General features: G+C 38.4%; 116 protein-coding genes and 1 pseudogene (2 of these 117 running past the window's edge). 36 read left to right on the forward strand and 81 right to left on the reverse strand.

What is annotated here, in order from left to right; genetic code table 11:
* Positions 1-88 carry the final stretch of an aspartate aminotransferase family protein gene (locus tag F938_RS03950; protein WP_005029582.1) on the forward strand. 1,124 nt of this gene lie to the left of the window's left edge, so the window shows 88 of its 1,212 coding nt (coding positions 1,125-1,212); its start codon lies beyond the left edge, outside the window; it ends in the stop codon at positions 86-88.
* A 120-nt stretch (positions 89-208) separates the two neighbouring features.
* Here F938_RS03950 and F938_RS03955 read toward each other — a convergent pair whose 3' ends face one another.
* The 3 genes from F938_RS03955 to surE all read right to left on the reverse strand — a co-directional run bounded on the left by F938_RS03955 (position 209) and on the right by surE (position 2,966).
* On the reverse strand, positions 209-1,141 hold the full coding sequence (locus F938_RS03955) for a LysR family transcriptional regulator (RefSeq protein WP_004831219.1): 933 nt from the start codon (positions 1,139-1,141) through the stop codon (positions 209-211).
* 94 nt (positions 1,142-1,235) lie between these two features.
* Complete coding sequence (locus F938_RS03960) at positions 1,236-2,075, reverse strand: peptidoglycan DD-metalloendopeptidase family protein (RefSeq protein WP_005029585.1); 840 nt, start codon at positions 2,073-2,075, stop codon at positions 1,236-1,238.
* A gap of 105 nt (positions 2,076-2,180) precedes the next feature.
* Positions 2,181-2,966, reverse strand: a complete 786-nt coding sequence (gene surE / locus F938_RS03965) for a 5'/3'-nucleotidase SurE (RefSeq protein WP_004831222.1) — start codon at positions 2,964-2,966, stop codon at positions 2,181-2,183.
* A 155-nt stretch (positions 2,967-3,121) separates the two neighbouring features.
* Here surE and F938_RS03970 point away from each other — a divergent pair, with 155 nt between their 5' ends.
* On the forward strand, positions 3,122-4,339 hold the full coding sequence (locus F938_RS03970) for a tyrosine-type recombinase/integrase (protein WP_005029588.1): 1,218 nt from the start codon (positions 3,122-3,124) through the stop codon (positions 4,337-4,339).
* A 93-nt stretch (positions 4,340-4,432) separates the two neighbouring features.
* Here F938_RS03970 and F938_RS03975 read toward each other — a convergent pair whose 3' ends face one another.
* From F938_RS03975 to F938_RS04110, 29 genes are all read right to left on the reverse strand, one after another.
* Positions 4,433-4,948, reverse strand: a complete 516-nt coding sequence (locus F938_RS03975) for a glycoside hydrolase family 108 protein (protein ID WP_005029591.1) — start codon at positions 4,946-4,948, stop codon at positions 4,433-4,435.
* On the reverse strand, positions 4,945-5,316 hold the full coding sequence (locus tag F938_RS03980) for a hypothetical protein (protein WP_005029593.1): 372 nt from the start codon (positions 5,314-5,316) through the stop codon (positions 4,945-4,947). The genes F938_RS03975 and F938_RS03980 overlap by 4 nt, the downstream gene beginning before the upstream one ends.
* Before the next feature lie 80 nt (positions 5,317-5,396).
* Complete coding sequence (locus F938_RS03985) at positions 5,397-7,793, reverse strand: hypothetical protein (RefSeq protein ID WP_005029595.1); 2,397 nt, start codon at positions 7,791-7,793, stop codon at positions 5,397-5,399.
* A 5-nt stretch (positions 7,794-7,798) separates the two neighbouring features.
* Positions 7,799-9,451, reverse strand: a complete 1,653-nt coding sequence (terL, locus tag F938_RS03990; protein ID WP_005029597.1) for a phage terminase large subunit — start codon at positions 9,449-9,451, stop codon at positions 7,799-7,801.
* Positions 9,452-9,453: 2 nt separating this feature from the next.
* Positions 9,454-9,795, reverse strand: a complete 342-nt coding sequence (locus F938_RS03995) for a hypothetical protein (RefSeq protein WP_005029599.1) — start codon at positions 9,793-9,795, stop codon at positions 9,454-9,456.
* A 64-nt stretch (positions 9,796-9,859) separates the two neighbouring features.
* Entirely contained in the window at positions 9,860-13,030 is a 3,171-nt protein-coding gene (locus F938_RS04000; RefSeq protein WP_005029602.1) for a hypothetical protein, read from the reverse strand.
* A gap of 82 nt (positions 13,031-13,112) precedes the next feature.
* Positions 13,113-13,295: a hypothetical protein gene (locus F938_RS04005; RefSeq protein WP_005029604.1), complete on the reverse strand. Its 183-nt coding sequence runs from the start codon at positions 13,293-13,295 to the stop codon at positions 13,113-13,115.
* Between the two features lie 34 nt (positions 13,296-13,329).
* Entirely contained in the window at positions 13,330-16,170 is a 2,841-nt protein-coding gene (locus F938_RS04010; RefSeq protein WP_005029607.1) for a transglycosylase SLT domain-containing protein, read from the reverse strand.
* Complete coding sequence (locus F938_RS04015) at positions 16,170-18,197, reverse strand: hypothetical protein (protein WP_005029609.1); 2,028 nt, start codon at positions 18,195-18,197, stop codon at positions 16,170-16,172. Before F938_RS04015 ends, F938_RS04010 begins: the two co-directional genes overlap by 1 nt.
* A complete protein-coding gene (locus tag F938_RS04020) occupies positions 18,197-18,592 on the reverse strand; it encodes a hypothetical protein (protein ID WP_005029611.1) in 396 nt (131 codons plus the stop codon). Before F938_RS04020 ends, F938_RS04015 begins: the two co-directional genes overlap by 1 nt.
* Before the next feature lie 2 nt (positions 18,593-18,594).
* Complete coding sequence (locus F938_RS04025) at positions 18,595-19,047, reverse strand: GNAT family N-acetyltransferase (RefSeq protein ID WP_005029615.1); 453 nt, start codon at positions 19,045-19,047, stop codon at positions 18,595-18,597.
* A 2-nt stretch (positions 19,048-19,049) separates the two neighbouring features.
* Positions 19,050-21,089 carry a phage nozzle protein gene (locus F938_RS04030; RefSeq protein WP_005029617.1) on the reverse strand — a complete coding sequence of 680 codons (2,040 nt, stop codon included), beginning with the start codon at positions 21,087-21,089 and terminating at the stop codon, positions 19,050-19,052.
* Positions 21,089-21,649, reverse strand: coding sequence for a phage connector family protein (locus tag F938_RS04035; protein ID WP_005029618.1), 561 nt, complete (start codon positions 21,647-21,649; stop codon positions 21,089-21,091). The genes F938_RS04030 and F938_RS04035 overlap by 1 nt, the downstream gene beginning before the upstream one ends.
* An 84-nt stretch (positions 21,650-21,733) precedes the next feature.
* Positions 21,734-21,886, reverse strand: coding sequence for a hypothetical protein (locus F938_RS24445; protein ID WP_005029620.1), 153 nt, complete (start codon positions 21,884-21,886; stop codon positions 21,734-21,736).
* Positions 21,887-21,940: 54 nt separating this feature from the next.
* A complete protein-coding gene (locus F938_RS04040) occupies positions 21,941-22,840 on the reverse strand; it encodes a phage capsid protein (RefSeq protein WP_005029622.1) in 900 nt (299 codons plus the stop codon).
* 12 nt (positions 22,841-22,852) lie between these two features.
* The gene (locus F938_RS04045) at positions 22,853-23,464 is read right to left on the reverse strand and encodes a hypothetical protein (RefSeq protein WP_005029625.1); all 612 of its coding nucleotides are present in this window, start codon (positions 23,462-23,464) and stop codon (positions 22,853-22,855) included.
* Entirely contained in the window at positions 23,457-23,972 is a 516-nt protein-coding gene (locus F938_RS04050) for a Bbp19 family protein (RefSeq protein ID WP_005029627.1), read from the reverse strand. Before F938_RS04050 ends, F938_RS04045 begins: the two co-directional genes overlap by 8 nt.
* The gene (locus tag F938_RS04055; protein ID WP_005029629.1) at positions 23,972-25,609 is read right to left on the reverse strand and encodes a portal protein; all 1,638 of its coding nucleotides are present in this window, start codon (positions 25,607-25,609) and stop codon (positions 23,972-23,974) included. The genes F938_RS04050 and F938_RS04055 overlap by 1 nt, the downstream gene beginning before the upstream one ends.
* A 2-nt stretch (positions 25,610-25,611) precedes the next feature.
* Entirely contained in the window at positions 25,612-25,845 is a 234-nt protein-coding gene (locus F938_RS04060) for a hypothetical protein (RefSeq protein WP_005029630.1), read from the reverse strand.
* Positions 25,845-26,147: a hypothetical protein gene (locus F938_RS04065; protein ID WP_005029632.1), complete on the reverse strand. Its 303-nt coding sequence runs from the start codon at positions 26,145-26,147 to the stop codon at positions 25,845-25,847. The genes F938_RS04060 and F938_RS04065 overlap by 1 nt, the downstream gene beginning before the upstream one ends.
* A gap of 181 nt (positions 26,148-26,328) precedes the next feature.
* Positions 26,329-26,634, reverse strand: coding sequence for a hypothetical protein (locus F938_RS04070; RefSeq protein WP_005029634.1), 306 nt, complete (start codon positions 26,632-26,634; stop codon positions 26,329-26,331).
* Positions 26,627-26,989, reverse strand: coding sequence for a hypothetical protein (locus F938_RS04075; protein ID WP_005029636.1), 363 nt, complete (start codon positions 26,987-26,989; stop codon positions 26,627-26,629). The genes F938_RS04070 and F938_RS04075 overlap by 8 nt, the downstream gene beginning before the upstream one ends.
* Complete coding sequence (locus tag F938_RS04080) at positions 26,986-27,291, reverse strand: hypothetical protein (protein ID WP_005029638.1); 306 nt, start codon at positions 27,289-27,291, stop codon at positions 26,986-26,988. Before F938_RS04080 ends, F938_RS04075 begins: the two co-directional genes overlap by 4 nt.
* Positions 27,281-27,709 (reverse strand): hypothetical protein, encoded by a 429-nt coding sequence (locus F938_RS04085; protein WP_005029640.1) that lies wholly within the window; start codon positions 27,707-27,709, stop codon positions 27,281-27,283. Before F938_RS04085 ends, F938_RS04080 begins: the two co-directional genes overlap by 11 nt.
* Positions 27,710-27,719: 10 nt before the next feature.
* On the reverse strand, positions 27,720-28,217 hold the full coding sequence (locus tag F938_RS04090; protein WP_005029642.1) for a RusA family crossover junction endodeoxyribonuclease: 498 nt from the start codon (positions 28,215-28,217) through the stop codon (positions 27,720-27,722).
* 55 nt (positions 28,218-28,272) lie between these two features.
* Entirely contained in the window at positions 28,273-29,097 is an 825-nt protein-coding gene (locus tag F938_RS04095) for a hypothetical protein (protein WP_005029645.1), read from the reverse strand.
* Positions 29,090-29,971 carry a hypothetical protein gene (locus tag F938_RS04100; RefSeq protein WP_005029647.1) on the reverse strand — a complete coding sequence of 294 codons (882 nt, stop codon included), beginning with the start codon at positions 29,969-29,971 and terminating at the stop codon, positions 29,090-29,092. Before F938_RS04100 ends, F938_RS04095 begins: the two co-directional genes overlap by 8 nt.
* 40 nt (positions 29,972-30,011) lie before the next feature.
* A complete protein-coding gene (locus F938_RS04105; RefSeq protein WP_005029649.1) occupies positions 30,012-30,341 on the reverse strand; it encodes a hypothetical protein in 330 nt (109 codons plus the stop codon).
* A gap of 11 nt (positions 30,342-30,352) precedes the next feature.
* Positions 30,353-30,601 carry a helix-turn-helix domain-containing protein gene (locus F938_RS04110; RefSeq protein WP_005029651.1) on the reverse strand — a complete coding sequence of 83 codons (249 nt, stop codon included), beginning with the start codon at positions 30,599-30,601 and terminating at the stop codon, positions 30,353-30,355.
* Between the two features lie 114 nt (positions 30,602-30,715).
* Between F938_RS04110 and F938_RS04115 the strand changes: the two genes are divergently transcribed.
* The 15 genes from F938_RS04115 to F938_RS04190 all read left to right on the forward strand — a co-directional run bounded on the left by F938_RS04115 (position 30,716) and on the right by F938_RS04190 (position 39,735).
* On the forward strand, positions 30,716-31,405 hold the full coding sequence (locus tag F938_RS04115) for a LexA family protein (protein WP_005029652.1): 690 nt from the start codon (positions 30,716-30,718) through the stop codon (positions 31,403-31,405).
* Positions 31,405-31,752, forward strand: coding sequence for a hypothetical protein (locus F938_RS04120; RefSeq protein WP_005029654.1), 348 nt, complete (start codon positions 31,405-31,407; stop codon positions 31,750-31,752). The genes F938_RS04115 and F938_RS04120 overlap by 1 nt, the downstream gene beginning before the upstream one ends.
* 199 nt (positions 31,753-31,951) lie before the next feature.
* Entirely contained in the window at positions 31,952-32,332 is a 381-nt protein-coding gene (locus tag F938_RS04125) for a hypothetical protein (protein ID WP_010591362.1), read from the forward strand.
* A gap of 161 nt (positions 32,333-32,493) precedes the next feature.
* Entirely contained in the window at positions 32,494-33,423 is a 930-nt protein-coding gene (locus F938_RS04130) for a recombinase RecT (protein ID WP_005029658.1), read from the forward strand.
* Between the two features lies 1 nt (position 33,424).
* Positions 33,425-34,189, forward strand: a complete 765-nt coding sequence (locus F938_RS04135; RefSeq protein ID WP_005029660.1) for a hypothetical protein — start codon at positions 33,425-33,427, stop codon at positions 34,187-34,189.
* Positions 34,190-34,446: 257 nt separating this feature from the next.
* Positions 34,447-34,716: a hypothetical protein gene (locus F938_RS04145; protein ID WP_005029662.1), complete on the forward strand. Its 270-nt coding sequence runs from the start codon at positions 34,447-34,449 to the stop codon at positions 34,714-34,716.
* Positions 34,716-34,985, forward strand: a complete 270-nt coding sequence (locus F938_RS04150) for a hypothetical protein (RefSeq protein ID WP_005029664.1) — start codon at positions 34,716-34,718, stop codon at positions 34,983-34,985. The genes F938_RS04145 and F938_RS04150 overlap by 1 nt, the downstream gene beginning before the upstream one ends.
* A gap of 72 nt (positions 34,986-35,057) precedes the next feature.
* Positions 35,058-35,573, forward strand: a complete 516-nt coding sequence (locus F938_RS24655) for a hypothetical protein (RefSeq protein WP_005029666.1) — start codon at positions 35,058-35,060, stop codon at positions 35,571-35,573.
* Positions 35,563-35,826 carry a hypothetical protein gene (locus tag F938_RS04160; protein ID WP_005029667.1) on the forward strand — a complete coding sequence of 88 codons (264 nt, stop codon included), beginning with the start codon at positions 35,563-35,565 and terminating at the stop codon, positions 35,824-35,826. Before F938_RS24655 ends, F938_RS04160 begins: the two co-directional genes overlap by 11 nt.
* Positions 35,823-36,077 (forward strand): hypothetical protein, encoded by a 255-nt coding sequence (locus F938_RS04165; protein WP_005029668.1) that lies wholly within the window; start codon positions 35,823-35,825, stop codon positions 36,075-36,077. Before F938_RS04160 ends, F938_RS04165 begins: the two co-directional genes overlap by 4 nt.
* A complete protein-coding gene (locus tag F938_RS04170; protein WP_005029670.1) occupies positions 36,077-36,277 on the forward strand; it encodes a helix-turn-helix transcriptional regulator in 201 nt (66 codons plus the stop codon). Before F938_RS04165 ends, F938_RS04170 begins: the two co-directional genes overlap by 1 nt.
* Before the next feature lie 550 nt (positions 36,278-36,827).
* Positions 36,828-37,193 carry an MCR_0457 family protein gene (locus F938_RS04175; protein ID WP_005029672.1) on the forward strand — a complete coding sequence of 122 codons (366 nt, stop codon included), beginning with the start codon at positions 36,828-36,830 and terminating at the stop codon, positions 37,191-37,193.
* Between the two features lie 174 nt (positions 37,194-37,367).
* A complete protein-coding gene (locus F938_RS04180; RefSeq protein WP_005029674.1) occupies positions 37,368-37,763 on the forward strand; it encodes an MCR_0457 family protein in 396 nt (131 codons plus the stop codon).
* A gap of 140 nt (positions 37,764-37,903) precedes the next feature.
* Entirely contained in the window at positions 37,904-39,052 is a 1,149-nt protein-coding gene (gene dacC / locus F938_RS04185; RefSeq protein WP_005029677.1) for a D-alanyl-D-alanine carboxypeptidase PBP5/6, read from the forward strand.
* A 134-nt stretch (positions 39,053-39,186) separates the two neighbouring features.
* Positions 39,187-39,735, forward strand: coding sequence for a gamma carbonic anhydrase family protein (locus F938_RS04190; RefSeq protein WP_004831226.1), 549 nt, complete (start codon positions 39,187-39,189; stop codon positions 39,733-39,735).
* 322 nt (positions 39,736-40,057) lie between these two features.
* On the opposite strand, the gene F938_RS24450 is transcribed toward F938_RS04190, so the two are convergent.
* The 4 genes from F938_RS24450 to F938_RS04205 form a co-directional block, all read right to left on the reverse strand.
* The gene (locus F938_RS24450; protein ID WP_005029678.1) at positions 40,058-40,207 is read right to left on the reverse strand and encodes a hypothetical protein; all 150 of its coding nucleotides are present in this window, start codon (positions 40,205-40,207) and stop codon (positions 40,058-40,060) included.
* Positions 40,208-40,505: 298 nt separating this feature from the next.
* Positions 40,506-40,988 (reverse strand): hypothetical protein, encoded by a 483-nt coding sequence (locus F938_RS04195; RefSeq protein ID WP_004831228.1) that lies wholly within the window; start codon positions 40,986-40,988, stop codon positions 40,506-40,508.
* A gap of 12 nt (positions 40,989-41,000) precedes the next feature.
* Entirely contained in the window at positions 41,001-42,047 is a 1,047-nt protein-coding gene (locus tag F938_RS04200) for a linear amide C-N hydrolase (RefSeq protein WP_004831230.1), read from the reverse strand.
* Positions 42,048-42,059: 12 nt separating this feature from the next.
* A complete protein-coding gene (locus F938_RS04205; protein ID WP_005029681.1) occupies positions 42,060-42,815 on the reverse strand; it encodes a hypothetical protein in 756 nt (251 codons plus the stop codon).
* A 465-nt stretch (positions 42,816-43,280) separates the two neighbouring features.
* Here F938_RS04205 and F938_RS04210 point away from each other — a divergent pair, with 465 nt between their 5' ends.
* The 5 genes from F938_RS04210 to F938_RS04230 all read left to right on the forward strand — a co-directional run bounded on the left by F938_RS04210 (position 43,281) and on the right by F938_RS04230 (position 47,911).
* On the forward strand, positions 43,281-43,766 hold the full coding sequence (locus F938_RS04210; protein WP_009587264.1) for an NUDIX hydrolase: 486 nt from the start codon (positions 43,281-43,283) through the stop codon (positions 43,764-43,766).
* 4 nt (positions 43,767-43,770) lie between these two features.
* Complete coding sequence (mnmA, locus tag F938_RS04215) at positions 43,771-44,910, forward strand: tRNA 2-thiouridine(34) synthase MnmA (protein ID WP_005029683.1); 1,140 nt, start codon at positions 43,771-43,773, stop codon at positions 44,908-44,910.
* Positions 44,911-44,937: 27 nt separating this feature from the next.
* Positions 44,938-45,669 (forward strand): high frequency lysogenization protein HflD, encoded by a 732-nt coding sequence (hflD, locus tag F938_RS04220; RefSeq protein ID WP_004831235.1) that lies wholly within the window; start codon positions 44,938-44,940, stop codon positions 45,667-45,669.
* Positions 45,670-45,789: 120 nt separating this feature from the next.
* Positions 45,790-47,178 (forward strand): adenylosuccinate lyase, encoded by a 1,389-nt coding sequence (gene purB / locus F938_RS04225; RefSeq protein ID WP_005029686.1) that lies wholly within the window; start codon positions 45,790-45,792, stop codon positions 47,176-47,178.
* A 103-nt stretch (positions 47,179-47,281) separates the two neighbouring features.
* Entirely contained in the window at positions 47,282-47,911 is a 630-nt protein-coding gene (locus tag F938_RS04230) for a DUF2238 domain-containing protein (RefSeq protein ID WP_005029689.1), read from the forward strand.
* Positions 47,912-47,972: 61 nt separating this feature from the next.
* Here F938_RS04230 and F938_RS04235 read toward each other — a convergent pair whose 3' ends face one another.
* Positions 47,973-48,350 (reverse strand): winged helix-turn-helix transcriptional regulator, encoded by a 378-nt coding sequence (locus F938_RS04235; protein ID WP_004831239.1) that lies wholly within the window; start codon positions 48,348-48,350, stop codon positions 47,973-47,975.
* Between the two features lie 126 nt (positions 48,351-48,476).
* On the opposite strand from F938_RS04235, the gene F938_RS04240 reads away from it, so the two are divergent.
* Positions 48,477-49,328, forward strand: coding sequence for an SDR family oxidoreductase (locus F938_RS04240; protein WP_005029693.1), 852 nt, complete (start codon positions 48,477-48,479; stop codon positions 49,326-49,328).
* Positions 49,329-49,420: 92 nt separating this feature from the next.
* Here F938_RS04240 and F938_RS04245 read toward each other — a convergent pair whose 3' ends face one another.
* The 9 genes from F938_RS04245 to uvrB form a co-directional block, all read right to left on the reverse strand.
* Positions 49,421-50,101: a hypothetical protein gene (locus tag F938_RS04245; protein ID WP_005029696.1), complete on the reverse strand. Its 681-nt coding sequence runs from the start codon at positions 50,099-50,101 to the stop codon at positions 49,421-49,423.
* Positions 50,102-50,114: 13 nt separating this feature from the next.
* Positions 50,115-50,831, reverse strand: a complete 717-nt coding sequence (locus F938_RS04250) for an MFS transporter (RefSeq protein WP_370469249.1) — start codon at positions 50,829-50,831, stop codon at positions 50,115-50,117.
* 160 nt (positions 50,832-50,991) lie between these two features.
* Complete coding sequence (locus tag F938_RS04255; protein ID WP_005029700.1) at positions 50,992-51,450, reverse strand: hypothetical protein; 459 nt, start codon at positions 51,448-51,450, stop codon at positions 50,992-50,994.
* A 42-nt stretch (positions 51,451-51,492) separates the two neighbouring features.
* Positions 51,493-51,978, reverse strand: coding sequence for a hypothetical protein (locus F938_RS04260; RefSeq protein WP_005029701.1), 486 nt, complete (start codon positions 51,976-51,978; stop codon positions 51,493-51,495).
* 114 nt (positions 51,979-52,092) lie between these two features.
* On the reverse strand, positions 52,093-53,550 hold the full coding sequence (locus tag F938_RS04265; protein WP_005029703.1) for a glyceraldehyde-3-phosphate dehydrogenase: 1,458 nt from the start codon (positions 53,548-53,550) through the stop codon (positions 52,093-52,095).
* Positions 53,551-53,902: 352 nt separating this feature from the next.
* A complete protein-coding gene (locus tag F938_RS04270; protein ID WP_228129506.1) occupies positions 53,903-55,606 on the reverse strand; it encodes a hypothetical protein in 1,704 nt (567 codons plus the stop codon).
* A gap of 115 nt (positions 55,607-55,721) precedes the next feature.
* A complete protein-coding gene (gene rarD, locus F938_RS04275; protein WP_004831250.1) occupies positions 55,722-56,651 on the reverse strand; it encodes an EamA family transporter RarD in 930 nt (309 codons plus the stop codon).
* Positions 56,652-56,795: 144 nt separating this feature from the next.
* A complete protein-coding gene (locus tag F938_RS04280; protein WP_004831251.1) occupies positions 56,796-57,386 on the reverse strand; it encodes a lipocalin family protein in 591 nt (196 codons plus the stop codon).
* Positions 57,387-57,525: 139 nt separating this feature from the next.
* Entirely contained in the window at positions 57,526-59,547 is a 2,022-nt protein-coding gene (gene uvrB / locus F938_RS04285) for an excinuclease ABC subunit UvrB (protein ID WP_005029706.1), read from the reverse strand.
* Between the two features lie 177 nt (positions 59,548-59,724).
* Here uvrB and F938_RS04290 point away from each other — a divergent pair, with 177 nt between their 5' ends.
* The 3 genes from F938_RS04290 to F938_RS04300 all read left to right on the forward strand — a co-directional run bounded on the left by F938_RS04290 (position 59,725) and on the right by F938_RS04300 (position 63,681).
* A complete protein-coding gene (locus F938_RS04290; protein WP_004831253.1) occupies positions 59,725-60,504 on the forward strand; it encodes an A1S_2505 family phage non-structural protein in 780 nt (259 codons plus the stop codon).
* 112 nt (positions 60,505-60,616) lie between these two features.
* Positions 60,617-62,050: a GGDEF domain-containing protein gene (locus F938_RS04295; RefSeq protein ID WP_005029708.1), complete on the forward strand. Its 1,434-nt coding sequence runs from the start codon at positions 60,617-60,619 to the stop codon at positions 62,048-62,050.
* A 173-nt stretch (positions 62,051-62,223) separates the two neighbouring features.
* Positions 62,224-63,681 carry a sensor domain-containing diguanylate cyclase gene (locus tag F938_RS04300; RefSeq protein WP_005029709.1) on the forward strand — a complete coding sequence of 486 codons (1,458 nt, stop codon included), beginning with the start codon at positions 62,224-62,226 and terminating at the stop codon, positions 63,679-63,681.
* 411 nt (positions 63,682-64,092) lie between these two features.
* Here F938_RS04300 and F938_RS04305 read toward each other — a convergent pair whose 3' ends face one another.
* Positions 64,093-64,272: a hypothetical protein gene (locus F938_RS04305; RefSeq protein WP_004831256.1), complete on the reverse strand. Its 180-nt coding sequence runs from the start codon at positions 64,270-64,272 to the stop codon at positions 64,093-64,095.
* Between the two features lie 221 nt (positions 64,273-64,493).
* On the opposite strand from F938_RS04305, the gene F938_RS04310 reads away from it, so the two are divergent.
* Positions 64,494-65,729, forward strand: a complete 1,236-nt coding sequence (locus F938_RS04310) for a pyridoxal phosphate-dependent aminotransferase (RefSeq protein ID WP_005029711.1) — start codon at positions 64,494-64,496, stop codon at positions 65,727-65,729.
* 113 nt (positions 65,730-65,842) lie between these two features.
* Here F938_RS04310 and F938_RS04315 read toward each other — a convergent pair whose 3' ends face one another.
* From F938_RS04315 to F938_RS04335, 5 genes are all read right to left on the reverse strand, one after another.
* Complete coding sequence (locus F938_RS04315; RefSeq protein ID WP_005029715.1) at positions 65,843-66,223, reverse strand: hypothetical protein; 381 nt, start codon at positions 66,221-66,223, stop codon at positions 65,843-65,845.
* Between the two features lie 161 nt (positions 66,224-66,384).
* Positions 66,385-67,845 carry an efflux transporter outer membrane subunit gene (locus F938_RS04320; protein ID WP_005029717.1) on the reverse strand — a complete coding sequence of 487 codons (1,461 nt, stop codon included), beginning with the start codon at positions 67,843-67,845 and terminating at the stop codon, positions 66,385-66,387.
* The gene (locus F938_RS04325) at positions 67,845-71,015 is read right to left on the reverse strand and encodes an efflux RND transporter permease subunit (protein WP_005029719.1); all 3,171 of its coding nucleotides are present in this window, start codon (positions 71,013-71,015) and stop codon (positions 67,845-67,847) included. Before F938_RS04325 ends, F938_RS04320 begins: the two co-directional genes overlap by 1 nt.
* Positions 71,015-72,199: an efflux RND transporter periplasmic adaptor subunit gene (locus F938_RS04330; RefSeq protein ID WP_005029721.1), complete on the reverse strand. Its 1,185-nt coding sequence runs from the start codon at positions 72,197-72,199 to the stop codon at positions 71,015-71,017. Before F938_RS04330 ends, F938_RS04325 begins: the two co-directional genes overlap by 1 nt.
* 297 nt (positions 72,200-72,496) lie before the next feature.
* Positions 72,497-73,282 (reverse strand): AraC family transcriptional regulator, encoded by a 786-nt coding sequence (locus F938_RS04335; protein WP_005029722.1) that lies wholly within the window; start codon positions 73,280-73,282, stop codon positions 72,497-72,499.
* Positions 73,283-73,429: 147 nt separating this feature from the next.
* Between F938_RS04335 and F938_RS04340 the strand changes: the two genes are divergently transcribed.
* The gene (locus F938_RS04340) at positions 73,430-74,659 is read left to right on the forward strand and encodes an MFS transporter (protein ID WP_005029725.1); all 1,230 of its coding nucleotides are present in this window, start codon (positions 73,430-73,432) and stop codon (positions 74,657-74,659) included.
* Positions 74,660-74,826: 167 nt separating this feature from the next.
* Here F938_RS04340 and F938_RS04345 read toward each other — a convergent pair whose 3' ends face one another.
* Positions 74,827-75,720, reverse strand: coding sequence for a LysR family transcriptional regulator (locus F938_RS04345; RefSeq protein ID WP_005029727.1), 894 nt, complete (start codon positions 75,718-75,720; stop codon positions 74,827-74,829).
* Positions 75,721-75,820: 100 nt separating this feature from the next.
* Here F938_RS04345 and F938_RS04350 point away from each other — a divergent pair, with 100 nt between their 5' ends.
* Entirely contained in the window at positions 75,821-77,161 is a 1,341-nt protein-coding gene (locus F938_RS04350) for an MFS transporter (protein ID WP_005029729.1), read from the forward strand.
* A complete protein-coding gene (locus F938_RS04355) occupies positions 77,154-77,546 on the forward strand; it encodes a hypothetical protein (protein WP_005029731.1) in 393 nt (130 codons plus the stop codon). Before F938_RS04350 ends, F938_RS04355 begins: the two co-directional genes overlap by 8 nt.
* A gap of 271 nt (positions 77,547-77,817) precedes the next feature.
* Here F938_RS04355 and F938_RS04360 read toward each other — a convergent pair whose 3' ends face one another.
* Positions 77,818-78,351, reverse strand: coding sequence for a hypothetical protein (locus tag F938_RS04360; protein WP_004831267.1), 534 nt, complete (start codon positions 78,349-78,351; stop codon positions 77,818-77,820).
* Between the two features lie 28 nt (positions 78,352-78,379).
* The gene (locus F938_RS04365) at positions 78,380-78,832 is read right to left on the reverse strand and encodes a hypothetical protein (protein WP_005029733.1); all 453 of its coding nucleotides are present in this window, start codon (positions 78,830-78,832) and stop codon (positions 78,380-78,382) included.
* Between the two features lie 624 nt (positions 78,833-79,456).
* Here F938_RS04365 and F938_RS04370 point away from each other — a divergent pair.
* A complete protein-coding gene (locus F938_RS04370; protein WP_005029736.1) occupies positions 79,457-79,900 on the forward strand; it encodes a hypothetical protein in 444 nt (147 codons plus the stop codon).
* A 429-nt stretch (positions 79,901-80,329) separates the two neighbouring features.
* Here F938_RS04370 and F938_RS24455 read toward each other — a convergent pair.
* From F938_RS24455 to F938_RS04440, 15 genes and pseudogenes are all read right to left on the reverse strand, one after another.
* Positions 80,330-80,446 (reverse strand): annotated as a pseudogene (locus F938_RS24455) (IS5/IS1182 family transposase); the annotation flags it as partial.
* Positions 80,447-80,690: 244 nt separating this feature from the next.
* Positions 80,691-81,884, reverse strand: a complete 1,194-nt coding sequence (locus tag F938_RS04375) for a hypothetical protein (protein ID WP_005029737.1) — start codon at positions 81,882-81,884, stop codon at positions 80,691-80,693.
* Positions 81,885-82,047: 163 nt separating this feature from the next.
* Positions 82,048-83,688 carry a thiamine pyrophosphate-binding protein gene (locus F938_RS04380; protein ID WP_005029740.1) on the reverse strand — a complete coding sequence of 547 codons (1,641 nt, stop codon included), beginning with the start codon at positions 83,686-83,688 and terminating at the stop codon, positions 82,048-82,050.
* A gap of 38 nt (positions 83,689-83,726) precedes the next feature.
* Positions 83,727-85,193: an aldehyde dehydrogenase gene (locus F938_RS04385; RefSeq protein WP_005029742.1), complete on the reverse strand. Its 1,467-nt coding sequence runs from the start codon at positions 85,191-85,193 to the stop codon at positions 83,727-83,729.
* Positions 85,194-85,205: 12 nt separating this feature from the next.
* Positions 85,206-85,997 (reverse strand): aspartate dehydrogenase, encoded by a 792-nt coding sequence (locus F938_RS04390; RefSeq protein ID WP_005029744.1) that lies wholly within the window; start codon positions 85,995-85,997, stop codon positions 85,206-85,208.
* A gap of 9 nt (positions 85,998-86,006) precedes the next feature.
* The gene (locus F938_RS04395) at positions 86,007-86,801 is read right to left on the reverse strand and encodes an SDR family oxidoreductase (RefSeq protein WP_005029747.1); all 795 of its coding nucleotides are present in this window, start codon (positions 86,799-86,801) and stop codon (positions 86,007-86,009) included.
* Between the two features lie 22 nt (positions 86,802-86,823).
* Positions 86,824-87,639, reverse strand: a complete 816-nt coding sequence (locus F938_RS04400; RefSeq protein WP_010591064.1) for an alpha/beta fold hydrolase — start codon at positions 87,637-87,639, stop codon at positions 86,824-86,826.
* Positions 87,640-87,671: 32 nt separating this feature from the next.
* Positions 87,672-88,193, reverse strand: coding sequence for a cupin domain-containing protein (locus tag F938_RS04405; RefSeq protein ID WP_005029752.1), 522 nt, complete (start codon positions 88,191-88,193; stop codon positions 87,672-87,674).
* A 23-nt stretch (positions 88,194-88,216) separates the two neighbouring features.
* On the reverse strand, positions 88,217-89,440 hold the full coding sequence (locus F938_RS04410) for an MFS transporter (RefSeq protein WP_005029753.1): 1,224 nt from the start codon (positions 89,438-89,440) through the stop codon (positions 88,217-88,219).
* 40 nt (positions 89,441-89,480) lie between these two features.
* Positions 89,481-90,692 (reverse strand): NAD(P)/FAD-dependent oxidoreductase, encoded by a 1,212-nt coding sequence (locus tag F938_RS04415; RefSeq protein WP_005029755.1) that lies wholly within the window; start codon positions 90,690-90,692, stop codon positions 89,481-89,483.
* A gap of 27 nt (positions 90,693-90,719) precedes the next feature.
* Positions 90,720-91,649 (reverse strand): VOC family protein, encoded by a 930-nt coding sequence (locus F938_RS04420; RefSeq protein ID WP_005029757.1) that lies wholly within the window; start codon positions 91,647-91,649, stop codon positions 90,720-90,722.
* 11 nt (positions 91,650-91,660) lie between these two features.
* On the reverse strand, positions 91,661-92,425 hold the full coding sequence (locus F938_RS04425) for an SDR family oxidoreductase (protein ID WP_005029760.1): 765 nt from the start codon (positions 92,423-92,425) through the stop codon (positions 91,661-91,663).
* Positions 92,418-93,485, reverse strand: coding sequence for an aromatic ring-hydroxylating oxygenase subunit alpha (locus F938_RS04430; protein WP_005029762.1), 1,068 nt, complete (start codon positions 93,483-93,485; stop codon positions 92,418-92,420). Before F938_RS04430 ends, F938_RS04425 begins: the two co-directional genes overlap by 8 nt.
* Positions 93,486-93,502: 17 nt before the next feature.
* Positions 93,503-93,802 carry a recombinase-like helix-turn-helix domain-containing protein gene (locus F938_RS04435; protein WP_005029764.1) on the reverse strand — a complete coding sequence of 100 codons (300 nt, stop codon included), beginning with the start codon at positions 93,800-93,802 and terminating at the stop codon, positions 93,503-93,505.
* 25 nt (positions 93,803-93,827) lie between these two features.
* Complete coding sequence (locus F938_RS04440) at positions 93,828-94,133, reverse strand: non-heme iron oxygenase ferredoxin subunit (protein ID WP_005029766.1); 306 nt, start codon at positions 94,131-94,133, stop codon at positions 93,828-93,830.
* Between the two features lie 258 nt (positions 94,134-94,391).
* Between F938_RS04440 and F938_RS04445 the strand changes: the two genes are divergently transcribed.
* Positions 94,392-95,213 carry an IclR family transcriptional regulator gene (locus tag F938_RS04445; protein ID WP_005029768.1) on the forward strand — a complete coding sequence of 274 codons (822 nt, stop codon included), beginning with the start codon at positions 94,392-94,394 and terminating at the stop codon, positions 95,211-95,213.
* Positions 95,214-95,469: 256 nt separating this feature from the next.
* On the opposite strand, the gene F938_RS04450 is transcribed toward F938_RS04445, so the two are convergent.
* A complete protein-coding gene (locus tag F938_RS04450; protein WP_227567115.1) occupies positions 95,470-96,675 on the reverse strand; it encodes an alpha/beta hydrolase family protein in 1,206 nt (401 codons plus the stop codon).
* A 738-nt stretch (positions 96,676-97,413) separates the two neighbouring features.
* Here F938_RS04450 and F938_RS04455 point away from each other — a divergent pair.
* The 3 genes from F938_RS04455 (at position 97,414) to F938_RS04465 (ending at position 102,051) form a co-directional block, all read left to right on the forward strand.
* On the forward strand, positions 97,414-99,642 hold the full coding sequence (locus F938_RS04455; protein WP_005029772.1) for a phosphocholine-specific phospholipase C: 2,229 nt from the start codon (positions 97,414-97,416) through the stop codon (positions 99,640-99,642).
* A gap of 367 nt (positions 99,643-100,009) precedes the next feature.
* Positions 100,010-100,681 carry a response regulator gene (locus tag F938_RS04460; protein WP_004831272.1) on the forward strand — a complete coding sequence of 224 codons (672 nt, stop codon included), beginning with the start codon at positions 100,010-100,012 and terminating at the stop codon, positions 100,679-100,681.
* Positions 100,678-102,051, forward strand: coding sequence for an ATP-binding protein (locus F938_RS04465; protein WP_005029774.1), 1,374 nt, complete (start codon positions 100,678-100,680; stop codon positions 102,049-102,051). Before F938_RS04460 ends, F938_RS04465 begins: the two co-directional genes overlap by 4 nt.
* 27 nt (positions 102,052-102,078) lie before the next feature.
* Here the strand turns inward: F938_RS04465 and F938_RS04470 are convergent, their stop codons facing one another.
* The 3 genes from F938_RS04470 to catM form a co-directional block, all read right to left on the reverse strand.
* Complete coding sequence (locus F938_RS04470; RefSeq protein WP_005029776.1) at positions 102,079-102,903, reverse strand: class I SAM-dependent methyltransferase; 825 nt, start codon at positions 102,901-102,903, stop codon at positions 102,079-102,081.
* Positions 102,904-103,652: 749 nt separating this feature from the next.
* Entirely contained in the window at positions 103,653-104,918 is a 1,266-nt protein-coding gene (locus F938_RS04475) for an OprD family outer membrane porin (protein WP_005029778.1), read from the reverse strand.
* Positions 104,919-105,219: 301 nt separating this feature from the next.
* Positions 105,220-106,137 (reverse strand): cis,cis-muconate-binding transcription regulator CatM, encoded by a 918-nt coding sequence (gene catM / locus F938_RS04480; RefSeq protein WP_005029779.1) that lies wholly within the window; start codon positions 106,135-106,137, stop codon positions 105,220-105,222.
* 577 nt (positions 106,138-106,714) lie between these two features.
* Between catM and F938_RS04485 the strand changes: the two genes are divergently transcribed.
* Positions 106,715-109,186, forward strand: coding sequence for a penicillin acylase family protein (locus tag F938_RS04485; protein ID WP_005029782.1), 2,472 nt, complete (start codon positions 106,715-106,717; stop codon positions 109,184-109,186).
* Positions 109,187-109,349: 163 nt separating this feature from the next.
* Here F938_RS04485 and F938_RS04490 read toward each other — a convergent pair whose 3' ends face one another.
* The 7 genes from F938_RS04490 to F938_RS04520 all read right to left on the reverse strand — a co-directional run.
* A complete protein-coding gene (locus F938_RS04490; RefSeq protein ID WP_171067095.1) occupies positions 109,350-110,315 on the reverse strand; it encodes a p-hydroxyphenylacetate 3-hydroxylase reductase component in 966 nt (321 codons plus the stop codon).
* Between the two features lie 70 nt (positions 110,316-110,385).
* A complete protein-coding gene (locus F938_RS04495; protein WP_005029786.1) occupies positions 110,386-111,339 on the reverse strand; it encodes a PDR/VanB family oxidoreductase in 954 nt (317 codons plus the stop codon).
* 34 nt (positions 111,340-111,373) lie between these two features.
* Positions 111,374-112,111: an SDR family NAD(P)-dependent oxidoreductase gene (locus F938_RS04500; RefSeq protein ID WP_005029788.1), complete on the reverse strand. Its 738-nt coding sequence runs from the start codon at positions 112,109-112,111 to the stop codon at positions 111,374-111,376.
* Positions 112,112-112,121: 10 nt separating this feature from the next.
* A complete protein-coding gene (locus tag F938_RS04505) occupies positions 112,122-112,607 on the reverse strand; it encodes an aromatic-ring-hydroxylating dioxygenase subunit beta (protein WP_004831284.1) in 486 nt (161 codons plus the stop codon).
* Positions 112,608-112,617: 10 nt separating this feature from the next.
* Positions 112,618-113,895: an aromatic ring-hydroxylating oxygenase subunit alpha gene (locus F938_RS04510; RefSeq protein ID WP_005029790.1), complete on the reverse strand. Its 1,278-nt coding sequence runs from the start codon at positions 113,893-113,895 to the stop codon at positions 112,618-112,620.
* A 30-nt stretch (positions 113,896-113,925) separates the two neighbouring features.
* Positions 113,926-114,453 carry a nuclear transport factor 2 family protein gene (locus tag F938_RS04515; protein ID WP_005029792.1) on the reverse strand — a complete coding sequence of 176 codons (528 nt, stop codon included), beginning with the start codon at positions 114,451-114,453 and terminating at the stop codon, positions 113,926-113,928.
* Between the two features lie 43 nt (positions 114,454-114,496).
* On the reverse strand, positions 114,497-115,343 hold the 3' portion of the coding sequence (locus F938_RS04520) for an acyl-CoA dehydrogenase family protein (protein ID WP_005029794.1). It continues 320 nt past the right edge of the window; 847 of the gene's 1,167 nt are visible here — the last part of the coding sequence; its start codon lies off the right edge, out of view; its stop codon occupies positions 114,497-114,499.

Raw genomic sequence — 115,343 nt, forward strand, 5'->3', positions numbered from 1 at the left:
CCTATTACCTGCATTAAATATGAATCGCCAACAAGCTGATGATCTCCTACAACGCTTAGTTCCTGCAATTCAGAAATTTCTTGGATAATACTGGTTTTAAATATCATTTAAGGAGATTAAGTTTATGATCTCCTTAAATCCAAATTTCAAATATAGAAAAGCCGCTTTAAAGCGGCTTTTTTATTCAAACTTATTAGAACTTGGGCTTTTAAGAAGCTTCTTGGAAAATTCTGCCACCAGGTAACTGGCTAAAATATTGTTTTAAAGCATCCAAACAGCGGTGAATTTTCATCGGTTGCTGTTCACGCTTTAAAGTAACTGCACTTAGCGTGAAAGTTGGTAGTTTCCATTCAGGAAGCACTTCAACCAAAGTACCGTTCATCAATTCTTTTTGTACATCTAAATAAAGAATACGTGCAATCCCATGTCCGTGTTGGCACAATGATTTTGCAACAAATACGTTATTTGTTTGAAGACGATGCTTCATTTCTAAATTTACAACTTCACCTGTTGCACTATGCTGAAATGAAAAATGTTGATAATTTTTCATAATATTCACAGGAATCAAATCATGATTCTGTAAATCTTCAGGTCGTGAAATGGGCACAGTCTGATTTAAGTAGCTTGGCGATGCGACTAAGATTTGATCTACTCTCGCAAGTGGCGTACAACTTAAATTATTCGCATCTTCCATTTTAGAAGACATACGAATTGCAATATCTATGCGTTCCTCGATTAAATCGATATATTGGTTATCCGCTTCAAAATGAACCATCAAACCACGATGCGCAGACATCCAATGTGATAATGCAGGCACAACATGTGTAGCACCTATTTCCGGGGTGGTCGCTATGCGTAAATCACCGACTAAATCGTCTCGCAACTCATTAATACGGATTTTTCCACGCTCAGCCGCAGCGAGCATTTCTTGACAGCTGTGGAAAAAAGCTTGACCAGCTTCAGTTAGACTCAGCTTTCGTGTAGAACGATGTAGAAGTGTAACTTCCATCTCTTGTTCTAAAGATCTAATTTGCTGACTAACCGCACTAGTTGTAATGCCAAGATCACGCGCGGCACCACTAAAAGAGCTTTTTTCAACAACGCAAGCAAAGACACCCATTGCTCGAAGTTGATCTAACATAAATTTCCCTCTGAAATTATGAGCTGCTTCACATTTTTTATTTAAAGCAACTCATTGTATTATACGAAGAAAATTACATTTTGCATTAAAATATTTAATTTATTGGTAAAATATTTGCAGGATTGATAGGTTTTCCGTCCAAACGCACTTGGAATTCCAGCATTGTGCTTGTCGCACCAGAAGATCCCATCTCTGCAATTTTCTGTCCAGCGGTCACATTTTGACCACTTTTTACCAACATTTTACTATTATGTGCATATGCAGTAATGTAACCATCAATATGTTTCACCAAGACAAGGTTACCATATTCTTTCAATCCATCTGCAGCATAAACCACCTGTCCATCTGCTGCAGCAAAGATAGGATCGCCTTGATTTCCACCAAAACGCAATCCCTTAATATTATTCGCAAGATTATAACTTGCGATCACAGGTCCTGTAGACGGTTTAACCCATCTTAAACCAGTAGATTGTACTGTCGTTGTTGTTTGAGCTGGCACTGTTGTGACAGACGGTACTTTTGTTGTTACAGACGGTGATGTTGTCGTTTGCTGCGTCGGTAACTTAATGGTTTGGCGCTGAATTTGTGGTTCATTGTTTGTCAAAGCTTTGGTTGTTGAACGGTTAGCATTCGCCCCACCCTTTTTCAAACGCAATGACTGTCCAACATAAATTCGATATGGCGCAGCAATATCATTCATTTCAGCCACACTTAAATAACTCAAACCGTAACGCATAGCGATGCCGCTAAGCGTATCACCCGAACGTACAGTATAATACTCTGGTGCAACTGCGTAACGTGTTGGATTATTAATCTGTGGCTTCGATGCACAACCAGTAACAAGTATTGTAGAAGTAATGGCAACTGAGGATAAAATGATTTTTACCCATCGCTTAGGCATTTGAATATAAAGCTTTGATCGAGCCAAAAGCATTGATTTCCCTCTCTACAATCTTAAATTTAAAAATATTTGCTTAAGATTAGCAAAAAACACACTTATTTCACTGTTTCGCAGTGCTTTTTCACAAACTTATAACACTCATACATCAAAATGACTATGTGAGAGCTGCGATTGTAAAGTTTCCAAGATTCCATAGTTGGTCGCATCCATTTGAATCGGTGTGATACTGACAAAACCATTGGCGATAGCAAAAAAATCTGACTGGATATGCTGTAAGTTCTTTTTAGGGTCTGTAACCGCCTCGCCTGCCAACCCAATCCAATACACTTGACGACCACGCGGATCAACCTGACTGGTGATTGGTTTTGATTGTACCCGTCGCCCTTGATAGGTAATCTGAGCGCCCTGAATTTCAGCAACATCTGGGATATTAATATTTAAAATATGTCGCGGTGGTAGCTGTGGTAGTCCTTGAGCAATAAATGTGTAAACCCACTGTGCTGCTTGTGCATAATCATCAGCACGCTCATAAGCCCGAACATTACTACCTGCCAATGAAACCGCGATTGCAGGTAAAGTCATTAAACGCCCCTCAAATGCAGCGCCCACTGTTCCAGAATAAAGTACGTCATCTCCTAGATTCGCTCCGCTGTTGATACCACTGACCACCAAATCAAATTCAAAATCAAATAAACCATTCATTGATAAATAAACACAATCAGCAGGAGTGCCATTGACTGCCCACATATCTGGAGCAACTTGAATTGGACGTAATGGTCGATCTAAGGTTAAAGCACTAGAATAACCGCTACGTTCACTTTCAGGTGCAACAATTACAACACGTCCTAGCGGTCTTAATGCTTTTGCTAAAGCTTGGATACCCGGTGCAAATACACCATCGTCATTGGCAATTAAAATATTCACTATAATCTACTTAAATCTATATTAATCTGAAAACTCTTTTATACCCCTTTATTTATCTAAAACTTTAATCTATTTTAGTCGGTATTGGTTCGCACTAATCTGTCATTAAAACGGGTATTGTGACGGGTAACTTATATAACTGAACGGGTAACCTAATGCTTTCAGATACTAAAATAAAATCATTAAAGCCTAAAGAAAAAATGTATCGGGTACTTGATGCAGAAAGGTTATACATTGAAGTAAGACCTTCTGGCAAGAAGATATGGCGATTCAAATACACTTTAAATGGCAAAGAAGGCACTGTAAGTTTTGGAGAATATCCAATTGTTACTTTGGCTGATGCACGTAAAAAGAAAGATGAAACAAAAGCTTTATTAAAAGAAGATATAAATCCAGTCGAAGAAAAAAAGAAAAAGAAAATTGAGGCAATTACAGCCACAACAAACACTTTTAAAGCTGTGTCTGAAGAATATATTTTGGAACAGATGAAATATAAAAGTGAAGACTACATTGAGCAATTTAAGCGATCTATGAGGAAAGACATATACAAAGTCATTGGTCACAAACCTGTTAAAGATGTTAATTCCTCCGATGTTCTAACAATCATGAAAGATACAATGACACGGGTAAAGAAACTATCTCATTATGGCACCGGAGAGGCAGCAGCAAATCAGAATAGAAGATTCATAAGCCTTGTAATGAAATATGCAATTGTAACTTTAAGAGCTGATAACGACCCAACATACGCAGTAAGAAGCGCAATAGAAGCCCCTGAAATTGAACATGCACGACCATTGGAAAAAGACGAACGGATAAAACTTAGAACTCGCCTTGAGCTATACGGGGGTACTACAACAGTCAGAAATGCTTGCTTAGCTATGATGTATTCCATGTTGAGGGCATCCGAGATCAGACGTATGCAATGGTCATTTGTAGACTTTGAAGAGAGAGTTATTAAATTCCCTAAAGCATCAAGAAGACGCAAGCAAGAGCGTAGCAACAAAAAGAACCATATTCATTTAGTCCCTATTTCTGATCAGCTTTGCGAATTATTAAATGAGCAATACGAAATATCACCCAATGAAACTTATGTTTTTGCTGCACCTTTTAAAAAAGATGAAATGTTAGCGAGAACAACGCTTAATAGAGCATTGGTTTTTATTGGTTTACCTGATGTTACTACACACGATTTTAGAGCAACAGCATCTACCCTGCTAAATGAGAAAGGATATAAGCCCGATTGGATCAATAAACAATTAGCCCATGTTGAAGAAAATAAAACAAGAGCTACTTATAATCATGCCAGTTGGATAGATGATCGACGTAAGATGCTTCAAGATTGGGCTGACATTGTGGATAGTTGGAAGAGTTAAAGCCCCTAAAGGGCTTTCACACAAATACCCACACTCACGTTCGTGTTGATAGTGTGGGCTGTACAACTGGTTAGTAATAAGCAAAGTAACAAACTAATTATCTTCAGCTGCATATTTTAGATTCTCTGCGACTCGGTTAGTCCACCCTTTGCCATAAGTTGCCCATGTTTTTAAGGATGTATAAAAACTTAAACGCTCTGAAGCCAACAACAATAGAACGTCATTCACATCTTTGGCTTTAACTGCTGCAATAGTTTTAGGTCCTATAATTCCATCGTCAGGAACACCAACAGCTTGTTGCAATTCTTTAATTGCTCGGCTTTTCCCTGCATTTACAGCGAAGTCCCACAATTGATAAACAATTGCTGGGTGAAGCTGATCAGCCCCTAATTTATCCCACCAATCCTTTTTATAAATGTCTTTGGCTTGTTCAATGGTAAGATTTTTAATGTCTAAATTTGGGTATGTATTGGCAGCAATACCGTATTTAGTGCCTTTAAAAATCCCCTTTCCAACTTTACCACCCGTCCAATTACCTGGGTCATTTTGATCTGTGGAAAACCCACCTTCATGACCAATTAGGCGACCAAATGCTTTTTCAAAGTTCATTTAAATATTGCTCCGAATGCTTGTTTTACTTCGATAATGATTTCGTTAAATGACTTACCTTTCAGCAATTGCAATGATTGATAAGCAATACCAATACAAAGTAAGCCAAAGATTGCAAATAGAAGCATCACAAAACCCTGCGCCATATGTGAGTAATGCGATAATTCGTAATATTCAATAAATGCAGATCCACCGTATAAGCTGATAGCAACACTGAAAGTAAATTTCATAATGACGCCAATCGTTATTTTGATTTGACCTTGAGTGTTTATATCTCCGCTTAATGTCAATGCGAATATTGCTCCAACAATTGCAGCAATAATTTTTAAAACAAATGGTAAGCCTTTGATAGAAAATGGATCGTTCAATGTATTTCCCCTGATTTTTGGTATTAAAAAACCCTGTCTCAATTAAAAGGCAGGGTTAGGTGTGATTTGTTGGGTATATTTTAGATTATTAAATCAAATGCATATTCTAGTGAATAACCTGTACTAGCAGCTTTCACATACAACCAGCCATCTGAACCTATATAAGCAAGCAACTTAGTTGATACTTGCGTTTCAGAGAAATTATTAACATAAATGGTGGCTATCTCAGTCGGAGAGGAAGGGTTTTTAGAGATTGCCAATATCTTAATTCCCACGTCTCTATTTTCTTGATTGTCTACGTAGCAAAAATAAGGTTGATTTGGATCATTTGAAGTCGCAGATTTGAGTTGCACTCGACTCGACGCCCCGACATAACAAAGCATCTTCCAATCTGTAGTCAATGCAAGTATGTGGTGAACATGTCTACCAAATTGGATATACCTTGAATCTGTAAGCTTTGAAAGAAACGCCTCGCCTCCATTTAAAATACTATGGATAGGTTTTTTCTCAGAAGCTCCGTATTCTTGTTGAGGCATTGTGCAAACATCAAAATCAATTACCGAAATTGAATCTTTCTGGTAAAACTCATAATTCTTGCGTTCGTTAGCGGTAAGTGCTGAAGCTGACTCAAGAAAATCATAACCAAGAAATTTAACTGTTGCATATGAAAAATACATTCGCAGAACACTTGCATTTGTTGCAACTGCTTTAGCTCGCCAATCCTGTCCACTGATTGTCATGCCATAGCTACCAGTAAACGAAAACAATTCGCCCCTATGATTTTCACCGTTAAATTTACCTGATACACCTTTACAATCTACGAATCTATATGCGGTTGCTCCATTGTCTCCAGCTAAACCACAATGATCTGCACAACACTTAATGTCAGAATAAACAACTTTATCGAAAAGAAACGCTCTTGAGTTAGTTGAGGTTGCATATAACCAACCACCACGAAGTGATGTTGCTATGTTGAATATGTAACCATATGTTCCACCGTGCGCCCAAAGCTGACCAAAGTTGGTCATCCAGCAATCGTTAAATACATAATGTGTATGGTTGTTTTCAGCGTAGATATCATCAGCATAACCCATTGCTGATCTATGTCTATACCATCCTACACTGTTCTCAATTGGGCTTTCATGCTTTAAAGATATCCCTTTAACTGTTTCCGAAATCAAGTAAGCGGAAGCTCCTTCAGGGTTATCACCCCTTGGACTTGAAACAAGAACAGCATCTGTCGCTGGATCAGCTAAGTATCCAAGTCCCAATACATTATTTGTCTTTTTAATAAATTGTGTTGCTTCACGACCTGCACCGATTAGTTTTGGTGGAATAATATGTCGATTGGTTGTGTTAACTATTGCATTTGTAGTATAGAAAACACCAGCGCCTACTGTTACTTCCTTAACTGCAAGACTTTCGGTTGATGCACCTGCTGCTAAAAGCGCAGCATTCACACAAATATCATTTAAAACAAAATCAGGGTTTGGATGTGCTCCAAATATTTCTGCTGGAATCTTGCATTCAGTATTTAGAGCTATATAACATCCATAACCACTGGTACTTTTATTAGATAAAAAATCTGATAAATTTGCAAAGACAATGGTTGGGTCAATAATAGTTCCACCGTTGTGCCTATTCTTGGGAATTGTGCCATCGTACTTGTAAGACCATGCCCCAGTGTTTAAGTCCTTAAAATAGGATTTTGTTTTAATCGTTCTATTTATGTATAGAGGAATCTTTGATATATCAGCAACACAATCAACTGTTATTTCGTTTTGATTATCAATTTCCCATCCATTAGTAGTGTACTTAAAATTTCCTAAATTTCTAACATACGCAATTTGCCCAATTTCTCGTGGAACATAGGCTTGCAGATCACTTAGATTCTCAAAATTTCGTATGGTTTTATTGTTAATTTGCTTTTGGTTTTCATCACCATCTGCTACAAATTCAGCAAACCACCCCTTTTCGGCTGCAACATTTGCAAGGTTGTTATAGATTTGATTTGTTAATTCTTCAAGCTGGTTTAAAGAAACCCCTTGCCTTTCAATTTCGGCTAAAAATTGCGCTTTAGTTTCATCATTCAAGCTATCAACATATTCATTCAAATCTTTAATATTGTTATCGATCATCCAATTCAGGACACCCATTTCCTGAAGCTTTCGCCAGATGTTATCAAAGTCAGTATTCACTGTTGTTGGCTTTAGAGTAGCATTGTAGTTTGCATAATCATTTAGTCGTTCAAGTGGAGTATCGCGACGTATTTTGATATTTGCACCATTTGCAGGAGGTAATGCAAAAACTACAGTATCATTAACTGCATCGAGCGACCAACTGCCCACTGATGGCTCAAGATCATTAACTAAAACAATTAGATGATCTTGCTCTAAAACATCAAATTCAAGAGGGAAAATTTTAGTTACACCGTTTGCGGTGTATTCCTTGTAAGGAGTTTGTTCAGGTACCGCCATGATTATCACCCTATATCAAAATCTAAAGTGGCTTCATGCACACCACCGTTTGTTCTCCAATTAGGCGATTCATTAGCTTCAAGATTGTTGTGTATTTTTCCTATGCGTTCAGGTGAATCAGTGATTGCGCCCGATAGTGAATCAAGATAATCATCTTCTTGATCAGAAATGGCAGGATTAAACATACGCATTTGCTTGAATTGATCAGATGTATTTTCCCCTTCATGGGTATCAAGCACAGATACATGCGCCCACAATAATCCCGAAATCAAAGGACCTTCAATTCCATCTAGAATGCGCTTATTTTTTTGACCTACAGAATGATGTTCTTTAACGCCACAACGTATTCGTCTTTTTTTGAGTGCTGCCTTTAAAGCCGCAGGGGCGAATTTACCTATACCGTTTGTTTCAATTGTTATGCATGGTATATTGAAATTCTCAATCAGATCACATAATTGCCAAACTTGCCCACCTGTAACCTCGCCCAAATCATCTGAAATAATTACTTCGCCTTTTAAGGCAATTGATCTATGCCAAAACTTATTGCCTAGATCATCATGCAATACTAAAGTAACTGCTGATATATCTGATTTAAGTTTTCCTGAGCTTGGATCCCATCGAGCAGTCATACCAACAATTTGTCGCTCACCCAACATCATGATGTAGCGCCCATTGGCACGTTTTAAAACAGGCTCACAGTCATAAGCAACTAACTTATCAGGATCGAGACGAACATCACCAACAGGCTTGGCATGTAGTTGATACTGGGAATCCCATTCGTTAATCGTTCTACACTCTTTTCTTCGTTCTTCCATAATTTCAGGAGTAAATCTTTCTGACCAAAGTGCCTCACTATAAATATCAATAAGGTAATGTTGCTTAGTAAAAATTATCTTGAAGATATTGCCTTGTTTAATCCATTGATAATTTATGCCTTCTTTGAGCAATTTGGCTTGACTTCCAATGCCACTAAAAATATAGACAGGATCAAAATCAACAATGGCTTCAGTTACGTTTTCAAATCGTTTTTCATTTTTAAACATTTTAAGCACCAAACATTTTGCGCCTAGTTTTTGAATATGGGTGTATAGCGAATCATGTGTATGAGGCGTGCCTACAAATAGCTTTTGCCCACCGGGTATAAGAATGTGTGTTTGTTCAGATAATCTATAGCGAAGTTTTTCACGCGATTCAGGTGTGCCGATATTCCCCGGCACTTCAACATCGTCATTCTGAATTTCATTTGCTCGTGAACCTGTCACATTTGACAGAATGCCACGCGCATGAATAGAACCGTGGCGAACATCATTTGAACCTGTAACCCACCATTTCTGTGTTTCTCCACGCACCTTTTTAATATTAAATAACTGGCAAAGCGGATGACGCTCAAATACTTGTTCAGTACCACGGCTTACTTTGTATGCATCTGGATCGGTTGCGCCTTGATGCAAGATTAAGTGATTAGGATTGTTGTAGAGCTTCCATGCATTATAAATATCGAGAATGGTTGATTTACCGTGTCCACGTGGCATCATCAATAAACCAAGTGAGCCATAATCCTCCAAGAAGTCACAGACATCTAAGTGGAAATCAGGCACAACCCAATTCAGCGTTTCAGCATAAACGAGGTAGAAAGCCGCAAAACCAACCTGAATCATAATTAACTCGGGCGTTGGTTTTTACGTGCTTCAAGCTTTTCAGATACAGCCTTCAATAATTCTGCCGCTTGTGACTCAGGGGAAATCTTACGATCATTTGGATCACCCACCGAAAGCTCATCATCATTTAAGATGCGTTTCAATTTTTCCATGCAAGTTAATGCTTCTTTTGCACCCTTATAAAGCCAAACTTTATCGCCACGACCTTCCTTATCAAAAATGTCTTTCCCGTATGCCTCAGTCATTAAATCAACTGTGTCGGTACCAGCCATTTCCAAGCAAAGGATAAGTTTCTCTTTGGTTTCAGGCTTTAAGTGACCTACTTTTTTCTTTTCATCTGACATATAAAAACCCTCGCATAATAAGAAGTTATACGAGGGTTTGAGTTATGGTTTGTTGGGTGAGTTGCTATTGAATGACTTTGTCGAAATCAGGCGCTTGAATATCACCAATATCATCACCCCACCATTGAGTGCGATCTTGTTCTCGTTGAGCTTTGCGCATAAGTTTTTCACGGTAACCAGGTGCAATAACATCTTGCAACTCATCAAAAATCATTCGATTCATTGCAGCTTTTGTATACCATAAATTTTGTGCAGGCACTTTACTTTTAATTAATTTAAAAATTTCATTCGCTGCGTTGGTGTCTTTACCTTCATAAGCCTGTAAAGCGTTGCCTACAGTTACGCCCAACACAGTTTTTACATCACTACCCAATGGACCTGCAATAAAATCTGATGTTCCTCTGCCCGATGGGTCTGCGCCTGCTACTAGAATGTCACCCAATACAGATAAGCCACCACCTTGCACCGCAGATCGCGTAAAGAATTTAGCCAATTTATTCGGGTCTTCACTATCCCAAACAGTTTGAGGATCATTACCGTTGGCAATTTCTTTAAGCTGAACAACCAAAGCACCAAGCAATGTGGTCATTGCGAATATAGATAAGCCATACGCTGCCTTAGATGTGCCTTTGTCCATACTCATTGCACGTGAACCATGGCGCATAAGAAATGCTGCTGGAAAAGATTTGAATTGTAAAATACCTTTCACAATTTCGCCCATTGCTGTGCCTTTCTTTTGCCCTGCGCTCATCCACGTACGCTCACGCAATCCAGCTTCTACAACTGCCATACCTTGTTCATCAAGGATGTGTGCTTGGAATTGACTCGCTACTTCATCGCGAATCTTTTGTGCTAATTCTTTGCGATTATCATCAATGCTATTTGTAATTCCTTCAATAGCTTGAGAGCGTTTAGCTTGACGATCATTTACACGAGTTTGATATTGTGAAAATTCTTCATCCAATGATTTAACACGTTTATCCAATTCATTAAATTTCTTGTCAATTGACTTGTTTGCTTCACTTTCAGCCTTTCTAATTTTGGCGCGTAGTTCGACCATTCGACGCTCGGCATTACCCAAGCGCTTGCCTAGTTCCTCACCACGCCGACCATATTGCCCAGCATTACGCTCTACATTTTTACGTGTATCTTGAGCTGCTTTATCTGAGTGACGACCATCTTCGACTTGTTGCAAAAAGTCTTGTATTCGATTGGATTGCTTTTCAGCTTGTAGATAGGCGTTAATATCGACTTGAGCTGCCGCAACCTCGTTTTGGGTATTAAGCAAATCAATACGATCTTTTAGCGCTTGTTTTTCAGCACTGGATTTTGAATCTGTGCGATTTGCATAGTCTTGTAAGCGTTGTGACAACTGTTGTTTTAAGTCATCAATTTGCTGTGCCTTATTTGCTATGCGCTGATCATCTTCAAAATTACGCTGATTCAATTCGTTGAGCTGTGCATCGGTGTTGTCTTGTAATTTTTTAAAATCATCATCCATTGCACCTATGATTTTCTCATCGGGAATTTGATAGATAGACTTCGCCGACATTAACTGATTACCTTTGCGATCAACAATTGGTTCAGCAACTTGCATGACTTTCCATGCTCGCTCGTTTATTCCTGTTTTCTCCATCAATTCACGATCAATATCTGAAACCTGATCCCATGATTTAGAACGCGTTAATGTGCCGTATTTATTCATTAGCATTTTTGAGAAACCAACTTTTGATGCAGCAGTTAAAGCATTTAAGCCTGAAATTCTCATAATTTGAGTTGCAATTGCACTGGATAAACGCGCTATTTTTTGAGCCTTTCCACTTGTTGAGGCTAGACCATCATCCGACCATCGATTAATTGACCCTAACATTTCCTCGGTTGCCAGCCCTAAACTATGGGCATTGTCTCTATCTTCTTTATTCTTTGGATTTAATTGTGAGATCAGCTCTCCAAATGTTTTTCGGTATGCAATTCCATGTACTGATGCTGTTTTGGCAATCATGGCTTGGTCGGTTATTGAAGATAACATCGTACCGCCAAGCATGGATGCAACATTCATAGATCGATATGCTAAACCGAGATTTGCCAATACTTCCGATTGTGGTGTGTTCTGTCCTGTAAATTCCTCAAACATGGTTTGAGCACGCTTTCTTGATGCGTTTGTATCTTTGGGATTTAAGCCATTCGCCCAATCTTTTTGTTCTGCGGCATCCATTAAAAGCCGCATTGCATTTTTAGGATTACTACCAAGATTTTCAACCAGTGCAATATCTTTAGATAAGCCACTTACATGAGCCTCAACAAGATCAACAAAAGGTAATCCACCAAATTTCTGTTGATACTCCATCCACGAATCGGCATCTTTAAAATGTAAAACTCGACTTTCAGAATGACGACTGGTAACTTTTGATGCACCTCGCCCAGTAGTTTGCCTTCCAATTTCGGTTTTGTTTGCACCATTACTTGTTAAGGTATCAAAGGCATATTCAAGCAATTCTCGAATTTCTTGTTGAGAGTAAAATTCACCATTTTCATGCACATATTTTGAAGTATCAATTAATTGCTCAGATCGATTAACCCATTCATCTTTACCAACTTTTGCAATTTTTTCTAAGTTGTGTGTTTGCGGAAGCCCCCAATCATCCAGTTTTCCTATATCTCCACCCGAACGATTGAAACGCTCACGCATACTTTCAAAAACATCACCCATTTTATCTGATATTTTTTTGGCTAAAGTATCGCTAGTGTTTTCATTAAAACGTTCTCGTACAATATTTTGAACCAAGTCAAGATCAGTGAATACACCCGAACCACCTTTAATATTGGTATAAAAATCTGTTAAGTCTCCACGATAAATAGAAGCAATTGCACGAGCTTTAGAGTCTAAAGACTGTATTCCTGACATATCACCATGAGGCGCAACCATTCGGTCAATGACCTCTGATGCAGATAATGTTGGATGATCAAGCTGAGCAAGATTTTTACTTTGAGTAAGAATATCGTTTGCGGCAATTTTGTTTTTTCGCTTTATATCAGCCTTAATATCTATTGCGACCTGCTCACCTGCTGCGGTTAATTTTTCTGAATCTGACAAATTACGCCAAGCATCAATATCTTGTCTCGCACGTGACTTCATAGCGTCACGGATACGTTGCTCGATGTTATCTGCTTCTTGTTGTGTAAGTTGTGTTTTGCCTAAAGCTTTTGCTACGGCTTGTTTGCATTGATCTTTCATAAAAAATGCCCAAATGTTTTTAACAGTTGAGCATTTAATAAAGTGGGTTTTGTTGGGTGATGGGATTGGACAATCAAAACTTTTATAATTCAGATAACTCACTCCAATCTTTTAAAGTAGTCTCTTCCCATGTCTCATTTTCATATCTGTAAAGAATATGTCTCGATCCAATCATAGCCGTTTTGTAGTAAATGGTTTTTCCGTTTTTCTCTCTGAAATATTTAGCACTAGATGGGGCGTTAATTCTAATATCTTCAATGTTCATGGTTCTATCCTCTATCCGCTTACTAATTATACTATTATCCAAACTGTAAAGCACAACTAATTGCAGCTTGAGTCGCAGTTATATCAACTTCCGCCATTTTCGCTTCAGCTTCCAATTCATCCAATCGTTCACGCAATGTCATTGTTATTTCTTCAATGTTGCCCTGTGGGTCTGTACGGCTTACTGAAATCAATTGATCAGGGTTTTGCATAATAATATCTAGTGCTGCTTTTTCCTCATAAGAATCACCAAACAATGTGCCTTGACGTGGATCGCCCATGTTCTCGACTTCATTAATCTTGGATTGAATATTCTCTCCAATGGCTTTTGCACTGCGATTATTGGTGTCAAAAACATTTAGAAAGTCTTTTGCACCAGGTGACAAACCATCATCAAACAAAGTGCCCTGATTCAGATAATCCTGAACAGGTAAGCCATTGGCTTTTAGGTCACTGTATTTCTGCACAGCTTGCGCCAAATCGCTCGCAATTGTGTTTTGGTGTCTACCACCTTGTTTTACTAAATCATTCAATTGTGAGAGCTGAGGCGCTGATTTAAGCAATGCATTTAATACTGTCTTGCTGTCATCATCTAAGTTTTCAGAAAGTCGCTTAACGAGATTCGAGTCACCATAGGCACGTTGAACAATTGCAGACTCAATTCGACGCTTTCCATCTTGCGAAAGTTTGCCATCACTGGTGATTGCATTTGCTCGTTCTGTTTGTGGTAATTGGTCTACAAAACCACGAACATAATCCATGCTTTGATCAAGATTAATTGTGCCATCATTATTGATTTTTAAGAGACTCGAGTCAGGAAGTTTATCTGCATCATTGACAGCTCGTTCTGTACTACTGAATTGCGCTACATCACTTTGATTGGCAAGCTTTGCGAACTCTACGCGATCAGTATCTGTTAGACGTGTACGAACCAAAACAGGGTTATTGATACCCTCTATATCCAAACCTCGAGTGTTTGCAAAATCTTGAACAAATTGTCGATAGGCTTCACCTTTGCCCTGTTCATATGCCTTACTGATTGCCAATGTTCGACCATTACCCGATTCAACAACATTGTCCATACCGATGATAGGCGCACCATCTGAAAGTTTATACGACTCACCCAACCATTCAGGTTTAATATCATTCGCCATATCCTCAATCTGTTGGCGTGATGCTTCCCTTGTTCGGTCACGTGGTTGCAATTCGCTTGGGTAGTTTGGATTAACCCCATAGGCTTGATCATTGGATGCAATCAAATCGCTTAATGATTTGACCTCATACGCAAAGTCGTAACTTGAACCATCTAAGCCAATAGAAGTGCCAATATTATTACCGGTATAGTTTTTATATTTTCCAGTATTAAGAAAATCTCTCACTCGGTTGACATAATTAATTGTTTCTTGTGCTTTAGGTTTGCCATTTTTCTGCATAGCTTTACCATTTACAAAGCCACCATTGTAATGAGCTGCTAAAACTAAAGGGTCTTTGGTTTTATATTGCTCAGACATTTCTCGAACAAGATATAAAGCCATTTCAGTTGCATCATTAGGATTGTTTATATCCCATTTTTTACCATAGGTTTTCTCAAGCCCTGCCTGAGTTTCAGGCATAATTTGCATGATTGATTTCGCCCCTACAGGTGAAACCTGATTATTGTTTGACTTCTCACCTGCTCGACGGATAGCGAGTAGTAAAGGCGTTGCCCACTCCATATCCATTTGGCTTGCTTTGGAATGCAACACAGAATCTAGGCGAGGATCGTTATAGCGAATATTTTTATATTCAGAAGGCTGAATCGTTACTGTACGTTGCTTTGGTTCGCCTTTTACTTCACGAGGAATTTGAACCTGACGACCTGCCTTGATTTGATCGACTACTGTATCAAGATTAATTAAATGGTTGTTCTGCTGGACTGGATCAGTGGTATTTCTTGGTGAAAGTGTTTGCTCAAACTCTAATTCATTTTTGACTAAATTAGCTTGGATTTGAGTTTCTTTTGCTTCAATTTGATCAATATCTAAATTATTAATCTCATTGGCTACATCTGCATCAAGTTTAGCCTTATACGCGCTTACACCTCGTGCACCACCAAACAGTAAAGCATTCAAGGCTAAATCTGTTCCAACGCTTTCAGCAGTAATTTCATATTTTTTTGCCTGATCTTTGTAGCCTGAATTTTCAAGGATTTGACCACTTGCATACTGCCCTGCTGTAGACAAAGCTGTCGCCCCACCGATTGAAAGTGCTGCATCCTTAATTAAACCGCCTGTGCCTTTCATCCCATAAGAGATAGGGAGTGCGGCAGATACACCTGCTACAGCACCATCTACAGCAGCAGTTTTTAAAGCTGTTTCAGAATCCACACCTTTATTGGTTAATTCCTCAAAACTGTAATTTGTTTCTGATAACCCTGTAACACCAATAGCACCAACAGGACCAGCAGCTAAAGTACCAATGGTCGCTCGTGTTGCATAGTCGCCCAAGCTAAATAGAATATTCCCTACTGTACCTGTATTTTTAGTGTCTTGAAGCTGCTCAATTTCAGAAACTAATTGTTGATTTCTAACCTTGTTTTTTTCTTCATGTACTTCGCTGAATGATGGATCAGCTAAGTTAATGCCACCATCAATTCCATTCTTTTGAATATCCTCAGTCGCATATTGAACATGATCAGCAATTCGCTCAAATGGTTTAGCTACAGTATCAACCACTTTTACTGCACCTGCGACCAAGCCTCTTGGTACTGCGGTTGCAGCACCTGAGAATAAACTCGGTTCTTCTTTTATCGTTGGCTTACGTGTTAAACCTTTTGCATTGACTGCATCAACTTGTTGTTGATCTTCGCCTGAATATTCGGAAAGCCAGTTACTCATTACTTGGTTCTCCCTTTCATATTCACCCACCACTGAACACCCTTAACAATTAAGGGATTACCACGTTCATTGATAAGATCATATCGAATCTCACCTGTGCTTGAACGTGTTGCTGAACGACGCAATCTAAAATCCTCAAGCTCACCAACACTTATTCCAGTTTGTGAGGAGATATATCTCAATCCTTTATTTACATCTTTTTCAAATTCATCATCACTTAAACCGTAAGGCTTAGACACCTTCCATGTTCTTTGATTGCCATATTTTATGGGTTGATCATAAACACCGCCTGTAGCCATACTTAAAGCTGTTTTAGCAATATTTTTGCTTAAATCATCCTTATCTTTATGTTGATACCCGTCACGTTCAGATAAATGGGCATATATTGATTTAAACCCCTGAAAGGTCATATTTGCTGTTTCGCCAGATACAGAATTACCGACATACTTATTAAATTCTGATTTAAGCAGCTCATCCTTAGGCATAGTCAATTGTTTATTTTTAAGCGCCTGTGTGCCACTTAATATTGCTTTAGCCACATCTTCACCGTTAGTGGTTTTGTAGTCATTCATTCGTGCAATACCTGCCATGATATACGACTGATCACCACTACCTAATTGCCCTAGAGTTGCGCCCCAAATTTTATTTCCATTTGGAATATTTTTAGACTGCCCAATAAGCGCACCAATAAAATCAAGCTTTGCATTCACACCCATTGCATCAAATGCCTGCTTTGCTTCAGGAAGATTCTCTTCTGAGATTGGTTTTAATTTGATGTTTGGGTCACGTAAAGCATATTGATTCACACCATTTTCGACAGCTTTGGCAGCGAATGATTGTGGATTTGCTTTTAATTCCATACCAGTTAATTGATTAGGCTTTAAGCCTGCCTCACTTACCGCTTGGTTTGGGTTATTTTTTAACGTTTCTAACTTGTCGCGATAGATAGACTCATACACATTCATAACCTTGCTTTCATTTTCGGCATTGTTAGTGGTTGAGTTTTTCATAGCTGCTTTTTGGCTATTGATTTTAGAAAGCATATCGCTTGTAGATAAGCGACTAAATTTTTGAAAGTTTATTGAGTTTGATTTATAAAACTGAAAGTCACTTTCATTATTTGTGCCTTTGACTGCACTCTCTACATTTTGAATATAGCCACTGTCTAAGGCGCGTCCTGTAAGCACTTGTGTTTTAAAGTCATTAAATACTTTGTTTGATTGAGTAATGCGTTTATTTTCTTCGACTTGTGCCTTTTGATCTAAAGCACTAATTCTGCTTAAAACCTGTTTTTCTTTGTCTTGAACCGTTGGTCCATCTAAATATTTAAACTGGCCACCTCGAAGTTCACCAAGCAGATTATTCAAATCACCTACATTGTTATTTTCTACAGCCGATGTTACACGACCGTCAATATCCATTATATCACGTGTTACATCATACTTATTCAGACGATCAGCTTTATCAGCAACACTTAAATTCAGACCATCCAAGTTTTTAATTAAATACTGTCGCCCTGCTTCACGATCTTGGCGTGTGGAAATATCAAAAGCTTGGTTTGCAATGGTCGCACCCTTTTGAACATCGGCACGAAGCTGTAAAGGCAAAAAGCTTGTTGCTTGTTGGCTTGCTGTGCTGTTCCAATACTCTTGTAATTTCTTTTGAGCATGCATGGGCATGTCAGATTCGAGTTGCTTATAGCGATCATTCGACCAAGTTTTTAGTTTTTCGTCCGCTTGTTGTGCGTTAATTGTTCCGTTAGCAAGGTCGTTTTTCAAAGTTGAAACTTGATTGCTCATTTCTGTGGTCATCACATCATCAAGCTTTACTTTCGCTTCTTGCTCAGACACATCATTATGATAAAGCTCAAGGCGTTTCGCTGTCACTTCCTGCTCTTGAAGTTTCTCATCACGTGCCTGTACTGCACCGCCAATAGAATTACCAATTGCGGATAAACCAGTCATCGGAGTATGTTGCTGTAAAGTTGGTTGAGCTGTTTCACGACCTCTTGAACGTGGTATTAACATTATTTCCACCCCATAGCCTGAGAGCCTGCATCAATAAAGCTACTGGCTGATTTCATACCATAGCTGTTTCGTTGCATTTTACCCTGTTGTCTAATCTGATTTGCTTGCCAATTAGAATCACTGAGATTCATTGTTGAGTTGTACGCAGCATCACCAAGTATTTGATCTTGAATATTTGCCGCTGTACCTACATCAACGTTTAAGCCATTTTCTGCCGCTGCTGCTCGTGCGGATGAAGCATCTTTATTGCCCTGCTCAAGTATCTTTTTTGAGTTAAGTTTTGCCACAGATCGGACTGTTTTGGCATTACCCTTAGAAATTGCATCAGCTTGACCTGCATTTACAATGCCCTCAACGCCACTAAAAACGGATGATATAACTCCACCATTGCACATAGTTAAACCCCCATTTCCAAAACATAGCCTGTCAATTCAAAGCCTAAAGACTCATATAAACTTATTGTTCTTTCCGCTTTGATGCCTGTAATTGTGCCGAGTTGAATTCGATCTGCATTGTTGAGCTTCGCCCAATCAATAAAGTTTTGAATCAACTCACTCCCTGCGCCAGTTGTACGATATTCTGGCAACACATAAACACCTTGCTCGAATGCAAGGCGCTGACCTGTGCGCCAATCCACATCTATACAGCCGATTAATGCACCAATGACATTTGAATATTCATCACAGACCAACAAAATTGATTCTTGCTTTTCAATTAAAAGGGTAAATAACTGTACTGCCCGATCTTCATCAAAACCTTGATGCTGAAATTTTGGTGATTCCTGAGTGAGACGCTTGCCGAAATCAACAAGCGTGTCCAAATCCTGAATTGTTGCTGTTCTCACAAACATCTCTATTTCTCATTGATTGATACCAACATAGAGATACTTTGTACGTGATAAGGTTGAGGTTTGTTGTGTGTTAATTTCAATTCAAGGCTATGTAATGGCTGCCATCCTGTTAATGCTGTATCAACATAGCCGGTGAATAGATTATTTTTGAAAGCCTCAGATGATACTTTTTTATGTTGCAACTCATAATTATTAACAAATCCCCCGATGCTATCCTTGATCCATACTGTTGCTTCATGAACTGATATTTTATGAAACATGGTTGTACTTGGTACTTGACTGAAATCAGGAGGGAGTAAATCAACTTCAAACAAGAATGGTTGACCACAATAATAAGTTTGTCCTGGTTCTCTTTGAATATCCAATTGCTCTGAATACCAATAACCATCACTGTTTGACCAGTTTAAATAAGGGGTATTCAGCTGATTTTTAGGTATGGTATTTCCCTCAGCATAAATAAACTCACAATCACTTTGAGCTGATTCAATTAATTCTTCTAAAAATATAGAACCTTTACGGTTTGTTAGAATGAAACATTGATCTGAACCGCTTAATGTTGGCAATGAACATACAGAAATAACCTCACAACCAAAGTCATGTAATGCCCATGCATTCATTTCTTGATCACGATTCAATGTAATTGAAGCAACCTTACCATCATTTAAGACAATCCAAACCAATGAATATGGTGTTTGTTGGTAGGTTAATTCTTTAATGCCACCATGTTTTTGAGCAATGTGTGGTGCAATTGCTGACAGCTCAGGAGATACCAAACCATCAACTTCGTATCGATATGATAATGCACGTAAACGCTCTCCACCTCGTTGAACAAATAATAATTCACTTCCTACTTGGCAGGGTTTTACGTCTTTCTGTGCCCCAAAAGTTGTGTGTTGTTCAATTTGAGCTGATGCAGGTGTAAGTGCACCAGTTGAACTAATTAAGAATTCAGACCCACCAGTGAGCGCAACTACGCCACCACGTTGTGCTAAGTGTAAAATGTTATCTGACTGTGAAGATGATGAAGCAACACTAAAGGCATCTGCATCATCTGTGGATTCTAAAAAGTCGCCATCGTTACCAATCGACCCAAACCACAATTGATTTGGATTTGTTTTTGTATTAGCAAATACTAAACGCTGTTTGAAAAACACCACCGTTCTTGGATATCCTGTGGAATCTGTGAATGCCAAAGAATTAAGTGTCCAAGACTTTGCGATAGCTTGAATATCAGAAGTAAGCGCCACCATAACTTCACCAATAGCATCCGTAGGTGATGACACCGATGTGATTTTAACTTGACCACCATTGATTGAAATGACAGCACCTACATGATCAACTGTAAATACAGATGCATCACCTGCTGCCACACCAACCCAATTGCCAGATGTTGGACTAGGCTCGCTCGCCTTGTTATCAGAAGTTGCTCGCCAAGTTTGTCCTGCGTGAATTACACGGTCACCTATTAAATACTGTTCTGTATTGTTCCAAGCAGGGAATGCTGTTGCTGTAAGCCCAATTGATCGCCCAACGATTGTCCCACTTGGTTTAAGTGAAACGTTAGGGGATGTACCTAGCTCATCCGTTGGTTGTACTGAAAACGTGAAAGGTGAAAATTGCCAATTCGTAAAATCTGCAGAACACAAGAATCGATGTACACGCGTGTCACCTTGCACTAAATACATGCGATAGCGAGTATGAGCAAACTGTATTTCCTTAACTTTTTGAGCAGTGTTATATGGAGTCGCTACTTCATAGACAATACTATATGTGCGTGGATCATAAACCTTTAAAAATCCAGCACCCAAGATCAACATATAGGCATTTTCAGAACTTGGAATAAAGGGAATCAAACGCAAAGCACCTGCAAACACATCTTTAAAACGTGTGCCTGGTCTTTTCTTTGCCCCACCCTCCACAAGTGGAATCGCATTTAAAAGTGTTTTTGCTCCATTTGCATATTGCTGTACGTCGGTACGAGTCCATAGCAAAGGACTGAGCTCACCACTACTGAGATTATTTTTTAATACCCAACTACGCATTAGTAACGCCCTCCGAGATATGATGACTCGCTGTATTGCATATCTTCGCTCTGGCGCTCTTGTGCATTTACTCTGCGTGCTTTAGCGATTTGGCGCTCATATTCGGCTTTTGCGGATTCACCTGCTGCATCACTACCAGTTAAGGGCTTACATAGTCGTGAAGCAAGTTTAAGAGCCATAGCTTCAACTAAAATTGAATCCCATGTGTCCTCATTGCTGTTATCAAATATGTAAATTAAACGTAGCTCATTATTGTTTGATAAAATATGCCGATTCTCAATTTCATATTGACATTGCCCTGCATCAATTAAACGTAAAAAATCTTTAGGTAATGGGAATGCATGATTGAAATCAAAGGCTGGATATGTAGTTACAGGCGCAAGAATGGTTCGTTTTTTAGCACAAGACCATGGATGATCACGTAAAACCGATTTACGTGTTTGGTCATAAACATTTCGACAATGCTCTGCTGTTGTTGTTTCCTCTTCGAAACTAGAAATAGAACGCTCTCCAATTAATGACAAAGCGTGATTACAGATAGATATTTTTGTTGTGGTCATAAAAAAGCCCTCAAGTTTTATTTATCTTGAAGGCTTTTAGGTTTTGATTTGTTGTGTTTCGGGGCAAAGGAAACGTAGATAAATCTACTCAACAAAATCTTGTAAGATTTCAATCAACCGCTTTGCAGCATCTTTACTGATTACTAGATCAGAATTTTTCTGATTAATACAAATAGTGCTTTCTTCAACTTCAACATCTAAATCAAAGTATTTTTCTTGCTTAATTTTTTCACTCATCTAACTTTCCCCTAGGCATTAAAAACCCCACACCATTAAGATGTGGGGAGTGGTTTAGATTTCAAAATCAATTGCGACTACTTTTGCTTCATTTCCACGACCTGCTGCAAATGAATGAACACCGCCTACTTGGCTGATATTCTTTTTATCTGGACGTTTAGAAATATCAAATCCAGTAATATCAGCATCACCAAAATGAACTGCTGAACCTGCATACATACCAGTGCGTCGTTCGGTTGCACCGCCTGCCCCGTTGTTGAGTTTTTCGTAAGGAATCCAATTTACACCCAACCACTTACCTGCAACAGCACCTTCTTGGAGCATTTTAACTGCCATAAAGTCCGCACTTGTAAGTGTTGTGTCACCTAAAATATCCTCAAGCATTGAAGCTGTGTATAGCATATTTAGGGTTTCACCATTATGTTCATCACATTCATTCAGACGGAATAGAGATTTTGCTTTAATGATTTTTTGTTTGAGGGTTCCAAATCCTGAAAGAATGATTTGTCCAGCTGGCAAATTCACCGTAGAGACTGATTTTACACCTGCATCATTCACAGTAGTACGGGCAATACCACCAACCAATGCTTGATAAATAATATCGTCAGTTTTGCGATTACGAGCACTGATTAAGTTTTTCATATACTTATCGGTTGGAATTGCTTTTAATTTTGGGAGATCACGAGATTCAATTGGAATGAATAGATCATAATCCGCCATTAAAGCAGTACGAACACCTGTGTCAGGAATTGTCCAAGCAGTATCACCGAAACGATTGCCTGATGGTGACATTTCCACTTGCCCCATATCATTAATCGTGAATGATTCACCTGTAATTTTCCCACGATTCACAACCGTTTTTAACAGTCGTGATTCATTTTGCATTGCTGCAACTTCGTACGCATCATGGTATTGTGTTACAAACGCTGCCGTGATTTTGTTTTCATTAGCCATAGGTTAAGCCCCTTACTGGTTTAATTTTGCATAGTGTTTTAGAACTTGGGCATAAACACGTTTGTGGTCAGGATGACTTTCATTCATATATGCCTCTGATGCAATCAAGTCTGATACATTGTCAGTGCCACTTTGCTGTGTGTTTAATGGAGGCATATCTTCTTGCAATGCCTTGCCGTAGTAAGCTGCCAAGCGAATGCCAAAGGTTGGAGAATCCACATCTTTTGGGTCTAAACCTGCCGCTTGAACTGCTTGTTGAGCTAGTCGAATATTTGCATCAAAGTCACCGCCCCACTCAGTCTGTAATTGCTCTAGTTGGACTGCTGTGTGTTGGTCATATGCTTCAAGCACAACACCCAACTGCTCATTAGAAATACCTGCTTTATGGGCGTTTTCTAAAAATGACTTATTGCTTTCGTCTGCTTTGAATGATTCAAAGTCAAAGCCCTCTAAAGTCACTTCATACTTATCTGCTGACTCTGGAAGATTTGGTTTTTCTTCTTTGGTTTCAGTTGGCTTATCAGTGGTTTGTGTTTCTTCATTTGGTGTGGTTGTTTCTGTTGAAGTTTGAGTTTGCTCAGTAGTCTGAGTCTCTTCACCACCTTGATTTTGTAGATCATCCATTGTCTGCTACCTCGCTGTAATTTGGATCATTGGCTTTATTGATTTGATTAATCATGTAGTGGACCACGCTTTGTTGTCCTAACTTGTAATTGGTTTCCCGATCTGTGCTTGAGAAAGCATCACGGCAATACATTTGTGTTAAATGCTCTAAGATTCGCTGACCGTTTATGTCTAAATCAAACACGACTCGATAGGTCTCGGGCGTAGGTCTTGTTAGTTCTCGCTGCCTGAAATAAACGCCTGATTCTTTGGTTTCATCGTCATTTTTGGTCAGACTTTGTTCAAGTTGCTTTCGATGTTCCTTCTCTAACTCATAATTTTTTGAGAATGTTTCAATATCTTCATAGGCTTCAGTCAGCTTTTGATTTACTTCCTTTAGCTCTAATTCAGTGGCTTGATGGCAACGATTTTCCTCCCAATACTTTTCTTGCCATTCTTCATGCTTAATCTTTTGGAAAATTGCATAAATTAGGAACACAATGGCTATTGCTATAACTACATAAATCACTACATCACCTCACTCGTTAATTCATTTTCAAGCCCTTTACCCACTGCATTGGCAAGTGGTTGTGCCAGTGTTTGAGCTTGTTCTTGTTGTACTGCCTGTTGCTGTGCTTGTTGTCTTTGTTGACGAATAGAATCAATTTGTTCTTGGGTGCGCAGAATTGCTGTAGGTACACCCAAGCCCATGCCTGTGACTTGAGCCACTGCATCCATATCAACGTTGTCTAAAATGGTTTGATCGATATTCGCTACACCTGCAATGTTCGTAATGAAGCGCTCAATTGCTGTGACTTCTTCAAGCTGTTGTGATCGAGCTAAAGCAGAAATAAACTTGAATGAAAGATTGCGCCCTTGCATTTCTTCTGGTGCGTCACCGATTGCGCCTGCACGATATGCAAGTCCGAAAGTACGCTCCAACAACGGTGTTAATAATTCAGCTTGCCAACGACCATATAAAGGACCTAGTTGCTGACGAATTAAATCGACACGCACATGCACTTCTGTTGCTGTCATTGCAGGACCATCTTGCGGTTGCAATTGGTCTGCCATCATTTTTTTACGGATACTGCTCTGAATAAGACCAAGCATTTCGATACCGACTTGATAGCCTTTGCCATCATCAATTCGCTTAATGCTTTCAACACTATTCGCAGTAATAATTTTCCCACCACCAAGACGAACAGTTCGTGGGTTCAATGTGCCGTCATCTTCCACAACCCACATACCTAGTGTTGAAATCTCAGCACTTCGCACAGTGTCACGCATAAGAATGTTTGCAGTCTTTGCATCGGGCAAAGCAATTGCGACTTGACCAATTCCATATACAGAACGAGGCAATTTTCTGAATCGTGGCACAACATAAGGAAACTCGTTGTAGCCTGATTCTTTTAAGATGTGCTTCGCTTCAACTTCTATATGATATGAAGCAAAAGACTTATTCTTGGCTAGGGTGTATAGATCATGAGAAGCCTTGATATTTCTAGGCTCAACAACAGTTACAACTTTGATCTTACAATCAGGTTTTTCTTTGTAAGTATTGCGGACTTTTTCACTTACTTTATCTTCTCCATATTCAGCAACCAATGCGGCTGCAGTCATTTCAAATTCACGATAAAGCGTGTCAATTTTTTGGTCTTGTCGAGTTGTTGAGAGATAGCATTGACCAATATCATAGGTCTGGAATACATATCCACCACCTACTTTGCGGTCAATATCTACATACATCACGCCCCAACCTGCAACAACACAATCTAAAACAAGATCAAAGATTTCACTGTCATAGTTTGCGCCATGGATATTTCGCCAAATGAACTGACAAATCACATCAAGCCATTGCTCACCTTCTGTTAATTCGGCAGGATCATCCACACCATCAGGCACAGCTTTAAACCACAATGCATTTGCAGGCGTAGTACCTGAAATAATGCTCGATGTAAGAAGCTGTGTTGCCTCTGCTAAAGTTGAATCCAGTAGCTCGGCACGTTGGGTTTTGCGACTATCCGTTACATCATCACCAATAAACGATTGTTGGCGCTCAGGCGCAGCATAACGATATGCCTCTGTCCACATTGGTTCGTAACGTACACGTTCAGCTTTTAGCTCGCTTAATCGCTTACAATACCTTGCTACTAAATCACTCATAATTAGCCACCGCCGAGTGTTGTTTTCTTCTGATTTTGGTCAGTTGAAGTAAGCACCTCTGAAGCTTGGCGTTTTTTACGTTGTGCCTTAGCTTGGTTTTGTGCTTCCTGTGCTGCGTTTTTTGCGTCTGTTTCTGCTGCTTGAGCGTCATAGCCTTGTGATGCTTGCTTAGTGTTGGTTAAGCCGATTGCATCCGTAACAGTAGAAAAGACTTTTCCTAAGCCACCTCCACACATTAGTCAGCCTCCTTTGTGGTCCATCCATCTTTTGTCAAAACAGGAACGCGCTTTGCAGGCTGTTTAGGCTGTTGAGCATCAAAGGCAACAGGCTGAGATTGATTTTTTAATTGTTCGATCTGAGCTTTTGCCTCTGCCAATTCACGTAATAAATCTTCTTGTGATGGTTCAGTATGCTGACTCTCAGTCACACCTGTTACAGCATCCTGAATTTCAGTCGTTTGCTCAGGTTTGGTTTCTTCTGTTGTTTCTGGTTGCTTACTCTCAGTCACACCAGGTGTATTTATTTTGCGCTCAGCCATAAAAAAGCCCCATCGTTAGTGATAGGGCTAGTGTTGGGCTTTATGTGTTTAGGTTTGTTGGGTGATTTTAGTCTTGCCACCCTTTAGGAATTTGCATTGTTAACCCCCAATCAATTTAGATAATGGCTCTTTGAACAAATGAGCTAAAACCAGAACCGTCATGCAAATCCAAAATATTGAATCACTCATGCTCACCTCGCAGGGCTTTTTCCATCGGATTGCAGAACACATTGAACGGATAACGCTTGTCTCTAAACCTTTCGACAATTGCCAAAGCCTCTTCAATGCGCTTGTCTTTCTCATCAACCTCAGCCTGTCGGGATTGCCAACCCGCTTTAAAATAATTCTTATATGTTGGTTGTTCGCCCTCAATTGTTGCCAAAGCTTTAGGAAGTCTTTTTTCCTCCCCTAATGCTTTAAATCCATCAATAAGTTCTTGTTTTTGTTTATCGAACTTTTTATTAAACTCAATGATTAACTTATCCATGACGTTCTGCCTCCAAACGATGACCTGCTTTGATTTCTTCGGGTGTGGCGTGTTGTACCTCACAATAACGACAAGGAAAATTACCAAAACGCTTAGTTTTTACTGTTTTTGGCTTTCCTGTTTTTGTTAATGTTTCAATCTGAAATAAACCTTCCAGCCCAGCATTTGATTTATACACTACATAATCCCCCACCTCAAAAATATTATTCTCTCTGCGGTATTTCAATAAAGCCTCTTGAATATCGTTAGCTCTATTTTCAGTGATATTAAAAACAGCTAGATGCTTTGTTGCTTCATAATTTTCTAGTGTGTCTTTATGGTGCTGATAGCAATCTTGATCTGTTATTTTGATCATTGACACTTCTCCACGTATGCGATGGCTTTACCTAATGCTAAAACACGGGGTGATTGATTAACCCCAACCGATTTACTCGCATTTGCAAAACAAGAATACTGGCGTTTTGCCATAGCTAGTCCACCATAGGATTGAACCAACTCATAAGACTCGACTAGTCCATGTAAATCCTCGCGTTCAACTCCATAAACATTTTCGCCAGTTTCCATTATTAATGATGATATATGTTGTGATTCTTCCCACCCATACTTTTTAACAAACTCAACTGCATTCATACCAGCTCCCCTTGCATCATTTTTCATTCTTAATAACCTCATCCAACTGACCAAGCACCTGATCTACTAAGCCACCATCGGCAAATATATCGAGCTGACCAATCTTGTATTTGTATTCATATTCATTTTCACGAGGAAAACGCTGTAATCCTGTTTCTGTCTGCCAAAGCAATACAAATGCATCGCCATTATCAAAATTAGGCACACCACCTCTCGCCCATTCACTTACAGTCGATGCACCAGCCACAGGCAAAACATAGGCAATCTTCTCGTGTGTCCAACCAAGTTTTAAAAGGTCTAAGATCATGCGGTTAAAGTCAGGGCGTTTGTATCCACGCATCTTTACGCGAAACTCTTTGACCTTCTTTTTTGTTTCAGTGTTGAGAAAACGCGCGCGTGCGCGAGGAGAATTCACATTTGCCAAACAATCAACCGTCATTTCCATTCTTAAACCCTCAGATTGTGCAAACTTTCAACTTGATCAAACCGCCCTTAATCACGTTTCCACGCTTAACAATGAGTTCATCAAACTGCTCATCGTCTACACATAAACCGCACTTAACTAAGCTATCGATAGTTGCTTTCAGATAGTTATCTATGTCTCGTGTTCTGCGGTCAGGAAAGTGAAAAGTCACTTCAAGTTTTAGTCTTGCTATTGTTTTGTGAGATGGAACAATGTGCTTCACAATTCGGTGAAACGCCTTTGCTCTATCGCTTAAATATCTTTTCTTGCCACTGGATAACCAATAGTGATTAACCGATGGTGGAACAGTTGCAATTTCACAGCTAAAAATCACATTTTCTTCTTTGCATAAAATGCGGTTAAAATCGCTTAGATTAGCCGTTTTAATCTTGTCCGCTACCTTTGCATCACTTCTGCTCAATAATCGCTGTAACCCCTCATTTTTTTGATTTAACGATAGGTTTTGATACTGCTCTTCGGTCATTCTCATGAATTCACCTCTAATTCTTCTACCAAATCCACTGTTTGGTTATCTTCGGGATGTTTCATGAAGCACCTCTAAGACTTAACGGGATCTTTTTGCCATCACGTTCAAGCATTGCTTTGTACTGCTCAAATTGATCAAAAGGGTCTATGTGCTCTTGCTTAGCGGATTCCCATGGCTGAGGCTCAATGCATTCAGGTGTTAATTTATTGATAGGATTTTTTGCTTTAAGCTGACCTTTGAGTTTTTCAAGTGCTTCTCGAGCAAGTGTTTTATAGCGTTTGTCGCTATTAGATTTTTTAGGGTTGTGTTCTAGTTGTGCTTTAGCCTCTGGTGCTGTTAAGAATCCATCAAATTGAGCTTGTTCAATTGCAGATATCTGTTGATCCTTATCAACCCCAAGACTTGTAATGTAGACAGGCTTCAACCCCTGATCTTTTGCTTCCGTGATTAATCGGTCATAGATCGAGATGAATATTTTCTTAGCTTCAGCAAGCTGGTATTTATCTCCTGTTATAACCAAATCAGCACATTTATCAAAAGCCTTTGCAGTTTGCTCAGTCCAAATAACTGTCAACTCACGACCTGTACCAAATTCAATCGAGTTCCTAGCAATCGCCCATGCTTCGTGTGCATCAAGCCAATCACCTGATTTTGGTTCGCACCAAGATCGAAATTCAGGAATCGTAGGAGGCCATTTCTCATGGCTCATGCGTGATAAACCACGTTGAAAATCTGATTGAGTGAGTCCCTGATATGAATTAAGCATCTCGTTTGCTAATTCTCGGGGTGTTACACCTGACCACTGGTCTGCAAACTTTTTACCGTAATTAATTCGCATCTTTGAAATCAAAGACATTGCGTGTTCATAGGTGAATTCAGACATAGCGCGCGCCCTCAATCAGATCTTGCTTTTTTGGTGTTATGTCAATTTCACTCCCACCAAACACCTGTTGTTCAGCTTCTCGCCAACGATCATGCTCATTTGCTGTTTGTTGGGCAGTTGTTTGAAAATGAGGTTGTTGCGGTATTTGCTCGTTTTGATACCAAGAAGCTTTAAACGCCCCCCATGGCTTTTGGCGCTTCAAACAGTATTCAATCGCTTGAACCATGGTTAATTTTGTTTTACCGATCTCAGTGACCAGGCTTTCAAATGCATTCTTGGTATTTACAGCCTGCTTTGCTTTTCGTACTTGCAAGAACTCAGTTGCCAATTCATCACTAACACCTAATTTTTTTAATTCAGTTTTAAAATTAAATTTAGGCGAAGCCGTTTTTGTTTCCGATTCGGGTAATAAGTTTTCAGGTTTCAGTAAGAGGGAATCAGGAATCAGGTTAAGGGAATCAGCACGATCACTTCCGTTCTCATCGTGATTAATCTCGATATTTCCTAAGTCCTTAGTAAACTTTGGGTTTTCTTCATCCTTTTGATCTATGTCTGGAAGTTCCGAACCTTTCTCTCTTTCATTCTTGTGAGGGTTCTGATGTTTCTCAAAATTGATCACTTTTATGTATTGTTGACCTTGAACGGAATAGATCGCGATAAATCCAGATTTTTCTAGATTAATCGTGAGCTCTTCGATATTGCATTCGTCGTAAGGAAGCAACTGTACTTTTAAACGTTTTGGCTTGTATTCAAAACACCCTTTATGATCTGCTACTGTCCACATACCTATAAACAAGAGGCGAGCCAAAGGATCTAGTTCGCTTAGTTCATCATTGGTAAAGAACGAGGGTTTTATATTCCTTGCTCTAGCCATTACTCACCTCATATGCTAAATTTGTCATATTCTTCTCACATCAATTCATTGGTGTGGCAATAAGGCTCAACTGGTCGCGCAGTTGGGCTTTTTTTGTGCCTGTGGTTTTTGTTGGGGTGACATCAATCAATTTCGGGGAAGCTGTTAATTCAAAATCAAAGCTTTCTCTCATATCTCTTGTATCTGTGGTCAAATCGAACTCAGCTTGTAGACAATTAAGTAATTCCTGAACCTCTTGGATTATGTCTATGCCTGCATTTCTCATTAGCTCTGATAGCGATAACTTTCGTGACCTCGCTATTCGTTCCAATCTGATCTTTTCGACATCCGTGCATTTAAACGTGATGCTCTCAGTTAGTTTTTCTGACATGGGAGCACCTATTACAAAAAAATGTCAGGGCGTAAGTCTGCCAATAGAACAACACCCTTACTTTTTTCATTTATTTTTTTTGAGAGTGTCGCAGAAACACTACCACCATATGCAATCTGCAAAAGGTTTCCTGGTGTAGTTCCGCAACTTGAAGCAAATTCATTAAGGTCATCTTCAGATTTTTTCTTAAGGTATTTAAGAAGGCTTAATACGTGACCTTTTGAATTTGATTGGTTTTTTAAAACTAATGTAGCTCCCATGGCTATCTCCTAAATCACATACAGAATAATTTAGTATTTTACTAAAGTAATTGCAAGCACGATTTAGCTTTTTACACATTCTGTTTTTTAGTTTTTTACTATTAAATTGCAATTATGAATATTTCAGACATTAGAAGAACCAAACTTCTTCAGCTTATCGAACAAAAAGCGAACGGCTCTCAAAAAGATTTTGCCGCAATGGTGGGTACTGCTCCTGCTTATTTAAGTCAGATCATAAATGGAACTATTGGGCAGAATGGTAAACCAGCCTCCTTGGGCAATCCTTTAGCCAGAAAGATTGAAAAAAAACTAGGCTTAGAGGATGGCTATATGGATCGAGAAAATAGCGACCTTACAAAAGAAGATATCAATGTTGACTATTCAAAAAAATACTCAATAGAGGGCAGATTAGTACCAGTTATCTCATGGGTTGCAGCTGGGAGTATTTCACCAATTGAAACTGTTCTACGGGATACAATTGTTGATGAGTACCTGCCACCTAACACGAAATGTGGGAAAAATGGGTATGGTTTAAAAGTTACAGGAAACTCCATGCTCCCTAGATTTGAGCCAGGTGATCGCATTTATGTTAACCCTGATGTACAGGCTTTTGATTTAATAACTGGCGACTTGGTTATCGTCGCGTATCTTGGAGATACCGAGGCAACTTTTAAGAAAATTATTATTGAGGGTAATCAAAAGTATTTAGAGCCACTCAATCCAGATTGGCCAGAAAAAATCATTAAACTCACTGACGACTCAAGGCTTGTAGGCAAAGTTGTTGGTTTATACAGGGATATATAATGCGAATTTTTCACATGCTCTGGCTTCCTTTTGCATACTGGTTTTCCCCATATAAGTTGGCTAATAATGCCCTTAGGGGAACCTTAAAGAAATATGGTGTTGATTTAAATAAAATCCCTAATTCTCTTACGCAGGAGCTTTCGAGCTCCATTATTAATAATCAAAAAGTATTTGATAAAAATAAAAGTGCCCTCCAAAAGCTGTATGATCTCCAGTTGCTAACAGATCACAATGCTTTAACAATGAAAAAAATTATAAATCATGAGTTTAAGTATGATTTTGAATTTACACCTGAGGTGGAACATATAAAAAATATAATGTTGAAACATGCCATAAAAAGATTTTGAAAATATTAAATCCCACTCTGTGTGGGATTTTTTTGTTTTGCCATTCAATAAATTAGTATAAAACTAAATGAAATATTAAGAATTTTGCTAAAAATAGTATTGTACTAAATTTAGTATTTTGCTAAATTAATCTCACACCTACAAAAAAAGCCCCTGACATTCGACCGACGGGGGCTTTTACTCAAAGAGTGAGATAAGTATGAATGCAAAACTAAACGAGATCAAGTCAAACATGCTTGTAGGCACAGGTGTTATAGCCCTATTAGCCTCAGCACTTGTTTTAGATCCAACTCAACCAAAACAACAAGTCGTTACAGCTCCTTTCGTTATTGACGAAATATCAGAATCCAATGCTGTTGTTCATACAGCTAATCATGAATTCACTTTAGAAATCGAATTTGATGCACGTTATTTCAAAGATGGAAACGGATTTGAATCAGGTCGTGACGCTGAATTAAATCAAATCAAAGAAATCACAGTGTTCAATGAAGATGGTCAAACAGAAAATTATTATTTAGATCAATCGGATGTGAGCATCTTAGCAAATCAACTTGAATCAGAATTACGTGACCGCCTTTAAGCGGTCACTTGGAGTACATCATGGTTCTATATGTCGATTACATCATTTGTCAGGGTTGCGGTAGATCAGTGACCAATAAGAAAAACTCATTAATTAATGACGGTGTGTTCTTTCTATGCACATGCGGTTGTTTCAAGAAAATTGGAAATTAGGAGAAGAAGATGAATGCACCAGTAAAAACAGAAAATCAAATAGCTGAACATGATCCTAAGTCAATCAAGGCTTATGTTTCAGATTTAACAATTCGTAAGAAATTTGAGGAGGTGTTAGGCAAGAAAACTCAAGGATTCTTAGCTTCTGTTATGCAAGTAGCCAATCAACCGCAGTTAAAAAATGCGGTACCAGCAACAGTGATTAATGCTGCAATGATGGCTGCAACGCTTGATTTGCCAATAAATAACAATCTGGGTTTTGCCTACATTGTTCCATACAAGCGCAAATTTAAAGATGGTCAAGGTCGTTGGCAAGAAAGCAATGAAGCTCAATTTCAAATGGGTTACAAAGGATTTATTCAATTAGCTCAACGCTCTGGACAATTTAGCCGTATTGCAGCAACACCAGTTTATGAAGGTCAATTGATTTCAGCAAATCCCCTGCTCGGTTATGAGTTTGACTGGACTGTTGAGAATAAAGGGGAAGCAATTGGCTATGTAGCGTTCTTTAAATTGCTTAACGGGTTTACTGCTGAGCTTTATATGAGCAAGGCTGAAATAAACAAACATGCAGGACGCTATAGCCAGTCTTTTAAATATGGTTCTGGTGTATGGAAAGATAACTTTGAGGCTATGGCACTTAAGACAGTAACCAAGCTTCTGTTGTCAAAGCAAGCACCGCTTTCAATTGATATGCAAACTGCTCAACTTGCAGATCAAGCAATTGTTCGTGATGTTGAATCAAATGATTTTGAATATATTGATCACAATGAATCTGTTGCAAATCTTGAAGCGCCAAGTCAATCGCTTTCAAATGAAGAGTTTCAAAGTATCAAATCATCAATTGCCAGTGGTGATTTAGATAAATCATTTGTTTTGAGTGGTGAAGCTGGTTATGTGCTTTCAGTTGAGCAACATCAAGAATTGGCGGGGGTTTGACATGTTAAAAGTACATCCCCACGCCCTCCACAGAATTATGGGTGAGCCAAAATCTATAGATCCAGTTTTAGTTACTTCAGAAGTAGCTGAAATTATGAAACGCACAAAACGTACAGATGAGGAAAAGGCACTCATTCAAGATTTAAAGAATCACACACTTTCAGAAGGTGCTAAAACTGCTATTGAGGAATGGGTGATTGAGCGTGTTTATGGCTTTAAAGACTTTCAGGGCAATAAGTACACCGAGAAAGGCTTAACGCTTGAAGATCATGCCATTAAATCGGTTCAAATGAATAGTTTATTCACTATGGGTGAATACATTCATATGAAAAAAAATGAAAGAACTATAGAGAATAATTGGCTTGTTGGTACACCAGACATTATTAATCTTGACCATGGACGAGATACTAAGTGTTCATGGTCAGGTGTTCAACACCCTTGGTCTATTCGTAAAGCAGAAAAGAAAATGAGTGAATACGGCTACGAATGGCAAAACCGTGGATACATGATGCTTACTAAAAAGCCTAAATGGTTCACCGACTTTGTTCTACTCCCTACTCCCGAGAATCTAATCTATGGAGAAGATCAAAGAGAACAACAGGTTATTTTAGTTAATCAAATCCCTTTGAAAAAGCGCATCACTTCAATTTGCATTGAAAGAAACCTTGAGATTGAAGAGTTGATCAAAATCAAATGCTCTGCTGCTCAAGTTTATGCAAATAGCTTTGCAATGGAAATTGGTGTGTACAAGGAGTTTGCAGCATGACCCTCTTAAAACTTTACTCAACTTTAATGGCGTGGTGGTTGTGATGGAGAACCTTAAAAACATTCTTCAATTCGCTTTTGTATGCATCTTTATTCTTTACACGTTTAATTTTGCGAGAGATTTGATTCTCAAAAATAAAAATTTTGAAGCAGTAATTGAGTGGGTTTCTCGGGGTTATTGCTTTGGAATCGGGCTTTTCATGGCTGTAGGGTTGCTTATTTTAATTATTAATATTTTTCAAAAATAAGGTGGTTGTGATGGAAAAACAAATCAAAATTCAAGACATTGATATCAACACAACACCGGGTGTGATTGCTCAAGATGTATTTAAAAAGGCTATTTCACCAGTTATCGGAGTCTTGGAAAAACAAGGTCGTGAATCGGTAAAAGAGTTCACCTTCTGTTCAATGTGGCTAGCAATGGGTTTGTATACAAATAATTTAAGCACTTCGGACGCAGAGAAAGCATTAAATCATGCAACCTCAAACGTGATTAAAGAGCTTAAGAAAATGCGAGGTGAAGTTTGATGGAAATTCGCATAGGCAAAGAATGGGTAATTTTCACATCTAAAAATGGCTCAAATATCATTTTAGCTAAAGTTCCTGAGCAATTACAGGATTCAGAAGATCCAATTGACCCTTTAAAAATTGGTCAAAAGTATTACTACTCAACGATATTTGGAGCAATTCAAGGTGTTTTCAAATTAGGTATTCATGACAGTGAAGCAAGATCATTTTTAGATCTTGAACAAGAAATTATGCGAGTCGCTCAATTATGCGAATCAGCATTTAAATAATTCGAGCAAAAATCTGCGCATTATCATCAAAAAATTAGGATTTTGCGCAGAAAAATGCACATAGGTGATGAGATGAAAAATAAAGAAAACAAATCAGATTTACGTTTTGAGCAAGAAGATGATGCAGTTTGGGTGTTTAGTGGTGGTAGTCATCAAGGCACTGAAATTAGTCATTTAATTACTTCTCACATTGATGATTACAATGAAGATGATGTACGTCTAATTTGTCATTATGCAGCGAATGAAATTGATCGACTTAGAGCAAAGTTAGCTAAAGCCACCCCTGAAGTTTTAGATGCCCCTGCTCGTGTAGGCGGTGGAGTATTCCGTGAAGGTGTGAAGTGGAAAACCGTTATTGAATCTGCTCAACGACTTTATGAGTACTCAAAAGATGAAATTAAACCAATAGTTAGCCCTGCTGATATGTTGAAAATTGCTAATGGTGAATTGGTTTTGGTGCCGAAAGAAGCAACCAAAGAAATGATTGAACGTGGATATGAAGCTCATGATTGTTTCTTCACTTTAGGCTCAGTAAGAAATGTATGGGATGCAATGATCGAAGCACAGGAGCAAAGTCATGAGCACTAGAAAAATTAAATCCGCTCTTATTAAGAAAGGCATCCCTTTTATAAATATTGAATGGGTGCGCGGTAATTCTGAATGTGAAAGTGAATGGTTTATTGAATTCACAGAAGGTACCAAACAAGACCTATTTGAAGCATCAAAAAAAGAGGGCAAAGGAGAACTGACAACAGATCACTTCAATTACCCGGGCGGAAATGCTGAGACTGTAATGGAGTTTATAGATGAGTTACCAAGCCTAAAAGGAGCAAAGTCATGACTGATCAAAAAGTCAAAACATGCCCATTTTGCAAAGTGCATGAGGAAGATGTTGAGGGATGTGTTTATCCATATTATGGATTAGCGCCTCATATTCACACTAAGCCAATTGGCGGTACCGAATTTTTAGATAAACCCTATCCATCTAATTTTAGTCCTGATGGTGATGGTATGGGTGTTTACACTCACTGCCTTTATTGTGGTGGTGATGGAACTGTGGAAGGTGTGGTTTTAGAAAAGGAGGAAGGTTGATGGAAATTGATCGTCGTGTCCGAGCGAAAGAATTTATGCAACTTCTTTCAATTAAAAAGGATGCATTTTATAATAAAGTGAAATTAGGTGAGATTGAACAACCAGTGCGAATCAATAAGAAAGATGTATTTTGGCATGAATCTTATGTGAAGCAGAAAGTTGAAGAACATAAGCCTGAAAAAGTTATAGCCTGCTCATAGCAGGCTTTATTTTAAGTATTGATTTTTTAAAAACGGGTAACATAACGGGTAATTAATCATTGTATTTAAATTATAATTATAAAAAACAAATACTTAAATTAATAATATGTATTTGCAATTAAAATATTCACTCAAAAACTTCTCTTAATAACAGTATGAATTCATGATTTCTTTATCTAACAATGTATCAATTTATTTTAAAACATACACTGAATTGTATAACACTCAATGCTTATGACTTAAAGTCTCCATTCCTACAAATCTGTTGTTAAAAAGAAATCCTTCTTGAAATTATAGACCAAGTCATTTAACGCGCTCACTTAGAGCAATTAATTTCTCAATCAGGTCATTTTAAAAATATCAAGTCTCGGCACATTCAGGTCATCAACTTATTCATATATCTTCTAAAGGTTATCTTGATACCCGTTAATCAATTACCACCCAATTTCACATAAATTATGTCATGACTGTTGAGTAATTTAATACAAATTTATTCAGCAATTATATATAGTTACTCACTCAACTTTAAATTAAATTTGTGACTAAAAAGATGATTACACGTTCTCTTACTCGTACAGTTTCTATTGCATTCATCACACTTTGCACACACACTGCATTTGCAGAAGGCTTAACCACTCAAGAGGCTGATCTCTTAGCCAAAGAAGATATTGCAGCTACACAGGTACTTGCTGAAGTCTGCCCGTCACTGATTGGAAATAATGCTACATTCCAAAGTAAGATTGATACATTAACTCAAACTTTATTGAAAGATTTATCTAAGACAACGACTTTAGACCAACTTAAACTAGATCCTGAATATCAATCGGTTTTTAAAGAAGCACAAGCAAATGCCAAAGAAGTAGACCAAGCCGAACACAAAGCTGTCTGTAATGATGTACTTGAACTCAAGCACTAAAAATAAAAATGAGGATAAGAGATGTTAAAAGCATTTTTTTAACATCTTTTTAAAATACTCTTTTGCGAAAAATTCAAATAAATCTACAACATCAATACATTTTATCTATATTTTTGACTGTTTTTACGTTTACTCTATGCCTCTTGTTAAGAGAAATAATTGATTAGGTCCATCATGCGTATGACTTTAAAAATGCTTACATTAAGCCTTGTTTCAGCCAGTGGTTTATTTATGACTCATGCTTTTGCAGCATCTAAAGACGCAGCTTCGCATGAACAGAATATTGAAGTCACACAACAACAAGTCTCTAAAGAAGAACTTGCCGCAATTTATGTACTTTCTGATATTTGCCCGAGCTTGATTAAAACTGATGCTGCATTTGATAAAGGTTTCAATCACTTATTGAAAGATTACATGCCAAATGACAAGAACCCGAAAGAAGCTTTAAAAACTTTAGCCAAACAAAAGGATTTTCAACGTGCTTTGAAAGAAGCCAAAGCTGATGCCAAGAAAGCTGGAGATACTGAAAATACTGCGATTTGTAACGACATTAGTCGCTATGGTGCATAATCGTGGTGCAATTTATTAGACAAATAATGAAATAGTTACAATAAGTAAGAAATAAGCCGACTTTCTGTATAGAAGTCGGCTTTGCTTTGTCCTAAAATGCTAGCCTGTTTGTGCTCATATAACGATTGGAACGACCTAGAATGACCCCAAAAAGCGCCATTGCTGCATTATTACTTTTACCTTCATTTTCTTATGCAGCAACCGTCTTAACAACTCCGCCAGAATTAAATAATAAATCTTACGTCTTAATGGACTATGAGACAGGTCAAATTCTTGCTTCGAAGAATGAAAATGAAAAACTAGCACCTGCTTCGATGACCAAAATGATGACCAGTTACATCATTGAGCAAAAACTCCTCAAAGGTGAACTGACTGAAAATGAAAAAGTTCGCATGAATGAGTCAGCTTGGTGTCGAGGAAGTAGCACTGAATCTTGTATGTATGTTCCGCTCAATGGTACTGCAACAGTTTTAGAAATGTTACGCGGTATTATTATCCAATCGGGTAATGATGCTTCCAAAGCGATGGCTGAACACATTTCTGGCAATGAAGGTTCATTTGCTTATGTCATGAATCAAGAAGCTAAACGTGTCGGCATGACCAATACTCACTTCATCAATGCAACAGGTATGCCTGCTGACGGTCATTACTCCACTGCAAAAGATATGGCTGTTTTAGCCAAACATATCATTCATGACAGCTCAAAATACTACCCAATTTATTCTGAAAAAGAATTTACCTTTAATGGTATCAAACAAGGTAACCGCAATGCCTTACTTTATACCGACCCAAGTGTGGATGGTTTAAAAACAGGTCACACCAATGAAGCTGGTTTCTGTTTAACCACTTCTTCTAAACGTGGTCCAATGCGTTTGATTTCTGTGATTTTTGGTGCACCATCAATGAATGAGCGTGCCAATCAAACACGCTCACTGCTTTCTTGGGGATATTCAAACTTTGAAACTGTGAGTGTTCATCCTGCAAATCAAGTTCTTGCTAAAGCTAAAGTTTATTTTGGTAAAGAAAATGATGTTCAAATTGGTTTAGCTGAAAACTTCAATGTGACTATGCCAAAAGGTCAGGCGAATGCGATCAAAACTCAAATCACTGTCCAACCGAACTTAAATGCACCTTTAAAACAAGGTCAGGTTGTCGGAAAACTAACAGCGACTTTAGATGGTAAAGTTATTGCAGATAAGCCTTTAGTGGCATTAAAAGCAGTGGAAGAAGCAGGTTTCTTCTCTCGATTGATTGATCACATCAAAATGTTCTTTAGCAACTTATTTTAATTTATTTGTGAAAGTCTAATTCAACTTTACTGATTAGACTAAAGCACAGGCATCCTGATCGAAGATTAGGATGCCTTTTTATTTTATACTGTGATGACGGTTTTTAAGTTTTAAGCTTTGATAAGGACGCCAACATGAAAAAGAATATCCGTACGTATTTACAACATCATCCTAAAATTGACTCGACCTGCTACATTGATGATTTATCTGTGATAATCGGTGAAGTCAGTTTAGCTGAAAATGTTTCGGTATGGCCTTTTGCTGTAATTCGTGGTGATGTTAATCACATTAAAATTGGTCGAAATTCCAATGTGCAAGACCATTGCATGCTACACGTCAGCCATAAAAATGATGCAAAACCTAATGGTTCACCATTGATCATTGGTGAAGATGTCACTATTGGACATCATGTAACCTTACATGGCTGCCAAATAGGCAATCGAGTTCTCGTTGGAATCAACAGTATTGTGCTGGATGATGTGATCATCGAAGATGACGTAATGATTGGTGCAGGCTCATTGGTTCCACCACGTAAACGCTTAGAAAGCGGCTATTTATATGTAGGCAGTCCTGTACAAAAAGTGCGCCCATTAACAGACAAAGAAAAAGAATTTTTACCTTATTCTGCAAGGCATTATGTGAAAGTAGCGAACAATTATATTGATGAATTGAATCAAAACTAAACCAAGCCCCATGCTTTATTAAAAGATTTATATTTTTAATAAAGCAAAATTTGAAATTTAATTGAGTGAGTATGATTGCTCTAGGCGTCTATTTAAAAGATCTCAAAATGAAAATAATATTCACAGCTAGATGGGTTATCACAATGATCACAGCAATGTTAAGTTGAGTATAAATAAGTTCTATTTTCTAAATGCTCTTTTAAGTTCCTGAAAACACTTGGCTAAAGTGCCCATCAATGACCTCTATTGCTGGACAAAAATCGCTTAGACACCGAGAACTAAAAATGAGAGAGATAGAAATCTTATTCGAAATAAGATCATACTATTCATCTGTGACTTCAATTTGTTCAAGATTTAAATCATCCCAAATCTGATGTTCAGATAAATAAATCCCAGCATCTTTAAAAAAATCATCCATATCCCTTAAAGCGCTTTGTTTTAAGCTAAGTTGATTCTCTAAAAAGCCAATCATAGCTTGTGTTTGTATGTGTAAAATACCTTATTTTTGCCCTAACTATAAGCTCTACTTGCGCTGAAAATACTCGCTTTCCAATCCACCAAGCCAATACGTTAGATATTTCATTTTTCCAAAAACTGGAAATTCTTGTATATTTGTATGTGAAAAAATCGAAACTCATTTATAACCACATAATTTTCAATATTATTTTTAACGTGACACGTCGAGGAAATTTCCAAATATCCAGATAAATGGGTTTTAATTTCAGCTAAATCAAGTGAAATTAAAACCCAATTTGATCAATATAAAGTGCTTATTCATTCACTTTATAGTATTTACTTAACTCTTCAAACACAGGCGCTTTCACATTATCTTTCACGATATAACGTTTAATTACACCCTGATCTGTATGAATTTCCATAAAGACATTTTCTGAGCCTCTGAAATCAACCATCATATTCACAGGAACTAAAACACTGTTACGTGAACGATTGGCTTTAAATGCAAAATCAATTTCAGTAGGTCCAATCACATTGAATGAATGACTTTTCACCCCATCACTAAATACAACTTTTTCAATATTATATTTGGTGTATGCGCTGTTTAAACTCAGTTTAACTTTTAGAATGTCTTTATGTGCTTCGTTCCATGCCACTGTCACAATCGGGCAAATTTCACTTGGCTGACAGATTAATAAGCCTTGAGTACCCACATTTGAATTCGCATTATTAGGATTTGAAGCACATCCTGCGATAAGCAATGCACTTAAAGGAATGTACCAAAGTTTCTTCATCATGTTTTTTATATCCTATTGGATGCCCAGAAATTGGAATGGTTGAGCGACCTTAAAAGAAGAATTAGCCTTACCTGCATACACTTTCGCTTGGTCAGCACCCAACTCAAGCTTTCTGGTTTGACCATCTTTAAAATCAATCTCCTTTAAGTCTACCCAAAAAACATTAGGTGATACAGCAGATTCAAAGAAATATAGTCCTCGTTTATGATCTACAACGGTTCGCCAGCGTGTAGAAGAAATATTCGGCTCCTCTTCAGTATTGAGTCCAAAAGGAACTGAGGTATTACGTATCACACTAAATACGCTGGCTAATGAATGTTCCGGAGAGGCATTTTTAGGAATGGCATTGATATAAAACGATGCTCTTGCAAATCGATCTGCAGCACGATTTGTCCCTGGTAACATCGTGGTTCCACCAATCTGTTTCCAGTAAGTATTCAATGCAAGCTGTTGATCAAAGGTAGGAGAGTTCGTCATGACTTGATATTGACGATTATGATGAATGACTTGCTTACCGCCAATATATTCTATAATGGCACTGTCACCAGTCGAATCAGAAATAGATAAATGTAGCGTTGCTAAACGTTTCTCTCCTGGCACTTGATCTGTGACAATCATGAATGGCTCTTTTTCTAAGGCTTGTATCGCTTCATTAACTGTTGCGTAGTTATCCAATACATACTGCGCCCATAGTGAAATACTGAGCGGTGGTTTTTTATTGTTTTTTACATCTGGATATTCCGACTCCACCAACCACAGCAAATTTGCTACTAACCCTTTTTCATTGACGCCATCAGTTGTAGAAATATCATACCCAGTAGCCACAACACTGCCATATTTCGATGTCCACTGAATTGACTTTGGTCCAGCCATTCCAGTGCGTTTAACATTATTCGGTAAAATCCATAGATTTGTTCCAACATCGCTTTTCCAATCCATCGAACGTGCTGTCATCACATCATTATTGCCAAGATACACAACACGAGTACATGCAGTTGCCACCTCAGCAGCGACCAAAAGCCCTGCTGCAAACAACACTTTTTTTATTGCCTTATTCATGATTAAACCCTCTTAGAAAATTGGTAGATTGATCCCTATCACAGGACCTTGCTGACGAACATCCCAGTGAAAATTATTCGATTTATGATCTTGTTCAAAGTAACGATAGCCTGCGCGTAAATTGAAATTTCGATGAAAAACAGGAATCCGATAACCTAGATATGCATGTGCAACAGTGGTGTTTTCAGTGCCAACTGTGAATTCTGCTGCTAAATTCCAAGGCGAGTCGAAATTGTATTTAAATCGTGATCCCCAAAAAAACTCTGTCCACTTTGCATCTGCTGCCAGTGTTTGATTAAACGCTCCAAGTGTTGCTTCTGCCTGAGTTCGATGTAAACCAAGTGTAGGTTCTACAATAAACTTTGCCTGTTGATGCGATGTTGTTTCGGTTGAGACATAGGCTTGATAATACACCCCGTAACTACTTTGATTGAGCTTAGTGCTCAATGCGATGGGGATATTGATTGCGCTTTTTTCCTGAGATGTTTTGACATACTGGTGATCTGCATAAAGCCCCCAGTTGCCTTTACTCAAATCCACATGCCCCATAAAGGATTGATCAAGCGCCTTGACTGTTTCTTTAAATGGCTGATCGATATCGTATTTTATTTTACCTTTTTGGATATTCCCATCCACATCTGCAGCAAATACATAGAGATTAAGATTAAATTTTACAGGTCCTTGAAATGTATCTGAGAAAGTGTCAGCCAGTGTTGCTTGATTTAAAAGCAAACCGATCAGAAAAAATAAGTATTTGTTTGTTTTCATCAATACCCTCTTTATAGATATTTTTTATCATGTGTTTTAATAAGCATTGCGCTTAAATATGAACCTTAATCACATAAAAAATCAAGGGAATTAAGTATTAAAAATAAATAATCGAATAAAATTTAGTTTATTTCCACTGATAATATTTTAAAATAAAAATATAAATTAATAACTTACAATAAAAAGGTCATGAAAAATATTTTTACCAACTATAAACCCCTAAAAATAAAATAACTTTTTAATTAATTTTTACAGTGAATTTATTAAATTAAACAATACTCTTGATGACATTCAATGTTCAGCTCATCTCGGTGCTTATATTGAAATAAGTCATACATTACCAATCAATAAATTCGTCCAATTGGAGTGATATACTTTATCCCATTGCTCAAAGAAAAAGCCTTGAACATAGCCACCAAGCTGAAAATTTTGTAGAATAATGCTTTATCTCCCATGGTGCTGATTATGAGCTCTTGGTCTCCACATGTAACTGTCGCAACTGTTGTTGAAAAAGATGGAAAATTCCTGTTTGTAGAAGAACATACAGAAGGTGTTAGTCATACTGTTTTTAACCAGCCTGCTGGGCATGTAGAGCGCGATGAAACCATTATTCAAGCTGCTATACGTGAAACAATGGAAGAAACAGGATATGCGATTGAAGTTGATTCTCTAGTTGGCATCTATACCTACACTCCACCCATGTTTCCAGATCGTACTTATTTTAGATTCTGCTTCTTAGCCCATATCACAGAATACTTCCCTGATGCTCAACTTGATACTGGAATTATTGGTCCGCAATGGATGAGCCTTGAAGAATTACTTGATTCTGCACGTGCCAGAAGCCCTCTTGTGATTAAAGCTGTACAAGACGCATTATCTGGGCAAAAATACCCACTTTCGCTCATCTATGAGCACCAAAACTCTCCTTTAATTTCAAACTTGGATGCCTAATCCTATGCAACAACGTGTCATCGTCGGTATGTCTGGTGGTGTAGATTCATCTGTTTCTGCTGCGCTTTTACTTCAACAAGGATATCAAGTTGAAGGTCTTTTCATGAAAAATTGGGAAGAAGATGATGGTACGGAATACTGCACAGCTATGGAAGATCTTGCTGATGCACAAGCGGTCTGTGACAAAATTGGCATCAAATTACATACTGCCAACTTTGCCATGGAATATTGGGATCGTGTTTTTGAGCACTTTTTAGCGGAATACGCTGCTGGTCGTACCCCGAATCCAGATATTTTATGCAATAAAGAAATTAAATTTCGTGCCTTCCTCGACCACGCTGTAAGCTTAGGTGCTGATTTTATTGCGACTGGACATTATTGCCGTCGTGGAGAAACAGCGACCAATAGTAAAGGCGATCAATATGCACCTTTACTCCGTGGTGTAGATAACAATAAAGACCAAACTTATTTCCTGCATGCAGTTCATGGTCGTGAAATCAATAAAACATTATTCCCTGTGGGTGAGATTGAAAAGCCTCAAGTCCGCAAGATTGCTGAAGAACTTGGTTTGGTAACTGCAAAGAAAAAAGATTCAACAGGTATTTGTTTCATTGGTGAACGCCGTTTTAATGACTTCTTAAAACAATATTTGCCTGCACAACCGGGAAAAATTGTTTTAGATTCTGGAAAAGAGGTTGGTGATCATCACGGCTTAATGTACTATACGCTCGGTCAACGAGGTGGTATTGGTCTTGGTGGATTAAAAGGTGCCGAAGAAGGCGCTTGGTTTGTTCTACATAAGGACCTTGAAGGCAATCGTCTTGTCGTTGGTCAAGGTCACGAACATCCATTGATGCAAAGCACGATTTTATGGTCTGAAGCAATTGATTGGGTTGCTGGAGAGCAAGAGATTTCTGAATCAGGTTTCCGATGCACGGCAAAAACTCGATACCGCCAACCAGATCAAGCATGTACAATTTATAAAGACAGCAATACACCAAGTGGTGTACGTGTCGAATTTGATGAACCACAACGTGCCGTTACACCGGGACAAAGTGTTGTTTTTTATGTTGATGAAGTTTGTTTAGGTGGTGGGGTGATTCATCATACCAATGCACCAAAACCAGACTTTATCGAGTCATGATTAAACATTATTTAAAGGAATTTAGGCATGGTTGAGTTGCCCTTTCAACAGCCTCAGACTTTGAATCAACGCCAAAATCGAGCTTTGGCGTTAGCGGCTGTGTTTCAAGCAACACAGCTGACCCATATGACGGCTATGACTGGTCGTCAAAGCATCGGGGAAAGTGGCAATTTTTATTTTGAACAATTGATTAAAGCCAGTCTCAATATACGCCCTTCAGACAATCAGTCTGGTCAAACCTTAGATTTTTTTAATCAATTGGCTGATATTTCTTTAGGTTTAAAGGCATTAGAAAGCAGCATCACTCAGCCCTTTTCCACCTCACCAAAATCCAGAATTCCCAAGTTAGCCAGTGCAAAACTGCCAATGTCATATGCAATGTCATTGTTAGCATTAGAAAAAAAAGTCTATAGCAACCCAAAATTCGTTGAAATTATTCATCAATCCCAGCAAAAAATTTTAAAACAGTTGTCCTTCTTCGATAATAACTACTTACACCCGAGTATTATTGCCAACTTAGCACAAGCATATGTCGACACTGCTGGTCAAATTAATCCAAGAATTTTAGTGCGGGGTAATGCAGAAGCATTTAAAGATACTGCACACACCAATCGTATTCGCGCAAGTTTATTTACAGGTTTACAGATGGCTCACCTATGGCGTCAATTAGGTGGTAGTTCATGGAATATGATCTTTAGCAAACGTAAACTTCTTCAAGATATTCAGGATCTTGCTCGATTACAATATCAGGTTGTGTAATTTGATATTGATCGAGTTTCGGTTTTACACAGGGTCATGTTGATATTTTATAGATGGTTTTAACATTGAGTATTTGTAAAATATAAATATGACCTATATTCCAAAGTTTAAGGAATCTTTATGAACGCTTTAACCGCACTTTCTCCATTAGATGGACGCTATGCAAGTAAATGTGATGCTTTGCGCCCTTACCTCTCTGAGTTTGGTTTAATCCATGCTCGTGTGACTGTTGAAGTGCGTTGGTTACAAGCGCTTGCAAACCGTCCTGAAATCACCGAAGTGCCTGCTTTCTCAACTGAAACAAACAATGCTTTAGATGCAATTGTGGCTCAATTTTCTGAACAAGATGCAAATCGCATTAAAGAAATCGAGCGCACAACCAATCATGATGTAAAAGCAGTTGAATACTTCCTTAAAGAAAAAATTGCACATATTGATGAACTTAAAAATGCGGGCGAATTCATTCACTTTGCATGCACATCAGAAGACATTAACAACCTTTCTCACGCATTAATGCTAAAAAATGGTCGTGATGTTTTAGTGGCTTCAATGCAACAAATTGTTGATTCAATCGTAGATTTGGCTGAGAAACACGCTGAACAACCGATGTTATCGCGTACCCATGGTCAAACAGCTAGCCCAACAACTTTGGGTAAAGAAATGGCGAATGTTGCATATCGTTTAGCGCGTCAGATCAAACAATTTAATCAAGTTGAATTGCTCGGTAAAATTAACGGTGCTGTAGGTAACTACAATGCACATTACTCTGCATACCCTGAAATCAACTGGCCTGCACATGCTCAAACTTTTGTTGAGTCATTAGGCTTAACATTCAACCCATATACAACCCAAATCGAACCTCACGATTATATTGCTGAATTATTTGATGCTTTACGTCGCTTCAACACAATTTTGATCGACTTTAACCGTGACGTATGGGGTTATATCTCACTCGGTTTCTTCAAACAACGTTTGAAAGAAGGTGAAGTTGGTTCTTCGACTATGCCACATAAAGTAAACCCGATTGATTTTGAAAACTCTGAAGGTAACTTGGGTATTGCAAATGCGGTATTGGCGCATTTGGGTGAAAAACTTCCTATTTCTCGCTGGCAGCGTGACCTTACTGACTCTACAGTGCTGCGTAACATGGGTGTTGGTTTAGCACAAAGCTTAATCGCATTTGAAGCATGCTTAAAAGGTATTGGTAAACTTGAATTAAATGCTACTCGTTTAAATGAAGATCTTGATCATGCTCAAGAAGTATTGGCTGAACCAATTCAAACAGTTATGCGTCGTTATGCAGTTGAAAAACCTTATGAAAAATTAAAAGCATTGACGCGTGGTCAAGCAATGACACGCGATATGATGGTCAACTTTGTCAATGGTACTGAGCTTGAAGCTGTACCTGCTGCTGATCGTGCGCGTTTAGCTGAAATGACCCCAGCAACTTATACTGGTAATGCTGCTGATCAAGCGAAGCAAATTAAAGATCTCATCGCTAAAATCTAAGATTTGTAATCCTTTTTTAGTCATAAAAATGCGAAGCTAAAGCTTCGCATTTTTTTTGCATTTTGATTACAATGCGCATTAATAATTTTTAGAAAACAATATAATGATCTACCACTCTTTAACCCCAAAACACTGGCTAGTACTGGCAGTTCTAGCAATTGCCATTATTTTGGCAAGTATCAATCCATTAGAATATCCGTCCTACATGTTGCATCAAATTGGTACGGTGCTGATGTTGCTTGCTTTATTCTTCTGTTTAAAGAAAATTGGACTGAGTTTTTCCTCATTTCTACTCTATATCTTATTTCTGATCATTCATGTCATCGCTGCTCATTATCTTTATTCCTATGTGCCGTATAATGATTGGTCAATCCAATATTTACACTTTGACCTTAACCAAGCCATGGGATGGTCACGCAATATGTTTGATCGCTTTGTACATTTTTTTTATGGCTTGTTTCTCTACCCATTTTTCTATCGCCTTTTCCAAGTCTGGCTACCAAATTTAAAACCAAGCGTTTTATTCATTCTGGTGATTCAATTTGTCATGGCAACCAGCTTATTTTATGAATGGATTGAATGGTGGTTGGCAATTGGTTTATCCCCAGAAGAAGCTGAAAACTATAATGGACAACAAGGCGATGTTTGGGATGCACATAAAGACATGTTCTTAGCAACAATCGGTGCAATTATTACAGGATTGCTAAGTCTAAAAACCAACAAACAAAATTAAGATCACTTTTAAGACTGCATATATTCACCAAATGTTAACGGTTTGGTGAATATCAGTTAATCTAAGATTTATTTAGATTTTCTTTATTTGCCAAAATATCTGGCAAGCTTCTCTCGATCCAACCAATCACATAACTTATTTTTTCAGCGGCTTGTGCACCCAAAATCGTCAATTGATACTCAACCTTTGGCGGAACTTCAGGATAAACCGTACGTAAAATAAATCCATCTTGTTCCAATACCCGTAAAGTTTGTGCCAGCATTTTTTCACTAATACCTTCAATACGGTTGCGCAACTCACTAAATCGTTGCACACCATCACTTAAACACCGCAGAACTAACACAGACCACTTACTGGTTAAATGCTCCAATATTTCTCTAGATGGGCATTCACTGGATAAAACTTGACCAATTAAATGACTTGAAGCATAGATGCTCATGAATTCTCTCCATACAGTAATTAGCTTACTTTTCGGTACGTACTTACATTTGGTAAGTTTAGTAACTATGATAATAGCATCAAGTTTAAAAAACATCCAATCCAAATCAATCAAAAGGTGAACTTTATGAAAATCGCAATTACAGGTGCTACAGGTCAACTTGGGCAATTGGTCATTCAGAGTTTAGTGAAACGCATCCCGGCAGAAAATATCGTGGCTTTAGTCCGTAACTTAGATAAAGCACAAGCACTTCAACAAATCGGTATCGAACTTCGCCAATTTGATTATGACCAACCAGACACATTGGTTCCTGCATTACAGGGCATTGATAAACTATTACTCATTTCAGCCAATGAAATTGGACGCCGTACACCGCAGCATAAAGCTGTGATTGATGCAGCAGTGATTGCCAAAGTCCCTTATATTGCCTATACCAGCTTACTCAATGCAACGCATAGCCCATTGGGTTTAGCAGCAGAACATCGTGAAACTGAAGCCCTTATTTTAGCAAGTGGTTTGAGCTATACCCTGTTACGCAACAATTGGTATAACGAAAACTACTTAGTCAATGTGCAACATACCGCAGAAACAGGCACACTTTATGGCAGCGCTCAGGACGGCAAAATTAGTTCAGCGTCTCGACTCGATTATGCTGAAGCAGCAGCTAAAGTACTGAGTTCAACAGGTCATGAAAACAAAACCTATGAACTTGCTGGCTCAACCAGTTTTACGCTTTTCGACTTGGCATCTTATATTGGTCAAGCGTCTGGAAAATCTGTTCAATACCAAAATATCAGTGCTGAGGACTATACACAAGCACTCACTACGGCTGGCTTACCAAGCGAATTAGTCAGTGTGATTGTCGATGCGGATGTCCAAACTGCACATGGTGCTATGTTCAGTACTCGTGAAGATTTAGAACAATTGATTGGTCGCAAAACCACCGATATTCAATCTCAAGTGAAATCACTTTTTTAGCATCTATGCGTTTGCAATCTATTCGCACCTTCTGAACACGAGACAACCAATGCCACGATATTGAAGTAAATAAATATCGTGGCAAAACAATGCTATGGATGAATATTACGTACAGGTAGATCAATATTCATCTGTAAATCTGCGAATGATTGTCTTTTGGTGTTGTACATCGTTGCATCAAATGTTGCAATTTTTTGCATGGTCATCGGATCATTAATATTGAGCATCGGTTTTAGCTGATGTTTGACATATAAACTAATCAGCTCATTAAATTCCAAATAGATTGGACCATCAAACATGATTTTGATCGGTACTTGATAATGTCGCTTGATGTTGAAAGGTACAGAAAGCTTAATCGGAATGTCCAGTTTTAAAGGAAATTCAGGTAGCAGTTTATTTTGATAAACCAAATCAGTGGTTGTTTCTAATGGCATCACTGTTTCGATTTGGATTTGAGTCGAATAGTCTAAATCAACCTCAATCGGTGTGGTGACCACAAAACTTAAATTGGCTAAATATTTGCCATTTAAAGGTAAAGTTAATTCGCGATTGATATCTAGTGTTGTATCTAAAGCTCCTTTGGCATGGGTCTCTAAATAGTTACCCACATGAATTTTTGTAGGTAAAGATTCAGACAATTGAATTTGTGCCTGCTGAGCAGAAACTTGCATTGAGGTCTGAATGTTTAAATATAACCAGACACCGATTGCAACACATAATACGACAATGAGGAAACTGAATAATAACGTTTTAAGCGATTTAAATAACCACATATCTCAGATCAACCTAATTCAATGCTTCAGATTGAGTATGTTCACGCTCAGCTTGTCCAGCGGTCTGACGTGAAATTTTTATACTGTTTAGCGGTATTTTTAATTGCCCTTTCTCAATTTTTACTGGCAAAGTATTTTGAACATCTACCGTGGCTTGCAATGCAGATTTGATCGGTACATTGAGGTGACCTTGAATCGGAATATTGGTTTTAAGCGTTGCGTCTAATGGAATATGCAAATTTTCTTTAAGTAAAACTTTAACAGGTGCATCAAATTTTAAATGTATGCTTTGATTCAACGGAACTTGTAAGTTAATGGGCACATCCATCTTCACCGGGATGGTACCTTTCAGAGGTAAAGTAATATCTTTTCCAAGAACTGTGACTTTCACTTTGGTATCAATCGGCATATCCTGATTGATTTTAATCACTTCATTCACAGGAATACTGGTTTCGATTGGTACTTGATTATCAAAGTAAACATGGGGCGTTAAAGTCTGAGTGATCGGTAAATTCAATTTTTCATGGATTGGAATTTCAGCATTCACTTTCCCTTTAACATCAACATTCAGGGCATCATGAATTTGTACTTTGGCTTGTAGCGGTTCTTTTAAATCAATACGGACAGCCTGATTTTCTAAAGGAATATAAATACTAAAATACTTAAATACCCAAATAGCAAGCATAACTCCACAAAGTGTAGCCACACAGATAAAGGCGATTCCTGCCATAATTTGCTTCAACTGCAAAATCCATTCCTTAATTTTTTATTTAATAATTAAGGTTTATTTTAAATATTTATGTGAATAAATATGCTTTTTTATGTATAAAAGTCGAAGTAATTTGTTCGTTTAATAAACAAACAATCATTTTTATCTGCCTCTCTTATGCTTAGTTTAGCTCAAGCAACCAATAACATTGAACAATCGCAAGATTTTTCTTATATTCAACGCTGACCTGACTTTTCTGATGATTTTGTTTAAATTTGAGTGTTTTAAATTTCTTTTTAGCCGATTCTGAACTGAGATCAAAATATAAATATTCATTAAATTGCTGCGCTAGCCGCCCAAAACTAAATTCCATTTTGCGTATCGGTATACCAGCATAACTGACATTTTGGACTTGATATACACTGGAATCATAAACATTTTTATCGACATAGCTTGATTTTGTAGTATGACGCTTTAAGGGTTCAATCAATTCATTATCATCATTATGAAAATCATATTGCTGTCGGATTGCGCAATTTTTCTCAAAGCGATCTTGTAATAAGGGGCGTAATTCTAAAGGCTTCGCATAAATCACCTCAGTTAACAGCAATATCATGCTGAGTAATATTAGCTTTTTCATATTATTTCCCTTTAATGTAAATGACTGACTATGAAATCGCTTTTATTCAGCTGTATTTTTATCTGCCCAAGCGCAAATCGCGATACCCTTATTTTTGCCTTCTCCAACCATTACAAAATTTGCAGCTTTAGCATTTTGCTGTTTTTTCTTTTTAATTTCATTAAATTGTTGCTGTGCTGAAGCAGTTGGGAGATCGAAATGTAAATACTCCATTAAAGTCAATCCTCGCCCCCATACAAACTCAATTTTTGTGACAATCAGTCCCCGATAAGTCGTATTTTTTAAAGTAAGGATTCTACTCACATAGGCGTTTTGTTCATCAACTTCATCTTTAGCCACCTGATTCATTAATATTGGCAGAATTTCATCATCGCGAACATAATAATCAAATTGCTGGCGAACCTCACAATTTTGTTCAAAACGATCTTGCAATATTGGAGTTAAATCAAGGCTTGTTTGCGGGGTTGCATGGATTATTGTTGATAAATTCAGCAAAACCAAAGCGAAAATTGGTAAATTTTTATTCATTTTTAATATGCTCTAAATTTCGGTTAAAATCGTTTATTAGATTTAAACCAAGATAAATTTAGAATATAAAAAAAGGAGCTTCAGATGAAGCTCCTTTTTACTGAATATTACAAATTATGCATTTGTTTCAGCAGGTGCTTTTGGATAGCTTACACCGCACATTTGTTCAGCAATACGTAATACTTGGCAGCTATAACCCACTTCGTTATCGTACCAAACATAAGCTGTTAAACGGTTACCTGATGTAATCGTCGCTTGTGCATCAAATACACCAGCAGTACGAGAACCAATAAAGTCAGAAGATACGACTTCGGTAGAGTTTGTATAGCCAATTTGACCTTGAAGGCTTGAGTTGATCGAGATTTGACGAATATATTCGTTTACTTCTTCACGATCTACTTCTTTCTCAAGTGTTAAGTTAAGAATAGCCAACGAAACGTTTGGTGTAGGTACACGTACTGAATTGCCTGTTAATTTACCTTGCAACTGAGGTAATGCTTTTGCAACAGCTTTTGCAGCACCAGTTTCAGTGATCACCATATTTAATGTTGCAGCACGACCACGACGATCTGCTTTATGGTAGTTATCAATCAAGTTCTGGTCATTAGTGAATGAGTGAACTGTTTCAACATGACCATTGATCACTTTGTATTTGTCTTCTAATACTTTCAAGACAGGTGTAATTGCGTTGGTGGTACAGCTTGCTGCTGAAATGATTTTATCTGAATCGATAATGTCATTTTGGTTCACACCAAATACAACGTTTTTCATATCACCTTTACCCGGAGCAGTAAGTACAACACGACCTACGCCTGGACATTTAAGATGTTGTGATAAACCATCGATATCACGCCATTTACCTGTGTTGTCAATCACAAGTGCATTATCTATACCATAAGCAGTGTAATCTACTTCAGCAGGGCTAGATGCATAGATCACTTTAATGAAGTTACCGTTGGCAATGATTGCTTCATTTTCTTCATCTACAGAAATTGTTCCTGCAAATGGACCATGAATTGAGTCACGACGTAACAATGAAGCACGTTTTTCTAAATCACCATCAGATGATTTACGTACGACGATTGCTTTCAAGCTTAAACCACGACCAAGACCAGACTGGCTGATGATCAAACGCGCTAAAATACGACCGATACGACCAAAACCGTAAAGCACAACATCTTTCGGTTCAACTTGTGCCGGACGACCTTCTAAAGAGCGAACAGCTTGAGCAACAAATGCATCAACATCGCCACCCTTTTCTTTGTATTCAACAGCAAGTTTACCTAAATCAACTTCTGCTGAACCAATATTATCTAATTTTGCTAAAGCTTCTAAAATAGGAAACGTATGTACAACTGAAAGTTCAACATCCATCATACGCGTACGACGGTGAGCTTTAAGAATTTGAATTACTGAACGGTTCACTAAAGAACGACCGTAAACAGAAGTCACAATATTTTTTTCACGGTATAATTGACCGATTAATGCAATCATACGTTCCGCGATTTCTTCACGGTTTTTCCAGCGACCTTGGTGCTCTGCATGTAGGGCGATGATAGTGTCTTTGCTCACAGATACGTCCTCTATTTATGTATATCTAGACATGGATTTTTAAACCCCACAATTGTAATGGAATTCTCATTTAGTTGAAATCAATTCATGGTAGATTTTTATAATAATTTGTCATGTTAGATATTTTTATAAAAATTAAATATTGATATCTAAACTATAATTGAGATTTCTTTGTTTATAGATCTTTAACATAGTGTTACATGCATTCCATAACACGAATGAAAAACATCCAGCTGCTTCATTTCAAACACGATTAAACTCAGTTTAACTGCTTTCCTCATCGAGCATTGACAGATCAACAGCCTATATTCAGTCGATATGATGTTGGGATAAACAGCGCTCAAGTATGAAATTAATCCATATACATGGATGCATGAAAAGCTTCAAAATCAAAATCTGCTAGATTCTCAGGAATTTTCATTAAAAAAGGGAAACGAATAATACCATTGTCCCCTGAAGGAAAAGCATAATGCCGTTCTAATTCACTCAAAGAAGTTAAGCTTTCAAATTCAATAAATACACTATATTTCGATAAACCTTTTGGAACGCTCAATACATCTAAGTATGTCTGCTTCTTAATCAGCAGTGCGGCATGTTTAGCTTGCAGAATATCTTTTTCTACTTTTCCACCTTTTACAATTTTCTTGAGCAAAGAGCCTTTTACTTGATTCTGTTCATGTTTTAACTGTTGGATGTAGAGTTGTAATTCGTTGTAGTCTTTGCCTTGATCAAACATAATCTCTTGAAGCTTTTTTATAGGTTGTTGTGAACGTTCATGCATGACTTGCCATTCCTGTTTACTCATCGGAATAAAGATTTCGTCCTTACGTTTTTCCAAAAGCTTCAAATATGCCAGTAAACGATATTCAAATAACTGCACATGTGCATTGAAAAACAATGCGGGTTGTTCTTTAAAATCGCGATAATGAGACAAAATCTCAGATAAAATGCGATGAACACTCATAAATAAATATTCAAATTCTTCTAAATGTGATAAATCATTTTTTACGGCATTTCTTAGCGGCATTAACACATTGGCAATTAATATTTGCTCAATGGTTTTTACATGATTCTGAGCAACAACTTCACTATTTTTACCAACCATCCCAAGCGGTTGCATTAGAAATGGCAATAGCTTAGTTTCAGTAAAACTTTCAAACTCTTGTACAATTTCAATGACATCTCGATGAACTTGATGTTGGATCGTCACCATTTTTTGTATCAACTGATCTGTTTGTACTCGGTATGCATTTTCACTGATCTGTTTTGGGTCAATCACTAATCCTGTTAAATAGATTTGATTGTTATATTCAATATGTTCTTCAAACAAAAATCGACGAATTGAATATGGGTTTTGCTCAAAATGTTGTATTGGTGCAATCAAGTAAATAAATTCAGAAGTATTCACAATATCAAATTTACGAATTTTCTGTTCGCTGACAATAAAATATTTAAAGAAGGGATGAGCAAATAGATTTGATGATTTGGTCAGTAAAGGTTTAAACCAATATCCTAATAATTGTTGCTTGATAAACACTTCGATAATAAAGCATTTGATTTGATTTACCGTTAAATCACGTACATTCGGATGAATGTGAATATTGAGATTTCGTACCAGCTTCGCCACATCTTGCAAAAAAACTCGGCGTATTAATATTTTTTCACGTTGCAAGCCAAGATGGTCATCGACTGGAATTAGATCAATCTGATGTAAAGTATTTTCAAGGTAATCTGCAATCTGTACACAATCAGTAATTTGTTCTAACCAATGGAGTGAGTTACTTAATTTATTGGCAATCGAACGCATGCGCTCATTGTCTAAACGATGCTTTAACGTTTCCAATGAGTTTGTAATTTTAAATTCAAAGGTATTTTCAGTTCTATTCCATTGTATCTCTTTAGGCTTTAAGATTTGACGATCAATTTCTTCGCGTACTTCAATATTAGCTTCATCAAAAATTTCGTACAACACCTTTGCCCAGTTCAAATCTGTACTCGGCTCAAGTTGCAAAAGAGTTGCCCGTATTTGATAGGGAATCATTGTTATATTCATCATCAATCAATATTCTTTTCTTTTTAAACATGTTTAATAGCACTAATATTGAGATATATTTAACATTTATTTTAATTTAAGTTCAAGGATTATCGTTTTTATATTTAAAGAATACCTGTTACTTCTTTCTTTTATCAAATTTTTTAATATTCAATTCCAAATTTTTTCGTTTCTTTCCTTGTTGATAAATATGCCAACTACCTTCTAAAACCAAAACACCTACAGCGCACCAAATCGGGATATAAGTCAACCATTCATCTGCGGAAATAGACTCTCCTAAAGCCAATGAAGCCAATGCCAATAAAACGGGTTCTAAATAACTCAGTAAACCAAACAGCACCATAGGCAAATAACGACTGGCTAAAATATAACTCCCTAGACCAATAGCACTTAATGCACCTAGCCCAGCAACCACCAAAAATAAACTGGGCATTTCAATAAACTGCCCATAAGCATTCACTCCCATTTGAGTAAAATAGATGGCAACAGGTATGCAAATCAGGATGTCCCACCAAAACCCACCAAGATTATCCGTTTTGATTGCTTTTCGGATCAGAAAATACAGTGAATAACCCAAAGCAACACTGATGGTTTCCCATGCAATACTGCCCAAACGCCACAATTCATGACCTACCCCTAACACAGCAAATGCCACGGCAACCATTTGAAATTTTGATAACTTTTCTTTATAAAAAATACTACCCGCGAGAACCAAGACCAGAGGCAAAAGAAAGTATCCCAATGAAACTTGTAATCCTCGTCCATTCATCGGTCCCCATAGAAACAACCAAAGTTGGAAACAAGTCAGCGCAGAAGTGATCAGCAGTAAGATCAATAACGCAGGTTGCTTCATCATACGCTGATAAATACTTTTGACGTGGGCAAAATCACCACTGAAAAACATAAATAAAGTTAGAAAAGGTAAGGTTGCAATGATTCGCCAACCAAATGTTTGTTGGCTATCTAAATCGCCTAATAATTTGGTATAAAAATACAATACTCCAAAGGTGACAGATGCCAATATAGACAATGCTACGCCCTTAAACATCTATCGCCTCTCGAAAATTCTCAAATAAATCTTTCAATAGTATAAACTTTTTTTCTTTCAAAATTATTTTGAATATTACAATATTTTCTCAAATGAACATTTGAAATAATCAAATATCAACAGACAAATTGCCAGCTTATGGAATTATTGTGAAACGTTCTGCTTGGTTCGAATAATATCTTTTAAATTAAAACCAACCGTTTGTGCATATCGTAGAAATTCAGTTACTTTGGTTTCATCAGGATGTGGATCACGTGACAATAACCATAAATATTTACGTTTAGGCTCTCCGACCAAAGCCATTTGATATTCTGGGTCTATTTTAAGCACCCAATAATCCCCTCTTCCCACGGGCATCCAGCGAATTGCCTCAGGAATAAAACTGACTTTAAACTTAGAGTTAAAGGGTTCATTACTGATAAAAGCTTCACCCAACGCACGCAATTCTTCGCCATTTTGATCAATACAACGATTATCTACTGCAACATTGCCAAACTCATTGACGGTATAACGTGCAGTGACATCAGACTTACAGGCTTTTTGAAAATACATAGGTTTACGTGCAATTTCATACCATAACCCGAGATACTGACCTAGCTCTAATTTTGGAACAGCTGCCAATGTCGAATAATCCGCATACACTTTAGGATAAAAAAGAGTAGCAGAAATAATGCTGAACCCAATGATCATGTTTTTTAGCGTATAGGATTTGGGTAATATTTTGAATAATTGCACTTTATACCCTCAATCGTGGATTTTTACTATTTATTATAAAATAATCAGAAATGTAAACTTAGATTGTAGCTTTATGTATCCTATGTCCATATTAAAGCAACAATCTAAGTCAAATACAGCAATCACGTCTCAAACGAAATCACTTTAACATTCGCGCTTTTAAACGCACAATTTCGTCTCGTAAGCGTGCTGCTTGTTCAAATTGCAACTCTTTTGATGCTTTTAACATCTCTTTCTCAAGTTTAGTGATGTGTTTAGTGAACAGTTTAGGGTCAGACAAAATATGACGTTCGTCCGCAGTTAAAGCATGTTGTTGCTCAACAATCGCATCATCAATTTGATCGTCAGTGAGCACCTCGCCGGTATCGATTTCTTTGATTGCTTGACGAACTGCACTGCGTGGAATAATGCCATGTTCTTCATTAAATTGAATTTGTTTAGCTCTACGACGTTCAGTTTCATCTATGGCTTTCTGCATAGAGTCCGTCACACGATCTGCATACAAGATCGCTTTACCTTTGACATGCCTTGCTGCACGCCCAATGGTTTGAATCAGTGAACGTTCAGAACGTAAAAAACCTTCCTTATCCGCATCTAAAATCGCCACCAAAGAAACTTCTGGCATGTCCAAACCTTCACGTAGCAAGTTGATCCCCACGATCACTTCATGTATACCTGTACGTAATTCATGGATAATTTTCACTCGCTCAACCGTATCAATATCAGAATGCAAATACGCTACTTTTACGCCATATTCTTTTAAATATGAGGTCAAATCTTCAGCCATACGTTTGGTCAGTGTTGTCACCAACACTCGCTCATTCAGCTCTTTACGAATATTGATTTCGGAGAGTACATCATCGACTTGGGTTAAAACTGGACGTATCTCAATTTCTGGATCGACTAAACCTGTTGGACGAACCACCTGCTCGGCAACTTGGACTGATTTTTCCAGTTCATATTTTGCAGGTGTTGCGCTGACATAAATGGTCGTCGGAACAATACGCTCCCACTCCTCAAACTTCATTGGGCGATTATCCAAGGCGCTTGGTAAGCGAAAACCATAATTAACCAAGTTTTCTTTTCGAGAACGGTCACCTTTGTACATCGCACCAATTTGAGGAACTGTCACATGTGACTCATCAATAATCAGTAAGGCATCATCTGGAATATAATCAAACAATGTTGGTGGTGCTTCACCTGCCGGACGACCAGACAAATGTCTTGAATAATTTTCAATCCCATTGGTATAGCCGAGTTGTTGCATCATTTCCAAGTCATAACGCGTACGTTGTTCGATCCGTTGCGCTTCTAACAACTTTTCATGCTCTTTAAAGAAAACCAAACGTTCTGCAAGTTCATCTCGTATCGTTCCAATAGCACGTTCAAGATTATCTTTTGGAGTGACATAGTGGCTTTTTGGATAAATCGTCACACGAGGGGCTTTACGTACCAGTTTCCCGGTAATTGGATCAAACCAACGAATCGAATCGACTTCATCGTCAAACAGTTCAACACGGATGGCATGTTGGTCCGATTCGGCAGGGAAAATATCAATAATTTCGCCACGAATACGGTAAGTACCTCGTAAAAACTCCAGCTCATTGCGTGTATATTGCATTTCGACAAGACGGCGAATAATGTCATCACGACTGATTCTGTCTCCTTGTACAATATGCAACAACATACTCATATAAGCATTTGGATCACCCAAACCATAGATGGCTGAAACTGAAGCCACAATAATGGCATCCCGTCGCTCTAATAGTGCACGTGTTGCTGAAAGACGCATTTGATCAATATGATCATTAATCGCTGAATCTTTTTCAATAAATGTGTCAGAAGAAGGCACATAAGCTTCGGGTTGATAATAATCATAATAACTGACGAAATATTCGACAGCATTATTGGGGAAAAATGCTTTAAATTCACCGTAAAGCTGGGCTGCAAGGGTCTTATTGTGCGCCATGATAATGGTTGGTCTTTGCGTTTGAGCAATCACATTTGCCATGGTATACGTTTTACCAGAACCAGTCACACCCAATAAAAGCTGATCATGAAAACCTTGATTTATCCCTGCAACTAATTTTTCGATCGCCTGCGGTTGATCACCAGCAGGCTGGTAGTTTGTAACAAGTTCAAAAGGTTGATGATCATTCACAATAATTCACTCTTTTAACCAAGAAGAAAGAAGCTCGTGCAGTTTAACAGAAACCGACTTGAGCAAAAGATTTACCTTAAACTTAATGGGGTTTTTTACACAATATTCAACAAATACCTTGACCCTTTTTTATTTCGATAGCAACATGGAATTAAGCCGATTAAAGGATTGAAAAACATGACATATCACTACCATGATGAAAGCATTATCAAAACTTTACCTGAAGACACTGTATTTGTTTTCGGAAGTAATTTGGCAGGAACACATCAAGGTGGTGCTGCAAAAACAGCGCATTTATTTTTCGGGGCAACCAAAGGTGTGGGACGTGGTTGGGCAGGTCAGAGTTTTGCAATTCCAACCATGAATGAACATTTACAACAAATGCCGCTTTCACAAATTCAACATTATATTGATGATTTTAAAATATATGCTAAGAATCATCCAAAAATGAAGTATTTCATTACGTCTGTGGGATGTGGTGTTGCAGGTTATAAAGTTGAAGAAATCGCGCCCATGTTTAAGGGAATCGCGCGTAATGTGATTTTTCCAGTCTCATTCCGCCCTTTCGTTGAAAAGACATTACCCAAGCTGACGCAAAAATTGTTGCATAGTTTTATTACAGATCAGGTCATTTTTAGTGCTGATCCTGAGCAAGCAATACAAAATTTAGATTTAACAGATGCAGAAAAAAGCCTAGCCACGATTATTTTAAACACGCCCATGTACCCAAATGACAGTAATGGACGTGATCGGATTTTTGAAATACAAGACATTCTTCACAATCTGCATGGCAAAATAATTGAATTCCAACCGAACTCTGAAGGTTCAATGATTATTGGTGGTGCGATTTTGGCATTGTTAGAGCTTTATCATTTAAATGAAACAGATTTTATTGATGTATGGACAGGTCAACGCGTGATTGCAGCGCCTAAAGCAGAACATCATGCCAAGAAGTAAGTCAAGTATAGTGCATAGGATCACTTTTTCTTCACATCACAATATATTTAGGTATTGCCATTTTACCGTATTATATTTAAGCTAAATTTATAAATAATAAAATGGAATAAGAATGGAGCAAATCGATTTAACGATTTTTAATTTGTCTCCCATTGCGATGTGGCTACAGGATTTTAGTGGCATCAAAAAGATTTTTGATGCCTGGGCTGCTGAAGGTATATCTGATATACAGCACTATTTAATCGAAGATCCTCAACGTTTAGTCCCCTGTCTAGCTGCAATTAAAACCATTAATGTCAATCAAAGTACACTCAATTTGTATGAAGCCCATAATTTAGAAGAAATTATAGAAAAATTTCCAGAAATGCATAGTCAAGACACTGAGATGATGCATATTGAATTTTTTTCAGCATTGTGGAACAAACAAAAAAATTGCTCTATTCCAGTCATCAACTATACTTGTCAAGGTAAAAGAATCGATGTCCAGTTGAGAGCCAACATTTTGTCCGATGACAAGGATTGTTGGGATCGAGTGCTATTGACCACTGAGGATATTTCGCAATCACAAAATGCGCGACGTTTTGCTGAATCTTTATTTTTACATTCTCCAACCGCACTTTGGGTAAAAGACTATAGCAAGATCAAAACAATATTTGATCAACTCAAAGCCAATCACCTTACAGATTTAAAAAGCTATATCGAAAAAAATCCTGATTTTTTATTTTTTTGTTTTAAAAACATCCAAACTGTAGGTGTCAATCAAGCTTTGCTTGACCTTTTTTGTGCCTACAATAAACAACAGTTTTGTCTGCATCTACATCGTATTTTTAAAGATCATCTTCTTCAAAATTTTTCTCAACAACTATTATATTTATGGAATGGACAGCATCAAATTAAACGAGAATGTGAATATCAGTCGGTGCATGGTGATTTAATTCATGTTCAAGAACACTTCGTCATTTTCCCTGACTCACAACATAATTGGGATACCGTGCAAATTGCATTTACAGATTTAACTGAACGAAAAAAATTAGAAGATTATTTACACTACGCCAATCAACATGATCAATTGACCCAATTATATAACCGCACATTTTTTAGTGAAGAAATCCAACGTTTACAATCCGCTGCATTTCATTCACTTTCCTGTATTTATTTGGATATTAATGGATTAAAAAAAATCAATGATGTTCAAGGTCATCATATTGGAGACTTATTAATCCAAAGATTTGCAGAACTTTTAAAAACATCGACCTTAAAAACCAATTATTCAGTATCTCGTATAGGCGGAGATGAGTTTGTAATTTTAATGCCTGAAGCAAATCAACGTGATATAGATAATCTCATAACCATAATTCAACAAAAATTATTGGCTGATCAATTAGCGTTTCCACACCATCCAATTCGTGTTGCATTTGGTTATGCAAGTATAAATCAGCAAGGTGATATCGCGGATTTATTAAAAAAAGCCGATCAAATGATGTATAAGGATAAACAATATTTTTATTTAAATCAGGTCAGTCGTCAGCATGATTTTAAATATTAAAAATACACTTTTACACTAATTGTCAGTAAATGGACAAAGTGAGTCAGTTATCACTATTTTTTAGAGATAATAAATAATTTACATTTTATTTTTGCTTATTATTTTACATCCTTAAATTTTAGGATATATTCCAAAACAATTAAATGACTTTTATAGCAAACGAGAATCTTGTAATGGCATTTTCCGATTCTTCTATTTTTGATATATCCCCCACACCTATGTGGTTAGAAGATTATAGTGCAATAAAAGAACAATTTAATCAGTGGAAAGATCAAGGGATTACAAATCTTCAAAGCTTTTTAGAAGCACATCCAGAACAAGTGACTCAATGCGCACATAAAATTAAAATTGTTAAAGTGAATCAAAAAACTTTACAGCTTTTTGAAGCAAAAAATCAAAAACATCTCTGTCAAAATTTAAATGTTATTTTCCAAAAAGAAATGTTTGATTCACATATCAAAGAGTTGGTTGCACTTTGGGAAGGTCAGACAGAGTTTTCCAGCACCACTGTAAATTACACGATTTCAGGAAAAAAGCTGGACATCAAACTACGTGGCGCGGTGATGCCTGGTTCAGAAGAGAGTTTAAATCAAGTTCTTATTACCACAGAAGATATTACAGACTATCAAAATGCCCGTCGTCTAGAAGAAAAAAATCGACAACTTGCAGAATCTCGCTTTATCTATTCACCTGCTTCATTATGGGTAGAGGATTTTAGTCGGGTCAAAATGCGTTTAGATCAGTTACGCCAAATCGGTATTGATGATTTTAGAACCTTTTTGGATGTACATACAGACTTTGTGAACCAATGTATTGAAGATATTATTTTACTGGATGTCAATCAAGCAACACTGGACTTATTTAAGGCTCCAGATAAAGAAACCTTATTTAAAAACTTAAACAAAGTCTTTGCCAAAGAAATTTACCAAACATTCCGAGAGCAGTTGATTGAATTGTGGAATGGTAAAATTCACCATCAACGTGAAGCGATCAATTACGCTTTAGATGGCTCGGTACGGAATGTATTGTTGCAATTTACTGTTTTCCCTGGTTATGAGGAAGACTGGAGTTTAGTTCAAGTCGCACTCACCGATATTACGGCGCGTAAAAAAGCAGAAAGTTATTTGGAATACCTAGGTAAACATGATGTATTGACCAAATTATTTAACCGTTCATTCTATACAGAAGAAATTAATCGTTTAGAACGCAATATATTGCGTCCGACCTCTGCAGTTTTCATCGATATGAATGGGTTAAAAGCCATTAATGATCAATTCGGTCATGATATTGGGGATGGTTTGTTACGCCGAATGGGCAATATTCTCAGTCGTACGATTGCCAATACCAGTTATACCGCGTCCCGAATTGGCGGAGATGAATTTGTGCTGCTTATGCCTGCAGCCAATGAGCAAATGGTTGAATCTATGATTATGACCATAGAGGAATTACTGAATATTGATAATCAGTACTACTCTTCACAGCCGATCAGCATTGCAATTGGTTATGCCACAACCAATGAAAATGAAAGTATTGATAATATGTTGAAGCGAGCGGATTTATTGATGTATCAAAAAAAGAAAAATTATTATGAATACGTCACTGAAATGCTCAATGAACAAAACTTAATATAAAACGGGAAAGCTTAGCCGAAACCCTCAACACCAGCTTGATATATCTAGGGTCTGTGGACAATTCGTCTATGTTTGCGACTAGGTGTGTTTTTTAGGCGATTTTAGGCGCGAAATACGAAATTTAGTCATTCTAAATGAGTAGTTCGTAACGACGAAGCGACAAAAAACACGCTAGTCCCCGCTACGCCTTGCGCTGCAAACAAAGCAGTGCTTTGTTCTTGCTCAGGGTTGTGGCTAAAATTATCTCAGGCTACGTTATGAAACTTAAAAATAGTCTCGCTATTCTCTTCATTTCATGCCTTGCCTGCTCAATTTTAACCTACAACGCAAGCCATTTATGAAATGTCCACAGACCCTAAAAATAAGACATAAAAATAGGTGCTTTATGCACCTACCTTTTCTATTCAAACTTTAACGTTTACCCATCGAACGACGTGTACCACGTGGAGGCATCCATGTACGGTCTGCATATTGCTCAGGTTTTGGGCGCACTTGATTGTGGGCAACATCATCTACATTTTCAATAGCTGATGGCATTGGAAAAGGTAAATTCACCAATGGCTTTTTTTTGGGAGTATTTTGGGTGCTCATGTGATTCACTCAATTTTAACTGGCTATATTGTACGTAAATTTTGCCCTTGATGCGAGTGATCTCCATTGCGCTTATTTATTTGTATTCTATTGATACATTAATTTTTTGTTTTTCGTGAATATTTGGTCAATTTGCATAAATATTAAACGACCAAACCTTAAAATTTAGGCTATGATAATGTGCTTTTTATTTTTTAATCCCTATAAGAAGGAATAATGCCGTGGACGTACGTCTCTCTGATCGTGTAAATGCCATCAAACCGTCTCCAACGCTTGCTGTTACCAATAAAGCTGCTGAATTAAAGGCTGCTGGTAAAAATGTAATCGGATTGGGCGCAGGCGAACCAGATTTTGACACCCCACAACACATCAAAGATGCTGCTATTACAGCAATTAACAACGGTTTTACCAAATACACCGCTGTTGATGGTACCCCTGGCCTTAAAAAAGCGATTATTGCTAAATTAAAACGTGATAATAATCTTGATTATGCAGCAAACCAAATTTTGGTTTCGTGTGGTGGTAAACAGTCTTTCTTTAACTTGGCGCTGGCTTTGTTAAATAAAGGTGATGAAGTGATTATCCCTGCACCATATTGGGTTAGCTATCCTGACATGGTGATTATTGCAGAGGGTGTTCCTGTTATCGTGAAGTGTGGTGAAGAACAGCGCTTCAAGATCACCCCTGCTCAATTAGAAGCAGCGATTACTGATAAAACACGTTTGGTGGTTTTAAACAGCCCTTCAAACCCTACTGGGATGATCTATACTAAAGCTGAACTTGAAGCCTTGGCTGAAGTTTTACGCAAATACCCTGAAGTTTTTGTAGCATCAGACGATATGTATGAACCAATCCGTTGGGATGATGAGTTCTATAATATTGCAACAGTTGCACCTGATCTTTATGACCGTGTCATCGTGTTGAATGGTGTATCTAAAGCTTATGCAATGACTGGATGGCGTATTGGTTATGCTGCTGGTCCAGCAAAATTAATCGGTGCGATGAAAAAGATTCAATCACAATCAACATCTAACCCAACATCGATTTCACAAGTAGCTGCTGAGGCTGCATTGAATGGTCCTCAAGATGTTCTTGAGCCAATGATTGAAGCATTCAAACGTCGTCATGATCTTGTTGTTCAAGGTCTAAACGACATTCACGGCATCACTTGTTTACCTGCTGACGGCGCATTCTATGCTTATGCAAACATTCGTCCTTTGATTCGTGCTAAGGGTCTAAAGTCTTGCACTGAATTCTCTGCATGGTTACTTGAAGAAACTGGTGTTGCTGTTGTACCTGGCGATGCTTTTGGTTTAGGCGGGTATATGCGTATTTCATACGCAACTGCTGATGAAGTTCTAGTAGATGCGCTTGCACGTATCAAAAAAGCTGCTGATTCAATTGAAGGTATTGATGCTGCAATTGCTTCTATCGAAGCTGAAAAAGCAGCGCAATAGTCTACTATTATCACTGTGATTTGATGTAAAAATGGGTGTATTGATACACCCATTTTTTTGTCTATTGCTCTATCTGCTGTAATACCTTGTTGATCCATCAACGCGAATAAAGATTATTCCTGAAGCAGTAGTCCTGTCGTATTATCACCATCGTTACCTGTACCGTAATGCTCAATTCGTCTTTGATCAGGTTGTGGTGTATAGGTATTTGATAAAGCATAAACTTTTTCATGGTCAACCAATAATAAACCTGAAGTATTGTCACCATCGTTACCTGTACCATAATGTTCAATACGCGGTTCTTTGGTTCTTTGTTGCTTTGATGCCGGAACGAGTTTCATCGGCTGTTTCAGCAAAAGACCTGAGCTATTATCACCATCATTACCTGTACCAAAGTGATCAATTTTCATGTTTTGCTCATGATGTTGTGATGCAAAACTAGAACTTGCAACACCACATAGACCAATAAAAACAAATTTGATCAAAGTTTTCATGTAATTCTCCTGTGATAATTCAATTTTCATTCTAAAGATTGAAGTTATACAAAGAATGGTCATGAAAATTACAATTGCGACATACAAAGCGGGCTGCATACTTCTTGAATAATCATGATGTTGAGTCAAATTGCTGAAGTATGCAGCGTTACTTTTCCTTACTATCTGATCCATCCCCCGCCAAGCGCTTTATATAGCTGGATTTCATTGTTCAATTGTTCCAAACGCGTTTGGATTAACTGCTGTTGGGCAGCATATAAGGTACGCTCTAAATCTAAAACGACAAAGTAATTATCTTGACCTGCTTTAAATCTCAGCTTTGCCAATTGATATGCTTTCTCACTGGCATTCACACTTTGCTGCTGTGTTTTAATTTGCTCATCCAGTGTGGCTTGCCCTGCGAGGTGATCCGAGACTTCGCGAAATGCAGTTTGAATAGCTTTGTTATAATTCACTATTTCGATTCTTTTTAACACTTGAGCATGATTTAAATTAGCTCTATTCGCACCAGCATGAAAAATAGGTAAGCTAATCTTAGGAATAAAATTCCACATACCTGTTCCTGAATCAAACAGATCACTTAAACTTGAACTCGCAATACCGACTGAACCAGTTAACTGAATAGAAGGGAAAAATGCAGCACGTGCCACGCCAATATTGGCATTGGCACCTAAAAGCATATGTTCAGCCGCTCTAATATCTGGACGTCTCATCAATAAATCAGAAGGTAAGCCTGCGGAGATTTGCGAAAGCAATTTGCGGTCTGATAAATCTTTAGCTTGGTCAAGTTCTAACGCTATTGATTGAGACAAAGGCGTGCCCATCAATAAAATTAAAGCATTGCGATCTTGTGCAACCAATCTCACCATTTTTGACTGGTCAAATTGTGCCGCACGTAAGGACATTTCAGCCAAACTTAAATCAAATTGTGTGGCTTGACCATTTTTAACCAAAGCCTTAGTCAGCTCATAGGATTGTTGCTGTGCCTGAACTGTTGCACGTGTCAAACTCAACTGTTCATGGTTTGCCTGTAAGGTCATATATGCACGTGCAACTGCCGAAACTAAACTCATGTGTACCGCAGTTCGTGTTTCGTCTGAGGCTAGATAATTTTGTAATGCCTGTTCATTTAAATTTCTTAATCGTCCCCACAGATCAAGTTCCCATGCCACTGAACTTAACCCCAATTGATATATACGACGATTATAGGCAATATCTGACGGAAGCTTTTGAACTGTTGCATCAGCATTGGTGCTTAAATGTGGAAACAAGTCTGCACGTCGAATACGATATTGTGCTTCAAGTGCAGCAACATTTAGCGCAGCTATCTTCAGATCATGATTGTTCGCCAATGCATGTTCAATCAGTTGCTGTAGTAATGGATCCTTAAAAAAAGCCCGCCAGCCGATATCTAGAACATTCTCAGCATTCTTCGGATGTGTATATGTTTTTGGATACGCATCTCCTTGTGGATATTGCAACGCAATATCCACATTTGGACGTTCATATTTAGGAGCAAAAGAACAACCAGAAATCAGCACGATTAAAAAAGTAACAACCAACTGCTGATGAGGTATAAATCGATAACGTAAATATTGCTGTTGTATATGAAACTTGCTCATTACAATTTCTCCTCATTCGCTAAACGTGCCTTTTGTTCACGCGCTAAAATAAATTTCCGAATGACGACATAAAACACTGGGGTAAATAATAAACCGAATATAGTAACCCCAAGCATTCCAGAAAATACGGCGATTCCCATTGCATGACGCATTTCCGCACCTGCACCTGTGGCTAAAACAAGTGGGATAACGCCCGCGATAAAGGCAATCGAGGTCATTAAAATAGGACGTAATCGTAAGCGTGCCGCTTCCAAAACAGCGTCGAGTGGATCTAATCCCTCCTCTTCTTTGGTTCGGGCAAACTCAACAATCAAGATCGCATTTTTTGCAGCCAATCCTACCAACACAACGAAGCCAATTTGCGTAAAAATATTATTGTCACTGCCAGACAACCACACACCAACTATTGCAGACAATAGCGCCATAGGTGCAATTAGAAGCACTGCAAACGGCATAGACCAACTATTGTACTGAGCCGCCAAGATCAAAAAGGCTAAAATCACGGTTAGAGGGAAAATGAAGAGTGCCGTATTGCCTGCCATTTTTTCTTGATAGGTCAAATCTGTCCACTCATATGTCATGCCTTGCGGAAGTGTTTCCTTAACAATTTTTTCAATTGCATCTGCTGCCTGACCTGAAGAATAACCTGGCGCAGGACTACCACTAATGTCTGCAGAGCGAAAACTGTTATAGTGCATCACACGGTCTGGTCCTGAACTTCGGGTAATATTGACAAATGCTGAAAGCGGAATCATCTCACCAGTGCTATTTCTGACTTTAAGCTGTTCAAGATCTTGAGATTGCATACGGAATGGTGCATCTGCCTGTACAACCACTTTATAAGTGCGCCCAAAGCGATTGAAATCATTGACATAGATCGATCCCATATTGACTTGTAAAGTTTCAAAGATTTCATTTAAAGCCACGCCTTGTGACTTGGCTTTGACTCGATCAATATCGACTTCAAGTTGTGGAGCATTTGCTTGGAAACTTGCCAACATGCCTACCAATTCAGGTGCTTGAGCAGCTTTTGCCATAATTTGTGCTTGAACCTGAGCCAATGCATTAAAACCATGTCCTGATCGATCTTCAATTTGTAACTTAAATCCGCCTGTAGAACCTAAACCCGGTACAGGTGGTGGTGGGAATATACCGACAAATCCATCAGGAATTTGGCTAAATTTCCCCATTAATTTGCCTGCAATGGCATTGGCAGACAAAGAAGGATCTTGTCGTTGTTCAAACGGGTCTAACATGGCAAACATGAGTGCTGAATTGGGAATATTGACAGGTCCATTCACCGATAGTCCTGGGAATGCAACAACACTTTCAACACCAGGTTCATCTAAAGCAATTTGGGTCATTTTTTTCACCACAGCTTCAGTTCGATCAAGTGACGCCCCTGTTGGAAGCTGTGCAATCCCGACCAAGTAATATTTATCTTGCGCAGGGACAAAACCGTTTGGAACCTTATTAAAACCTAGCCAAGTTAGCGCTAAAAATCCTGCATAAAGAAACAGAATAACAGCACTCATACGCACGCCCTTGCGTACAGACCAAACATAGCCATCTGAAGCTTTATCAAAGGAACGGTTAAATCGTTTAAAGAACCATCCAAATAAAAACTCAATCAATCGTGATAAACGATCGCGTTTTGTCGTATCACCATGAGGTTTGAGCAGTATTCCTGCCAACGCTGGGGAAAGCGTCAACGAGTTAATGGCAGATAAAATGGTTGAAATTGCAATAGTTAAGGCAAATTGTCGATAAAACTCACCTTGTAAGCCTGTTAAAAATGCAGAAGGAATAAACACTGCTGATAAAACTGCAGTAATTGCCAAAATCGGTCCCGTGACTTCAGTCATTGCCTTACGGGCAGCTTCTTTAGGTGCTTCGCCCCCGACAATATGCCGTTCTACATTTTCCACAACCACAATCGCATCATCGACCACAATACCGATGGACAACACCAAACCAAATAGGGTGAGTGTGTTCAATGTAAAGCCAAAATAATGCATTAATGCGAAAGTACCTACCAGTGAGACAGGGACTGCTACCAATGGAATGATTGAAGCACGCCATGTTTGTAGGAACACGATGACCACGATTACAACTAAGGCAATCGCTTCTAAAAGCGTGATGATTACAGATTTTAGAGACGCACGGACAAAAATTGTTGGATCATAGGCAATTTTATATTCCATGCCTTGTGGAAAATTCTTTTGCATTTTTTCCATACTGCGGTGAACCGCAGTGGATACATCCAAGGCGTTTGCCCCTGGGCTTTGAAAGATCTGTAAAGCCACCGCAGGTTTGCCATCTAATAGGCTTCGTAAAGAATATGCATCTGCACCCATTTCAATGCGTGCGACATCTTTTAGATAAGTAACCTGACCATTCTCACCTGTTTTTAGGATAATCTCGCCAAACTGCTCAGGTGTTGTCAAACGCCCCAAGGTATTCACGGTAAGCTGAAATGCTGCTGAAGCATGCGGTTGCTGCCCGACAGAACCGGCTGCCACCTGAACGTTTTGTTCCCGAATCGTTTTGACCACATCATTTGCTGTTAAACCACGATATGCAATTTTTTTAGGGTCAATCCAAACCCGCATTGCATATTCTCCCCCCCAAGCCACGACACTTCCCACGCCAGGCAAACGTGAAAGCTCATCGCGTACATTTAAATTTGCGTAATTTGAAACATAGAGGTAGTCATGATATTTATTTTTCGATTGAAGATGGACCACCATCAAGATATCAGGAGAAACCTTTTGCGTGATTACTCCAATTCGTTGCACTTCAGGAGGTAGTCGAGGTAAGGCTCTTGATACCCTATTTTGTACCTGAATTTCTGCCAGATTGGGATCAGTTCCTTGCTTGAATGTTACGGTCAGCACCATTCGACCATCTGTAGCGGTTTGAGAATTCATATACAGCATGTTCTCAACACCATTAATTTCCTGTTCCAATGGTGAAGAAACAGTTTCTGCAATCACTTGTGGATTTGCACCTGGAAAACTCGTTGAAACTTGGACTGTAGGCGGCGTAACCGGAGGATATTCACTGAGCGGAAGTTTAAATAATGCCAAAGTTCCGACAATCAACATCAATACAGAAATGACGATTGCAAATATTGGTCTATCTACAAAAAAGTGAGGGAAATTTTTCATTATTTTTCTCCCTGATTCGCAACTTTATCTTGTTGTGTATTGTCTTGCATAGGAACGATATTGGGGTTTACTTGCATTCCAGGTCCAACCAAACCTTTGAGAATGATTTTTTCACCAGATTTCAAACCTTGATCGATAATGCGAAGCCCATTAAACATTGCACCCAATTTGACAGGTCGATATTCAACTTTATTTCCAGCACCGAGTATTAAGACATAATTTTTATCCTGATCTGAACCCACTGCCTGATCATCTATTAAAATCGCTGGATAATTTGCACCTGTTGTTAACTGAATACGTGCAAACATTCCAGAGCTTAATTCACCTTGTTTATTTTCTACTGAAGCTCTGACACGAATTGTTCCTGTGCGCTGGTCTACTTGGTTACTGATAAAATTTAACTGACCGAGATAAGGATGATTTTCGGTATTGGCTAATCCCATAGCGATGGGTAAATTAAGCAATCCCTGTTTGTTCTGCTCTTTTAACTTTAATAAGGTGGCTTCATCCAAATCAAAATATACGTACAAAGGGTTTATGGAAACAATGCTGGTCAACAAAGTCGTATTACTGGTATTGCCACCCGTGATTAAATTACCAGCAGTCACTAAAACGCGATCAACACGCCCTGATATGGGCGCTTTGATATTGGTATAAGACAAGTTAAGTTTTGCTTCAGCTACAGCCGTATGTGCTTCTTGCACTTGAGCCTGACGATTGTTTTTTGTGGCTAGAGCGTCATCGTATATTTTTTTAGAAACTGCGCCGCTGGCAAGCAATTGATTGGCACGATTAAAGTCTGCAATGGCTTGTTTATATTGGACATCAATCGCCTTTAATCGTGCTTGAGCAATGTCCAATGCCAATTGAAAAGGTTCAGGATCAATTTTAAAAAGTGTCTGACCTTTTTGGACATAACTTCCTTCTGGCACACTGACCCTTTCAATTACACCACCGATACGAGAACGCAACTCAACACTTTGGGGAGCAGACAAATACCCCGTGTATTCAGCAGTGGGTCTAAGTTCATGTGTAATCACTTCTGCGACTGGAACTGTAGGTGCTGGTGCTGCGGTTGCTGCCTGTGCTTGAGTTTTACTTTGTTGGTTTTGTGCATTATAAATGAGCCCCCCTGAGATCACAGCAGCGACTGCAATAGAGACTACGATCATTTTAGCTTTCATATTATGCCCCATTTCCTGAGATGCTACGATGTATTCAAAACATTGTTGTAGCGATAGCGGTCAGGTTAAAGCTTCCCATTACTGGAAAGTCAATAGGATTATTTAGTTATATTTAATGATTGAATAAGGATAAATAATAAAGAAAAAAATGCTGCAAAATTTTAAAATTAAGATCTATTATTTTTTCTAATTCGAAATTAAAACTTTAAAAATATCAAAATAGTGTTTTTATCAATTAAGTTTTGATGGATATCCAGTCTCAACTTAACCGATATGAATATGCTGTCGTGCTTTGATTTACTCAGAATTTTTTCCCTGTAAATAAAAGCTCGGAGCAAGACCTAATGAGCGTTTAAATGCGGCGGTAAAAGCACTACTGCTGCTATAGCCTAACTCCATTGCAACATGGGTAATGGGTTGACCCAACTCCATACGCATTAATGCATTCAATAAACATGCCTGTTGTCGCCAATGGCTAAAACTCATTCCTGTTTGTAGTCTAAAGATTCGAGTGAAATGGCGTCGACTCATCCCGACTTGTTTTGCAATTTGATCAAGATCTTTATCTAAACTGGGTGCTTTTAAAATCTCTAAACATAATGCGCTCAACCTTGCTTCTTGAGGCAAAGGTGCATTGAGCGGTAATTCAGGCATCATCGCAATTTCTTTAATCATTAATTGCATTAAATAATCATCTCTGCCATCCAGTTCATATTCCACAGGAATATCTATTGCCGCAGATAAAAGTTCATGCAGTAAGGGAGAAACATTAATGACCGCACAGTATTCTAACAACCCTGCTTTCTTAGCCACTTCTGGAACAATATAGGCACTGCGAGTTTTGGTGATGCCACGCATATGGACTTCGTGCTGTATACCATTGGGAATCCATAATGCACGACGGGGAGGAACAACCCAACTTCCAAGATCTGTATTGACCGTTAGTACCCCTGTAATTGCATATAAACATTGCCCTCTTTTATGGCTATGACTGGGTAATATTGTGCCGTCTGGGTAATCATTCCCTGTTGCCATAACGATACGCGCTGTATCCTCAACATCACTCACCCGAATATTTCGCATGATTTTTCTCTTAAAAATGACCCGAACTCGATAGTTTATGTCCCAAATATGATTGTGGGTCAGTGAAGCTTCAGTTTAGGATAAAAACACTCAGAAACAAAGCCTTTTACCGAGTGCTGCAAGCATATAGAGCTTGTTGGAGAAATCATGCCAAGTCATAGCAATACCGTTGTCGAAACTCCATTTTCCCAAGAAAAAATTCCGTCAGATGATTACCCACAAAAATTTGTATTGCGCGTTGTCGGTGCTATCGCGATTGCCCATTTATTGAATGATTCTATTCAAGCCGTCGTTACAGCAAGCTACCCGATGTTAAAGGCAGAGTTTTCGCTCAGTTTTGCGCAAATCGGCTGGATTGCTTTGGTTTATCAAATTACTGCATCATTATTACAACCTTGGGTTGGCTTATATACTGACAAACATCCAAAACCGTATTTATTGCCAGCAGGTATGGGAGTCACCTTAGTCGGAATCGGTTTAATTGCTATCGCCAGCAACTTTCAAAGCTTATTGATCGCAGCAGCGCTGATTGGTGTTGGTTCATCAACATTTCACCCTGAAGCCTCACGTATTGCTCGTACTGCTTCAGGTGGTCGTTTTGGTACAGCACAATCGATGTTTCAAGTGGGGGGCAACACAGGATCAGCATTAGGTCCATTAGTGGCAGCAGCCGTGATCATCCCCAATGGTCAAGGAGCCATTGGGCTTTTTGTTGTTGTTGCTGCTTTAGCGATCTTTGTGTTGTTACGTGTGACTAAATGGTTGCTTCAACAAGCACCAGTACAAGGTGTTGCAAGTCAACAAAAAATCTCCAAACTCACCCGCCACCAAGTCATTCAAGCGATGTCGGTGATTTGTGTTTTGATGTTTGCCAAATTTATTTATATTGCAGCCATTACCAATTATTTTACTTTTTATTTGATCGAACGCTTTAATGTTTCCATTCAAACCTCTCAACTGTATTTGTTTATTTTTCTCGGTGCGGTCGCACTTGGAACATTTGTTGGAGGTCCTGTTGGTGATCGAATCGGAAGAAAAGCTGTGGTCTGGGTTTCATTTTTAGGTGTTGCCCCGTTTGCGCTCATGCTTCCTTATGTGGGTTTAACAGGAACAGCGATACTCACCGTAATTATTGGCTTGGTGATGTCCTCTGCTTTTTCAGCTTTGGTGGTATATGCACAGGAAGCCGTTCCAGGGCGTGTCGGCATGATTGCAGGTTTAATGTTTGGTTTGATGTTCGGAATTGGTGGTGTAGGTGCTGCGGGACTGGGTCATTTAGCAGACACACATGGAATTGTCTGGGTCTATAAATTATGCTCATTTCTTCCTTTATTAGGATTTATGACTGCCTTACTGCCAAATACACAACAAAAGTAAATAATCTCATTAATCAGCCGAGTAAATGCTTGGCTGATCTTTTATCTATTGATTTAATGCTGTTGAAGTAGTAATAAAAACCACTTGAAATTGAATGCCATAGAAAAAAAGTGATCGGATAAATGATTAACATATTAAAAGCATACAATATGCACTATTTCTTATAGTTACGCTGCAAGATGTTCAATTAAAAAATCGATAAAAATACGTGTCTTGGCGGGTAAAGAACGGGTATTTGAATAGAGCAATTGAATATTTTGTACAGGCAAATCAAAATCAGGCAATAAACGAATCAATCGCTTTTGTTGCAAATCATCTTCAACCAACCACGCTGGGCAAATTGCAACGCCCATAGAAGCCAAAGCCATTTGATGAATCGCTTCAGCTGAATTAGATTCGTATTGGTACCTCACAGAGGGTAAAGCGTACTGTTCACCACCACGGTTTTGTAAAACATATTGGGTATCCTGCCAGTTTAATAAACTGTGTCCAATCCAAGGGACATGGGCTAAGTCTGCAATCTGATTGATTGGATGATGTGCTAGAAATTCAGCTGTAGCAACTAAATAAATTGGGTATTGACCAATTTTTCGAGATTTCAATGATGAATCTTTTAAGTTTCCCAATCGAATAACCAAATCAAGTTTTTTAGTCACCAAATCATCCAAAGAAGAGTTAAAGGTATATTGCAGTTGTAATTGAGGATATTGTTGGCAAAACTTACCTAGCAACGGTAAAACAAAGCGTTGTCCAAATTCATTGGTTGAAGAAAATCGCAGTACCCCTGTGACGTTGCTACTAAAATTTTGACTACGCTCAAAAGCTGCATCAACCTGAGACTGAATCTGTTTGAAATCATTGTAGAAATTTTGACCGACTTCAGTCAAAGCAATATTACGGGTATTGCGGATCAGCAAATTGACATTTAATCGCTGTTCTAAATGTTTAATATCAATACTGACCATAGAACGACTTAATCCCAAAATCTCAGCAGCCTTGGTAAATGATCCTGAATCTACCACCTGTAAAAAACTGGTAATTTGTTTGAGATTCTTCTGCATGAAATCACTCATTGTTTGAGATTATTAAACAATGATTTTACTTCGCCTGCATCGACAATAAAAGGTCAGCATCGTACGCTCCCTCATTTTGGAGGTCGCTATGTCTTACCGTTATAAAATAGCAACAGTATTTTTACTTGGGTTCTTTATTGATTGCATCAATATTTTTATGTCAGCAATCGCTTTACCCAGTATTGCAGCTTTCTTTTCAGTCAATCCATCTATAACCGCTTGGATCAGCAATGCCTATATTCTTGGTTTGGTTTTGATCATGCCTGTCAGTTTGTGGCTTTCAAGTCTAATCGGATATCGAAAACTCCTTTGCTTTTCAATGCTCTTATTTTCGATCAGTATCTGCTTTATGGGGATGAGTACTTCCATTTACAGTTTAATTTTTTGGCGTTTCATCCAAGGAGTTTCAGGTGGATTATTGATTCCTGTTGGGCAGGCATTGGTATTTGGCTTATTCCCTAATCATGAACGGCAACGTATCTCAACCCTGATTATGGCGATTGCTTTAATTGCTCCTGCGTTTTCCCCAACACTAGGGGGAATCATTGTAGATACGTTCTCTTGGCGTTGGGTATTTTTTTCAAACCTCCCATTTTCATTACTGACCGCATGCCTAGCTTGGTACTGGATAAGAGATGAGCAACGTCAGTCCGATCAACACCCTGATTTTAAAGGCGTGATTCTCATCAATATCGGACTTTTATGTCTATTGTTGTCATTTTCATTCTATACAGATCTACATCATATTTTTTTTGCGATCACAAGCTTCGCAATTTCAGTCTTGATGCTTATTGTTTATTTGCGGCATTCAGCGCACTGTCATGCCCCCATTCTCAATCTGCAATTATTAAAGAATTGTAATTTACGGACAGCATTTATTGTCTATTATGCAGTACCTGGCATTTTTACTGGCGTGAATTTACTCAATATCTTTAATTTGCAATTTAATCTTGGTTTTAATGCCAAACAAACAGGTCTATTTATGTTGCTCTATGCCTCTGGGGCATTTATTTCTATGACCAGTGGTGGGACTCTCTACCATCGCCTTGGAAAAAATACATTATTTGTGATTGGGATTTTGCTACATAGTGTCGGTATATCTTTACTATTTTGGGTATCGAGTTTAAGCGATTTAAGTATCTTAATTTTTGCCTATCTACTCATGGGCTTAGGTGGAGGTTTGAGTGCCAATATCGCTCAAATCATTTCATTACAAGATTTTACTGGTCAAGATTTATTACAAGGAAGTGTGCTGTGGAACATCAATCGCCAAGTGGCTTTTAGCATAGGTACTGTCGTTCTTCTTTCTATCTTTAGTGTTTTACCCATCTCAAATAGCTTAATGCATTACCAATATACTTTTCTCATCGCAGCACTATTATGCGCACTGTCTTTAATTTCAATTTTTAAGGAGAAAACTCATGTTTAAAACAATGAGCGATGCGATCCAAAATGTGATTGACTTGCATATCTGGATTGAAGACGTTTTTAGTAATCCCAATGCACAAGACAGCTTAAAAAAGCTTTTGTCGAGTTTTGATCAAAATTTTAAAATGATCACAGTTCAGGGGCATTGTATTTCTTTGGCAGAAGTCAGCTCTTTATTTCGTGAAAATATCGGTAAAAAATCCGCATTAAAAATTACTATTTCAAATGCTATTCCCTTATTTGAAGCTGAAAACTATTATTGGATTCAGTATCAGGAGCATCAGCAGACTTCAGATCAGATGCAATTAAGAATCTCAACTGCTTGTATCAGAGTTGAATCTGGAAAATGCTATTGGCAATATCTACACGAAACACTTGTTCAATAAATCTAATCGTATCTTTAATTCGATATAGGCTTATATCTAAGATTTGAGTAACTGAGCTCTACAGCAACATTCATGGTATAGGTTAAAGATTTTAGGTGAAACAACGAATTTAATGCTTTGTTGCTTCACCCAAATTCCACAGATTGACTCAATCTAAAAATTGTTTTGAGGATTTTAGTGGAACTATTCTGAGAATTGTTCCACTAAAATCATGAATCGTTCTCATCAGCTCAAATCAATCACTTAAAACCCATCTATGGTGAATAGCGAATTAACCTGCCGCCACTTCTTCACTGATCCATTGTTGTAATTTGCGAGGTATATTTTTTGTGTTTTCATCAAAACCAAAATATTGCACACCATCATAAGAGCTCATCAACGCCATAACTTTTCCTGTTTTGGTATTGACGGCGATCACAGCTTTACTCGCGCCTGCCCCTTTAGGATCATAACCGCTACCAATTAGCCAATCACCCTCACGTTTCATTGCACTTGATACCACTAACGATGTTTTAACTTTGCTGTATTCTTTGCCTGTTAATTGTTGGAACTTCTTTTTCCAAGGTTCTGCCTGAATCACATCATAAGGTAGTTTTCCATCTGGTTTCGCCATACCGACAGTGGCGACTGGGCGTGTACCACACTGTCTTTTGATTTCAGCTTCATAACCAATATTGCCAACTTCCTGCACATTGACACTGCGACCAGCCTTATCCGCACATTGTTCCCATTGCTGTAAGGTTTTTGCCTCAGCAAATAGTGGGATAGTTAACATGCCTGCAATTAAAAATTTAATCGTTTTCATCATTGATCCTTTATCTAGATTGTATTGTTTAATAACCTGACTTTTTCACAAGTTTTGGTGCTTCTGCTTTCTTGACAGAGATCAGTTTTGCAGTATCAAACCCCTCACTCTCACCCCTATATACGGCATAATCACCAACAGTCACTGTGGCATGCCCCGTGTAACCCTCATAACCTTGTTTAGACTTTTTATTAATTTTAAACGCATTGATGGCTTGACTAGACTGGGTAAAACAGAACCATCGTGAACGCTGATCGTTCGAAGTCCGTGGAATCAATTTATCCGAAGGTGCATAAGGATGAAAACAAACCACATCCCCTAAAACTTCATCTTCAAAATAATATGAATATTCGCCACTGACCGTGATTTGTCCTGTGTATTGATCAAACTCACCTGTACTATTCTTTAACTTTAGACCTTCTGCGTGTGCGATCAGCGGAAAGCTTAAAATAGCTGCCAGTAAAATTTTTTTGATTTTCATCCTGTTGTCCTTGAACAAGTGATTTATTTTCAGCACTAGTAGCTGATCTATCATGAAATTATCTAAAGCATTGTTCCATTTTTTTGATGCGATGTTTTCTGAATCATTCAGCCCAAATCCAATAATCTAAATGTATAAATCCGAACAAAACTCATCATGTTGAGATTATTGAGCATCTAATCTTTAAAATTATGTGAAACTGTTAAATACATAACTTAAAAAATTGAATGTGTTTTACATAAAAAATTTTCTATATACAGCGAATACTTGATCCTTTTTCTGTTGAAATAAATATCTATATTTTATCCAAGGTTCAAACTTAGCTTAAAACTTCTGCTTATTTTTCAGCAAGTACGCTTTTATTTATATCATTTTTTTGTAAATCTGATTTTGGTATTTCTCATATTGCCAAACATATGTGACATAATTAAAAAAATAAACACATGAAAAATAATTTAAAAAAATAGAATTATTGATCAAAAACTTTATTTCATATTTATTGAAATATTATGCAATACTGACACTAGTCTGTTGTGCAAAAATCAAATTATTTGATGCTATTTTGCTTAAACTTTCTGGGATTATAACAAAGATTCATCTATCAATATGCAAAAGGCTTATACGATGCAATTAGATAAAATCAATATAAAACAAATTCTTGGCATAACTACATTGATGCTATTTTTATCTGCATGTCAATCGAGCAGTGTCAATAAAGTTGTCAAAGACCTCCCTTCACCTCAAGGTCATTATCATGTTCAGGTACTTCAATGCCGTGCAAATGATGCGATGTTTGGTGGTGCAACACAAGTTCAAGTATCAGTACTAAAAAAGGGTGAAACTGAAAGATGTAGAGCTTTTATTCAGTCGATTAACCAGTTTTCAGTGAATACCATCGACTTTGGGCATCCCAATAATGCTTTAGAGTTAGAATGGTTGTCTGAAAATAAATTAAGAGCGTGGCATCGAAGTTTTGCTAAAAATCCAAACAAAAGCTTTATTGGACCTTATGTATATGAAAAAAGTGGTCGCTCATCTATAGAAGTTATTTTTTCACCAAAACCATAATCATATTTTTAAACTTGAAATGCTTTAAGAGCACGGTTGTGCTTGATCTCATTTAGAGTAACCTGAGTTCGATAAAAATCCTTGATGAAATATGATACTCGGAAACGTCATCAGCAACTGTTCGAGGCAGGACTACTTTTATAAGATATTGTTTCTGCGACAGATTAAATGTATTACTATTAGTTGACGAGTTTTGCGGTGAGCAGCGATGTCGCTGCGCAAGATGGTTGCCTTGCGGAGCTTCGCTCCTCATGCCAAAACAAAGTATGGCTAGCCACAGGCTGATCTAAAAATTGGATGAACACTCAGCAAGACTCCGCTGAGACTTATTTTTTTCAATAAGTTAAAGGTATGTTTGCGTCGAACTCACATTAGAGTATATTTTTCAAAGCTAACAAAGCTTTTTAATCAGTAGACCTTTTGCGAAAATCATTTTTTAATCATCCAATTGATTAATCCGGCTATCAAATTCACTCTTAAACCAAAGCGTTTACACCTATTTCTATACCACTCAGACAATATCCGAAACGTCTTTAATTTTGAATTAGGGGGCTGTACTAGATTAGCAATGTGCTAATCTAGTACAGCCCCTTAAATTTTAAATAATAGACCTCTTGCACTAGTCAAAATTTAAGCAGATATGATCTTTGATTTATAAGGTATTAAATAAAACCTAAATGACTAAAAAACCTACTTTCGCAACAAGTCTAATAAAAATAATAAACTCAATTATTTGATTATCATCAGACTTTTAAATCTTTCGCACTTTATGTTTAAATTCACTCCTTATTTAAAAGCTATAACCAATATTTAAATTGATCCGATAACTCCATTGATCGCTTTTATCTGATGAGGCAGAAGTCCAGCCAGTTGCATTACCTGCGCCACCAACAACATTGGCATTTTTACCCCATAAGTAATCCGTCCAAACCAAAAATGGTGAAGCAATAAACATCATTCCCGTAGTATTCATCTGTGATGAAGCCCAATCACTCCGCTTTTTATCAAAATAACTATAGTCGTTATAGAAGCGGATTGCTTTTAATTGTCCAAAATTTTGAATGGGCAAAACATAGGCAAAGTTTAAACTTGCAACGGTTCCTTCTGAAGCAATGAAATAAGCGGGAGTTAAACCATTTCCTCCCATCAAAGTCATATCATTATTCACACCATCAGGATTTTCAGCATCATATTGATAATGAATCACTGAGCTTTGTAAATTAAAGCGTTTGTAATTGTTATCAGTATGCACACCCAACGCATAATACTGACCATTTTTATCCGTCAGTTTATTGTGCAATTGCGCGAATGCACCTGAAACGCCAAACTCTTGCTGACCAAATGCTGTTTTTAGCTTGCGAACAATACGCATATTAAATTGATGACGCTTTTCATTTTGATAATTTTTTTGTGTAGGGAAAGCATTATCGGCGAGATCATCATATGTGGCACTCTCTGGTGAATAACGCAAATTAGTTGCCAACATTTCAGGATAATATCCCAATTTAATATCCCAATCTGTGTTATGAAAATTCCAATTCATCCCTGGCGCACTGTTATTGCCATAACCTAAAAAGAAAGGGATATGGTTGAGCCAACCATTTTGAGTATAAGGATAAATGGTAAAAGGTTTATAGACAAAACCTGCCTCTAAACTCTTATTTTCATCAAAGTTATACCCAACATAAGCTTTCTCAATCGATCGTTTCTCTTGATCTTGAAAGATATAAGATGCATTGAGATAAGCATCATCAAATTTACCCGTAAGTGTAATTTTAAAAATGTCGAAATAGAGCTTACCAAAACCAACATTGGGACCATCCCAACTTTCATAACGATGATTAAAACGTATCACACCATCTAGCTTTAAGGTTTCACTTTGATCTTCGCTTTTCCACTCAAGCGCTGTGTTTTGGGCAAAAGTGTGAGACATATAACCTAAAGATAATACGGCAGATAACGTGACTATAGATGCATTTTTCATAGCTGATTCCTTCAATTTTTTACCAACGATCCTGTTGGTTTTCTTGTTTTACCTGTAAAACATAGTTTTTATTGATTTTTATGCAAAAAAAAATAATCCTCCTTGTGAAATCAATGAACATCTGAATCTCTTGCGATAGCTTTTTCAGATGTTCATCTAAAAATTAATACAATTTCTTTTGTGGTGGTCCTGCAAAGTCCAGTGGTCCAATCGACTTCATATCCAGTTCAATCACACTTGGACCTTGAAAATCAACGGCTTGCTGAATGACTGTGTTAAATTCATCAGCACTGCCGACTTTCCAGCTTTTGACTCCCATTGCTTCTCCTAAAGCTTGATAGTCAGGGGTATGTAATTCATTAAAATATTGGCGTCCACCAAAGTAATTATTTTGGATACCTCGCATCACGCCATAACCACCATCATTCATGATCATCAGCACCATATTGGTATTTTCTTGTGCCATGGTGGCAATCTCACCGATACCCAACATCAAGCCGCCATCACCGACTAGACCAATCACTTTCTTGTCTGGATTGGCAATTGAAGCACCTATCGCAGTTGCTAGACCGAGACCAATGGCTCCTGCTAAAGAGTGAATATTGAGATTTGGTGCTTGTACTGAAAATAAACGGCTGCCCCAAGTACTGCCCGACATGGTGATATCTCGGACAAAAATACCATCTTGAGGTAATGCGGCACGTAAGTAATCACAAATCAGGGCATATTGATCTAACTGAGTACGTAAAGCATCTATTGCTGCCTGTTTTGCCTGAACAATGGCTTTATCGTATTCTGCATCTACTTTTGATACATCTGCTAAGCCAGCCACTACGCCTTGCAACACATGTTTAGCATCAGCACAGACAAAGTGACGTACAGTGTAATTACGCTGTTGTGCGACTGGATTAGCATCGATTTGGATAATATTGTCTGGAAACTGTACTGAATAAGTTTTCGTTTCATTACTGCGTAAACGCGAACCGACCACAACCAATAAATCAGCGTCTTTTAACAGTTGTTCAACTGCTGCTGAATTATGAAATGCTCCCAAACTACGAGGATGATCATCTGCCAATACACCACGTGCATGGGTAGACGACACAATAGGTATTCCCAAATCAGCAATGGCTTTAACTTCTTCCACACTTTTCAATGTCCCACCACCAATCCAAAATATCGGACGTTTGGCTTGTTTAATTTCCTGAACAATCAAATCAACTTCAACTTGCTCAGCCTGTGGTAATTCCAGTGCTTTTACTGGACCTAAGTTAAGTGGTAAATCGATTTCAGCCGCTTGTACATCTATAGGCAATTCAACGCTGACAGGACCCATGGGTACAGTTGTTGCAACACGAATTGCTTCACGAATCACCCCTACAGCATTATCTGGACTGGTAATGCGAAATGCAGCTTTACTGGATGCTCGTAAAAAAGTCAGCTGATCTTTGGTTTCATGAATAAAACTGGCATCACGATCAAGATATTCACGTTCCACTTGCCCAGTTAAATGTAAAACTGGACTACCTGCATTCATTGCTTCGATCAATGATCCTACAGCATTTCCTGCACCTGCGCCTGTACTGGTTAAAGCAACCCCTAAACCTTTAAAGCGCGCATGCCCATCTGCCATTGTCACCGCACCGGCTTCGCCACGAGCAGCGACAAAACGAATTTTTTCACGGCGCCCAACCGCATCAGCGATGGGTAAGTTGTGAATCGAGATAACACCATAAATACTCTCAACTTGGTGCGCTTCTAAAACCCGAGCGATTGCTTCACCTACATTTACACGTTCTGTCATTATTTGTTCCTCAAAAATTTTTTCATTCCATGAATAGATCAATCACACCAAGGATTTGGCTGTTCGCTTAATCCCATATAAATACTTTTTTGTTGCATATAAGACAAAATGCCTAAACGACCTTTTTCACGACCTATACCACTGTCTTTAAATCCGCCAAACGGTGCCGAAATCGAGAATTTTTTATAAGTATTGATCCAAACTGTCCCCACCTCTAAAGCACGAGCAATTTGCCACGCTTTACGATAATTTTCAGTCCAAATACCTGCGGCCAATCCAAAACAACTTGCATTGGCTTGGGTAATCAAATCAGCCTCATCGTCGTACTTGATGACGACTAACACGGGACCAAAAATCTCTTCCTGACAGGTTTGTGCAGCATTATCCAAACCCGTAATAATGGTCGGTAAGTAATAACTGCCTTTTTCCAACTCACCATCCGTCAACGCTTGACCACCTACTACGACTTGACCACCTTCTTGCTTGGCCAATTGGACATATGCATCCACAGATGCCAAATGCTTAGGATTAATTAAAGAACCGAGATGCACACCTGCAGTCTCAGGATGCCCTACACGTAAAGCTTTGGTAATTTCAATCAAGCGATTGAGAAACTGATCATAGATACTGCGATGAACAAATAACCGTGAACCTGCAATACACGCCTGTCCTGCCGAACTAAAAATACCGTAAGCCACCCCCTTAGCAGCCAATTCAATATCTGCATCTGGCAATACAATGGTCGGTGATTTGCCACCAAGTTCTAAAGAAGTGGTGATTAATTTCTCCGCAGCAAGATGTGCCAAATGACGACCCGTTGTTGTCCCCCCAGTAAATGAAATTTTACGTACCAATGGATGTTTTACGATTGCATCACCAATCACAGAACCACGCCCCACCAAAACGCTTAATAAGCCTTTGGGTAAGCCAGCTTGTTCAAAGATTTTGGCAAGTTCCAAAGCGATTAAAGAGGTTGCCTCTGCGGGTTTAAGAATGACTGCATTTCCAGCCGCTATTGCAGGGGCAAGTTTTTGCACCTCACTGGCGATCGGCGAATTCCACGGTGTGATCGCTGCAACAACACCCACAGGTTCATGTACACTCATGGTCATGAAATCTGCTGCACGTTGTGTTGTTAATTCATCATTTAACGTTTCACAAGCCGCCGCCACATAACGTGCTGTTGCAGCTGCACTCGTGACCAAAGCACGCGTTTCAGTTAAAGGTTTACCATTGTCACGGGTTTGTAATTGGGCTAGTTCTTCGACACGTGCTTCAATGATCTCAGCTACTTTATATAAAATTCGTGCACGTTCATGCGGCATACTGTTGCGCCAACTTGGTTGTCGCCATGCTAAATCTGCTTTTTTAATTGCTTCATCAACATCATCCAAACTTGCAGTCGAAATTTCTGCATTCACAGATTGATCAGCTGGAAACACACTCTCGATAATATTGCCTTTGCCTAATCGCCATTCACCTGCGATATAAATTTGCTTTACCATGATCAAATCCTTTTATATCTGAATTGCTTCAACGCTGTTACGACATGCACGAATCACACTCAATGCAGCCAATGTTGAAGTTTTTGGATTACTTGCCAACGGCACACCCACCAACTCAATGGTCATTTCACCAAACATGCCTTCCGCTACAATGGTGTGTTTGTTCTTGTTGATATGCGGATCAACACTTAACTCAACCATGGTTTGATCCATTCCTAAGCCTGCAAGCGCAATCGTAGCTGCAACATTGGCATTGGCTGGAAACTTCAACGCTGCCTCTCTGGCTGTACCTTTGAAAAATACAGTTGCTTGATTTACATGTTCAAGGTCAACCAACTGTTCTGCATAGCTACCACGCCAACTGTTTGGACTCTTACAGCCCTTATAGGTGACCTTTTCCAGCCCGCCTTCTTTGGCTGCTGAAATTCCATCAATTCCTGCAATTGCGCCTGCTAGTAAATGCAGATGTGCATGATGCTGCTCAGCTGTAAGTTTGAGTAGAGTCAAAAACTCGTTATCTGCCAAAGTTCCCACCGAAATCAGACCAATGGTCCAACCTTTTTCAAGTACTTTTTGTGCATGCTCTTTCACTGCTGCTTGTCCTGCCACTTCGATCACATAATCTGGTGTGCCATGACACTGATCAACTGAACTGATCACCTGTACATTGTTTGAAACAAGTGCCTGAACTTTTTCAACGCTCCGTACAGGTACAACAATCCACTTGAGCTGTAATTCTTGAGGTAGATGGGCATACACTTCTGCGGCCATTGCGCCAAAACCAATCATCATCAACTGTTTCATGGAAACACCTTATAAATGTTTGTTAAAACCACCTGATACATCCAAAGCTGCACCTGTGGTATAAGACGCCAACGGTGATGCCAGAAATACCAAAGCATGTGCAGGTTCTTCTGGCTTACCTAAGCGCTGCATGGGAATACCCCTTTTTTTTGCAATATCGCCGGTCCATTGTTCCCATGATGCGTTTGCATCCGAACGGTTTTCGAAACGGCGTTTCCATTGCGCAGATTCCACCATGCCCAACAGAATCGAATTGACACGAATGCCGTATTGACTGAATTCATGAGCTAAAGAATGTGTTAGATTTAATAAAGCTGCACGTGCAGATGAGGTTGCAATCATGTGAGGTTCTGGTTGTAACGCCAATAAGGAATTGACATTGGTAATCGAACCACATTGCGACTGTTTTAAATCATTTAAAAAAGCGCGAACTGGATGTAATACACTGAAATATTTCAATTCAATTTCTTTCATCCAATCTTCATCTTGAGTATTCTCAAAATTTGAAACACGCCCTTGACCCGCATTATTGATCAACATATCAACATTGCCGAGTTGCTGATTGACCTGTTGAGCAAATTGTTGAACATCATTTTTGTCTAGAACATTACAGATTTTGGTAAAAACTTCAGCATCTGGGTATTTTTCTAAAATAGAGTTTTGCGAAGCTGTCAAACGTTGTTGGTCTCGACCACACCATGCCACTTTGGCGCCTTCAGCAACTAAAATTTCGACTGCAGCCAAACCAATCCCTGACGAGCCACCTGTGACAACTGCTACTTTTCCTTTAATGTGGAAGCTCATATCCATATCTCTCGTTTAAATCTTAATTGACTGATAAAACAATATTGTTGAACTGTTCAGGTTGATCGACATAACTCAGATGACCTGCATCTGTAATGAGATGGTAACTGCCCAATTGCATCTCTAGGTTGAGTTCTTTAATTGCTTTTGCAGGGGTTATTTCATCTTTATCACCGGCAATCACTGCACAAGGAACATTTATTGCTGTTAAATAATTTCTGATTTCATCATAAGCCAGCAAATAAGAGGCTCGAGTGAAACCATCTAAACTGAGATGGCTCATCACTTCATTCACCAAAGCTAAAGCCTGATCATCTTGTTTATAAATCAAATACGGTCCACGGCATGCCGCCATACCTGCATTACCCAGTGTTTTCAACATATTCGGACGTTTTTGATAAACTTGAGTTTTCACATCTTCACTCGAACGTTGATAGCCTTGCGCTGGGTTAGCAAGAATCAAGGCACTCACCCGCTCAGGATAAAGATGAACAAAAGCACTGGCCTGTAAAGCGCCAAGGGAGTGCCCAATCAAAAATGCCTTGGAAATATTCAAAGCGTCCAACAAGCCGAACAAACGTTGCGCATAATCTGTTGCATTCGGTTGAGACGTATGTAAACCCACTGATTGACCATAACCTGGCGCATCCCAAGCAATCACATGAAAATAACGACTGAGTACATCAAGCTGATTGATCCAAGATGCTGAACCTGAGCTAATGCCATGTAGTAAAACCAAGTACTGCCCTTGTCCCGCCTCGCGGTAAGCTTGCACATCATCCTTGACGATTACGGTTTTAACTGGATATTTGGCTAATACATCAATCAGTGTCATCATTTCATTCCTTTTATCGGTATCCGATCAAACGATTAACGTTTGATTTGAGACAATGGATGCTCAGGCGGATAGTTTGGAATCGTCGGTTTACCCGCACCTAACATCACACACATCAAGGCATCTTCCTGACCTGGATTAAACAAGCCACGGTAGATCCCAGGTGGAATTGAAATTAGATCACGCTCTTTCAGCTTGGTTTGGAATTTCTCACCGTTATGCTCAATGAACAGATCAATCTCACCACGTAGCATAAAAAACACTTCTTCCACATCATGATGAATGTGCAAAGGACCTTCACACTGCGGTGGGAGCACCATGGTAGAAAACGTAAAGTTTTCAGCTGGAACAGTATTGTTATCATCGGCAACACCTGTTGCTCCTGTTCCCATATAGCGCATTTGCGCGCGACGATATTTCGGGTCATAGTCAGCTTGAAACTTCAAAGCATCAAAATCATATTTGCGTGTTTCAAAACGGGCAATTCTTCCATTTAACCAATCTTCTAAACTTGTTCCGTTCGGTTGAGTCCATGTTTCAAATTGTTGAGTAGTCATTTTTAACTCCTGAATATCTTTGATTAATAACGTTTCAATAAAGGAAGCAAGAAGAATGATCCAATCACGGCAACTGCTGCCAAAAAGGTAATTCCTAAATTAAAACTATGGGTTTGCATTACAATGTAGCCAATCAAAACAGGTGCGATTGCACTGGCAAAATTACCTAGACCATTGAAAATCCCACCTGCTGTTGCGCCCACATCCGCTGTAGTCACTCGAGCGAGTAATGCAAATACTGCAGCGACACCAAAGCCCCACGCCATGGCGCTTAAAGACATCGCTGCGATGACTAAAATTGGATTGGTCATAATGACCATGACATACATAAAGATTCCCGCGACCAATAAGCCACTAAAGACTTGGATAGCACGACGCCCTAGCTTGTCGGAAAGAAATGCACCAATCACTTCGCCCAGTAACATGGCAATAAATGGAAAGCTGGAATAAACCCCAAACTCTTTAAGATTAAAGCCCTTGTCTTGAATCAAATAAGACGGTACCCAACTGTTTAAGCCCCACAAATAAGTCATCAATGCAATATTGAAAATACACACCAACCAAAATGAACTGTTCTGCAACAACGACTTGGTGTTTTGAATATGTCCTTTAAAGTTGATACGTTTACTGGTTGACTCCAACTCAATGGTTTTCTTCAGTTGTAAATTACGCAATCCAAATACAATGGCCAGTAATGCAATTACAGTTAATCCTGCCATGACAAAGAATGTTGTATGCCAATCATGATGTGCAAGCACAGCCGCAGTAATTGGGAAACCTAAGAATGCTCCAATGGGCGTACCCAACAGAAACATCGTCGATGCACGCGCTTGCTGATGATCTGTATAAGTTTGTTTTACGATCGTATAAGCAAGTGCAAACAATGGACCTTCTGCCAAACCCAACAAAACACGTAAGATCAACATGCCTGTATAGTTGGTGGTAAAGCCCATACAGAACATCAGCAAACCCCAAGATGCTACACTCCAAAACAACATTTTCTTTGGATTAAAAATATCACCCAAAAAGCTTAAAAATACTGATGAAAAACCATAGGCCAGCAAAAAACTGGTCATGAGCCATCCCAGTTTTGCTTTGTTTTCAGCAATGCCCATCGCACCTTGAAAGTGAGGGTCAGCAAATAGTACAGCGATACTAATTTTGTCGAAGAATGCCAAAACGACACATACCATGAGGACAAAAGCAGGAACCCAATGCTTTAATCCACTTTTTTCTTCATTACTCATATTTCATTCCTTCGATTGAGTCATGAACCGTACTTAATGCCTATGGTTTTAATTTCATGACATTAAATTCAGGGTCTACCAATAATTGTGGGTCTAATACTGTACTGGACTGCATCCAGCGCTTTGCCAGTTTGACCAATTTTGCATCGTTGACTGCGATCATGTTCAATAATCGATTGTGCTCATCCAGATACAAATAACTGCACTGCTCTGCTGAGTTTTGACGACAGACAATCTGCTTGGTTTTTTCTGTTTGGTAAGTCCCTAAAATCTGGATATTGTAGTGATACTGGTCTGACCATAACCAAGGAATATCTAGATATTCGGTATCCATACCGAGCATTGACTTTGCAGCGGCAATAGCTTGATTTTGGGCATTTGCCCAAGACTGTATGCAATAGCCCAAGCTTGGATGTATCGCGACATCACCTGCGGCGTAAATATCTTGGTCAGACGTTTGTCCAAAACCATTGACCACGATGCCATCTTTAACTTCTAAGCCCGCACTTACACCCAGCTCTTTTGCAATCTCTGCACCAGCACCCACGACAACACAGTCAAACAGTACGCTACGATGCGGATGATTTAACACTTCAACTTTATTTTGCCCGGCATCAACCAAATGTAGATTTTTACTGTCTAAGTGAATCTGAGTACCTTGCTGTTGGTGTAGGTTTTTCAGAAATTGTGATACTTCTGGACTCACACTACGTGCGCAAAGGCGATCACCATATTCAAAGATATGTACTTCTTTACCTTGTTGACGAGCAGTTGCTGCGATCTCTAAGCCAATCCAGCCTCCGCCAATCACGGCTAATTTTTGTGTCTGATCTAAAATGGCTGACAATCGTTCACAATCTTGGACATTGCGTAAAGTCACCACATTGGGAATAAATTGCCATGAATTGACAGGAACGTGAGCTCGACTTCCTGTAGCAATCAATAATTTGTCATAGGGTAAAATTTCACCACTATCTAAAACCACATTTTTCTGCTGGCGATCCACATGTGTCGCAATCGCAGGTTTATGCCATTGAATATTAAAGTCCTGAACCTGTTCAGGAGAAAATAGATGCAGGCTTTCATAGCTGGCTTGTCTTGATAACACCTGTTTTGACAGGGGTGGACGTTCGTAAAATACACGGTCTTCATTTGAAACCACATGGATCTCACCTGAATATCCATTTTGACGCAGTGTACTGACAGCCCAACCTGCGGCTTGCCCTGCACCCACAATCACCACTCTTTCCATAGCTTGTGCTCTCAACTCAGGCATGTTTTACACAGATTTAACTTGTCTACGGGTCTGATCATCCAAACCACCTTCAATGGCCCATTCGGTGAACAGTTCTAGGCGATGCTCTTCCACGCGTGGCTGCCATTCTTCCGTCAAATAATCATCATTGGTGTAATATTCAAATGCACCACCCAAAGGCGAGTTGACGTACCAAAAATAAGCCGAAGAAATTGGATGACGACCCGGACCAATAAAAGTTGACCATTCAGAACGGTTCATGTTTAAGCCACCACCAATCACTTCATGAATATCACGTACGACAAATGCGACATGATTAAGCCCAGCAGGTTTATTCGGTACTGATAGCAAGAACAAATCATGGTGATAACCTTGGCCGCGACAACGTAAAAAGGCTCCACGATTGCGATAGGCATCTGATAAGAAAAAACCGATCTTTTCGATATAGAACGACTCTGTTTTTTCTAAGTCAGGGGTAAAAAACACCACGTGACCAATCGCAACAGGTTGTCCTTTTTGATATACAGGACTTGCTGCATTTACTCGATTGATACTGCCGTATTGGTTAATTCCTTCTGTTTTTAATGCCGGTAAGTCATGAGTAAAACTTTGCTGAAAGCGAATGGTCATGCCATTTGGATCAAGACATTGCAGCATATCAGCAGACTCTTGATAGCCTTCTACATCTTTTAGACGCAACGATAAATCAGTTAAATCCTGTGAGTTCTCAACCCCCCAAGTCACTTCTCGCAAGGTTGAACCAGTTTCAATCGCATGTGGCAAACGTAAATCATCACAGTCAAATAAATAAATCTTGCTCGCATTTTGGGTTTGATAAAGATCGGTTCCATCGATATCCGACTCGATTTTTTGGAGACCAAAGTCTGCCAAAAATTTATTCGAAGCAACTCTGTCTTCTACACCAAATTTTAAAATTTCAATCCCTGTAATCATCGGATACCTCTTCAATTAAAGACAAAGCCACCATTGACTGGAATATTTTGCCCAGTCACGAATGAGGACAAATCAGACAGTAAATATAGTGCTGTTCCATTTAAATCTTGTGGTAACTGCTGTCGTTGTATTGCTCGACCATTGACATATAAATCGTGGCGTTGTTGTGGGACATATGCTGTGGCCTCAACCAAGGTTAGACCTGGAGACAAGGTATTGACACAGATATTGAACTGCCCAAGTTCCCTTGCCATAGAACGAGTCATTGCAATTAATGCACCTTTGCTCGCCACATAAGCCATCAAATTTGGCGCACCCCATAAAGCAGTGTCTGACGCAACATGAATCACTTTGCCAGTGGCTGACTGTTTGAGATATGGCACACAAGCCTTAGTCACCAACCAAGTGCCTTTAACGTTGATGTTCATGACTCGATCCCAAAGCTCCATGTCATAATCCATCATGTCCTTCCCACCAACATTAGTTGCAAGTGCAGCACAATTAACCAAACCATCGAGTCCAGATAATCGGGCAACAGCTTGTTCAACAGCCTGTTGAATTGAAGTGCTATCTGCCAAGTCAATCGTGACAGCATCCACATCAAGCCCTTTGGCTTTTAATGCCTTCGCCTCTTCAGCAAGCAGGTCTGTCAAAATATCTGCCATAACCACTTGGGCACCTGCTTCAGCAATAGCTTGGGCAAAGTCTCGCCCCAAACCTCTGGCTGCGCCTGTGACAAGGACTTTTTTACCTTGCAGCAATGCCATGTTAACCATGCGCTTCTTCCTGCAACTCAATACGATTTGCACTTTTTAAATTGGCAATTTTCTTTAATTGCTTTTCCGCTTCTTTTTTCATTAAACGACGCAGACGAGATAGCCCAACATCATGCTGATAAAGAAATTCCTGCTGACGTGCGTGTGGCGCAAGGTTTTCTAAAATAATGCGATCTTGCTCAAGCACATCCCAATGCAATTTTTCTAAATGGTTGCGGTATAAGAAACGCCAAACATTACGCTGCCAACCACTCACTTTACGACAACGCCAAAAAAATACACGAGTGTTGTTGGCATCGATTGGTGTAGCATAGCCAACAATCCAAAACTCTCCGCCGGGTCCAAAGTCTTTACGATAAGGTATCGACAAGCGCAACCAGCTTGCTCCAGTATTGGCATATTCAACCCAATCAAAGTTCACCCCGACTTGACCTTCTTTTTCAAAAACAAAGCCATGTTCTGTTGAACGGTGTTTCATTTCCGCAGTGCGGTCGCCTTCAGCCATTGAATGCGAAGTGCAATGTAAATAACTGCCATGCATAGGGTCCATCACGTTATCGATGGCATATTGATGATTGACTTTCCAATCTGCCTGACACAGAAATGAACTCCATGCCTCATTGGCCAATTGTTCTGGAAATTCAAGTGGCTTTGCTGATTCTTTGGCATCAATACCAAACCACATAAAAATCGCACCATGCTGTTCAATCACTGGATAGCTTTTGACGCAACTGGTGCCTTTCATTGGACATTCATGCACTGCGGGTACATCTTCAACAACACCATCATGGCGGACTTCGACACCGTGATACCAACAAGCCACACGATTGCCCAAATTCCAGCCCAAAGAGAGGCGAGCGCCACGATGTGGACAGCGATCCTCTAAGGCATGTACTTGGCCCTGATCATCACGCCACACCACAATGTTTTCGCCCAAGCGTGTAATTCCAACAGGATTAGCTGCAACTTCCCAACTGGCTAAAACAGGATGCCATTGATCACGTAGACCTAAATCTAAATACTCTTCCACACTTGGTGTTACGGATACTGCTGCATTCATCTCTTTTCTTCCTTGAATCAATAACCTAAACGTTGCATTTCGTCTGAGAATGTTTCAGACGTCCATACTTCACCAGATTCACTGCGAAAACCTTGCTGATTTAAAGATTGAACAAGCTCATCTAGCTCAGTGATCCCTGATGAAAAAGCTTGAATTAAGTATTGAACAAAATCCTGTTCATAGACCGTGGGCGCTTTATAACGGGTTTGCCACACCAATAATTCAGGTTGCCCCGGGATTTGAATATTGTTTATTCCTGCTTCAGTTGCTGGCGTGGCATGAATCCAGTTCGCGAGCTTCTCATTAAATGTATTCATGAGATTCCATCCTTCTTAATGAAACTTATAGTTGAATTTGGACATCCTGCCCTTCAATCCGCACGGGATAAGTACATAAATCACGACATCCCGGACCACTTTTTAACTCACCAGTGGGTATATCAAAAATCGCCTCATGCAATGGACATTCCACAGTCTGATCTTCAATAAAACCTTCTGTTAATAAAGCGAAGGCATGTGGACAAACATTTTCGATTGCAAAATATTGATCATCGATGAAAAACACACCAATTTTTTTACCGTCGACATCAATGGCTTTAGGCTCATCTTCGGTAATGTCATCTTGCTGACAAACTGAGATCCAACTCATTTTTGCATCCTTAAATTGTTTTATATATAAAACTTAATTTAGCATTTAAAACATAATGAATAGCATAAGCTTTGATCATTTTAATTGTCAATTTTTATATTTTGTTAATTATCAATGCATTAATAAAAAATCACATTTTTGTAAGTTTTTTAATGAAAAAAATGTTTTATATATAAACATTGAGATAAAAAAATTGCTGATTAAAATACAACAGTTCCTTTTAGAGGAATTTCATGATGAACACAGGTTAACTTAACAATGAATTCAACAACGACAGATGTTCTTTTAGAGCAAAATGCGGAATCCAATACCGATGAGCGCTATTTAGTACCCGGTTTGGTCCGTGGCTTAGCCATATTAAAATTATTTGATCAGCACCATCAGGAAATGACCATTTCTGAAATTGCAGAGAAATTAGATGTCAATCGTTCAAGTGCTTTTCGTTTAATTCACACGCTTGAGTTTTGTGGTTATTTAAGAAAAATGTCGCAAAAAACGTATGCCTTAAATAGCAATGTGATGGAGTTGGGTTTTAATAGCCTCTCAAAATCCTCACTCACCGATATTGCTGCACCTATTATGCGAGAGTTGCGCGATAAAATTAAAATAGCAGTACATCTATCAATTTTAGAAGGTACTGATATTGTATTTACCAGCAATGTTCAATCGATCGGTTCATTTACCAGTAATGTGCATATTGGAACCCGTTGGCATGCGCATGCCACGGTCATTGGACAATTATTACTTTCTCGTTTGCCTGAGTCTGAAGTGATCAAACGTTATGAACATTTTAACGATTGGAAAGTCTATTCTGATCGAACGCCTCAAAATTTGGCAGCACTATTAGAGCGTTTAAAATACGTTCGCAGTCAAAGCTTTATGATTAGTTGGGGGCACTTTAATACCGATATGGCCGCCAGCGCTGCACCGATTTATAATCAAGCCACACAAGAAATCGCTGCCGTGCTTTCAGTCAGTTGCCCACTCAGCACCTATTCAGAAGATGTGTTTAAAAATGAAATCTCTCAAGATGTCGTGGACTATGCAGATAAAATTTCAAAGTTCATTTATATGCAATAGCAGTTATCTTTACTCAACCACATCCATTTTATGTCGTGGAGTGCAATTCATTGTGTGGATTAAATGAGCTGAAAGTGTGAACGAACATTATTGTTAGATGCGATTTGGGCATTCTATTGGATAAGAATAGGAATGCCCTAATGGTAAAATGACAATTGTTATGCTTACTTAGAATCTTATTATTGAATGGTTTTGGCATTCAGACAGAATTCGTATGACCTATCACCAATAGCGACATACCAAGCACGATTTAAATTCAATCCCTTTTACAAACATTCTTAGTTGGCTGATTGGAAAAAACTTTTTTTGCAAAACTAAAGGCATCTTCTTGAGATGCAGGAATGACTGAACGATGTGTTTCTCCTGAATACTCGTGATATTCAACTGTTGCGCCACGAGAGCAAAAACTCGAAATCATCGCTTTAGTTGTCGGTGGCGTGACTGTGGTTTCATCCTGTGTGCCCTGAATAATGGTTACAGGGACTTTCATGGTCAATCGTGATGGATCTTGAGCTGTTTTCAAAAAATCAGTAACTTTGTCATAATCAGCACCCGCGTTTAAATATTGCCCAGCTTGCAACTGTTTTAATTTAAACAAAGGTGCAAGACATTGTGTCTTTGCTGCTTCAACTTGTGGTTTCATGGGTGCTTTCAGCAACTTATCCAAATCTATACTTGGATCTACAATATTTGCACCAAGCACTGTGACTGATAAAAATGGTTGGGCATGAACTACGCCACCATTCACAGCATTGTCCATGAATTTTAGAATCCCTGGTCCTACAGGTGCAATTGCGATCGCACCTTTCAAGGGATATTTCCCACCCGCTTGTTGAGTGAGCCCGGCAACCCACAAAGCCGCACCACCGCCTTCACTGTGTCCTACGACAATCCATTCATTGCTGAGTTGATTAGAATACCGATGTGCAGCGGTCACTATATCCGTCATAGCAGCAGCATTGCTTTTTCCATCCAATAATGGACGATGCCCTACAGAACCACCCCAACCTTCATAATCTGTTTGCAAGACGACATAACCACGTTTTAACCATTCATTGAGATATGCATCACGTGTTGCATTTACGGCTTGAGAAGGCATACATTGCGCAGCAAATCCTGTTGTGCCACTGCCCCAACTCACCACGGGATAGCCTCCTTGAGGAACAGGTGTTTTCGGCAATGTCATGAGACCATTCACTGTTGTCGCTTTGCCATTAAATGAGCTTGTTGTATATGAAATCTGCACACGTTTTGCAGCGTCTGGTAATGTAGAAATATCTATATCTTGCTGAACAGATATTAATTTTCCTGTAGTCGCATTTTGACTGCTGTCCGTATTCACACAAGCACCAAGTAGCAATGATGATGTCAATAGACCTCCGATCACCATCATCTTGCTTTTCAATGTTTGATAATTCAGAAAAATCATTATTTTCTCTACACGTTTATATTTCCTTTTCATCTCATATTTCCCTAGTATGCTGGCTGAGGTTTATCGTGCTTTATCTAAAATTAGTTTTGTATGTAAAACTAATTTTTATATACGAACAATTTAATTTATATCAGTCTAAAGCAATACATTCAAACCGTTTTATTCAGACATCATTTGAGATAATTTTTTATTTATGTGATTTTTACTAAGATTGATCGATTGCTATATCTTCAAATCAACTGCCCACACCTGCATGAAAAATGTCAAAAACCTCTAAATTTATCGTTTAAATAAGACTGAATAAAATCCTGATCTGGTTTCAAATTTTGATGAAAATGAAAAAAATAGCTTGAGATTGATTAAAAAAATAAAGCGAGACTTATAGCGATAGATCACCTGCTACCACATTTAAATTGAGTCATGTGCATTTCATTATATTTTTCGAGCATTTTAGCGTCATATTGTAAACTCAATTTTTCAGACTTATTCGTCTGTTTCATCATGTCAATGAGCTGTCATAAAGATGACACTCTGTTGTCACAAGCGCTGTTTATGGTGTGGGCATCTTTAATTATGGATGAACCAGATGTTAAAAAACTCAAAGCAATGGCGCGCATATTTTTATATTTTTCCCATTCTACTGCTGCTTACTGCTTGTAACGATTCCAATGATGATCACTCTACGGCTCAACCTGATGGTTCCAAAAAACCAGTTATGCGTTGTGCACCATAAGTCATAAATACAAAAATTGAATTAGGAGAAATATTGTGATTGATCGTCGTCAGTTTTTAGCAAACACCCTTAAAACAGGTTTTGGGGCAGCAACTTTATCAGCCTTTCCAGCCAGTATTCAAAAAGCACTCGCTATTCCCGCCAACAATAAAACCGGAACTATTCAAGACGTTGAACATGTCGTCATCCTGATGCAGGAAAACCGTTCATTTGACCATTATTTTGGGACACTTAAAGGCGTTCGGGGCTTTGCAGACCGTATCACTATACCTGTGCAAAATGGGCGTAGCGTTTGGCAGCAACAACGAAGTAATGGTGCACTACTTACCCCGTTCCACTTGGATGGTTCAAGTAATAATGCTCAACGTGCACCGGGAACAAACCACACTTGGGTGGATAGTCAAAAGGCATGGGACAATGGGCGTATGTCCAACTGGCCAACCTACAAAACTGATTATGCGATGGGTTATTTTAAAGAACAAGAAATTCCATATCAGTTTGCCTTGGCAAATGCCTTTACCATTTGCGATGCTTATCATTGCTCCATGCATACGGGTACAGATGCCAATCGCTCATTTCATTTAACTGGAACCAACGGCGCAGTACCGACCAGCACTGCCTTCGTCAATAACGAATGGGACTGGATTGATGGTGATCCAAAAAATGTGGATATTGGTTATACGTGGAAAACGTATGCTGAACGCTTAGAAGAGGCTGGGGTCAATTGGATTTGTTATCAAAACATGCCAGATGAATGGGGAGATAATATGTTAGGTGCATTCCGTACCTTTAAAAAAGCCAATATTGATTCTGGTTATCCTGTTTCGAGTGGTGGTGCACCCAATAGCCCATACAATGCCGCAGCACAGAAACTACCATATAAAGCCTATGATGCCAGTACAGACAATGCGAAAAATCCACTGTATAAAGGGATCGCTAACACATTACCTGGCAATAAACCTGAAGAGTTTTTAGATGCATTTAAAAATGACATTAAAACAGGAAAATTACCCCAAGTTTCATGGATCAATGCACCCTCCATATATTGTGAACACCCTGGACCATCAAGCCCGGTACAAGGCTCATGGTTTATTCAAGAAATTTTAGATGCGTTAACAGCTGTTCCTGAGGTTTGGAGTAAGACCGTCTTTCTGATTAATTTTGATGAAAATGATGGTTATTTTGACCATGTACCATCGCCATCTGCACCAGCATTACTTGCAGATAATACCTATGCAGGTAAATCTACACTTAGCCAAACCGATATGCAGTATGAATATTATGTCCATGATGCACCTCTCGGTAGTAGCGGTCAGCCTAAAAAAGACAATGGCGTTTATGGACCTGGACCTCGAGTACCTTTGTTTGTGATTTCTCCGTGGAGCCGTGGCGGCATTGTTAACTCACAAGTCTTCGACCATACTTCGGTATTGATGTTTTTAGAAAAACGTTTTGGGGTCAAAGAAACCAATATTAGCCCATACCGTCGTGCGATCTGTGGGGATTTGACCACAGCATTTAACTTTAAAACACCCAATGAAGATGTATTGCCCGAATTAAATGGTAAACAAACTCGTGAACAAGCAGATCAATTACGATCAGCACAACAAAAATTACCCAATGTGCCAATCCCCACCAATTTACAACTTCCAATTCAAGCCAGTGGTATTCGTCGTTCAAAAGCTTTGCCTTATGAATTACATACCAGTGCACGTTGTCAAAGTGATGGAACAGTAAAACTTTTGTTTGCTAACACAGGAACTCAAGGTGCAGTTTTTCATGTGTATGACAAATTAAATCTAAGCCGTATTCCACGTCGCTATATCATCGAAGCAGGTAAAACTTTGGATGATGTGTGGAATGTCAAAAAGGACAATCAAGGTCTCTATGATCTTTGGGTCATGGGGCCAAATGGTTTTCACCGTCATTTCAAAGGTGATTTGAATCGAAATCAAGATTTGCAGATCAATCCTGAAATCCGTGTTTGTTATGATATTGCTAATGGCAATGTTTATGTCGACCTGAACAATACGGGTGCTAAAGATACTGAGTTTGTGATTACCCCAGTGGTTTATCGAACTGATTCGCCATTAAAAATCACGGTAAAAGCAGGTCAAACTTCAACTCAACACTGGGAATTAAAAGATGCTTGGCAATGGTATGATTTTGCTGTGACCTGTAGTCAAGATGCCAAGTTTTATCGCCGTTTTGCAGGGCGAGTGGAAACTGGTGAAGATTCTGTGAGTGATCCTGCAATGGTCTAAATACTCAGGGCTGATCCCCATTTGATTCATCAAAAAGCCGTTTAATTTTAATCAAATAAACGGCTTTTTTATTATTAAATAAGTTATTGCTCTTGGCTCAAGTTTTTCATATCGCTTGATTATTTTTGAGTCAAGATATTCTCTGTCTATTCAGACCATATTCCAATTCAACGCTTGGATAAATCAACGACAAGTTTGTCATTTGATTTAGCCCTCAAGTCACGATAATGTATTGATTATTAATTTGTAGCTAAACCATTCTTATCTTATTTTTAACCAATGTTGTTGATCAATTAAAAACAATCATTAAGAAAGTATTAACAAGCGAATTTATTTGTAGAATGCAGTCATCTACCGAGGAAATCTCATGTTTGTCGTATTAGTTGAAGATGATCCCTACATTGCCCAAAGCATATTGGCTGCACTAGATTATTTAAACATTTCAGTTGAACATGCACGAACAGCTCGTGAAGCTGATTATTTTATCCGTCAAAGTTCAGTAGACCTGTGTTTATTGGATTTGGGGCTTCCAGATCAAGATGGCTTGGAATTACTTGCATCATGGCGAAAAGATCAAATTCATATCCCTGTTCTAGTCTTAACCGCACGCAATCGAACTCAACAATGCATTGAGACATTAAATGCTGGTGCCGATGATTACCTCACTAAGCCTTTTGATTTAAATGAGCTTATTGCGCGAATATTGGCATTGTCACGCCGCTATGCTGGCTATTCTTCCAATATATTACAGATGGGTGAGCTCAAAATTAACTGTGAGACACAAGAAGTTTTTTATCAAAATCAATTATTAAGCTTGTCTCGACGTGAATACAGTTTACTTGAAATCTTTATGCTCTATCCAAATCAAATTTTAAAAAATGAACAACTGATTGATAAAATTTATGGCTTTCAAGACTCTATAGAAAGTAACGCAATCTCAGTTCATATCCATCATCTAAGACAGAAAATTCATAGCAATATTATTCAAACGGTTCGAGGGGTCGGCTATATCTTAAAAAATCCGGAGCAAAGCAAGTGAAAGGATACAGTCTCAAATGGAGGCTCGTGGTCAGTATTACTGTTATCTTTGTATTACTGTGGTCATTTGTTTTCTGTTGGCTTTATTTTGATTTAGCCAAACGCTTACAAAACACCTTAGATGAACGTTTATCAGCCTCAGCACATATGGTGATCCGTTTAGTTCAACAGCTCCCTCTACAAGACATTCATTCAGCACTCCAACATGAAACTCAGGATATTAATCATCCAAATCTGATTGCCTGTGAGGTCTCGGTTTTTAGCTCAAATATTGCCGTTGAACAAAAAATCGTGGCTCGAACTCGTGGTGCGCCAGAAAATCTACAGACACAAAAAACTGGTTTTAGTACATGGCGTTATCAGAATACAGAATGGCGCAGTTATGTCATTCAAAAAGGCAATATTCAGGTGGTAACTGCTGAAAAACTGCAACTACGCCACTCATTGCTCAAACAAATTTTACAATCCGTTTTGATCCCACTGATCGCTACACTCTTTTTATGTATTCTGTTGATTTTATGGATTATGCGAGTGGAATTTCGTCCGCTACAAAATATTTCCAATACCTTGATTAAGAAAAAACAGAATTTATCGGAATCCGCTCTCTATTTGATTGAATTGAAGTCACAAAATACTCCCAAAGAAATCCAGCCATTTGTGGACAATTTATTTGATCTAATTCAACAACTTCATAAAAGTCTTGAAAATGAAAAGAGTTTTACCGCATTCGCTGCACATGAGTTGCGTAGTCCATTGACCGCAATCAAAACACACGTTCAACTGAGTAAACTCATGTTAGCTCAGTCTCAAATGACAGATCACGCGGCATTTAAAAACCTTGAACAAGCAGAACATAGTATTAATCGCTATGAACAACTATTAAAACAACTGTTATTGCTCAGTCAGATGGAGGCTATGACTTTACAACCATTTCAGCCTGTCTCTACAGATATTGGTCAAAGTTTAAAGCAAGTTATGCTTGAACTTGAGTCGAACTACCCTGAAATCAGAAGCAATTTAAACCTGACTATAGCGGTTGAGCAAACTATTCAAATTCCTGAAACTGAGTTGAATATCATCTTAAAAAATTTGATTGAAAATGCATATATTCATTCAAATTCTCAGCAAACAATTGAAATTCAATTAATAAAAGGTAAATTGATGATCGTTGATCATGGTATCGGACTCGCTGACAATGAACTAACTTTATTAACACAAAGATTTTGGCGTAAATCGTCGCAAAATAATGGGCATGGATTGGGCTTATCTTTAGTTAAATTGATCCTTGAACGGTACGGTTACTCCATTCAATTTAGTCACAACCAACCACAAGGTTTAAAAGTCACCATCTATCTCGATAAAAGGCTCTAAAATAAACTCTTGGCATTTTTAAAAGCGTCATTTAATTCGATACATTAAAGTCCGTGAAGATGTTTTCATTTGCGGAATAATTGACATTAAAGTAGTTAAAATAATGCCCATTCGACGCCAACCTTTAAACTGATTAAATAAATAAGTCTGCTCATATTTGAGTTTAGGATGCCAAGCTTCAATCGCTTTGTCGTCATCTAGACCAAACTTAAAAGTTGCTTTGGTTTTACTCACAGTGTCATGTAATGATGATTTGGTGCTCATCCATTGATTCAGCATATCAAAATGTACTTCTGCCCCTGAAAAACGCTCTGCCAAACCGATAAGAACTTGTTTATTTTGTGCTTCATTAAAATACATTAACACCCCTTCTATGACGAACATAAAGTCCCCTTGAGGGTGATCTTGTTTCAATTGATCCATCCATGTTGTCGTGAGCATGGAACTGGCAATTAAATGTTCATTTTCTTGTGGTGATAACAGTTTCTTTCGTTGTTCTATCACTTCATCGAGATCGAGTTGATAAAATTGTGCTTGCTGAGCACTTTCACCAATACGTTGAAGACGCGTGTCTAATCCGCACCCAACAAAAACAACTATTGGGTTTTGATGACATTGAATAAATTGCTTCACTTTCTGATCAAAATGATTAGAGCGAATTGCAACCCCAACTGAACTTGCGGTTTTATTTTTGTATTTTGAAAAATCATAATCAATTTTTTCGACCAATTCACAAGCCGTTTGATCGTTGATCAGAGGATCTTGTTTTCGTGTTTCTACGGACTTTGCATACAATGTAATCAATAAAGTATCAGCAATTTCATCCTGTAAATTCAAGGCAATCTTATTCATTGTACTTTCCTTTTAAAAATAAATATCTTTTTTGAACTGATTGATGCTCACGTTCAAAAGGGAAAATTTCATAAAAACCAGTCTTATCCCCGACACACTGTTTTAGTTCATTGATCAACATTATGAAAAGCTAGACATCATGCTAAGCCTAATGCAACATAAATGCAAATAAATATCATTATCATTTGATCGTTTTTTTAAATGAGGAATCTACACATTTTCTTGACGTATTTCTTTTATTAACTGATGTTACGCAGTAACTCTAAAATTAAATTTTGGAGCTAGAAGAATATGGATACGCGAAAACGTCATCCGCAATTGCTTGAGGCAGGACTCCTTCTAATAAGTAAATTTTCTGCGAAACTTTGAATATTTTGACGATAGTGAACGAGTTTTGCGGTGAGCAGCGATGTCGCTGCGCAAGATGGTTGCCCTTGCGGAGCTTTGCTCCTCATGCCAAAACAAAAGTACCTCGAGCCGAAGGCTATTCCATAAATTTAAACTTTGGATGTAAGTCTCCGTCGTGTAAATTTAGCTTTTTCTTTTTCACCTACTTAATTTCAATCAAGTGCGTAACATCAGTTATTAAATTTAGAAAAATTAATGGGCTTATTCATTTAAAGGAAGAAAAAATGCTGATCTTTTCATGGCAAAAATTGAATATGGATAATAATTTTATCCATATTCAATCAATGATAGTTTTTGATTGTTACGAAGCCCAATAAAAAAATATTGAGTTTTCCATCCAATCAAAATTTGAATGTATATGTTCCTAAAATACGGTTTTCTACAAAATCTGCGCCTGGAGTATTTCCTGCTCCATATTTAATATCAGCACGAATATGCCGCCACTCAGCACCTAGACCTTTAAATTTTCCTTGTGGAACGATGTAACTAACAATCAGATTTTTTTCAGTTTCTTTATTGTCCTTTAATCCTGCCCGATAAATACCACTTCCATTTAAATAACGTAATGTCAGTTTCAAACCTGGAATTCCGTTGTCTTTAAAATCATAACTATATAAAGCATGCCAAGTGAATTCTTTGGCTTTATAGAAAGCAACCGATGACCACGTTTGTAAATAGCCTTGTGGAACAAAGCCATTTAACAAAGGAATATTATCTTCTCCTGAATTTTTCTGTATACCTAAAGACAATGTATTTGCACCATTTTGCATGGTACTTTGCAAACTCGTGGATTGAGCATCAATCTTTCCAAAATAAGCATCACCATCCTCTTTGTAATTGAAATAGCGAGTTTCTACTTTAAATTTTGTTGCGCCTATTTGATTTGAATATGCTGCACTGACATAGTGTTGTTGATAAATATCTTCAAGTTGTCCAAACCAATAAGCACCATTCCAATGCGGTGTCAGCTTATAGTCCAAACCAATGAAATTTAATCCATCACTGCGTTTACGAGGATCTGTCGATGCACCTAAAGTAAATTTCCTAAACTCATCATCATCACGTGCATTGACATGTGTAAATCTACCAGCAGATAACTTTAAATTTTCAATGTCTTTACTTTCCAACATTACACCGGCAAAAGTTGTGATCAGTTGGCGAGAGTCATCCATGAATAATACGGGCGTTTTTGGAAAAAGTTCACCAATTTTGAGTTCGGTATCCTGATATTTTAATTTTAAAGTCGCACCCAGTTTTAAATAATCTCGTGCCTGACGCCCTTCAGATTGATCATATTTAAAAATGGTATCTGATCGTTCGTCATAACGATCACTCAGACGCAATGCATACTGCACACCTAAATCTAATCCAAACTGTACGGGTGTATTTGTATAGCCAGACTCAAAACGTCCCATCACAGCTTGTGACCAACTCCCAATATCTTTATTTGTACCTTCGATGTCCCGTTCCATATAGAAATTACGTAAATAAATACTTTTTTCACTATTTTCTAAAAAGTCTGCATGAGCAGCATGAACATTTAAGTATGCTAAAGCGGTATAAAGTGCGATTTTTTGCACTTTATAAAATACATTTAATCTCAACATAGGAAATCCTTTCCTGAAAGCTTAAGTTTTTGTTTATTGCAACGATGGGACCTTTACCCCGTTGTTATCTCAATCCAGTTCACTTTAAGAAATTAAATAAAAATCAGTGCTATATAATCTTTAAGTGTTTTGGCTTAAGCTTAAGTATTGGAATTATTAATGTAATTTTCCATATCATTAAAAGTATATTGTCATACCTTTTGCTAAATCCCCGTCTCATCATCCATTTTGACAGACACAACATACATCACTCAGCGATTAAAGCTAAAATACTACAAAGCTCCAATACGCTGTATTTGCCCTAGTACCCTTCGAATTGCAATGGAATTCCTTCTTCTTCAAATACCTGTTTAACGCACTCTAACACTTTGGATAAATAAGGACTTTGATCCATATTTCTTACCGCTAAAGAAATCGGACTATATGCTTCCATATCCAATATTGGGACATAAACTAGATTTTTCATTCCAATATCACTGGCACTTTCAGGAATAATACACACCCCTTCACCCGATGAAACCAAACCTAATGCCATATGGATTTCACGAACTTCTATCATGTTTTTTGGCACCAAACCTAATTCAGTGAAAATAGATTGAATCAACGTAGAAAAATTAGGTTTTTGTGTTGCCGGGTAAGAAAATATCGATTCATCAATAATTTGAGATAAATAAATCCCTTTATGAACATATTCAGTCAAATAATGATTTTTATGAATTGCTAACTTTAATTTTTCTTTGCGCAGTAAAATTCGTTTGATTGCAGGATCACTGATTCTCAAACGTCCAAAACCCAAATCAATTTTTCCAAGCTTTAAAACTTCAATTTGATCTTTGGTTCCGTATTCGAGCAACTCAACCTGAATATCAGGATTATTTTGACGAAATAAGTAAATAATTTGCGGCAACAAAGCATACAGTAAAGAACTGACATAGCCGATCCGTATAATCATATTGATTGAACTGATACGCTTTGCCATAGATGTTGCTTGTGCAGTATGTGTAAGAATTTGCACAGCATGTTGATAAAAAAATTGTCCTGCATCTGTTGTTCTTACAGGTCGAGAACCCCGTTCAAATAACAAAATACCCAGTTCTTCTTCTAACTTCTGAATTTGTCTACTTAAGGGTGGCTGAGCTATACATAACTTTTCGGCAGCTTTGGTAATGCTCTGCTCTTCAACGACCGTGACAAAATAACGAAGATGTCTTAATTCCATTTAATTGCCCTACTTTGTTGAATTTCCATAAGATACAAACCCAACAGTCACAAATATAAAATATATTGAGTAATCAGCTTGGTGTTTAAGCATGATCCTATCATCCTTCATGGAACATTAATAAAGTCACAACATCTCAACTTTAATCACACCAAAACTTTGAACAATCCCACTCAAAACTCGCTTAACTTATAGAACTCTCCATCTTTAATATTTAAAAACAACTGCTTTAAAATACAGATCTATAAATTTGATCTTTTTCTAGTCTCCAATGAATAAAAAATATTTGAGAGTCTGATTTATAAACATTTGATTAAAGTAAAATAACCAATTCAAGATCATATAAAATAAATATATAAATCATATTCTTAATAAATATTCATCATTTTAAAATAGACTTTTAACAATGCATTTTGGAAAAAGTATAAAGATATACCTTACAAATACTAGAAAATTACATATAAAAATAACAATAATTTTATCAACAATGCAAGCCCGTACGTCTTTAAGCTCACTATTTTTAGACCGATGCCACTGAAAGTATTGTTTTCTCATAATAATGAAAAGGATATTTCAATTGAAACTAAGCATATATAACCCTCAGCCACTCCGTTTAGTCCATTTGCTCAAAGCAAGTGCTTTAAGTTGTTTCTTTCTAACAGGCTGTAGTTCCTCTTCACATCTAGAGTCAAATCAACCACAAAAGCAAGTCAGCATTAAACGAGATAATTATGGAACACCTCATATCTATGCAGATGATACATATGGGCTTTTTTATGGTTATGGTTATGCGGTAGCAACAGATCGTTTATTTCAGATGGAAATGTCTAAACGCACGGGCTTAGGCACTGTTGCGGAAGTACTTGGGTCAGAATACCTTCAATATGATATCGCAACACATAGCCGCTTTAACCCAGATGAAATTAAACGGCAAATTGCGCAACTTTCCCCTGAAGATCGTGCCATTTTTGATGGCTATGCCGCGGGTTTCAATAAACGCATCAAAGAAGTATTGGCAAATCCTGAACTGATGCCAAAAGAGTTTATTGATTATGATTTTCAACCATCGCTATGGGCATCAGAAGATATTGCAATGGTTTGGGTCGGTTTAATTCTGAATCGATTCTTTTCTGCCAGTTCAGAGGTCTCAAATTTAGATTTACTGACACAACTTCAGAAAGAAAAAGGTCAAGCTACAGGTTTAAAACTCTATCAGCAATTGCGTTGGCTAGATGACCCAAGCGCCCCAACGATCATTGAAAGTGATCAAAAAGCACAAATCTCAGTGCATCAAAAAGCGCAAGTAAAAAATATTTCACCGATCTCAGATCAAGCCGCTAAGCAATATCTCGCTCAAGCCCGAGTCGCAATGGGTAAGAGTGTGGTCGATGGTGTTCCTACTGCAAGTAATGCATGGGTTGTCAAAGCAGATAAAACGGTTGAAGGTCAAACGGTTTTATATAATGGTCCACAGCAAGGCTGGTACACTCCTGCAATTACTTACTCCATCGGATTACATGGTGCTGGTTATAATCTGACAGGGATTACACCAGTTGGATTACCTGCAATTTTATTTGGTACCAATGGTAAAATTGCTTGGGGTTCGACAGTCGGCTCTCTTGATACTAACGATATTTATCAACTCAAATTAAATCCGAATAATTCAAAGCAATATCTCTATCAAGGACAATATATTCCTTTAGAACATCGTCAAATCAGTATTAAAGTACGTAATCAAGCAGACCATGTTTTAGATGTTTATAAAAGCAAACAGGGCTTTGTCAGTACATGGGATGAAAAAAACCATACCGCATATGCTCAAAAACGGAGTTGGGAAGGTCTAGAAATTGAAACCTTATTAGGTTGGGCAAATGCAGCTAAAGCAAATAACTGGAATGAGTTTCTTGATCAAGCCAAGCGTGTTGCAGCATCTATTACTTGGTTTTATGCCGATACACAAAATAATATCGGTGTTGCTGCATTGGGACGTTCACCGATCCGCCCTGAAAATCAACATATTCAGTTGCCAGCTCAGGGTGATGGGTCAATGGAATGGCAAGGTTTTTATGATTTTTCGCATAATCCCAAAGCTTATAACCCAGAAAAAGGCTATATCAGTAGTTGGAACAATAAGGCTTATGCTGGCTTACGTTCAGACTCATCCAACTTTTCCTATGTCGATCGAGTCAATGAACTAATAGAGCCTTTGACGAGCAAACAAAAATTAAGCCAGCAGGATATTTGGGACATCAATAAACTGGGGGCTTGGTCAGACCTGAATGCACGCTATTTTATTCCTGATATGGTCAAAGCGGCTCAAAGTCGTCAATCTTCGCCTTTAGCCAAAAAAGTCGCACCATTATTAGCAAGTTGGGATTTTAAATTACGCCCAGACAGTGAAGGAAAATTTTATCAGGGTGCAGCTCCAGCGATTATGCGAACATGGCTCAATCACATGATAGAACTTGTGCTTAAACCTCATTTATCTGAAAATATTTATACACGTTACACAGATACACTTTATCCAGTCAACAATGATCCGAGAAGTACTCAGCCAGCCAGCGCATCGAAACTCATCTGGAATGCTTTACAAGCTAAACAAGCCACGGTTCCTCAAACCGTTGATTTCTTGAATGGTCAATTGCCTGAAGATGTGGTTTTGATCGCACTTGAAAAAACATTGCTCGAATTAACTAGCCAATATAACTCGAAAGAACCGAGTGACTGGAAAATACCTGTCGCGACTATGGGTTTTTCAAACAAAAATTCTGTCGGTATTCCTTGGGCTGATCAGGCAAATCAACAACAACTCAACACTTATGGCAATACTGGAAGTGCGACTTTCCGTGTGGTATTAGATCCTAGCCAAGTGACAATGTGTTCTATTCTTGCCCCAGGTCAAAGTGGCTTTATTCATCGAAATGGTCAACTTGATCCACACTTTGCCGATCAGCTTTCATTGTTTGAAAATTACACTTGTAAAAATGATGCGGTCAGTCAAAAGCAAATTGATCAAAATACACAGCAAAGCATCACGTTAAATTATTAATTTTGAATCAAGTATGCCAAGTATATTTGGCATACTTTTATTTTGAAAATCTCATCTTTCTCATCTTGTATTCGGATATAAACAAATATTTATCAAACATTTAAAAATGCTATACGACAAAAAGCCAATAACTGAACCTAATCAGTTACTGGCTTTTTTAATCTTATGCAATTCCTGCAATATCCTTTAAGATTTTTATAAATACTTCCTTTTCTTGTTCAGGGTATTTTTCAAAAACCTCATTTTGATGACTGTCTGCAATATCAAATAAATAATGTGCTGTTTTCTTGCCCTTTTCGGTCAATTTGAAAAAACCATCACTTTCAACCATTAAGCCATCTTTTTTAAGAATTGTTGCCGCCTGTTCAACCTCACGCATCGGCATGGCAATATCTCGAGGTAAATCCGCTTTATTGGAAGCTGTTCCACTTCCCAATACCAATAATAAGCGAGCTTCACTGGTACGAAATCCTGTCACGAGCTGTTTAGGAATATAATCGGTTTGATAGAATTTAAACGCCCGACTCATCAGATAACACACATTACTGTATAAATGCCCTTGATGAAGTTGCCCTAAATCCTCTGGTTCAGCTTGAACGGTATCTTTCAACTGAAGCAATGGGTGTGGAATTACCCCAGAATAAGCCCCTTGATGGTACACCAAAGGACTACGTCCTTGATCATGAAACTTCACCACTTTTCCGATAATGATCCAATGATCTCCACCTTCAATAATTTCATGTCGCTCACATTCAAACACAGCCGAACAATGATCTAAAACTGGCGCTTTGCCGGCACCTGTCTGATAGCTTGTTCCCTCATATTTGTCGATATTACGGCGTGAAAATTTGTTGGATAACTCAATTTGAGAACCCGATAAAATATTCACAGCAAAATGAGTGGCTTGTTCAAATACAGAAAAACTAGATGAGTTCTTATCAATACTCCATAAAATCAAAGGCGGGTCCAAAGACACAGAGTTAAAGCTATTTGCAGTCACACCGACTTTTTCGCCTTGATCATTTTGTGCGGTGACGATGGTGACGCCAGTTGCAAAATTTCCTAATGCACGTCTAAACTGCATCAGATCTATTGCGATTTCATCCATTGATTGTCGTGAATTCATTATTCTCTCCTGAATTTTTATCCTATTCGATGTCCTATCTTTGTCATCTCGATATCGTGGTTAGTTCAACTGATTAAATATCAAGGACCAACCGTGCTGACTTAGATCGAGAACAACACACCAATATTTGTTCATTGCTAGACTTTTCTTCATCTGTAAAGTACACATCACGATGGTCTGGTTCGCCTTCAATCACATCGCACATACAGGTACCACACACCCCTTGTTCGCATGACATCTCGATATCTATGCCTTCACGTGCCAAAGCTTGCAAAATCGTTTCTTCAGCATTGACCATAATGATCTTGCCACTACGTTCAGCCACGACTTCAAAAGCATCTCCGCCAGTTTCTATCTCAACCTGAAAATACTCTTTATGAATTTGCTGTTCGGGAAAATTTTGACTAAGGGCTAAGTTAATTACCCAATCCATAAAGCCATTGGGACCACACGTATAAATATGGCTATCCTTTTCGATGTCTTGAATGGCGGATTGGAAAAACTCACGATGGTTGGCACCTTCCGATTTAAAATGAAAGGTGCTAAACGGTGCCAGCACACCATTTTTAATTTCATCGACAAAAGCACACTGCTCTGGGCTTGCTCCACAATAATGCAGCTCAAAGGAAGCGCCTTCTTGTGCAAGTTGATAAGCCATCGTAATCAAGGGTGTGATTCCAATACCCCCTCCTACTAATACCGAATGTTTAGCCTTAACCAATGGAAATAGATTTTTAGGTTCACTGACCTGAATCTGCATGCCATCTTTTAAGTCATCAAATGCAGATACTGACCCACCACGTGATTCAGGATCACGTAAAATTCCTAATCGAAAGGTACCAATCGCATTTGGATTTTGGCAAAGTGAATACTGACGTACCATGCCATTCGGCAAATGCACATCAATATGAGCACCTGCTTCAATTTTTGGTAATGCCGTTGAATTTGCAGACTCAAACTCCATGACTGCAACATTTCCACCTTCAACGTGACGGTTTCTGACAACCACATTATAGAGTATCGTCATGATTTATCTCCTTATTATGTGCTGAGCGCTAGGCTTAGCGCATAAATAATCCACCGTTAATATCCCACGTTGCACCAGTCACAAATGCAGCGCTCGGGCTTGCCAGTAATGCACAGGTCTCAGCGATAAACGTCATACTGCCTAATGCCTTAACAGGGATATTTTCAATAAATTGCGTCATTTTTTCGTCGGATACCACGCTATGTACAATCGGTGACTCCATCGGTCCGGGAGCAATCGCATTCACAGTCACCCCTTTGGCTGCGAATTCCTTAGCAAAAACTTTAGTTAGGGTGACAATTGCGCCTTTGGTCGCTGCATAGTGTGCGCCTGTAGCAGTTCCACCATTTTGACCAGCCAAAGAAGCCATATTCACGATACGCCCATAACCCTGATCAGCCATATATTTGCCAATAATCTGGCAAGCTTGGAAAGTGCCACGTTGGTTCACCTGTGTCACCCAATCAAAATCCGCAGCAGTAATCTCTAAAACAGGCGTTGCCTTGGTCACAGTTGCATTGTTAATCAATACATCCAGTTTTGAGAATTTCTCTTGAATCCACTGCACTGCTGCATGAAAGTCAGCCTCTACTGAAATATCGAGTTTTAAGGCAAACATATTTTCAGCATATTGACTGCGTGCTTTGGCATTCTCTGCCTTTTCTAAGCTACTTGCTGAAACAATGACTTGATGTCCTTGAACAGCAAAATATTCGGCAATGACATTACCCAATCCAGAAGCAGCACCTGTCACTAAAACAACCTGTTTCATTTTTCTGCTCCTAGAGGATATAACTGATACCTGCCAAGGTATCGGTCGAGTTGACTAAATTAATAATTTTTCTGTTGATTTTAAACCCATGCTCTGAGTCACGAACCAAATGAAATGTCACATCGGCGGTATAATGTTTTAGACTTTCCTTACGAAACTCACGTAAGTTTTGTGCGCAACGTAAAATAATTTCTCCATCTTGATCTTTTACAATGCGAACACGTGAGACACTACGTACAGTATTGGCTTTTGGTGCAGTTGAAATTGCCTCACCATTTTGTAAACGTTGCACACGTAACTTACGCATATGATGATCGTCATAGGCATAGTTCAAATTATTTTCATAATCTGTCAGTTTGGGATCAATCGGAATAATATAGACGCCCTTCTCATTCCATAAATCTAACCAGTTATCATGCTCAGAGTGGTCCAACATATCTGCCTCAGCCCAAATAAAAGCTGTAATTTCATTGAGCAAATCTAAATCAATTTTCATGGCAATCTCCTTAAGCCGTCATCAACTTTTTCCACTGCTGATAAGCAGCACGCATGCCTGTTTCAGCACTGACATCACTCTTTAAACCATCTTCAGTTTTCACTTCACCCGGTAGACCGCGATTTAACATGATCCATAAATCATTGCCTGCGTTTGCACCATGTTGTACACGTTCCCATGCCTCAGAATCGTCTGGAGTTCCAAAACCAAATGGTCCTTGGAAATGTTCATGTAGACGCAAACGATATTGATTGGCGATTTGTGGTCCACCATCCATGGTAATGACGGAGTGGTGAATTTCGGTTTCTTTGGCTGAAATAGGTTGCATAACTCGGAAGAAAGCCATTGAACAAGCGATGTTAGGAAATAAATTCAAGTTAAAACCAGATCCGCCAACAGCACGTACGATGCGACGGACTTCCAATTCTTCATGACCTTCATCACGTAAAGCCTGAGCCAAGTCCTCAAAGCGCTCTTGGATTGGTCGCTCCATTAACTCTTCATCTAGATCGACCAGTTCAGGAATCATCACCATGACACTGTGACCATTGCCTAAGTCTTCGACAAAACCGGGTTGATTTTCAAAATTGAACAGTTCTTCTGTTTTCTCATCAACTGAGCTTAAGAAAGACTTATGTACTAAAGGGAAATGATAGGCATCCGTGGTATTTTCTAACTGAATTTTCCAGTTACCTGGGAAACGAAAACGATGCTCACCCAATACTTTGATTGGATACCCTGCACCTTGCTTCATAAACAGATCAATCCATTTTTTAGCAGCTCCCAAGAAATCTTCCAAGGGTTCAATATCCTGTTTAAAGGTGGCAAAAATCATTCCATTGTATTCTTCAACCCGTAAGCTCACCAACGGAAATTCAGACTTGTCGAGACAGTCTCCATAACTTTCAGGTGAAGGTACACCGCGTAATGAGCCATCAAGCGCATAACTCCAACCATGATAAGGACAGACAAAACTATTGGTCTTGCCCTTTTTATGTTCGCATACTGTTGCTGCACGATGACGGCAACGGTTTAACAAAACATGAACTTTCTTCTTACGATCTCGAACCACAACAACAGGTTGTTGACCTATATTGATCGTTTTATAACTTCCACCTTCTGGAATTTCACTGGCATGTGCCACCCAGACCCAAGTGCTGTAATAAATTTTTTCCATCTCTTGTTCGAAGATATGTTCATCTTTATATAAAGAGGTATGTACACGATCACTTTGAACCAAATCACTGTAATCAACTTCAATGTTCTGCATTGGAATAATACTGTTCATATCAATTATCCTTTTCAATCTATCCATAGGTTATTGCTGAGACGGTACTGGCAATTTCGCTGTACTGTTCCAGTGGGATACGGGGCGACTAAAAATATTTTCAGTCTGGAAATGCTTAATTTTCCAACGCCCATCGGCTTGCTGTTTAAACTTCACTGTAAGTTTTGCGGCATTTAAATGGCTTTGATCATCAGCAAAGGTTGAGGTTTGCAACATCAACCAACTTGCATTTGCCTGTTCATCATTTATTTCAATTTGTTCTGAACTGACGAAGTGCGCATTCATCACAAAATGTGATTCTTTCTGGGTATAGCTTTTAAACATGTTAAAAATGGCGTGCCAAGAATCATAACGTCCAAAAGATTGGGCATATTTTTCCCCAATCCCTTCCCATATACTGTCTGGATCAAATAAATCCATGAGTTCATCTAGATCAGTATCGGCATTTAAGCCATCACAAATTTCCATATAGCGGTTGATACAATTACGAATCGCATTTTGTGCTTCAAGTTGTTGTAACCGCTGTAAAAGATGTTGTAAAACGGCTTGATCATTCATCTTTGCTTCATCCCTGTACTATTTTTTAATGTTGTTTATCAAACTATAGATAACCGGGTGTAGGCTTCATGCCAAAACTGACCAATGCCGCATTTTGTAATGTGGCATCTCCCATAAAGGCATGCTGTGTCACCACATTGGTATCATTCACAAAACGGCTAAATGGATTGTGGGTATAGATTGCGGTCATACCTGCCAGCATTTGGATTTTACGTGTTACTTGTGCGCAGACTCTTGCTACATGGGTACATGACAATCGCATGTCACTAATTTGTTCCGCTGTTGGTGTACGGTCAGCAAGCACTTCATTCCAAACGATTTGCATGGTGTCATAGAACCAAACACGTGCTGCTTTAAACTCCGCTTCAGCCTGTGCAAATTCATATTGGGTCACCGGACGATTGGCAATTTCAGCCCCACCTGTAATTGAAGATTTACCCGGTGCCAACTTTTGAAACTCTTCAAGTGCTGCTGCCGCTACACCAATCCCGACCACAGTTAAAACCTGTGTTGCCAGTGACAGTGAGGGATATTTAAAAAATGGTTCGGATAACTTCGATGGTTCGCCACGAACAAAAGTCCATTCTTTTGCGACCAGAACATCTTTCACCACCAAATCATGACTACCTGTTCCTTTAAGTCCCACTGTATCCCAAGTCATTTCAATTTGTGCCTGTTGAGCAGGCATAACTGCCATACGTGGCAGACCTTGAGTTTCATTATTTTTTTGCGGTGAAATCCCGACTCCTACGATATCAGCTCCCATGCAGCCACTAGAAAATTTCCAACGCCCACTGACCACAACACCTTCTTCAGTAATTTCCGCAGGTTGTGGTGGGAAAATACCTCCTGCAAAAACGATATCGGGACTGTCTTGGTATAACTGCTCA

The organism is Acinetobacter bereziniae LMG 1003 = CIP 70.12 (genome assembly GCF_000368925.1).
Taxonomy (GTDB): domain Bacteria; phylum Pseudomonadota; class Gammaproteobacteria; order Pseudomonadales; family Moraxellaceae; genus Acinetobacter; species Acinetobacter bereziniae.

Excerpts from the sequence above, each read along its gene's own strand:
- F938_RS03955 (WP_004831219.1), bottom strand. The coding sequence starts at position 1,141 with ATGTTAGATCAACTTCGAGCAATGGGTGTCTTTGCTTGCGTTGTTGAA.
- F938_RS03960 (WP_005029585.1), bottom strand. The coding sequence starts at position 2,075 with ATGCTTTTGGCTCGATCAAAGCTTTATATTCAAATGCCTAAGCGATGG.
- F938_RS03970 (WP_005029588.1), top strand. The coding sequence starts at position 3,122 with ATGCTTTCAGATACTAAAATAAAATCATTAAAGCCTAAAGAAAAAATG.
- F938_RS03975 (WP_005029591.1), bottom strand. The coding sequence starts at position 4,948 with ATGAACTTTGAAAAAGCATTTGGTCGCCTAATTGGTCATGAAGGTGGG.
- F938_RS03985 (WP_005029595.1), bottom strand. The coding sequence starts at position 7,793 with ATGGCGGTACCTGAACAAACTCCTTACAAGGAATACACCGCAAACGGT.
- terL (WP_005029597.1), bottom strand. The coding sequence starts at position 9,451 with ATGATTCAGGTTGGTTTTGCGGCTTTCTACCTCGTTTATGCTGAAACG.
- F938_RS03995 (WP_005029599.1), bottom strand. The coding sequence starts at position 9,795 with ATGTCAGATGAAAAGAAAAAAGTAGGTCACTTAAAGCCTGAAACCAAA.
- F938_RS04000 (WP_005029602.1), bottom strand. The coding sequence starts at position 13,030 with ATGAAAGATCAATGCAAACAAGCCGTAGCAAAAGCTTTAGGCAAAACA.
- F938_RS04005 (WP_005029604.1), bottom strand. The coding sequence starts at position 13,295 with ATGAACATTGAAGATATTAGAATTAACGCCCCATCTAGTGCTAAATAT.
- F938_RS04010 (WP_005029607.1), bottom strand. The coding sequence starts at position 16,170 with ATGAGTAACTGGCTTTCCGAATATTCAGGCGAAGATCAACAACAAGTT.
- F938_RS04015 (WP_005029609.1), bottom strand. The coding sequence starts at position 18,197 with ATGTTAATACCACGTTCAAGAGGTCGTGAAACAGCTCAACCAACTTTA.
- F938_RS04020 (WP_005029611.1), bottom strand. The coding sequence starts at position 18,592 with ATGTGCAATGGTGGAGTTATATCATCCGTTTTTAGTGGCGTTGAGGGC.
- F938_RS04025 (WP_005029615.1), bottom strand. The coding sequence starts at position 19,047 with ATGTTTGTGAGAACAGCAACAATTCAGGATTTGGACACGCTTGTTGAT.
- F938_RS04030 (WP_005029617.1), bottom strand. The coding sequence starts at position 21,089 with ATGCGTAGTTGGGTATTAAAAAATAATCTCAGTAGTGGTGAGCTCAGT.
- F938_RS04035 (WP_005029618.1), bottom strand. The coding sequence starts at position 21,649 with ATGACCACAACAAAAATATCTATCTGTAATCACGCTTTGTCATTAATT.
- F938_RS24445 (WP_005029620.1), bottom strand. The coding sequence starts at position 21,886 with ATGAGTGAAAAAATTAAGCAAGAAAAATACTTTGATTTAGATGTTGAA.
- F938_RS04040 (WP_005029622.1), bottom strand. The coding sequence starts at position 22,840 with ATGGCTAATGAAAACAAAATCACGGCAGCGTTTGTAACACAATACCAT.
- F938_RS04045 (WP_005029625.1), bottom strand. The coding sequence starts at position 23,464 with ATGGATGATCTACAAAATCAAGGTGGTGAAGAGACTCAGACTACTGAG.
- F938_RS04055 (WP_005029629.1), bottom strand. The coding sequence starts at position 25,609 with ATGAGTGATTTAGTAGCAAGGTATTGTAAGCGATTAAGCGAGCTAAAA.
- F938_RS04060 (WP_005029630.1), bottom strand. The coding sequence starts at position 25,845 with ATGTGTGGAGGTGGCTTAGGAAAAGTCTTTTCTACTGTTACGGATGCA.
- F938_RS04065 (WP_005029632.1), bottom strand. The coding sequence starts at position 26,147 with ATGGCTGAGCGCAAAATAAATACACCTGGTGTGACTGAGAGTAAGCAA.
- F938_RS04070 (WP_005029634.1), bottom strand. The coding sequence starts at position 26,634 with ATGGATAAGTTAATCATTGAGTTTAATAAAAAGTTCGATAAACAAAAA.
- F938_RS04075 (WP_005029636.1), bottom strand. The coding sequence starts at position 26,989 with ATGATCAAAATAACAGATCAAGATTGCTATCAGCACCATAAAGACACA.
- F938_RS04080 (WP_005029638.1), bottom strand. The coding sequence starts at position 27,291 with ATGAAAAATGATGCAAGGGGAGCTGGTATGAATGCAGTTGAGTTTGTT.
- F938_RS04085 (WP_005029640.1), bottom strand. The coding sequence starts at position 27,709 with ATGGAAATGACGGTTGATTGTTTGGCAAATGTGAATTCTCCTCGCGCA.
- F938_RS04090 (WP_005029642.1), bottom strand. The coding sequence starts at position 28,217 with ATGAGAATGACCGAAGAGCAGTATCAAAACCTATCGTTAAATCAAAAA.
- F938_RS04095 (WP_005029645.1), bottom strand. The coding sequence starts at position 29,097 with ATGTCTGAATTCACCTATGAACACGCAATGTCTTTGATTTCAAAGATG.
- F938_RS04100 (WP_005029647.1), bottom strand. The coding sequence starts at position 29,971 with ATGGCTAGAGCAAGGAATATAAAACCCTCGTTCTTTACCAATGATGAA.
- F938_RS04105 (WP_005029649.1), bottom strand. The coding sequence starts at position 30,341 with ATGTCAGAAAAACTAACTGAGAGCATCACGTTTAAATGCACGGATGTC.
- F938_RS04110 (WP_005029651.1), bottom strand. The coding sequence starts at position 30,601 with ATGGGAGCTACATTAGTTTTAAAAAACCAATCAAATTCAAAAGGTCAC.
- F938_RS04115 (WP_005029652.1), top strand. The coding sequence starts at position 30,716 with ATGAATATTTCAGACATTAGAAGAACCAAACTTCTTCAGCTTATCGAA.
- F938_RS04120 (WP_005029654.1), top strand. The coding sequence starts at position 31,405 with ATGCGAATTTTTCACATGCTCTGGCTTCCTTTTGCATACTGGTTTTCC.
- F938_RS04125 (WP_010591362.1), top strand. The coding sequence starts at position 31,952 with ATGAATGCAAAACTAAACGAGATCAAGTCAAACATGCTTGTAGGCACA.
- F938_RS04130 (WP_005029658.1), top strand. The coding sequence starts at position 32,494 with ATGAATGCACCAGTAAAAACAGAAAATCAAATAGCTGAACATGATCCT.
- F938_RS04135 (WP_005029660.1), top strand. The coding sequence starts at position 33,425 with ATGTTAAAAGTACATCCCCACGCCCTCCACAGAATTATGGGTGAGCCA.
- F938_RS04145 (WP_005029662.1), top strand. The coding sequence starts at position 34,447 with ATGGAAAAACAAATCAAAATTCAAGACATTGATATCAACACAACACCG.
- F938_RS04150 (WP_005029664.1), top strand. The coding sequence starts at position 34,716 with ATGGAAATTCGCATAGGCAAAGAATGGGTAATTTTCACATCTAAAAAT.
- F938_RS24655 (WP_005029666.1), top strand. The coding sequence starts at position 35,058 with ATGAAAAATAAAGAAAACAAATCAGATTTACGTTTTGAGCAAGAAGAT.
- F938_RS04160 (WP_005029667.1), top strand. The coding sequence starts at position 35,563 with ATGAGCACTAGAAAAATTAAATCCGCTCTTATTAAGAAAGGCATCCCT.
- F938_RS04165 (WP_005029668.1), top strand. The coding sequence starts at position 35,823 with ATGACTGATCAAAAAGTCAAAACATGCCCATTTTGCAAAGTGCATGAG.
- F938_RS04170 (WP_005029670.1), top strand. The coding sequence starts at position 36,077 with ATGGAAATTGATCGTCGTGTCCGAGCGAAAGAATTTATGCAACTTCTT.
- F938_RS04175 (WP_005029672.1), top strand. The coding sequence starts at position 36,828 with ATGATTACACGTTCTCTTACTCGTACAGTTTCTATTGCATTCATCACA.
- F938_RS04180 (WP_005029674.1), top strand. The coding sequence starts at position 37,368 with ATGCGTATGACTTTAAAAATGCTTACATTAAGCCTTGTTTCAGCCAGT.
- dacC (WP_005029677.1), top strand. The coding sequence starts at position 37,904 with ATGACCCCAAAAAGCGCCATTGCTGCATTATTACTTTTACCTTCATTT.
- F938_RS04190 (WP_004831226.1), top strand. The coding sequence starts at position 39,187 with ATGAAAAAGAATATCCGTACGTATTTACAACATCATCCTAAAATTGAC.
- F938_RS24450 (WP_005029678.1), bottom strand. The coding sequence starts at position 40,207 with ATGATTGGCTTTTTAGAGAATCAACTTAGCTTAAAACAAAGCGCTTTA.
- F938_RS04195 (WP_004831228.1), bottom strand. The coding sequence starts at position 40,988 with ATGATGAAGAAACTTTGGTACATTCCTTTAAGTGCATTGCTTATCGCA.
- F938_RS04200 (WP_004831230.1), bottom strand. The coding sequence starts at position 42,047 with ATGAATAAGGCAATAAAAAAAGTGTTGTTTGCAGCAGGGCTTTTGGTC.
- F938_RS04205 (WP_005029681.1), bottom strand. The coding sequence starts at position 42,815 with ATGAAAACAAACAAATACTTATTTTTTCTGATCGGTTTGCTTTTAAAT.
- F938_RS04210 (WP_009587264.1), top strand. The coding sequence starts at position 43,281 with ATGAGCTCTTGGTCTCCACATGTAACTGTCGCAACTGTTGTTGAAAAA.
- mnmA (WP_005029683.1), top strand. The coding sequence starts at position 43,771 with ATGCAACAACGTGTCATCGTCGGTATGTCTGGTGGTGTAGATTCATCT.
- hflD (WP_004831235.1), top strand. The coding sequence starts at position 44,938 with ATGGTTGAGTTGCCCTTTCAACAGCCTCAGACTTTGAATCAACGCCAA.
- purB (WP_005029686.1), top strand. The coding sequence starts at position 45,790 with ATGAACGCTTTAACCGCACTTTCTCCATTAGATGGACGCTATGCAAGT.
- F938_RS04230 (WP_005029689.1), top strand. The coding sequence starts at position 47,282 with ATGATCTACCACTCTTTAACCCCAAAACACTGGCTAGTACTGGCAGTT.
- F938_RS04235 (WP_004831239.1), bottom strand. The coding sequence starts at position 48,350 with ATGAGCATCTATGCTTCAAGTCATTTAATTGGTCAAGTTTTATCCAGT.
- F938_RS04240 (WP_005029693.1), top strand. The coding sequence starts at position 48,477 with ATGAAAATCGCAATTACAGGTGCTACAGGTCAACTTGGGCAATTGGTC.
- F938_RS04245 (WP_005029696.1), bottom strand. The coding sequence starts at position 50,101 with ATGTGGTTATTTAAATCGCTTAAAACGTTATTATTCAGTTTCCTCATT.
- F938_RS04250 (WP_370469249.1), bottom strand. The coding sequence starts at position 50,831 with ATGGCAGGAATCGCCTTTATCTGTGTGGCTACACTTTGTGGAGTTATG.
- F938_RS04255 (WP_005029700.1), bottom strand. The coding sequence starts at position 51,450 with ATGAAAAAGCTAATATTACTCAGCATGATATTGCTGTTAACTGAGGTG.
- F938_RS04260 (WP_005029701.1), bottom strand. The coding sequence starts at position 51,978 with ATGAATAAAAATTTACCAATTTTCGCTTTGGTTTTGCTGAATTTATCA.
- F938_RS04270 (WP_228129506.1), bottom strand. The coding sequence starts at position 55,606 with ATGATGAATATAACAATGATTCCCTATCAAATACGGGCAACTCTTTTG.
- rarD (WP_004831250.1), bottom strand. The coding sequence starts at position 56,651 with ATGTTTAAGGGCGTAGCATTGTCTATATTGGCATCTGTCACCTTTGGA.
- F938_RS04290 (WP_004831253.1), top strand. The coding sequence starts at position 59,725 with ATGACATATCACTACCATGATGAAAGCATTATCAAAACTTTACCTGAA.
- F938_RS04295 (WP_005029708.1), top strand. The coding sequence starts at position 60,617 with ATGGAGCAAATCGATTTAACGATTTTTAATTTGTCTCCCATTGCGATG.
- F938_RS04300 (WP_005029709.1), top strand. The coding sequence starts at position 62,224 with ATGGCATTTTCCGATTCTTCTATTTTTGATATATCCCCCACACCTATG.
- F938_RS04305 (WP_004831256.1), bottom strand. The coding sequence starts at position 64,272 with ATGAGCACCCAAAATACTCCCAAAAAAAAGCCATTGGTGAATTTACCT.
- F938_RS04315 (WP_005029715.1), bottom strand. The coding sequence starts at position 66,223 with ATGAAAACTTTGATCAAATTTGTTTTTATTGGTCTATGTGGTGTTGCA.
- F938_RS04320 (WP_005029717.1), bottom strand. The coding sequence starts at position 67,845 with ATGAGCAAGTTTCATATACAACAGCAATATTTACGTTATCGATTTATA.
- F938_RS04325 (WP_005029719.1), bottom strand. The coding sequence starts at position 71,015 with ATGAAAAATTTCCCTCACTTTTTTGTAGATAGACCAATATTTGCAATC.
- F938_RS04330 (WP_005029721.1), bottom strand. The coding sequence starts at position 72,199 with ATGAAAGCTAAAATGATCGTAGTCTCTATTGCAGTCGCTGCTGTGATC.
- F938_RS04335 (WP_005029722.1), bottom strand. The coding sequence starts at position 73,282 with ATGCGAAATATTCGGGTGAGTGATGTTGAGGATACAGCGCGTATCGTT.
- F938_RS04340 (WP_005029725.1), top strand. The coding sequence starts at position 73,430 with ATGCCAAGTCATAGCAATACCGTTGTCGAAACTCCATTTTCCCAAGAA.
- F938_RS04345 (WP_005029727.1), bottom strand. The coding sequence starts at position 75,720 with ATGCAGAAGAATCTCAAACAAATTACCAGTTTTTTACAGGTGGTAGAT.
- F938_RS04350 (WP_005029729.1), top strand. The coding sequence starts at position 75,821 with ATGTCTTACCGTTATAAAATAGCAACAGTATTTTTACTTGGGTTCTTT.
- F938_RS04355 (WP_005029731.1), top strand. The coding sequence starts at position 77,154 with ATGTTTAAAACAATGAGCGATGCGATCCAAAATGTGATTGACTTGCAT.
- F938_RS04360 (WP_004831267.1), bottom strand. The coding sequence starts at position 78,351 with ATGAAAACGATTAAATTTTTAATTGCAGGCATGTTAACTATCCCACTA.
- F938_RS04365 (WP_005029733.1), bottom strand. The coding sequence starts at position 78,832 with ATGAAAATCAAAAAAATTTTACTGGCAGCTATTTTAAGCTTTCCGCTG.
- F938_RS04370 (WP_005029736.1), top strand. The coding sequence starts at position 79,457 with ATGCAATTAGATAAAATCAATATAAAACAAATTCTTGGCATAACTACA.
- F938_RS04375 (WP_005029737.1), bottom strand. The coding sequence starts at position 81,884 with ATGAAAAATGCATCTATAGTCACGTTATCTGCCGTATTATCTTTAGGT.
- F938_RS04380 (WP_005029740.1), bottom strand. The coding sequence starts at position 83,688 with ATGACAGAACGTGTAAATGTAGGTGAAGCAATCGCTCGGGTTTTAGAA.
- F938_RS04385 (WP_005029742.1), bottom strand. The coding sequence starts at position 85,193 with ATGGTAAAGCAAATTTATATCGCAGGTGAATGGCGATTAGGCAAAGGC.
- F938_RS04390 (WP_005029744.1), bottom strand. The coding sequence starts at position 85,997 with ATGAAACAGTTGATGATGATTGGTTTTGGCGCAATGGCCGCAGAAGTG.
- F938_RS04395 (WP_005029747.1), bottom strand. The coding sequence starts at position 86,801 with ATGAGCTTCCACATTAAAGGAAAAGTAGCAGTTGTCACAGGTGGCTCG.
- F938_RS04400 (WP_010591064.1), bottom strand. The coding sequence starts at position 87,639 with ATGATGACACTGATTGATGTATTAGCCAAATATCCAGTTAAAACCGTA.
- F938_RS04405 (WP_005029752.1), bottom strand. The coding sequence starts at position 88,193 with ATGACTACTCAACAATTTGAAACATGGACTCAACCGAACGGAACAAGT.
- F938_RS04410 (WP_005029753.1), bottom strand. The coding sequence starts at position 89,440 with ATGAGTAATGAAGAAAAAAGTGGATTAAAGCATTGGGTTCCTGCTTTT.
- F938_RS04415 (WP_005029755.1), bottom strand. The coding sequence starts at position 90,692 with ATGGAAAGAGTGGTGATTGTGGGTGCAGGGCAAGCCGCAGGTTGGGCT.
- F938_RS04420 (WP_005029757.1), bottom strand. The coding sequence starts at position 91,649 with ATGATTACAGGGATTGAAATTTTAAAATTTGGTGTAGAAGACAGAGTT.
- F938_RS04425 (WP_005029760.1), bottom strand. The coding sequence starts at position 92,425 with ATGGTTAACATGGCATTGCTGCAAGGTAAAAAAGTCCTTGTCACAGGC.
- F938_RS04430 (WP_005029762.1), bottom strand. The coding sequence starts at position 93,485 with ATGAATGCAGCAGTATCCGTAACACCAAGTGTGGAAGAGTATTTAGAT.
- F938_RS04435 (WP_005029764.1), bottom strand. The coding sequence starts at position 93,802 with ATGAATACATTTAATGAGAAGCTCGCGAACTGGATTCATGCCACGCCA.
- F938_RS04440 (WP_005029766.1), bottom strand. The coding sequence starts at position 94,133 with ATGAGTTGGATCTCAGTTTGTCAGCAAGATGACATTACCGAAGATGAG.
- F938_RS04445 (WP_005029768.1), top strand. The coding sequence starts at position 94,392 with ATGAATTCAACAACGACAGATGTTCTTTTAGAGCAAAATGCGGAATCC.
- F938_RS04450 (WP_227567115.1), bottom strand. The coding sequence starts at position 96,675 with ATGAAAAGGAAATATAAACGTGTAGAGAAAATAATGATTTTTCTGAAT.
- F938_RS04460 (WP_004831272.1), top strand. The coding sequence starts at position 100,010 with ATGTTTGTCGTATTAGTTGAAGATGATCCCTACATTGCCCAAAGCATA.
- F938_RS04470 (WP_005029776.1), bottom strand. The coding sequence starts at position 102,903 with ATGAATAAGATTGCCTTGAATTTACAGGATGAAATTGCTGATACTTTA.
- F938_RS04475 (WP_005029778.1), bottom strand. The coding sequence starts at position 104,918 with ATGTTGAGATTAAATGTATTTTATAAAGTGCAAAAAATCGCACTTTAT.
- catM (WP_005029779.1), bottom strand. The coding sequence starts at position 106,137 with ATGGAATTAAGACATCTTCGTTATTTTGTCACGGTCGTTGAAGAGCAG.
- F938_RS04495 (WP_005029786.1), bottom strand. The coding sequence starts at position 111,339 with ATGACGATACTCTATAATGTGGTTGTCAGAAACCGTCACGTTGAAGGT.
- F938_RS04500 (WP_005029788.1), bottom strand. The coding sequence starts at position 112,111 with ATGAAACAGGTTGTTTTAGTGACAGGTGCTGCTTCTGGATTGGGTAAT.
- F938_RS04505 (WP_004831284.1), bottom strand. The coding sequence starts at position 112,607 with ATGAAAATTGATTTAGATTTGCTCAATGAAATTACAGCTTTTATTTGG.
- F938_RS04510 (WP_005029790.1), bottom strand. The coding sequence starts at position 113,895 with ATGAACAGTATTATTCCAATGCAGAACATTGAAGTTGATTACAGTGAT.
- F938_RS04515 (WP_005029792.1), bottom strand. The coding sequence starts at position 114,453 with ATGAATGATCAAGCCGTTTTACAACATCTTTTACAGCGGTTACAACAA.